This is a genomic window from Citrobacter sp. EC_71 (assembly GCF_019584005.1).
Taxonomy (GTDB): domain Bacteria; phylum Pseudomonadota; class Gammaproteobacteria; order Enterobacterales; family Enterobacteriaceae; genus Citrobacter; species Citrobacter werkmanii.
In genome coordinates this window covers 1-111,899 of record NZ_VDAY01000016.1, presented here as the reverse complement: position 1 = coordinate 111,899, position 111,899 = coordinate 1, and the positions used below count along the sequence as shown (strand labels likewise).

The following is a 111,899-nucleotide window of genomic DNA, read 5'->3' as shown; positions in this document are numbered from 1 at the left end:
CTTGCAGTTGCCAGACCGCAAGGTGTTTTAACAAATCAAAAGGGGTTTTAATAACTGGCTCAAAGCTGAAAGCTTTCCGGAACCCCCAGCCTAGCTGGGGGTTTTCTGTGCACAAAAAAACGGAGAACATGTCTCCGTTTTTTTTCAGCTAAATGCAATTATTACGCGATATCTTCGTCGTACTGCGGGACCGGGTTGCGGAAGCTTTTGGTCACGCAAGCCAGGTAGATCAGACCGATACCCGCCCAGATCAGGCCCAGAACCATTGAGCTTTCTTCCAGGTTCACCCACAGCGCGCCAACGGTCAGCGCACCGCACATTGGCAGGAACAGGTACTGGAAGTGATCTTTCAGCGTCTTGTTACGCTTCTCACGGATCCAGAACTGGGAGATTACCGACAGGTTAACGAAGGTAAACGCCACCAGCGCACCAAAGTTAATCAGCGCCGTCGCCATCACCAGGTCGAAGTTGATTGCCAGCAAAGCAATCGCACCAACCAGAATGATGTTCATGGACGGAGTACGCCATTTCGGGTGTACATAACCGAAGAAGCTTTTCGGGAATACGCCGTCACGGCCCATCACGTACATCAGACGCGCAACGCCTGCATGCGCCGCCATACCGGACGCCAGTACGGTAATGGTAGAGAAAATCAGCGCGCCTACCTGGAAGAACTTACCCGCAACATACAGCATGATTTCCGGCTGCGAAGCATCTGGATCCTTAAAGCGCGAGATATCCGGGAAGTACAGCTGCAACAGATAGGTGGAGACGATAAAGATCAGGCCACCAATCAGAGCAGTCAGGAAAATCGCACGCGGGATCACGCGCTCAGCGTCTTTGGTTTCTTCTGACAGGTTGCTGATACCGTCAAAACCGGTGAACGAGAAGCACAGGATGGTCGCACCGGTGATCATCGGGATCACGTGCGCATCACCAGACCAGAACGGACGGCTGCTTGCCAGCGTACCGGCCCCTTCCCCTTCGAACACGCCATAAACGACCATGCCGAGGATCACCGCAATCAGCACCACCTGCAACAACACGATCACAGTGTTGAAATTGGCGACGGATTTGAGGCTACGCAGGTTGAAGGCGGTCATAAAGGCCACCAGCGCCACCACGAACATCCACGATGGAATCGAGGGCACCAGCGCTTCAAAATATATTTTCGCCAACAGAATGTTGATCATCGGCGCGAACAGGTAGTCCAGCAGCGATGACCAGCCAACCATAAAGCCAACGGTCGGGCTAATGGATTTCTGAGCGTAAGTGTAGGCAGAGCCTGCAGACGGATAGCGGCGTACCAGTTTACCGTAGCTTAGTGCGGTAAAGAGGATGGCGATCAGTGCAAAGGCGTAAGCTGTCGGGACGTGACCATCGGTCATTCCTGAGACGATACCGAATGTATCGAACAGCGTCATCGGCTGCATATAGGCAAGGCCCATCATGACAACCGGAACCAGCGTAAGCGTTTTACGTAATTCCACGCGAGAGGTGTTTGGAGTAGCGTTATGCGACATGGTTATCCCCCATTACGGCGAAAACCGTCGCGTAAGCAAAAAATTGCCCCATTTTTTGTTAATCCTCAGCGACAACAACTGTCGATTTTTAAGTAAGTATCTATCCGGTACGAAGCCCGGCCTCTTTTATGAATGATTGGTTTGATGCAAAAAAATAACCGACGCGTATTAAAACGTCGGTTAATGTCATTTTTTGCAAGCGGCGTATTTTGCACTAATTTGGGGAGAAATAACAAGAGATTGAAGCCACTGTAAAAAAATATTTTTCCTCAACTGATTGATTTATCAGCATCCGTTTTAACGTACACCCCGGCAATAGCACTATTTGCTAAAATCTCATCCCGCCACCAGGCGCTGGCAAGCCCGGCGGTCTGTTCATTCCACCCTATCCACACGGGTTCAAACAGAATTTGTCCGACCACTTTCTTCTCAATCAGCGAGCCGCTGTCCAAAAATCGCTGCGCCAGATAACGTGGAATATATCCGCATCCCAAACCACTAATTTGCAGCTCCAGCTTGGTTTTGAAGTCAAAAACGGTAATCGCTTCCTGATCGTCCAACACCTGAACGCCGGAGATGTTCGCTTGATGCGCATTCTCTCCCACCACAATGGCGCGAAAACGTCGAATAGTGCGACGATTTAACGGTTCCTGTTCCTGCGCCAGCGGATGATGCGGCGCAACGACAAACACCTGTTCCAGCGCGCCCAGCCGCGCAAAGCCAAATTCGCTCCCCGCAGGCGGTTCATGCATAGCGCCGACAATAATATCCGCCCGCCCCTGAGTCAGTGCGTCCCAGGAGCCACCCAGTACGCCGTTAATAAATTTCAGACGCGTCACACTATGACGTTGATAGAAAGATTCGATTAGGGGAGCCAGCAAGGAAAAGGGAAACGTATCATCGACGCCGATAACCAGTTCATTCTCCCAGCCTTCATGGAGCTTAATGGCTTGCTTTTCGAGTTCGCGGACGGAGTGCAATACCTCTCGCCCCTTTTCCAGCAGCATTTGACCGGTGCGGGTAAACTTAGCCCGGTGCCCACTGCGATCTAATAACTGAATATTAAGATCGCTTTCCAGTTTATGGACGGTGTAGCTAAGCGCAGACGGCGTCTTATACAATTTTGCCGACGCCGCCGCGAAACTGCCCTCTTTTTCTAACGCATCGAGAATGATAAGAACGTCCAGCAGTGGTTTCATACTCGCCCCCTGGCGGTATACAGCGACACTCTGCTGGCCTGTCACTCCATCGGCATCACCAGCGGATCGGGATACTGGTACTCAAATCCAAGCTCATTACAAATACGGCTGCCATCAATGACTTTACCTTTACCGTTATCCGCACCGCCGCGAAATTCTGGAGGTTCCATCCCCAACTGGCGGGCCATCTGTGGATAGAACACGTTACGCGCCGGATGCAAAGGCGCACATATATTATAGATGTGTCCCCCTTTAGGCGCTTGCAGCAGCAACGTGATGGCAGAAACGACATCATCCAGATGCACCAGATTGACGCCATGGTTTCCATCCGGCGCCGTCTTACCCGCGAAAAAGCGGCCGGGATGTCTTCCCGGGCCAACCAGCCCGGCCAGGCGCAGAATATCTACCGAGGTGCCTGGCAAGTTGTGCAGCCAGTCTTCAAGTTCTTTCAGCACACGCCCGCTGGCGGTGACCGGGTTACGCGGTGTTCCCTCTTTTACGATGCCCTGGACATCGCCATAGACCGATGTCGAGCTGGTAAAAATAATCCGCGGGATCCGGTACGCCAGCGCACTATCAACCAACTCCTGCATGGCCTGCAGGTAAAATGCCTCCCCCGGCCCGCTACGGCGAGCAGGTAGCGTAATAACCAGTGCATCAGCGTCCATCAGTGCGTCGAGATCGTCGGTCTCACAGACCAGTTCAGGCTCCAGGCGCAGCGAGTAACTCTCGATACCGCTCATGCGGGCCGCTTCCACCCCATCTAATGTGGTTTTGCTGCCGGTCACCTGCCAGCCTCTCGCCGCCAGCGACATGGCTAACGGCATGCCTAACCAACCTAACCCGACAATTGCGACCTTTTTCATGCCTTCTCTCCTGACTTTTGGCCTATAACGCAAGGCTACGCCAGCCCACGGTGGCTGACAATTCATAGTATCAATATGAAATGAATTAATGATCAAAAAAAGCCCTTGCTTTCCGTAGCTAAAGTGGTTTACGTTAAAAGACATCAAATGAATAAACATTCATCGAGAAAATTTATGACACGCGCTCAATTTAAACACCATCATCACCATCATCCTGACTAGTCTTTCAGGCGATGTGTGCTGGGAGACATTTAAATCTTCCAGCGGTGCATGAGCGTATGAGAAAGCCCCCGGAAGATTTCTTCCGGGGGCTTTTTTTTGTGCGTGACCCAAACTGATTCAGACAGGATAACGAGGAACAAATAATGTTAGACAACACCCGTTTACGCATAGCTATGCAGAAATCAGGCCGTTTAAGCGACGATTCACGCGAATTACTGGCCCGTTGCGGCATTAAAATTAATCTTCACACCCAACGCTTAATTGCGATGGCAGAGAATATGCCGATTGATATTCTGCGCGTGCGTGATGACGATATCCCGGGTCTGGTGATGGACGGCGTCGTTGATCTTGGCATCATTGGGGAAAACGTTCTGGAAGAAGAGCTGCTCAACCGTCGGGCACAGGGTGAAGATCCTCGCTATTTTACCCTGCGTCGTCTGGACTTCGGTGGCTGCCGTCTTTCGCTGGCAACACCGGTTGATGAAGCCTGGGATGGCCCGGCCGCGCTGAACGGGAAGCGTATCGCCACCTCTTACCCGCACCTGCTCAAGCGTTATCTCGATCAAAAAGGGGTGTCATTTAAATCCTGTCTGTTAAACGGTTCTGTCGAAGTCGCACCCCGCGCGGGCCTGGCCGATGCGATCTGCGATCTGGTCTCAACCGGTGCGACGCTTGAAGCCAATGGTCTGCGTGAAGTGGAAGTGATTTATCGCTCTAAAGCGTGTCTGATTCAGCGCGACGGCGAAATGGCCGCAGCCAAGCAGCAGTTGATCGACAAACTACTGACCCGCATCCAGGGGGTTATTCAGGCTCGTGAATCCAAATACATCATGATGCACGCCCCGAGCGAGCGTCTGGACGAAGTCATCGCCCTGCTGCCTGGCGCTGAGCGCCCTACCATTCTGCCACTGGCGGGTGATCAGCAGCGCGTGGCGATGCACATGGTCAGCAGCGAAACCCTGTTCTGGGAAACAATGGAAAAACTGAAAGCGCTCGGCGCCAGCTCAATTCTGGTGCTGCCGATTGAGAAGATGATGGAGTAACGACCATGAGCTTCAATACCCTGATTGACTGGAATAGCTGTAGCCCGGAGCAGCAGCGCGAACTGCTGATGCGCCCGGCGATCTCCGCCTCTGAGAGCATCAGCCGCACGGTGGCCGAGATCCTTGAGAACGTCAAAAATAATGGCGACCGGGCGCTACGTGAATACAGCGCGAAGTTTGATAAAACCGAGGTCGGCGCACTGCGCGTCACCGAGGAAGAAATTCAGCAGGCCAGCAGTCGCCTGAGCGACGAACTGAAACAAGCCATGCAGGCGGCGGTGCGTAATATTGCTACTTTCCACACCGCGCAAATCCTGCCACCGGTGGACATCGAAACCCAGCCGGGTGTCCGCTGCCAGCAGGTTACCCGCCCTATCGCTTCCGTGGGCCTGTATATTCCAGGGGGATCGGCGCCGCTGTTCTCTACCGTATTAATGCTGGCGACCCCGGCGCGTATTGCGGGCTGCAAAAAAGTGGTGCTGTGCTCGCCGCCGCCAATTGCCGATGAAATCCTCTACGCTGCGCAGCTATGTGGCGTGAAAGAGGTGTTTAACGTGGGTGGCGCGCAGGCTATTGCCGCGCTGGCGCTGGGTACGGAGTCTATTCCAAAAGTCGATAAAATATTCGGGCCGGGCAATGCGTATGTGACCGAAGCCAAACGCCAGGTCAGCCAGCGTCTTGACGGCGCCGCCATCGACATGCCCGCGGGCCCGTCCGAAGTATTGGTTATCGCCGACAGCGGCGCAACGCCGGATTTTGTCGCCTCCGACCTGCTCTCTCAGGCCGAGCACGGCCCGGACTCGCAGGTGATCCTGCTGACGCCGGACGCTAAGCTTGCAGAGGGCGTTGCCGAAGCCGTTGAACGCCAGCTCGCCGAGCTGTCCCGCGCCGACACTGCGCGTCAGGCGCTCTCCGCCAGCCGCTTAATCGTGGCGAAAGATCTGGCGCAGTGCGTTGAAATCTCCAACGCCTACGGTCCGGAGCACCTGATCATTCAGACCCGCAACGCACGTGACCTGGTTGATGACATTACCAGCGCCGGTTCGGTGTTCCTTGGCGACTGGTCGCCGGAATCCGCAGGCGACTACGCTTCCGGCACCAACCACGTGCTGCCAACCTACGGTTATACCGCAACCTGTTCCAGCCTGGGGCTGGCTGATTTCCAGAAACGGATGACCGTACAGGAATTAACACCACAAGGTTTCTCTGCGCTGGCCGCCACCATTGAAACCCTGGCCGCGGCTGAGCTGCTGACCGCCCACAAAAATGCCGTCACCCTGCGCGTTAACGCCCTGAAGGAGCAAGCATGAGCACTGACAACGTTCTCAGCGTCACTGATTTAGCCCGTAAGAATGTCCGCGAGTTAACGCCTTATCAGTCTGCCCGCCGTCTTGGTGGTAACGGCGACGTCTGGCTCAACGCGAATGAATACCCCACCGCCGTTGAGTTCCAGCTCAGTCAGCAAACGCTGAACCGCTACCCGGAGTGCCAGCCGAAAGCCGTGATTGAGAATTACGCGCAGTATGCAGGCGTCAAACCGGAGCAGGTGCTGGTCAGCCGCGGCGCAGATGAAGGGATCGAACTGCTGGTGCGCGCTTTTTGCGAGCCGGGTAAAGATGCGATTCTGTACTGCCCGCCGACTTACGGCATGTACAGCGTCAGCGCTGAAACAATTGGCGTCGAATGCCGTACCGTCCCGACACTTGACGACTGGCAACTGGATTTACAAGGTATCGCGGACAAGCTTGATGGTGTGAAGGTGGTCTACGTATGCAGCCCTAATAACCCAACGGGCCAGTTGATTAAGCCACAGGATCTGCGTTCGCTGCTCGACATGACGCAGGGTAAAGCTATCGTGGTTGCCGATGAAGCGTATATCGAGTTTTGCCCGCAGGCCACGCTGGCAGGCTGGCTGTCTGAATATCCGCACCTGGTGATTTTACGCACGCTGTCCAAAGCGTTTGCTCTAGCCGGTTTACGCTGCGGGTTTACGCTGGCCAATGAAGAGGTTATCAATCTGCTGTTAAAAGTGATCGCCCCTTACCCGCTCTCTACGCCGGTGGCGGATATCGCCGCCCAGGCGCTGACGCCGCAAGGGGTTGCCGCCATGCGTCAACGCGTAGAGCAGATCCTGCAAGAGCGTCAGTATCTGGTGGAGAACCTGAAAACAATTCGCTGTGTAGAACAGGTCTTCACTTCTGAAACCAACTATGTTCTGGCGCGCTTCACCGCCTCCAGCAGCGTATTTAAATCTTTGTGGGATCAGGGCATTATCTTACGAGACCAGAACAAACAACCCTCGTTAAGCGGCTGCCTGCGAATTACTGTCGGAACCCGTGAAGAGAGCCAGCGCGTCATTGACGCCTTACGTGCGGAGCAAGTATGAGCCAGAAGTATCTTTTTATCGATCGCGATGGAACCCTGATTTCTGAACCGCCAAGTGACTTTCAGGTTGATCGCTTTGACAAACTGGCTTTTGAGCCGGAAGTCGTTCCTGTTTTGCTGAAACTGCAAAAAGCAGGCTATAAGCTGGTGATGATTACCAACCAGGATGGATTGGGAACGCAGAGTTTCCCGCAGGCCGATTTTGACGGTCCGCATAACCTGATGATGCAAATTTTCACCTCTCAGGGCGTAACGTTTGATGAGGTACTGATTTGCCCGCACCTGCCGGCGGATGAGTGCACTTGCCGGAAGCCAAAAGTGAAGCTGGTTGAGCAGTACCTGGTTGAACAGGCTATGGACACCGAGAACAGCTACGTCATTGGCGATCGTGCCACAGATATTCAGCTGGCTGAAAACATGGGAATTCGCGGATTGCGTTATCACCGTGACACCCTGAACTGGGCGATGATCGGCGAACAGTTGACCAAGCGTGACCGCTACGCGCACGTTGAGCGCAATACCAAAGAAACGCAGATTGACGTCAAAGTCTGGTTGGACCGCGAAGGTCAAAGCAAAATCAATACCGGCGTTGGCTTCTTTGACCACATGCTGGATCAAATCGCCACTCACGGTGGTTTTCGCATGGAGATAGCCGTTAAGGGCGATCTATATATTGACGATCACCACACCGTAGAAGATACCGGTCTGGCGCTGGGTGAGGCCTTAAAGCTGGCATTAGGCGATAAACGTGGCATCAACCGTTTTGGTTTTGTCCTGCCGATGGACGAGTGTCTGGCACGTTGCGCGCTGGATATCTCCGGGCGTCCGCACCTGGAATACCGCGCTGAGTTTACCTACCAGCGCGTGGGCGATCTGAGCACGGAGATGATTGAACACTTCTTCCGCTCACTCTCTTACACCATGGGTGTCACCCTGCACCTGAAAACCAAAGGGAAAAATGACCACCACCGCGTGGAAAGCCTGTTTAAAGCCTTTGGCCGCACGCTGCGTCAGGCAATTCGCGTAGAAGGCGACACGCTGCCCTCCTCAAAAGGAGTGTTGTAATGAACGTAGTGATCCTGGATACCGGCTGCGCCAATCTGAACTCGGTGAAATCCGCCGTCGCGCGCCATGGATACGACCCGGTTGTCAGCCGCGATGCGGATGTGGTGCTCCGTGCCGATAAGCTGTTTCTACCCGGCGTTGGTACCGCGCAGGCGGCTATGGACCAGTTGCACGAGCGTGAACTTATTGAGCTGATTAAGGCCTGTACGCAGCCGGTGCTGGGGATCTGCTTAGGCATGCAACTGCTTGGGCGGCGCAGTGAAGAGAGTAACGGTGTCTCCCTGCTGGGCATTATTGATCAGGACGTCCCTAAAATGACCGATTTCGGTCTGCCGCTGCCGCATATGGGCTGGAATCGCGTTTATCCGCAGGCGGGGAATCGTCTGTTCCAGGGTATTGACGATGGGGCGTATTTCTACTTTGTCCACAGCTATGCGATGCCAGTGAACCCATGGACCATCGCCCAATGTCATTACGGCGAACCGTTTACCGCGGCAGTGCAAAAGGACAATTTCTTTGGCGTGCAGTTCCACCCGGAACGTTCGGGTGCGGCTGGGGCGCAGTTGCTGAAAAACTTTCTGGAGATGTAATGATTATTCCGGCATTAGATTTAATCGACGGCACGGTGGTGCGTCTTCATCAGGGCGATTACGCACAGCAACGTGATTACGGCAACGATCCTCTGCCCCGCTTGCAGGATTATGCGGCACAAGGCGCGCAGGTCCTGCACCTGGTCGATCTGACCGGGGCTAAAGATCCGCAGAAACGACAAATACCGCTGATTAAAACGCTGGTCGCGGGCGTCAATGTTCCGGTGCAGGTGGGCGGCGGTGTGCGTACTGAATCGGACGTTGCGGCACTGCTTGACGCTGGCGTGGCCCGTGTGGTGGTCGGTTCGACGGCGGTTAAATCTCCTGAGGAAGTTAAGAGCTGGTTTACCCGTTTTGGTGCCGACGCGCTGGTGCTGGCGCTGGACGTGCGTATTGATGAGCAAGGTAATAAACAGGTTGCGGTCAGCGGCTGGCAGGAAGATTCGGGGGTTTCGCTGGAAGAACTGGTGGAAACCTATTTACCTGTGGGTCTGAAGCATGTGCTGTGCACTGATATCTCCCGCGACGGTACGCTGGCGGGTTCAAACGTCGCGCTTTATGAAGAAGTGTGCGCCAAATATCCGCAGGTGGCGTTTCAGTCATCTGGCGGCATTGGCGGAATCGAGGATGTAGCGGCCCTGCGTGGGACTGGGGTTGGCGGCGTGATCGTCGGACGCGCCCTGCTGGAAGGTAAGTTCACCGTTGAGGAGGCCATCCAATGCTGGCAAAACGCATAATTCCTTGTCTGGACGTTCGCGATGGACAGGTGGTAAAAGGCGTCCAGTTTCGCAATCACGAAATTATTGGCGACATCGTTCCGCTGGCAAAACGCTATGCCGATGAAGGCGCAGATGAACTGGTGTTCTACGATATCACCGCCTCCAGCGATGGCCGCGTAGTCGATAAAAGCTGGGTATCGCGCGTGGCGGAAGTGATCGATATTCCGTTCTGCGTTGCCGGTGGGATTAAGTCCATCGATGATGCGGCGCGTATTCTCTCCTTTGGGGCGGATAAAATCTCGATCAACTCCCCGGCGCTGGCTGACCCGGAGCTTATCACGCGTCTGGCGGACCGCTTTGGCGTACAGTGCATCGTGGTGGGTATCGATACCTGGTATGACGCCGAAACCGGTAAATATCACGTTAACCAGTACACCGGGGACGAGAGTCGTACCCGCATCACGCAGTGGGAAACACTAGATTGGGTGCAGGAAGTGCAAAAACGTGGCGCAGGCGAAATCGTGCTGAACATGATGAATCAGGACGGCGTGCGTAATGGCTACGATCTGGAACAGCTGAGAAAAGTGCGCGACGTTTGCCACGTACCGCTGATTGCCTCCGGTGGCGCGGGCACCATGGAACACTTCCTCGAAGCCTTCCGGGATGCTGACGTTGACGGCGCGCTTGCCGCTTCCGTCTTCCATAAGCAAATTATCAATATTGGTGAATTAAAAGCGTACCTGGCAACACAGGGCGTGGAGATCAGGATATGTTAACGAAGCAACAATGCCGCGAGCTGGACTGGGAAAAAACCGACGGACTGATACCGGTTGTGGTGCAGCATGCGGTCTCCGGCGAAGTGCTGATGCTGGGTTATATGAACCCGGAGGCGCTGGATAAAACGCTTGAAAGCGGTAAAGTGACCTTTTTCTCACGGACCAAACAACGCCTGTGGACCAAGGGTGAAACCTCGGGCAACTTTCTTAATGTGGTCAGTATTACGCCAGATTGTGATAATGACACCCTGTTAGCGCTGGTTAACCCAATTGGGCCAACCTGCCACAAAGGCACCTCAAGCTGCTTTGCTGACACCAGCCATCAGTGGCTGTTCCTGTATCAGTTAGAACAACTACTGGCTGAGCGTAAAACCGCCGATCCGGCAAGCTCTTACACCGCGAAGCTGTATGCCAGCGGCACCAAACGCATTGCGCAGAAAGTGGGGGAAGAAGGTGTGGAAACCGCGCTGGCCGCCACCGTGCACGATCGTTTCGAGCTGACGAATGAAGCCTCTGACCTGATGTACCACCTGTTGGTGCTGCTACAGGATCAGGATCTTGACCTGACCACCGTGATTGAGAACTTACGTAAGCGTCATCAGTAATCTGCAGACGTAAAAAAACCGGGCGCTGTATATATACAGCCCGGTTTTTTTGTACTCACAGTAAAACAGCCTTCGGCTTACTACGCTCTGGCTTTGTAACCGCGCAACGCATTTCGCCCCAGCACGATACCTGCACCAATCATCCCACCGAGTAAGACTGCCAGTACGAGGGTAATTGCTTTTTTCGGACTGTCACGACGAATCGGTAACGTTGGTTTCATCACGTAGCGGTAGGAGTGCAACTCGGCTCCTTCAAGCTTAAGATTTTTAATATCCAGCAGTTTTTGTTTGGTCTGAAAATAGTTATCAGACAAAATCAAAGGACGCGTAGCCTCGTGTTCAACCATAGATTTCAGGGCATCGCTACCCAACAGGAACATACTGTCCTGCGTAACATCCTGAGTTTGCTGGATTTGGGGCTTAATCACACCGGCCTGTTCTGCATAACGCAGCGCCTCCTGGATTTGCTTGATGCGCAAATCTTTTTGTTCCTGAGCAACCACTTCCTGGGTCTTCAGAGAGTCTTCAAGAGTACTGGTTTGCAGCTTGATGTTATCAGTCAGGTCAAGCTCCAGCTCTTTGGCAACTTTTTCATCAGTTTGTTGAATGTATTCAGCCAACTGACGCTGAGCTTCTTCTGGTGATCCGCCAACATAAGAGACAGATAACGGCAACTGTTGGCCTTTAACAGACTGCTCAATTGACAATTTCTCTGGTTTTTCTTGATTATCAAGCGCTTCAGCCAATGCAGAGAAAGAAGTACTGAAACGACCAATAACGTTTGTCTGCAGTTCAGTCACCTTAGGTGCGCTGGCACCATACATCACGTTAAGCGCGTTGTTATAGGTGGCAATCTGTCCGACATCAGGTTGAGTAATAATTGCAGTAGAGGTCCATTTCTCTTTAGCAATCGCCAGATAGCCCACCGCCAGTACAATGGCAACGACAATCGCAACAACAATAGTGACTTTCCCGCGCCATAATTGCACCAGCAAATCAATCAGATCAATCTGTTCCGGATCGTTACCACGCCCGGACATGTTGTTATCACTTACAGACATAGTTACCTTAATTAATGAAGAACTTAAACTCGAATTAGTTTAGCTATAAATTGAAGCAATTCCATAGGATTAATGATAAAAAAACAAATTAATTGAGAGATTTTGATTGGCATTTTAGTCACTGGAGATAAAGGGAAGGAATTTAAAAGAAGTGTCAATACAGAAAGGTCATTCTTTGTAGGAAAAGCGTCAATCAGCGGGTTAAATGTCAGTAAGCGTAAATGCCGAACGATCTCGCCAATATATTCGCCACATGAATATTTATTAACTTACCACTAAAAATGGCATGAGTAAAAAGGATAACCATTAGCTTTTTTGCCATCTGACGGTATTATTCCAGTTTTCGTTGCACCAGATAGTGCCTGGCTGCTTTTTAGCCGAAAAGAGGAACGAACATGAAATACCTGGTTACGGGGGCCGCTGGTTTCATCGGCTTCCATGTTAGCAAACGCCTCCTTGAGGCTGGCCACCAAGTCGTCGGTATCGATAATCTCAACGATTACTACGACGTGAGTCTTAAGCAGGCCCGTCTGGAGCTGCTGGTACACCCCGGCTTCCATTTTCATAAGATTGATTTAGCCGACCGCGAAGGTATGTCAACTCTTTTCGCATCCGGGCATTTTGATCGTGTGATTCATCTCGCTGCACAGGCTGGTGTACGTTATTCACTTGAAAATCCGCACGCTTACGCAGACTCCAATCTCACAGGTTTTCTGAACATACTGGAAGGTTGTCGGCATAATAAAATTCAGCATTTACTCTATGCCTCTTCCAGCTCGGTATACGGTCTGAATCGAAAAATGCCCTTTTCAACGGACGATTCCGTCGATCACCCCGTATCCCTGTATGCGGCAACCAAAAAAGCCAATGAGCTGATGGCCCATACCTATTCCCATCTGTACGGATTACCCGCCACAGGCCTGCGTTTCTTTACCGTGTACGGTCCTTGGGGCCGCCCGGATATGGCGTTGTTCAAGTTCACCAAAGCGATGCTGGAAGGGAAAAGTATTGACGTCTATAACTACGGCAAAATGAAGCGTGACTTTACCTATATTGGTGATATCGCAGAAGCAATCATTCGCCTGCAGGATGTTATTCCTGAGCCCAACGGGAAGTGGACTGTCGAAAGCGGTTCCCCGGCAACCAGCTCCGCGCCGTATCGCGTCTACAATATCGGCAATAGTTCACCGGTTGAGCTAATGGACTATATCCAGGCTTTGGAAGATGCTCTGGGTATGGAAGCGAAGAAAAACATGCTACCACTTCAGCCAGGTGACGTGCTGGAAACCAGCGCGAATACTAAAGCACTGTATGATGTTATTGGATTTAAACCTGAAACAACGGTTAAAGATGGGGTGAAGAACTTTGTTGACTGGTATCGTAACTTCTACAACGTTTAATTACTGATCTGTTTAAAGTAAAAAGGCCTTTAATAAGGCCTTTTTTATGGAGATGATAATTAATCACTGCCGAACAAATCGCGGGTATACACTTTTTCTGCAACATCAGCCAATTCTGATGTCATACGATTAGAAATAATAACATCTGCTTCATTTTTGAACGCGTTAAGATCGCGGACTACCCGAGAATGGAAAAATTCATCCTCTTCCATGACGGGTTCATAAATAATAACGGGTACCCCCTTGGCCTTAATACGCTTCATGATCCCCTGAATAGAGGAGGCGCGGAAGTTATCCGAGCCAGACTTCATGATCAGACGGTATACACCCACCACCTTCGGCTTGCGCGCGAGGATAGAGTCAGCAATAAAGTCTTTACGCGTACGATTAGCATCAACGATTGCACCGATGATGTTATTCGGCACCGATTCGTAGTTGGCTAGCAGTTGCTTGGTATCTTTCGGTAAGCAGTAGCCACCGTAGCCAAAGGATGGATTGTTGTAATGATTACCAATACGCGGATCCAGACAAACGCCTTCAATAATTTGTCGGGCATTTAGACCTAAGCTTTCAGCGTAGCTGTCTAATTCATTAAAATATGCTACACGCATAGCAAGATAAGTATTAGCAAAAAGCTTAATTGCTTCAGCTTCAGTGGAATCAGTAAATAGCGTTGGAATATTTTGTTTTACTGCACCTTCCTGTAATAACTCTGCGAATCGTGTGGCGCGTGCCGAAGACTCCCCAATAACAATACGTGAGGGATGAAGATTGTCATAAAGAGCTTTTCCTTCTCGCAAGAATTCAGGCGAGAAAATGATATTATTCGTACCTAAACGTTCTTTGACCGACTGAGTAAAACCAACCGGGATGGTTGATTTAATAATCATCACTGCCTGTGGATTCACTTCCAATACATCGCGGATGACTGATTCCACGCTAGAGGTATTAAAATAGTTGGTTTTAGGATCGTAATCGGTCGGTGTAGCTATAATGACATAATCGGCATTTTTGTAAGCATCTTGCTTGTCAGTTGTTGCACGAAAATTAAGATTTTTCGTTGATAGATACTCTTCTATCTCTTTATCAACAATGGGGGATTGCTTCCTGTTAAGCATATCCACTTTAGCCTGCACAATGTCCAGCGCGACTACTTCGTGATTTTGGGCAATCAAAATACCGTTTGAAAGACCGACATAACCTGTTCCTGAAATAGTTATTTTCATTTGCTCTGACTTCTTCTGGTTAATCATTTTGAGGAGATACATTCCCCAACAACAGAAACGATGATTAGGTTTTGTAACTCTGATGTCGATGACCTGTCAAGGCGATGCAGTTAACAGGAATGCTAACATTATATCGCTATTCTTCTTAGTCCTGTGCATCTTCCCCTTGTAACATAGCGTTTACTACAATAAAAAAGCCCGGAGGAGCGCTCCGGGCCTGGATTCACAGTTTGACTAAATCAGATTAATCCAGCCATTCGGTATGGAACACGCCTTCTTTATCAGTACGTTTATAGGTGTGCGCACCGAAGTAGTCACGCTGAGCCTGAATCAGGTTCGCCGGCAGTACCGCAGAACGGTAGCTGTCGTAGTAGGCTACAGCAGCGGAGAATGTCGGTACCGGAATACCGTTCTGCACCGCGTAGGCCACGACATCACGCAACGCCTGCTGGTACTCGTCGGCGATGTTTTTGAAATACGGTGCCAGCAGCAGGTTGGCGATGCCTTTGTTTTCAGCGTACGCGTCAGTGATTTTCTGCAGGAACTGGGCACGGATAATGCAGCCCGCGCGGAAAATCTTCGCGATTTCACCGTAGTTCAGATCCCAGTTGTACTCATCAGACGCAGCACGCAGTTGAGAGAAGCCCTGCGCGTAGGAGACAATTTTGCCCAGATACAGCGCACGACGGACTTTTTCAACGAACTCCGCTTTATCGCCAGCCAGTTTAGCCTGCGGGCCGGACAGCACTTTAGATGCTGCAACGCGCTGGTCTTTCAGAGAAGAGATGTAGCGCGCGAATACGGACTCGGTGATCAGTGACAGCGGTTCGCCCAGATCCAGAGAGCTCTGGCTGGTCCATTTACCGGTGCCTTTGTTCGCTGCTTCATCCAAAATCACGTCAACCAGGTATTTACCGTCTTCGTCTTTTTTGGTGAAGATGTCTTTGGTGATGTCGATCAGGTAGCTGCTTAGCTCGCCTTCGTTCCACTCGGTGAAAGTGGTGGCCAGCTCTTCATTGGACAGGTTCAGACCGCCTTTCAGCAGAGAATAGGCTTCAGCAATCAGCTGCATGTCGCCGTATTCGATACCGTTGTGGACCATCTTCACGTAATGGCCCGCACCGTCAGCGCCGATATAGGTCACGCACGGTTCACCGTCTTCCGCCACAGCAGCGATTTTGGTCAGGATCGGAGCAACCAGTTCATAGGCTTCCTTCTGGCCACCAGGCATGATAGACGGGCCTTTCAGCGCCCCCTCTTCACCGCCGGAAACACCGGTACCGATGAAGTTAAAGCCTTCTGCAGACAGTTCGCGATTACGACGAATGGTGTCCTGGAAGAAGGTGTTGCCGCCATCAATGATGATGTCGCCTTTATCAAGGTACGGCTTCAGGGAATCGATGGCAGCATCAGTGCCAGCACCTGCTTTCACCATTAACAGGATGCGACGTGGGGTTTCAAGAGACTCGACGAACTCCTTCACCGTGTAGTGCGGAACCAGCTTCTTACCTGGATTCTCGGCTACAACTTCTTCGGTTTTTTCACGGGAACGGTTGAAGATGGAGACGGTATAACCACGGCTTTCGATGTTGAGCGCCAGGTTGCGCCCCATCACTGCCATACCGACGACGCCGATCTGTTGCTTGGACATTATATACTCCTGTCAGGTGTTTAATATAAGTATATAGGTATAATATCTTAAAATATGGCGCACATAAAGCGTGCTTGATTGCCAAAAACTAAAAATATATTATTAATGATGCTTTCGTAATGCTCTAATGACATAGAATGTAAAATAATATAAGACTTGACACCAATTAAGTTTAAGATAGTTTCGATAAAATTTTAGCTGAAGAAAAAGCATTTTAAATTTATTTGATGAAAGACTCTCATTTCCCTCTCGATAATAAGCTAATATTTCATTTAAGCAAAAAGCTTTTTGTTCAACCTCTAATATTTTCAGCCAAAGAGCCATATCCTGCCTCTTTCTTAAATTAGGCATATACATTTTCCCAAGCTTTTCAACATCATATATTGCAGTAAGGCATCCTATAACGTTAGATTTTAATAATTCATTATAACAAATTTCATTTGGTGGTATAATTTTTTTAGTCTCTTCACCTTGATTATTAATTTTGACATAAGCTGTATAGGTAAAACTGTAACCATTGATATTCATGAAAGAGATTTGTCTTTCAAGTTTTGAGGGATGCCATAAATCATCACTATCTAAAAATGCAATGAATCGTCCGCTAGCATATTCAATTGCTTTGTTTCTAGAAATCCCAGCACCGCTATTTACTTTATTTTGGAAAACTTTTATTTTTGGATTCTTTTCTGCCAGCGCCTGTAATAAAGGGAAAGTTCCATCTGTTGAACAATCATCAACAACAATTAACTCCCAGTTTTTATAAGTTTGACCAATAACAGAGTTAATTGAATTTAGTATATATTTCTCTGAATTGAAAGACGGCATTACAATAGATACTAGACTATTCATTTTTTCGAAAAAACCTCATTGACGAATTGGGTTAAGCTATATTTCTTTGAAATATCGAATGATTTTTTTGAAAGGGCCATATACTGCAACGGTTTGTCATAAAAAGAATTAAGCATTCTATGTAGTTCCGCAGAAAAATCTTCCTCTATGATATATGACAAAAGCTCTGGACTTTCTTTTAATAAATAGCGAACATAACCAACGTCAGTAGAAATACAAACTAACCCTTCAGACATACCTTCAATAACTACTCGAGGTCCTGTTTCTGACAGAGAAGGATTAATTAATATATCATTATCTCGATATAACATATTTAAAGGTTCGCCATTCTCAACAGAACCAATAAGAGATATGCAATTCTTGCAAACTGAGGAAAAAACTCTATCATGCAATTTATGATATAAAGGGCCATCGCCGACAATAGTTAAATGAAATTGTCTAGAGGGATTGTAAACCTTATAATCGATTAAAGAATCTATCAACTCTTCCAGCCCCTTAGCAGGCTGTAATCTTGAAACACAAATCAACTTCAGTGCTTCATTGATATGTGATGCTTTGTATTCTTTATTGTTTATTTCATCTAGACTGATTGTACTTTCAATTAATACTTTAATTTTCCCCTTCAAAAAAAAAGGAATATTTTTCAATACTGACGGTCCATTACAACTGGCCGAGTTAAAAAAAGCCGATATACATATAAGATAATACTCAGGGAAAAAAAACATTAAACGTATTATTTTTTTTATGGTGCTATTATTACTTTTCCGTATTACGTCTAAGGGGTTTGAAGTAAAATGATAGTTGACCAATTTATTTTTTGCATATATCAAGAAAAGCCATGAGAATGGTTCCGGTGTTCTGACATAAATCTGTTCAGATAGGTGCGAAAGTTTTTTTATACCATCTTTTATAAGAAAAAAATGCCGATAAGATTGATGATATTTAGAAAATCTTGGCAATGTAATTAGATTAACGTTTTTATTTTCAAAATAAACGTATTCATTTGTTACGTTATCATCAATAGTATTAGTTAATAAAGTTACACTGCCATAGGCATTGACAAATTCATGAAGATATTTAGCATGAATTCTATTTATAAAAAAACCATTTCTAAATAATTTAATTTTCCAATTTGAATAAATGCCGACGCTCATTGTTTTCTCACCACTGTACAAGGAGGTACTACTTTACCTGCAGGTATCACTGCACCTGCCGTAACCACGCTATTTGCCGCGATCCAAGAACCTTTTCCTAAAATGATTCTTTCCTGATGTCCCCTTGAGTATCGATAGCTACCATTAAGTTTTCCATGGTTAGCATCTACAACAACCACATTCATAGCAATCAAAACTTCATTTTGTATAATAATTTTTTCACGGGACATAATATAAGCGTTTGGCCCAATATATATATCACAGCCACAAATAATTTTTTCAACCCCGCGTAGCACAGCAGTTGAAGATACTTGAAGATTTTTACCGCACCCTCCCATACCCAAAGAATACAGAAACCCCCTAAATCGCATAATAGAAGGCATATCAGGTAGCCACACTAGCAACAACCTAATAAAGTAGGAATATATTAACAATATTTTATGCTTCATGTTTAACCTTCATTTTGTTAATTATTGAATAATTCAACATAAGAATGATAAATATTGATTGAAAGCTATCAAACAAAATAGCCCCCTTGAACATCATCAAGATAGCGTAAAACCCTACGGCTATTAATATAAAATTATCATTATTAATTTTCAATGTAAAAACATTCCTGACACCTATCACTGATATTAAGACAAACAGCCAAGAAATCATCCCTACGTAGCCTACAGCAAATAATAATCGATACCAGCCAACATCAGTGTTCATATAATAATCATTATTGTCACCATACCATTTAGAATCCCCAATAAAACTAAAATCGGACCAAGAGTATATATACATGTTTATATTTGTCTGGATCGAACCTGTTTTTGTTCCAGACTTGAAAACTTCAGTAATCCAATTTATAAAAAAATCTTTAAAATCAGCGGGGATAAAAATAATGATAGCGGACAAACAAATTGCAATGGCAATAATCATGTTTATCATTGTTTTAGAGAATGATAATATATTTGTTATTTTTAATAAAATAATAGCCACGATAAATATGCCCACAATTGAGGATCGAGCTGAAATCAATGCGGATAAAGCAATAAGTAAGATAATTATATAATCCTTTAATGTCATCTGAAACTTACGTTCTCTGTAATAGATATAGAGTAAATAGCTTAAAAAACATAGCACCTGAACAAAGCCTGTCGAATAAGCAGAAAACCCTGTAATACCAATCATACGCAAGGACATTAGTCCATTAAGAGCTTCACCACCACCAATTAAATCAAAGGATTTTTCACTTATTAAATTTAAATACCAATTCTGAAATGGTTTATACAGTAGCATAGATATTATAAATAAACTATTCAAAAAACCAGCATAACCGATGGATTTAAGTACATTTAGCCTATTGCAACTAAATGTAATAATATAAATATATTTAGAGACTATAGTTATTAGTGCATACATACAAATAGTTCTGATAATATAAATATCACTCTCTCCAAAATTATTGATATAACTAATAACTGAAACCACAAAGAATAAAAATAGAGAAAGTAATATAGATATTTTCGGAAGATAGATAAGTTTTGTTTTTAATGTGTTTACAACAAATAGCATGAACCAAAACAATAAAACCAAATAAGATGATGGGATTTGATAAGGTAAAAAGAAATAATTAACGTTAAATATAAAATACAGTATTAAAATAGTATTGAAAAACAAACCAAATCTGGTTTGTTTTTTAATATTGTGCGAAGTTGTCATATTCACTATTCCTTAAAACTAAATTTTGAAAGTTCTGTTTAGTTCACTAAACAAACATTCAACTACTAGTTTTTTAGGATATTTTTTTATCTCTCGAAGATATCTTAGCTTACCAAACCGGACAGAATATTTTACTAATGCGGCGCATAGCCATTTATTATTCTTACTCTGCAGGTTAGTTAATCTCTTTTCGAGAATATGCTCAATATGCGTTCTATTTTTTAAACAATATTGATGATATAGGGATATGCTGTCAGAAAAAATATTTCTCCTTTTTGTTCGAGATAGAGAGTTATTGAGCACTCTGTAGCTAAAAACAATCTCATTTAAGTTTCCAAATTTAGCACCTAATTCATGCATCTTCATCCATAGAGCTAAATCCTCGGCAAAATGGTAACCATCTTTACCATATTGGATGTGATGATCTTCAAGAAACTTTCTCCTAATCATGACTGATGGATGAGCGAAAGGTACCGAAGTGCACAGACAGATATCAATCATATCCGTTAGTATTGGTACCAATCTTAACCCAAGAAGCTCACCATTCTCATCGATCTCATAATAATGCGAGCCAATAACATCCAGTTTATTTTCATCAATATATTGAAACTGCAGTTGTAATCTATTCCGATGAGAAATATCATCGGAATCCATTCTTGCTATGTATTGTCCCTTGGCTCTGCATATTGCATTATTCAAACTCGCCACAATTCCCATATTTTGTTGTTCAATAATTGAAATTCTAGAATCTTGTCTGCTATATTTTTCTAATATATCTTTAGTGCTATCGGTAGACCCATCATTAACAATGATAAATTCAAAATCTGAAAATGTTTGATTCAGTACTGATTCTATTGATTCAGATAGATATTTCTCTGCATTATAAACCGGCATTATTACAGAGATCATAGTCATTTCATATTCTCTTCATTTTTACGATTCACAATTGAAACTGTTCTTAGCATCTTCAAGAAAGCATCAGCAACTTTTGCATTTGAGAACTTTGTGTTATAAATCAGTTGTGATCTATTTTTCATTACATCAATCGATGACTGATCTGCTGATAAAATTCTAGTAAGTCCATCCGCCAAACTGTAAACATCCTGCACTTCAGTAAAATAACCATTCCCATCAATCAAGTCTACTAAGCCCCCGGTCTTCGTAAATAGGCAAACGTTGCCGGTGGCTAAGCCTTCTAGGGCAAACATAGATAACCCTTCAAAGCGACTAGGAAGAATGACTAAATCAACTGATTGTAGTGTCTCGATCAAAGCCTTATGGTTGATACTATCTATAAATGTTATACACTCAATATTATCAGCTAGTTTTATTAACCTTTCTTTATATTCACCATTCCCAATTACACATAAATCAAGATTATCTCTTAGTTTTGGATCAATTAAATTTAAAGCAATAAATAAATCCTCAAATCCCTTTTGAATATAGCCCTCACGTTCCATCCTTCCTAGCATAATTGCTTTAAGTTTATTACCATTGTCTATTATATTTTCAAACTTTGGATCTGGAAATATAGTATTAGGAATGATATTAAAGTTAACCTCTCCAATTTTAATTACATTATCAGAAAAGTAATATTTTTTTACAAAATCAATATGAAAACTGTTTGTTGATGAAATCCATTTTATTTTTTTCGATACTATGTTTTTAATTAAATATTTCTTTATCTTATAAATTAAACTTGGTACAAAAAATGTATATTCAGTCTCAGATGTTGAATGTACACGGACGACAGTTCTACTCATAATCTCTTTGTCTAAGAAAGAAATTAAAAATGGCTGATCGAATGTTTCGATAAATAACAACTCATATCCATCATCTTTCATTAATTCATTTATTGTTTTCGCCCTTCGGTATTCTGATAAAAACTTCCCAAAAAATTTTAAGCTATGATTTATATCTAATCTTCGCACTTCTAAACGTTCGGAATTGATTTCCTTTTCATTCTTAAGTAATGTCGGAGTGAGTACCGTGATGTTAATATCATCTGAATATTGTAACAATGAATAAATCAGATTCAAATATGCGTTTGCATAACCATTATTAAGAGGATAGAAATCTTGGCAATAGAATAATATTTTCCTCACGTTTATACCTCTATATTTTTTATTTTATTCAATGCAGATCTAATAACCATATGCATATCATAATATTTATATTCAGCTAATCTCCCCCCAAAAATTATTCTTTCTTCTTTTTTAGCTAGTTGCTGATATTTTTTGAATAAACTCATATTTATGTCATCATTAATCGGATAATATTCTTCTTTTCCAAGAGACCAATCCGTAGGATATTCTCTAGTTATGAGAGTCTTAGATGATTTATTTTCAAAGGAAAAGTGTTTATGCTCAATTATTCTTGTATATGGAACATCCTTTTCTGTAAAATTTATCACAGCATTACCCTGAAAGTTATCAACATTTAATATTTCACTCTCAAATCTCAAACTTCTATACTCTAATGTTCCAAAACGATATTCATAAAAAGCATCAATTGGCCCCGTATATATTACCTTACTGGCTAACGAGTTATAATAAACTTTATCTTTTAAATAATCTGTATTTAATCTAACTTCAGTATCTCCAATCATTTTTTCAATTAAGCAGGTATAACCTTCAGTTGGAATCCCCTGATATTTATCATTAAAGTAGTTATTATCAAATGTGAACCTAACGGGTAATCTTTGAATTATAAATGGCGGTAACTCTCTCGCACTTCTCCCCCATTGTTTTTCAGTGTAACCCTTAATCAAAATTTCATAAATATCTTTACCAACTAATGAAATAGCTTTTTCTTCTAAATTTTCTGGTTCTTTACCATTTAGTATTTTTCTCTGCTCTGCAATGATTTGTTTTACTTTATTTGGATCAGCCTCTCCCCATAGCTGATAAAATGTATTCATATTAAATGGTAAATTATAAATTTTATCTCTGTACACTGCTAAAGGTGAATTTGTGAATCTGTTAAATTCTGAAATTTCATTAACATAATCCCATACTTCTTTATCGTTTGTATGAAAAATATGAGCACCATATTTATGAACATGAATATCATGTACATTTTCAGTATAAATATTTCCACCAATATGGTCTCTTTTTTCAAGCATTAGTATTTTTTTGCCTTTCTTAGACAATTCTCTAGCACAAACAGAACCAAACAATCCAGTACCAACGATGATATAATCGTACATCCCCCCCCCTTAAAATATATTAATTTTCTTTCGCTTAAGAAATAAAAACATAGTAGTTACAACAAAAAGTTCTGTAATAAATATTGCGATTCCAGCCCCAACTGCACTGTACTCATAAACTAATGGAAATATTATCATAAGATTTAATAATGCCCCAAAGAATAAAATCATGCTAAATTCTTTTTTGTATGAGTGCGATAACATTGTTTGTACACCAAAAATATTACTCAACGAAATAAAGAATGGGACAAAGGCTAGCCATTTTAATATCTCTACTGAGTTGATATAATTCTCCCCTGCCACTGTCAATATTATGTATTTCGAAAAAAAGAATAAAACACATGACCCGATAAGGGATAATCCGCCAACATATTTAACACTTGTTTTTATAAGATCTAATGCTTTTTCATAATGCTCATCGAAAAGATTATTTACTCTAGGGAAAATTGCCTGAAAAATTGGTCCTAGCAAACCTTGAGCTGCATTACGTACTATATTTGCTGCATTAAAATATCCAACGGCAACAGGACCACTTATGAAACCTAGTATAACAGTTATGCTTACTGTATAAAGACTTATAGATGAAGTTGAAAGAAATACATGTATACCTTCTGTATACCTAAGCTTTATTTCTGACCAACTAAAATTGTAGCCTTCTATCCATTTATTATTAATAAGAATAATACATGAAATTAATCCGGCCAAAAAATTAACCCCACTTTGTAAAAGTGCGGCCAGCCAAATATCTGTTGGACTATTTACAAATAAAAAAGTCAACGGTATTATCAGGAATCTTGAAAAGATTGTGCAAAAACTTATCCACTTCATTCTCTCCAATCCCTGATATAGCCACACAGGATATATCACATTTCCTAGCAGCATAGGGAAAAAACATAATAGAATTAACCAGATTTCTCTATATTTGGGTATACAAAAGATCATTAAAATGAAAAGAATACACGAAATAAATAATAATATTATTTTTGCATTTATTATGCTCCAGAATATAATGGAAAGTTTATTTTTATTATTAGCATGTTTAGCTATTTTTTGTGTTCCTGTCCAGTTAAAACCATAATCAGTCAATAAAACAAGATACTGTATTGTTGCTTGGCTAAATCCAAGTATACCAAAATGTTCAACTCCAAGAACTCTTACTAGATAAGGAAATGTGATAAGAGGAAGTATATAAGAACTTCCTTGAACTAATAATAAATATAATATATTTTTCTTTATTGAATTGTTCATAATCTGGCTTGCTGGTGTGTTTATGTATCCGCCAGGCAGGCTACCGCCTTGGCTTTGTTGCTACCAATGCACATAAATACTATTTCTTCAATCATCCTATAATAACGTTTTTATCTAATATATAACCAACATTTTAGTTCCATTTTTTACAAATAAGAACTAATGTAGCTTAACAAACTAAAGGCAGTCAAAGATGGCATTTTTAGTTACGCAACCTTACTGCCTACTGGCATCAATTTATTAAGTTTATGTTTTAGGCCTTATTATTATTAAGACTTTCCATTATTGACTCTCGAAACTTCGCCCCTTCCTTCAAGTTCCGCAGACCATACTTCACGAACGCCTGCATATAGCCCATTTTTTTACCGCAGTCGTAGCTGTCGCCTGTCATCAACATCGCATCAACAGACTGTTTTTTCGCCAGTTCTGCAATAGCATCCGTTAACTGGATACGGCCCCAGGCACCAGGTTGTGTGTGCTCTAATTCTGCCCAAATGTCAGCAGACAGTATATAGCGCCCTACGGCCATCAGATCGGAATCCAGTGTTTGTGGCTGATCGGGTTTCTCAATGAATTCAACGATACGGCTGATTTTACCTTCGTTGTCCAAAGGCTCTTTGGTCTGAATAACCGAATACTCGGACAGATCGCCTTCCATACGCTTAGCCAGAACCTGACTGCGCCCCGTTTCATTAAAACGAGCAACCATGGCAGCCAGGTTGTAGCGCAGAGGATCCGCACTCGCGGTATCAAGAACGACATCAGGGAGCACCACAACAAACGGGTTGTCCCCAACAATTGGGCGAGCACAGAGAATTGAATGACCCAGCCCCAGCAATTGAGCCTGACGAACGTTCATAATAGTTACGCCAGGAGGACAGATGGACTGCACTTCAGCCAGCAACTGGCGCTTAACACGCTGCTCAAGCAACGATTCGAGTTCATAAGAGGTGTCGAAGTGGTTCTCAACTGCGTTCTTAGACGCATGAGTCACCAGGACGATTTCTTTAATGCCAGCAGCTACAATCTCGTCGACAATGTATTGAATCATCGGCTTGTCTACGATCGGCAGCATCTCTTTTGGGATTGCCTTAGTAGCCGGCAACATGTGCATCCCCAGGCCCGCTACCGGGATAACTGCTTTCAAGTTAGTCATTCTATCTCCTACCTCTTAACGGCTGATAAAGTATAGACTTTAGCCGTATGTTAGCCAGTATCGCTGGCTCCATCCTTAACGCCAAATAGGCTGGTTAAGGTAAACCGAATGCAAACACTACACTTCACCAGCACAGAGGTGAACTCAGATTCTTCGGAAACGTGCTGAAATTACCATTTATTATACCGTTTCCGAAAAATCGTTGCTAACTACGTCCCGGATGTTAATTGCAACAATAATCACTCAGAGACAAACGTAATGTCATCTTTCTTATCGTGCAAAAATTCGTATTTTAAAGTGCGATCCAGTCCCTGAGACAATGTGTACGGCGCCACAAAACCTGATGAGTGGACTTTCGTTGCATCAAACTGTGTGGTGGCACAGAACTTCTTCACGCGCACAGAGCTGACAGCATATTTTTTGCCGGTCACTTTACCCAAAATATCAAAGCAATAGCCACCTAACATGCCTAAAGCGTAAGGTAAGTGTGCTGAGGGGATTTTTTTACTTAAGCTCTGTTCAACTTCGGTAACCAGTTGATTCATATTGAGATCGGGCTTATCAACATAGTTATAAACCTCGTAACCAGCTGTCACATTCTTCAGTTTATACTTAATAAACTCAACAATATTACCCACATAAGCCATTGATTTATAATTCGTACCAGCCCCAACCATCATAAACTTACCACCTGCAATCTGCTTGAGCAGGTTATAAACATTGCCACGGTTGCGCTCACCAAAGATAACGGTTGGACGAATAATAGTCAGCGAACGATCGCCCGGCGCTTTCGCATGCCATTCACGGAGAACCTCTTCCGCTTGCCACTTGCTTTTACCGTAGTGGTTGAAAGGGTCGTGCGGATGATTTTCGTCAGGATTGGTTTTGTTCAGACCATAAACGGCAACTGAACTGGTAAAAATGATGTTCTTAACATCATTTTTCTCCATAGCAGCCAATACATTGCGCGTCCCTTGAACGTTCACATCATAGTAGAGTGACGTAGGACTGACATCATCACGGTGTTCAGCTGCTAACAAAACGATTGTGTCATAGCCTGAAAGCGCCTGATCCAGAGCTTGTTGATCGCGAACATCGCCAATTTGCGTGATTTGCGGATAGAAGTGACTTTGCTGTTTATCCAGATTGTGGATATCAAAATCTCCAATAGCCGTTTCCAGGAGTCTGGTCCCCACGAATCCCGAGGCACCGATGAGCAAAACTTTATCGTTCATAAATCACTTTGTCTGTTCAAAATACAAGAATCATATGATAAAGATGAGCATCTTCCCTGAGTAGTCAACGCTGCCCAGCCCCAGCTTTAACAGTAATTGAGTGATTATAATCTTTTAGCCAATGATATCCAGTAAGATTATGGTGGGGTTACCTCCCATGCCCCGGCAGTCGAAAATTCACCGCTTCTACATTCACCACCTGATGGTTTACACGGTCAATGTCAACTGAACTTTGCCCGGTTTCGTTTACCGCATGGATATTCGCCAGCGATAGCAAGGTGTCCTGTTTGGCCATAAATTTACCGCGTACATCCTGGCGCAGATCGAAGTGCATCTTGAGCGCGGGTCCCGTCTTGGATTGCTGCATGACCTTGATGTTGCGTAAGAAAAGGTGCTGCGGTTGGTTGTGCAACTCCAGCGTGGCGCGCTTCATCTCTAGATTAGTGATGGCCACAAAAGACGTGGCATTACCGGAGGAGATCTGGATGCCACGTAATTTGTATTCCAGTTTCGAGTTATCCAGATGAATATTATTTAACTTAAAATTTTGCGGAATGGATAAATATCGCCCTTTGATGACGCCATAGCCAATGAGCATACCTGCGCTATTCTCCATATTGATATTATCAATAACGAAATTATCACATCCATAAATCGCGACCGTTGCATTATCAATACCCGCTTTCTTACTGAAATCCGGAGTGATATTTCGCGCGGTAATATTACGAATGACAAAATGTTTGCCGTTCTCCACATGGACTAACTGTCGGCAGTCGGAACCGGTGATGTTCGCCACCACAAAGTTTTTTACCGCCAGTTCCTCGGGATAGCTATTGTCATAAGTACTCCCCGCCAGCCCGATACCGATACCCCAATTCACATTGCCGTTAGTACAGTTGATACGTTCGATAACATGATCAGAAATGAGGATATTGCTGTCATTTATCGCCACATTCCACTCGATAGCGTCACCCTGCAAATCGCTAAAACGGCTGTTCGTGATCTTTACGCCGTCCATGCGGTTATGAAAGCCCTGACGCAGGATCCCATAGTTAGCACGCGTAACGGTAATATCCTCGATCGTCAGATTACGCATCAGCCTTGAGTTTTTGCCGCCAATATAGATTTGCGTTACCGGAGCAAAACCACTCATGGCAATCCCTTTTATTACGCAGTCCGACCCCCGCACATCGAGGGTAACATTCCTCAGGCTCCCGCCCTGCCCGCCCATCACCTTGCATCCATCCTGCAGAACAAAGCGCCCACGCCCATTGCCGCTTATGCGGCCTTGAACGGATAGCGTTTTGCCTGGCGGAATAACAATCGCGGTATTAATATTCTTACATTCCAGCCCTTGTGGTACGACTACCGTTTGCCCTTCCGTGAATGCCTGCCTGAAGGATGCGACCCAATCCTTTGGGTTGTAATCCTGAATATTGACGCTGCCAGATGATTCAAGCGCCCGACCAACGGGAGAGTGCAGCACGACAAGCGCAGAGCCTGCCGTCAGAAAAGTACGACGTGAGAGTTTTTTTTCTGACATACAACCTCGATTTACATCGTTTGCAGCAGACTGGCTAACTGTTTATTAATCGCTAACTGATTAAATTCAGTTTCAATTTTTTCTCGCGCGCATTGCACAATCGGTTGCACCTGCTCACTGTCGAGTTGGCTGAATGCCGCCAACCGTTCAGCCAGCGCCTGAGCATCGTTTTCCGGCGCCAGCCAGCCAGATTTACCCGATTCCACCAGCTCAGGGATCCCGCTGTGAACCGTCGAAATAACCGGGATCCCCACCGCCATCGCCTCCATCAGCGCTACCGGGATCCCTTCCATATCGCCATCCCTGCCGGTGATGGAAGGCAACAGAAATACATCTGCCTGCTCAAGCATCTCCTTCACATGATGGCTGGGTTTAAAGCCGGGCATCTCAATCACATCATCGAGTTGGTATTGTTCGATCAGCGTCCGCAGACGACGCTCCCAGGGACCAATGCCAAGAATGCGATAGCGAAATAAGACGCCCTGCTCTTTCAACTGCCGACAGGCTTCGATGGCGACGTGCAGCCCTTTTTTCTCGGTTAAGCGCGCGACAGAGATAATCTCCAACGGCGCGGCTGGCGATTTCAGTTGGCGGGGGGTAAAGCGCGTCATATCGATTCCCATACGCGAGACGGCAATTTTCTGCGGCGGACATCCCATGTTTTTTAACCGTCCGGCCCAGAGATTGCTGATGGGCAGCATCAAGTCACCGCGCTGAAACAACTGCTTATATTCGGGGGTATAGCGGGCCAAAACGTCCCGGTGTGAAATATCAACTCCATGAAATACCGTAGCTATTTTCCCGCGGAGCATCCCAAGCTCACGCAGTTTGGCAGCCGTCACGCCTGCCGGGCCAAAGTGCGCAATAAAGACATCCGCCTGAAACGCCTGCGGATTTCCACCGCAAATAGCCGCCAAAATCAGATTGCGCGCCTCGTCGCCATAGCGAGAGACATTCAGCGCTTTCCAGGTGGCCGCACGGGTGATGCCCTGCAATGCAGCAGCCGCCCTGAATTTCAGCTTTGCCAGTTTGCCGTCCGGTTCATTCAGCAGCCAGCGCGTTTTATCGCCCAATTGGTAGGCATTAAATGAGGCATGCGTATTTTCAAGATCGCCCTTATGCATCGCGACAATCTCCACCTCATAGCCCATATCGATAAACGCAGTGATCTGATTTAACACAAAGGTCTCTGAGGAGAGTGGAAATTTAAGCAGGAAAAAACCAATCTTCATTTTTCCCCCTCAATGCGCGTTAATACCGACTCCACCATGCGCACCCCACGTTCGCGTTCACGCATAACCGCATCCCCTACCCGTATGTTCAGTTCGGGAAGCTGTCCGAGAATATCGGCGACCCTGCCCTCCAGGCTGCCATCTAAAAGATGGCGAATATCGACGGCCATTTCCGGTAATCCCAGTTGCTGCATGATCCCTGCCGACTTGTGCTCGTAGTTAATGGCGATGGCGGGTGTCATAAAATTCATCGAAATGATGGCAGAGTGCAGGCGGGTGCCCACGGTCAGGTCGCATGCCCCGAGAATTTTACCCATCTCAAGGTCGTTGAGTTCATCCATGACCACGTGATAACGGGCCGGATCGTTAACATACTGACGCAGGTTCAACGCCACCATACGGTCATCTTTGTTGTAACTATCAATACCGGTACAGGTTGACAGCGCTATCACCTGGTATCCTTCAGCGAGAATGCGGTTCACTACCCCGGCAAAGGCTTGTTCATAGGCCTGTTGCGTGGTTCCCAGACGCTTATCAAATGGCGCCAGCTCACGCAAAGTAATGGCCACAGTCTTCTGCTTTGCCGCCATGTGCAACCAGTGCTGTACGGCGTAGCCCGGCTCAAAATCCTGATGATGATTGTCGACCAGCCAGGCGGTATCCACGCCAGCTTCCACTTTTTCCGTGGTTATTGCGCTGCGTTTCATCAGTTCCAGACTGACTGATTCGCGCAAAATCAGCGCATTACAGTGACCAAAAACGTAGTTAGCCAGTTGATTAAACTGCTCATCCTGGAATGGCCCCACGCTGTGTCCAATCATGTACAGCGGTTTTTTTGCCATAAATGAACACAGGGCATGTTCGAACTGCGGCACACCATACAAATCGACAAAAAACGATCCGCCGACCTGGATAATGGCGTCGTAGCGCGACAGTAAACGGACAAAATCGGTAAATCCCTGGGCGATAGCGATGTTGCGCAGATTGCCGGAGTCAGTAACGCGCGAAAGCAACACCTGGTGCTGATAGCGACGGCGCAAGACCTTCTTCACCCGTCCCATAACGCCCGCAGCGTTGTTGTGTTGCTTCATCTGCGAATATAATGGATCGCCCATCACCGGACGGTTGAGTAACCATGAGGAGCTTACCGGGTAGCGGCTCATAACATCGACTTCAGTCTCGGGACGCTGCGCGTTAATGGCATCCAGCAAACCGCGCAGAATAGCGCTATCCCCTCGGTTCCCGCAGGTATGGTTGCCCAAAATTAATAGTTTCATTATGACCTCTTAAAGCGTTGTTCTTATCCTGCACGGAGCAAGGTTTTCATTTTTTCATTGCGACAAAGCTGACGTTTTATTTCCACCACCAGCGGGTGGCGCGACAGCACAATCATCACCGCAAACGCCAGCGCTCCCGCCGCGATTTGCAACCCCAGCACCGCGATTAACGGTAGTTGGTTGCGCAGGGTAAAACCCAGCACATAGCTCACAACAACGGTTGGCAAGGAGAGATACAACGGTAGCCACAGACTGAGCATGTACTGACGGTAGCTGGAGCCGAGGACAGGTTTGATCATCACGAAATAGCTGAGGATGGTGTTAATCACCTGAACCAGCAAAAAGCCCAGCGTCACGCCTGTCGCCCCCGCCAGATGCCCACCGATGAAAATGGCCGGAATAAACAGAAAGGTTTTGAACACATTGAATTTGAAGCTGATATCAACCCGCGCCTTCGCCATCAACAGCGAACCGATCGGATTCCCGACAGAGCGCAGTAGCCCGACAATGCACAACAGTTGCAGGATGGGGACAATACCGTTCCACTTCTCGCCAAATACCAGCGGCACCAGATTGTTTGATACCACCATTAATCCCAGCAGCGCCGGAAAATTGATGATCCCGACCACCGACAGCAGCTTGTAAAAATTCACCCGCAGTTTTTCGCTGTCGTCCTGAATTTTGGCAAACGCCGGAAACAGAACGCGGGTAATGATCGGATTCAGTTTGATTGGTGGTACAACCGCCACGTTCCAGGCAAGATTGAATCCACCCGCGACGCCTGCCCCCAACGTTCTGGCTAACAGCAGCGTAGAAAGGTTGGTATTGATGTAATTAATGATGCTATCCGCCGTCAGCCATGCGCCGAAACGTAGGTTTGACGAAACGGAAGCCAGCGAGAAATGCAGCCCCGGACGGTAAATCTGGCGACCAAAATAGCCGAACAGCAGCGTACGTAGCGTACTGTTCACCAGATACCCCAGAATGGCCGTCAGCGCGAGCGGCCAGAAATGGGCACTGACCACGGTAAAGGTAAAACCGGCCAGCACCGAACTGGTCTCAATCATGCCGATTTTGTTAAAGGCCAGTTCTTTTTGCATCAGCGCGCGAAACTGCTGCCCGTGCGGTATTACCACAAACGCCAGTGATAACGCTTTGATGAGCGGCGCCAGTTCAGGATTATTGAGGACGCTGGCAATCGTCTCGCTAAGCAGAAACATCGTCACGCATACCACAATACCGAGTCCAACATTGAGCCAGTACAGGGTGGTCAGCTCAAGGTAGCCAATCTCTTTACGCTGAATAATGGAATTGGCAATGCCAAAGTCAGACAACGTGTCGGCCAGCGCAATGATCACCAGCGCCACGGTTAACAACCCGAACTGATGATTATCAATAATCCGCGCCAGGACGGTCATCTGGATAAGCCCCAGACCTATAATGATCACCGTGGCAATCGCAGACCACTTCGCGCCATTCAGTGTTTTTTCTCGTAAGCTCATGTTAATACGCCGCTTTGTTCACAAAGCCTTTAAATATCGTCAGAAAAACAATTTTGATATCGAACCATAGGCTCCACTCGCGAATATATTCGAGGTCAAATTCCACACGTTTTTCCATTTTTTCCAGCGTATCGGTTTCCCCCCGCCAGCCGTTGATTTGCGCCCAACCGGTAATGCCCGGCTTCACCTTATGGCGTAACATGTATCCTTCGATTAGTTGGCGGTACTGTTCGTTATGCGCCACCGCGTGCGGACGCGGCCCGACGATAGACATCCCTCCCGTCAGCACGTTAATAAACTGCGGTAACTCATCCAGTGACGTCCGGCGCAGAAAATTCCCCACCGGCGTCACGCGCGGATCGTTTTGCGTCGCCTGCGTCACCACCGCGTCGTTTTCCATCACTTTCATTGAACGAAACTTCCAGACTTTGATCGGCTTCCCATCCATGCCGTAACGGGTCTGACGGAAAATTACCGGTCCTTTTGAGGTCAGTTTCACCAGTAATGCAATGCCGCACAGCACCGGGGAAATCAGCAGCAGGATCAGCGTGGCCAGCACGATATCTTCCGCGCGCTTCAACAGACGGTTAATTCCCGAGAGCGGCGTGTCATACAGCGGCACCACCGGAACACCGTTCATCTCTTCAATCCGTGAATGCAGGATGTTGAAGGTAAAGACATCTGGGATGAGGATCACTGAGCAGGTGGTGTCGGCCAGATCACGTACCAGTTTTTTTACGCTGGCGCCATCGCTCATCGACATAGCGATATAGACGTTATGAATGCGTGAGGCTTTGGCGTCATCCACCAGCTGTTGCAGGTTCCCGGCCCAGTCGCGGGAGTTTTTGCCGGGGATAGGATCGTGATAGACACCGGCCACTTCAAACCCCAGCCACGGTTCATGGCGAAAGCTGTCCAGCAGCATTTGTCCGGCGGGCAGGTTGCCTGCCACCGCGACCCGGCGGGTGTTGTAACCGCGATTACGCAGCCATCCCGCGCCGTAGCGAATAAACGAACGACTCAACACCAACCCTACGCTTGACAGCAGATACCATGCCAGCCAGACCGCAAGACGGTTATCGAAATCATTATTAAAGGCAATTAAGCCTGCGCTAAAAATCAGGCTCAGCGTCCAGTTTTGCAGCAACAGCACCAGCTCAGTGGATATTTTGACGCCGCGCCAGGAGCGATAAAAATCCGTTATCCCGCCGAGCATCTGAAAAACCACCAGCGTGATCAACGCCACCAGCAGGTGCATGTACAGGAAAGGCAAACCGCTTAATTCGCAGATTACCCATAGCCCGCCAAACATGATGGTGATATCCGAAAAGCGTTGCACCATCGAAATTAACGACGCATTGGTTTTGGCGCGTTCGCGCTTCTTTAGATGTGTCATCGTGGTTCCTGTTAGTCGCCCTGGCCCATCATCGGGCAAAGGAAGCACCGGCATTACTGATTCAGCAACGCCAGAAGAGTGCGCGTTCGCGCTTCCATCAACGGAATATCTCCGCGCGATTCCACGTTCAGGCGCACCACCGGTTCGGTATTGGAAGAGCGTAAATTGAAACGCCAGTCGACAAACGACATGCTGATGCCATCCGTTCTGTCCACCGTCAGCGCTTCCCGGGAAAAGTGCTGCTCCACGCGCGCAATAGCCGCCGTCGGCTCTGCCAGCGTACTGTTTATTTCTCCACTCGCCGGGTACGCCGCCATCCGGTCACGGACCAGTTCGCCCAGTGACTGTCCTTTCAGACACAGCAGCTCCGCCACCAGCAGCCACGGGATCATCCCGCTGTCGCAGTACGCGAAATCGCGAAAATAGTGATGCGCGCTCATCTCGCCGCCGTAAATGGCATCTTCATGGCGCATACGCTCTTTGATAAACGCGTGTCCGGTTTTTGACATCACCGGTTTACCGCCGGCCGCCGTCACCACATCCACGGTATTCCATGACAGGCGCGGGTCGTGGATAATTTTCGCCCCCGGATTCTTCTCCAGAAACGCTTCCGCCAGCAGACCGACAATGTAGTACCCTTCTATAAACTGGCCTTTTTCATCGAACAGGAAGCAGCGGTCAAAATCCCCGTCGAAAGCAATTCCCATATCCGCGCCGTGTTCAATCACCGCGTTACGCGTGTCTGCCCGGCACTCCGGCAGCAGAGGATTGGGAATACCGTTGGGGAAATTGCCATCCGGCGTGTTGTGAATTTTGATGAACTCGACCGGCACGCCCAGCGCCTTAAAACGGGCTTCAATGGCATCCACCACCGGGCCTGCCGCGCCGTTACCGGAATTGAGCACCAACTTCATCGGTTTCAGGTTGCCGGGATTGATGTAACCCAGCAGATGGTCGATGTAGGCATCGCGAGGATTAATCCGCTGGTAGCGGCCACGTCTGCTCTCATCAACCGCCGGGAAGTCATTCGCTTCCGCCAGATGCTGCACGTCGCGCAGACCGGTATCGCCGCTGATGGGCCGCGCCCCTTCCCGCACCAGCTTCATGCCGTTGTAATCCAGCGGATTATGGCTGGCGGTCACTTCAATGCCGCCATCAACGCCAAGATGGAAAGTGGCAAAATAAATCTCTTCGGTGCCCGACATACCAATATCCAGCACATCCACCCCTGCATCCTGCAGTCCTTTCGCCAGCGCCAGCTTTAGCGTCTCGCTGGTCAGGCGCACATCGCCGCCGAGGACGATGGTTTTTGGCTTCAGGAACTCGCCGTAAGCGCGGCCAATGCGCCACGCAATCTCTTCATTTAACTCTTCGCCCAGTCGGCCGCGGATGTCATACGCTTTAAAACAGGTCAGTTTTGTCATGATTTACCCTTTTTCAGGCAACAGGAGGCCCTGACTCTTAATGAGCCTTTTTAATGAGTGTTAAATGCATTGCCTGGTGCGCATCAGCGCATCAGGCATCAGGCGCGCCCGTATCTGTCCGCAAACCGCACCACATCATCCTCATCGAGGTAAGATCCGGAGCGTACTTCAATCAGATCGAGCGGAATTTTCCCGGGGTTCTCCAGACAGTGGGTTGCCCCGAGAGGAATATAGACAGACTCGTTTTCAGCGAGCAGTTTGATATCATCATTAATTGTCACTTTCGCGGTGCCAGCGACGACAACCCAGTGCTCAGCCCGATGATGATGCATCTGCACGGACAATCCCTCGCCAGGCTTGACGGTAATTCGCTTGACCTGGTAACGGTCTCCGGCATCAATGGAGTCATACTTGCCCCACGGACGATAAACTTCGCGGTGAATGTGGTGTTCATGGCGTCCGTCAGCTTTAATTTGCTCCACCACTTTTTTGACATCCTGTACCGCGTTGCGATCGGCAATCAGTACCGCATCTTTGGTCTGCACCACCACCAGATCTTTCACCCCAACGGTCGTCACCAGCCCGGATTCGGCATAGACGTAGCTGTTTTCCGTTTTGTGGCTAATGACGTCGCCGTGATGCACATTACCTTCAGCAGTATGGGCGCTGATTTCCCACAGCGATGACCAGGAGCCGACATCGCTCCAGCCTGCGTTCATGGGCATCACCACCGCATCGGCCGTACGTTCCATTACTGCATAATCCACAGACTCTTCCGGGCAGGCGAGAAACGCCTGTTCATCAACGCGAATAAAATCGAGATCGGGATCGACGGTACTCATGGCATTCTCGCAGGACTCAAGGATGTCGGGACGATACTTTTTCAGTTCCTCCAGGTAACGACCGGCCCGGAACAGGAACATACCGCTGTTCCAGTAGTAGTCGCCGCTTGCCACATATGCCTGTGCGGTTTCCAGATTAGGTTTTTCAACAAACTGCGCCACCTCAAAAGCCACCGCGTCAGTATTCGACGGTGAAACCTCACCTCGACGGATATAGCCATAGCCGGTCTCCGGCTGGTCCGGAACGATACCAAACGTCACCAGTTTACCCGCGCTGGCATACGGCATCGCATTGCGAACCGCTTCGCGAAATGCCTCTTCGTCGGCAATCATGTGATCGGCCGCCAGTACCAGCAGCAGCGGATCGTCCCCCGGACACTGACGTTTTGCCGCCAGCGCAGCCAGCGCTATCGCCGGCGCCGTGTTGCGTCCGGCAGGTTCGAGAATAATGTTCTCTGTTAGTTTGTGCAGTTGCCGTAACTGTTCCGCAACGATAAAACGGTGTTGTTCATTGCAGATAACCACCGGACTTTCGCACTCCACACCGTTCAGACGGCAAATCGTCGTCTGCAACATGGTGAGATCACCTTTCAGACACAGGAACTGCTTTGGATACAGTACGCGAGACAGCGGCCATAAACGGCTCCCCGAGCCACCGGCCATCACTACCGGAAAGAGTTTGTTTTGACTCATCATGTACCCCGAATATCAGCAATAAATTGACTCAGCACGTTTTCTTTATCCAGCGTGCGTTCGGCATACTCACGTGCCACCGTGTTAACTTTTGGCATGGTTAGCGCCTGTTGAATCCCGCCAACCAGCGCATTCACTGATTCAGGCTCGACACACACCGCGATGCCTGGGTGAGCGTTACACAACTGACCCAACTCGGTCTCAGGTTCGGCGGTAATCACCGCGTTACCGCCAACGGCGAGAATATTAGTCAGTTTGGACGGCAGTACCGCATCCGCCGCGCCGCGCTTTTGTACGACCAGATGACAGTCCGCGAGCTTGAGCAGCGCAGGCAGCGCGTCATAAGATTGCAGCGGAAAGAACATTACGTTACGCAGGTCGCGTTCGCTGGCCATGGTCTCCAGCCGCGCTTTACCCCCGCCCTGCCCGACAATCGCAAACAGCCAGGGTTGCTCACTCAACTGGGTCGCCGCCTCGATAACGCTCTCCAGCCCCTGCTTTTCACCGATATTGCCCGAGTAGAGAATGATTTTTTGATCTGCGGGCAATCCCAGTTTCTGGCGCAACGCCAGGACATCGGCGTCGGTCACGTCACGAAAGCGCGCCACTTCCGACCAGTTGGGAAAGAAAATAACCTTGTGTGGCGCAACACCTTTTTCCATGGCTTTGTGCATCATGGAACGGGAAATCGTCGAAACATTATCCATGTTGTGCAAACCACTGCGTTCAAAGGCGCTGGCCAGTTTCGCCACCATACCGCGCTTACCTTTGCCCGCCATACCAAGTCCCAACATGGCATCGACTTCATAATCCTGAATGTGGAGCAGCGTGCGTGCGCCGCTGAGTTTTGCCAGCAAGCGCATACCCGGCGTACAAAACAGCGTCGGCACCACGCCGATGATGCGATCCGGCTTCCAGCGACGTTGCGCCAGCAGCGGGAAGAAACTGCTCAGGGCGAAACTGCCCAAATGCAGCAGGCGCTTGAGCGTTGAGGGTTGCTCAGGCACATACAGCGGACAACGCCAGACAGTGGCATCCCCCTCCTCGCGACGATAGCGCCAGGATGAATAGCGACCATTAACTTTCCATTGCGGATAATAAGGCGGCGCGGTGATCACCCGAACGTCATGACCTTGTTGCGCCATCCACTCCACCATTTCACCGGTGTATTTGCCGATACCGGTCAGCTCCGGCGAGTAGTTGATGCCATACACCAGGATCTTCATAGCCCAGGCACTCCGGTCTGGCTTGCCGGGCAGAAGTAAGCCCGGCTGTTGGCGTGTACGCTGTCACTGGCCAGAATTTGCGTTACCGCCAGCCAGCGGTAGGCATCATGTTGGGCATCAGGCAGTTGCAGGTCGTTTTCTGATACACACAGACGAAATCCCAACACGATGTAATGCGTTGAGAAACCATCCCCGGAAAAGTTGTCGTCATAGAAGTGCTGCCAGACACCATAAAACTCAGCGGCGGACAGCGGTAGACGCACCCCCAACTCAGCTTCAGTCAGCCGTTCAAAAGCCGCGTGGAGCGATTCATCTTTTTGCACACGACCGCCGGGAACGAACCAGTAGCCCTGCGCCGGACGATTGAGACGCTTACCGAGCAGAAACTCTCCCTCGGCATTTTCCACGATCAAATCGATAGAAATCAGCGGGGTTGAACGTACAACGGTGGCAAAATCCTCATGACGTAAAAACATGCTTACCCCCGATAACGCTGCTGGTTTTCAAGGAACCACTGCCAGGTGCTGGCAAGCCCTGCCTCAAGTGATATCTCGTGATACCAGCCCAACTGATGCAAACGCGTAACGTCGAGCAATTTACGCGGCGTCCCGTCCGGTTTACTGGCGTCAAACACCACGCGTCCCTTATAACCCACTACCTTTGCGATGGTCTGGGCCAGCTCACGGATGGTGCAGTCCACGCCGGTACCCACATTGATGTGCGACAGCATCGGCTGGGTATATTCCTGCCAGACTTCCTGAGCCAGCTCCATCACGTGGATACTGGCTGCCGCCATATCATCCACATGCAGAAACTCGCGCATCGGCGTACCGCTTCCCCACACCACCACATCCGGCGCATTTTGCTCGCAGGCTTCGTGAAAGCGGCGCATCAGCGCCGGGATCACATGCGAATTGCTTGGATGAAAGTTGTCATGCGGCCCGTACAAATTCGTCGGCATCACCGAGCGATAATCACGGCCATACTGACGGTTATACGATTCACACAGCTTGATGCCGGCTATTTTGGCAATCGCATACGGTTCATTGGTCGGCTCCAGTTGCCCCTGCAAGAGTTCGCTTTCGGCTATTGGCTGGGTAGCATGTTTGGGATAAATACACGATGATCCGAGAAACAGCAGTTTATTCACGTTATGCAGATGCGCCTCATGAATAATGTTGCTCTCAATCATCATATTTTCGTAAATAAAATCAGCGGGATAACTGTTATTGGCTACAATTCCCCCCACTTTTGCCGCCGCCAGGTACACCTGGTCAATACGTTCAGCGGCGAAGAACTGACGCACCGCGGCTCCGTCCAGCAGGTTAAGCTCATCGCGGGTACGCAGCACTAGTTCGACATTATCTCGTTGGGCCAACTGTCTTACGATGGCGGACCCCACCATCCCGCGATGGCCCGCCACAAAAATACGTTGTCTATTCATCCTCAGTACTCCAGCGCGATGGCGACCTCGTATCCGTGCGACTTCAGCAGGGAGTGTTTCTTCGCTGCTTCAAGGTCGTTAGCGACCATTTCTGAGATCATCTGGCGCAGAGTAATCTCCGGTTTCCAGCCGAGTTTTTCATGTGCCCTGGCTGGGTCGCCCAGCAGCGTTTCTACTTCTGCCGGACGGAAATAGCGCGGATCGACGGCGATTATCACGTCCCCAGGTTTCACACCCGGCGCATCGTGTCCGGTCACGGAAACCACAATGCCTTTTTCATTCACGCCCTCACCTTCAAAACGCAGTTTGATACCCAGTTGCGCCGCCGCCATTTCTACAAACTGACGTACGGAATACTGCACACCGGTGGCAATGACGAAATCTTCCGGCTGTTCCTGCTGTAGCATCATCCACTGCATTCTGACGTAATCTTTGGCATGCCCCCAGTCACGCAGCGAATCCATGTTGCCCAGGTACAGGCAAGACTCCAGACCCTGAGCGATGTTGGCAATGGCGCGAGTGATTTTACGGGTGACGAAAGTTTCACCACGGCGTGGAGATTCGTGGTTAAACAGAATGCCGTTACAGGCATACATACCGTAGGATTCACGGTAGTTAACGGTAATCCAGTAGGCGTAAAGCTTAGCTACCGCATAGGGCGAACGCGGGTAGAACGGCGTGGTCTCTTTCTGCGGGATTTCCTGCACCAGGCCGTACAGTTCTGAGGTGGAGGCCTGATAGAAACGGGTCTTCTTTTCCAGACCGAGGAAGCGGATAGCCTCCAGCAAACGCAACGTACCAATGGCATCGACGTCCGCGGTGTATTCCGGTGAGTCAAACGACACCGCGACATGACTCATGGCGCCCAGGTTATAGACCTCGTCCGGTTGGACCTCTTTTAAAATACGGGTCAGGTTGGATGAATCCGTCAAATCACCATAGTGCAGATGGAATTTGGGGTTGCTTGAATGTGGATCCTGGTAGATATGGTCCACACGTTCGGTGTTGAATGATGAAGCGCGACGCTTAATGCCGTGTACTTCATACCCTTTTTCCAGCAGGAGTTCTGCCAGGTAAGAACCATCCTGCCCGGTTACGCCAGTGATGAGAGCGACTTTTGACATGTTATTACCTCTTCAATGATCCCCTCAGGGAGTAACTTTCTCAACGCGTTCGCGCGTGACTACTGCGGGGTTTCCCCGACAAACGACATTTGCTGGCAGCGATTTAAATACGCTGCTGCGTGCTCCAACGACTGTGCCATCGCCAATCGTCACGCCTGGCGCGACAAAGACATCTGTCGCCAGCCAGCATTTATCGCCAACCACAATCGGTGTGGCGTTAATATCAAAATATTGGCTGGCGTAATCATGACTTCCGGTGCATAAATAACTTTTCTGCGAAATAACCGCATGGGCGCCAATCGTAATATTACCTAACGTGTATAAAACCGCGTCATCACCCACCCAGGCATAATCTCCCAGGGTTAATTTCCACGGATAAGTAATTTTTACTGAAGGTCGAATAACTACGTTTTTTCCTATTTTCGCGCCGAACATTCGTAATAAAAACGCACGCCAGCGATACATTACCTGGGGTGACCAGCGAAATAGTGTTGCCTGTACCGCCCACCATAATTGCACTTTAATGACGCCGCCACCGCGAAAACCTTTCGGCACGTTAAAGCCGCTTAAGTCTTGCATAATGTGCCCTTACGTTTTGCCATATAAGGTTTTGGTTTTACCGGTTGTACGCAACCGTAAATATTCAGAAACCCCAGTAAAAAAACCTGGCATATGTAATATCTGCCGCTGCACTTTTTTTGCATCGCGGCATAATTCCAGATTATTCGTCGTTGACACCCCACCCATCGAAAACTCGGACACCAGCCCGTCCAGTTTTTTGAAAGCGTAACCAGACTTGTATAATTGGGCGGCCAGCGCGTAATCGGACGATATTTTATATTGCAAATCATAGCGCCAGACATTCAGCCCAGAGAGCGGAAAAAAGATGGCCTGATGACTGGCGGGCAGGCTGTGATAAATATACCAACCCGGCTTTGCCCGGCGCTTAATTTTGTTACCATTGCCAAAATCCAGCAACGCGTCGCCGATAACCATGGCTTTATCACTCTGCGTTTTTAACTGGCGGATGAACTGAGCCGCATCAGCATGCAGAATATCCCCGGAATTAAGGAACAGTGCAAACCGCCCGCGCGCCATCGCAATGCCTTTGTTCATCGCATCATAAATGCCGTTATCCGGCTCGCTGACAAACCGTAACTGGTGCTCTCCACCGAGTCCTTCAAGAAACGCCGACGTACCGTCAGAGGAGCCCCCATCGACAACAATCCACTCAAAACTGATATCGCCTGCCTGCGCCAGGTGTGCCAGCGAGGCGTGAGTTTTGACGATCCCTTCCAGATTGCGAAAGGCGACGGTAATAATACTGAGCAGCATGTGATTTACCTCGCGATATTCAGCGCCTTGCGCAAAATAAACGGACATACAATTAAAAAAGCGTATTCCGGACTAAATACTGACCCTGTAAAAAACAGCGACAGCGGCGTAAAAAGATATAACTGCACCCGATAATTCTGATTATCACCAAAAGCAGTGATCATCATCTTCATGACTTTCCCCATGTACCACAGGGTTAATATCACGGCGAACCATGAAAAATAAATAATCAGCAGATACAAACCATTGTCTATCGTTTTACCCACATCCGCACCGTTAAAAATTCCGAATGACGCGACATATTCATAAAGCGAACCGAATCTTACTACACCATCAACATGCATTAGCGAATAACCGACCATTACTAACGGACCTACGATTCGATAATACGATGATGAACCCTCGGTTCCTAAATCTCCAAGGCGCGTTGCGATGTACGGAAACGCGAATATCACACCGACTAAAAACACGCTTAATGAGATTATCGCCAGCGGCAGCTTCTTCTTTATCGCATCCTTATTCAGGTACTGGAACGCCCACTCCAGGAGATAAAACAAAATAAACGTCATTACCCCTGAAAACGATCCTGATAATACTATCCCTGCCAGAATCATAGCATCGGACTTAGGCGTTTTGATACCAAACTGTTTGATACTGAGCCAAATTGAGATTAACGCCAGAGCGAAGAATGCCGGTTCAAAATAAAGTGCGGTGGTGCGTTTTCCGCCAAACTTAATAAAGTTCAGAACATAGCTGTTACTGTAAATAAGATATTTCGAAATAACTTCCATTAAACTGCTGCCGCCGCTGAGAATGATCTGTGCCATTTCAACTGCCGCTAACCCCACTACCAGCCCAACGACCAGCCAGAAAAAGCGCAGGATCTTAATGTAGTTATGCGGCGAAATGGTTTTGAAGCGAATGCTCCACACCATGCCAATAATCACCACAGTATAGACAAACAGCATCGCGGACGTGACGTACTTACTGGCATCCAGCGATTGACCGAACAGGTAGTTAAACGCCGTCAATCCTCCCCCCACGCCCAGCGCTATCATTAATTTTTTAATATTGATGCGCTCGACAAACAGCAACAGCAGAACGGGCAAGAATGTGACAATCGTTATCGGGAAGCTCTCGCCAAGCTGGGCAAGTTTGACGTTAACCAGCAGATAAAGCAGCGGTAGCAGCAGATAGCTACAGATTCTGATAGAACGAGACATATTCCTCCAGCATCTGTTGCCCACTGTATGCCACCCGGCTGCGCTGGCTGAACTCGGCAAGCGACGTGTCGAATACCGCCTGCGCGATGTCTGATTTTTTCAGTTGTACCAGCCGCAGTACATCCGCTTCACTGAACGTTTTACCGCCCGCTTTCGCCAGCACCTCCCGTGCAGCCTCGCTGTGCGTAGCAATTACCGGTACGCCGATGGAAAGCGCTTCGCACAGAATCAGCGGGTAATTATCAACGCGGGAGCTGAACACCAGTCCATCCATCTCGTTAAGCGCATTCATCAACGTTCGCTTATCGCTTTCGAAGCCATGATTGATAACGTTATCGCCAACAAAGGGCGAAAATTTGCCGAAGGTATGCAGCTCAATTTTTTCTCCCAACGCCATCAACTCCTGCACCAACTGCTGATTGGTTTTACCGTCATAGCGCAGGTCATGAGCCACTACAGCGATTTTCGGTCTGCCGTGTGGCTCATATTTGGCGGGCAGGTCGGCAAGAATGGCTTCGGTTGCCACATCAATACCGTTGTTAATAATGCGGCAGCGCCCCACGCCATACAGGCTGTTGAACGCGTCGGCCACATGCTGGCTGGGAGAGATAAACTGGCAGCCAAGCGCTAACATGTCGCGAAACATCTGCCGTTTTCCGGGCAATTGCTGATGGGCTTTGTCAATTTTTACCGGCGGATAGTTACTCAGCGTCGGGCATTTCTGGCAGCCCGTTTTCCAGCTTTCGCAACCATCGGTGAAAGCACAGCGTCCGGTCACGCTCCAGTGATCATGCAACGTCCAGACAAAGGTGATGTCCGGTTTATGCGCCTTCACCTTTTGGCAAAAGGCCACCACCTCTTCCAGATTCAACCAGTAGCTGTGCAGCACATGAAAATGCAGCACCAGCGGGCCGGAAGTGCGGGTCACCGTACGGTATAAATTATTGAGATTGCCGAACAGATCGCGGTTAGCGAAACGAAATAGCGCAATATTCGCCACCGATGTCAGACGCGGCGTATGTTTGATAACATGCGGATAATCCCTGTGGCTGGCGCTTTTCTTGCCACCTTTGCCATAGCCGTACACAAAGCGCGACGACAGTCCTTTCTCCAGCGCACGAAGATGCAGATCTAAGGCTACGCCTGCCGCTCCACCTTCTGCGAGTCGCACATTAAATTGCAAGATATTCATTTTGTTACCTTCACTCGTGCTTTCTCGCCCACCACCAGCGTGTTGTCAGGGATGCTATCCACCACCACGCTCCCGGCGCCAATGGTCACGTTATCGCCGATAGCGACATTGCCGAGCACAGTGACGTTAGCCCCCAGCTCGACACCGTTACCGATGACCGGACAGGACAGATCTTTGTCGCCAGGATTGCCAATGGTGACACCGTGGCGCAGGGTTAAATCGTCCCCTGCCACCACGTGTTTATTGATCACCACGCCATAACCATGATGGATGGTCAAACGACGACCGATAGATGCAGCGGCCTGAATTTCATAACCAAACAGGCATTCAGTGATCAGGCGATACAGCACCAGCACCGGCGCAGCCCACAGGTTGTTCAAGATATTTTTTTTACGCCAGACGGAGCAAAAATGGGCAATCCGATAGGCCACTACCATGCAGCAGGGGCGCAGACTCCAGCCGTTCGCGCGTAAATCTTCCAGCATACTTAGCGTCCTCGCAGTCCGTCGGCCAGACGCTTACTGTTGCGAATCGAAAGCAACGTCAGCAGCGTGCGCCAGTTCATTCGTTTATTGCGGATCTGGTAGAGCGTAAACAGCTGATATTTCTTACTCGCCCGGTCAAATTTACCTTTGTGCTTGCGATAGAACTGAAAGTAGCCGGAGAATTTATGCGGTGATGAGGTAATGCGCATCTCACCATGGTTAACATGCAGGATCTGCGTCGCCTCTTTGACCTTCCACGGTTTGCCGTACGCCACCACCATCCTGAGGAAAATGTCGTAATCCTGCGCGGCTTTCAGTGTGGTATCGAACAGGCATGCTTTAAAACGCCATGCCCATGTAAACACCTGATTACCAATAATATTGCGCTTATAAAACTTTCGTCTGGAGTAAACTGACTTCGGATAGAGCGGCAGACTGGTTGGTTGCGAATACACTTCGCCTTCGCAAACATAATCATTGGCGTACAGAAACGCGTGCGTGACCAGTTGATGACGATGCTGCAGAAACACGCTCAGGCGATTCGGCGTCCATTCATCATCATCATCAATACCCGTAATATATTGCCCACTGGCCTGCATGATGGCCTGATTGCGTACCGCGCAGGCCCCGGCATTCGTCGCATTATGCGTATAGGACACGCGTGGGTCGTTGAGTTCCTCAACGAACTGCTGCAGTTGCTCATACGAGGAAGAACAGTCATCGACAATGATCATCTCCCAGTGAGGATAGTCCTGGCGCAACACCGATTTAATCGCCCGAATGGCCAGCTGTTGGCGATTCCAGGTTGGCATATAAATTGAAATTAGTGGGTTTTCTGTCGTCATTTTCGTTTCCCAAATAAAGTTGCCTGATGGCGCTACGCTTATCAGGCCAACATTCGATATGCGTTGCTGTTCGTTATCTATTTCGAATCCGACGTGTATTCGTATTCGTAATAACCGTAATCCTGATACCCACTGGCACGGCGGAAGATAGAGTTCAGGATCACCCCCTTCACCTGAATGCCGTTTTGCTCAAACCGGCTCAGGCTGGTTTCCACCTCTTTCAACGTATTAACCGCATAACGTGCCACCATCAACGTGGTGCCGACATGACGGCCAACAATCGCCGCATCGGTCACCGCCAGTATTGGCGGGGTATCTATCAGCACCAGGTCATAGTGCTCGCTGGCCCACGTAATCAGTTCGCCAAAGCGTTCACTCATCAGAAGCTCTGAAGGGTTAGGAGGGATTTGTCCGCGAGGGATCAGATCAAAATTCGCAATGGAGGTCGGTTTCGCGCAGGAGGTAATATCTCCCTTACCGACGAGGAGCTCGGACAGACCGTTGACGTTATTGGTCCCCAGCAGTTCGTGGGTATAGCCTTTGCGCATGTCGCAGTCGATCAACAGCACGCGTTTATGAGTCTGGCTAATGACCGCCGCCAGGTTAGCGCAGACAAATGTTTTACCTATCGACGGGCTGACGCCGGTCAGCATCAACACGTTGTTGCGCGCCTGCATCATGGCGAAGTGCAAACTGGTACGCAGGCTGCGGACCGCTTCTATGGCGAGATCCGTTGGATTCCCCACCGCCAGTAACTGGCTTTGTTTGTAGCGCTTCACACCTTTAATGGTCTGAACGTTATCACGCGCTTTTTGCCATTCTGAAAGCGGGATGCTGGCATATACGCTGATGCCATGCTCTTCCAGCGCCTGCGGGCTTTCAATACCGCGATTAAACAGGGAACGCAGCAATACGCCCACCACTGAAAGCATCAAACCAAGAATAATGCTACCGAGAATAATCAACGCCTTTTTCGGCTTCAGCACGCCTGGCTGGGCAATCGCGGGATCGACGATGCGTACATCTCCGACCGTACTCGCCTCGGTGATCTTCAGTTCCTGTTGCTTATTTAACAGCTGCATATAGACCTGTTGACCGGACTCCACATCGCGGGTCAGCCGGACAATTTCCTGCTGCGTTTTCGGCATTGCAGTAACACGTCCGTTCAGCTTGCTTTTCTCATCTTCCAGCGCCTGGCGTTTTTCCAGCAACGTGCGATACGCCGGGTGCGCTTTGGTGAATAACTTGGAGATTTCCGCTTCTTTAAAGGTCAGTTCGTTGAGCTGTGCATCGATATTTACCATGGAGTCCAGCACCGCTTTAGCTTCCAGAGGCAAATCCACGGAGTCTTTATCCTGGCGGAAGGCATTCAGCTTGTTTTCAGCAACGTCCAGACGGTTACGCACCTCAGGCAACTGTTTTGCCAGAAACGCCAGACTTTTAGCGGCCTCTTCTGACTTACGTTCGACGTTTTGTTGCAGATAGTTGCGGGTAATACTGTCGAGGATCTGGCGGATTTGTTCGCGGTCTTCGCCGGTAAAAGTCAGGCTCAATACGCCAGTATCTTTGCCGGTTTCTGTCACCATCAGGTTATTTTGCAGGGTGTTAATCATGCCCAGTGTGGAAAATTTGCTGACGGTAAATTGGCTTTCAGGACTGGCATGAATCGCCTCAACCAGCATCGTCACGCCACCGTGATTCAACAATTGCCCAACCTGACCACGGGCGCTAAATCCCCCATCACTGACTAATTGATAACTTTTGTCGTTCAGCACGCTTAGCGTAAAGGTCTGTTCCTTCATCGCCTTTGGCAGAGTAAAGGTGGTGACATTAACGGTTTCATTCTGGCGCCCCATCAACCGATCCCAGCCTGCGCCAAAAATCGGAAATGTATCTTTCGTCACCGCGATATCCAGATTGAGATCGTCTACCGTTTTTCCCAGTACCAGCCGTGACTGAATGAGCTGAATTTCCGCTTCCGAGGCCGGCGGTTTATTCGACAACGCCGAACCAATATCCTGTACCAGCGAATTCCCGGTATTTTGCTCAATTTGCACCAGCGCATCCGCACTGTAGATCGGCGTGGCAAACAGCGTGTAAACCGCCGCACACACGGCAAAAGCTGCGGTAATGCCGAGCACCCACCAGCGAGCCTCCACCACCGTCCCTACCAGACGACCAATATCGATTTCATCATTGCCCGTAACCGGCGCGGCAGACTGTTTTACTTTTTCTGTCATTGTTTTCCCTGCTCTGCGTTCAATGCCTGAGCCCATTGGCGGGCAGACCGTTCAAGTAATGTGTACACCGCGTCAAACGCATCCCGACTTTTACGGTACGGGTCGGGAATTTCGCGTTCGCTGTCCCAGTGACCAAAGAGCATCACTTTGCCGCGCATCTCCGGCACCATTTCACACAGGGCTGAGATATGGCGTTTTTCCATGGTCAGGATCAGGTCATACTCCCGGCACATGCGTCCCGAGATCTGCCGGGCACAATGATTTTCCAGTGACAGGTTGTGCGCCTGCGCGACGCTGATAGCACAGGGATCCGCACCTTTACCCACCAGCGCCCCGAGACCCGCAGAAGAGACCGTCAATGCCGGATGAAACTTCCTTAACAAGCGTTCCGCCGTTGGGGAACGGCAAATGTTCCCCACACAGACAACTAATATTTTGTTAAACATGACGATTACCAGTTGTGAAGGTCGCTGGCCGTGTCCGTCATATAGCGAACACCGCTAATGGTCGGCAGCAACTGATTGATCAAACGGTTCCAGCGGGCAACCGGTGCGGTCGTGACATACACCACATCGTAAGGCTGGAGTCGGAATGACGTCGCCATCACCAGCGAAGTCGCATCGGACATATCAAGCTGATAGATATTCGCGATCTTGCCGTTGTTCCCGCTTTCGCCTTTCAACGGACGAATAACGAAAATGCCGCTGGCGTTGGAGGTAGTCAGATCGATACCTTCCGCATTGCCAAGCGCTTCAGTGAGCGTCATACCGCTGAAGTCCATTTTGAGGGTGCTCTGCTTTTTCACTTCCCCCATCACGAAGACTTTCAAATCGTCATTACGCGGAACAAACAGAATGTCGCCAGGATAGAGCAGACGGTTCTGGCTCAGATCGCCATTTTGCATCAGCGCTTGCAGTGAAATACGTTGCTCCTGCCCTTTGTGAGTCAGTACAACATTGCGCCAGTCAGCCGCCTCGGTGAGACCGCCTGCGGCGTTAATGGCATCAAGAATGGTAAGCGGTACGTTGGTGATGGCCTGCTGGCCAGATTTGTTCACCTGCCCGGAGACATAAGCCTTCTGCGAGCGGAAAGCGGCGATATTAACGTCCACCTGCGGGTCAGCGATGTACTTCGCTAAGCGCCCGGTAATATCACTACGAATTTCAGCTAACGTTTTTCCCACCACGCTGACTTTGCCAATATAGGGGTAAAACATGGTGCCATCCGGCTGCACCCAGTTGCCGGTATCGCTTGAGCTACGATACTGCCCGGCCGGGGTCGTAAGTTCAGGATGATCCCAGACGGTCACATTCAGGACATCGCCCGGACCGACCCGATACTGATATCCTGCAATCTCCTGCTCCAGCGAAATGTTAGGCTGCGCAACATTCGGACGAGGACGTAATTGCTCGACCAGTCGCGGGGTCAGTGGATAAACATTCACCATCCGATTGATATCAAAATCAGCGTCCTGCTGTTTAATCACATCTTTGCCCATCGTAGACATATTGCTGCCCGGAAGCACGGTACAACCGTTTATCAAGATTACCGATACCAGGACTGGTATCAATTTAAGTTTGGAGTTCATCATTGATTATTTATCACTTTGGCAGAGTAATTATCACGTGCGTTCTAAATAGCGGCTTCGCCTGTACACATTTACCTTGCCGTTAATTGAAAAGGAATTTAACTGGCATCAATCCTAAAAATAATGGATTCATCTGCGGTCTCTTGACAGAATAATTCAGGCTTGTTTTCAGGTGGCCAGACACGCTACCGCCCCTGGCTTCATTAGCTACCAATGCACTGATTAATTTAAATTTTTATCTTCTCCTTTATTTTCATCACATTCAGAACAGCAACGCATCGGGAATAACGTCACTGGTTGATGAGGAAATATTTATCTTTTGATTATTACCGGAAGAATTGTTGCAGCTAAGTGAATAGCAGGCAAGATAACAAGCCTCAGCTCACTTGCTTTTAAGAATAATATTAAGGCTATAATTTATATATTTTTAGGATTTTATCGATATTGACAGCATTGCTAAATAAATACACCACCTGCGATATTTCCTAAATATAATTAGCTAAAGAAAATTATTTCCTGTAGTTACATTACGGCTATTTCCCGCTGGCATCCTGATATAACCACCAGAGAAATCCCTTTCCGGCATTGCATTTTCCGCCAGTTTTACCCATGATCGAATTGTGACAATTGTCATACAACTATGGGTATAGCACTTACTATGGAATGGATTGCCGATCCGTCAATCTGGGCCGGACTCGTCACGCTAATCGTGATCGAACTTGTTCTTGGCATTGATAATCTTGTTTTTATTGCCATCCTCGCGGAGAAACTCCCTCCTGCCCAGCGGGATAAGGCGCGTATTACCGGGCTCCTGCTGGCGATGGTCATGCGACTGCTGCTGCTGGCATCAATATCCTGGCTGGTGACGCTGACTACGCCACTGTTCAGCATTCGCGGCCTCAGTTTCAGCGCGCGCGATCTGATCATGCTGTTCGGCGGTTTCTTCCTGTTGTTTAAAGCCACAATGGAGCTAAACGAACGGCTGGAAGGAAAAGACAGCGACAATCCCACCCAGCGTAAAGGCGCTAAGTTCTGGGGGGTGGTCGCGCAAATAGTGGTTCTGGACGCCATATTCTCTCTGGATTCCGTTATTACAGCCGTCGGGATGGTCGATCACCTGGCGGTGATGATGGCGGCGGTGATTATTGCCATCAGCCTGATGGTGCTCGCCAGCAAGTCGTTGACTCGCTTTGTCAACAGCCACCCAACCATCGTTATTCTGTGCCTGAGCTTCCTGCTGATGATTGGTTTCAGCCTGGTCGCCGAAGGGTTCGGTTTCCACATCCCGAAAGGTTATCTGTACGCCGCTATCGGCTTCTCGGTCATGATCGAAGCCTTGAACCAGCTGGCAATCTTTAACCGTCGTCGCTTCCTGTCAGCCAATCATACCTTGCGCCAGCGCACCGCCGAGGCGGTGATGAGGTTGCTGAGCGGTCAAAAAGAAGATGCCGAACTGGATGCCGAAACCGCTGCTATGCTGGCGGATCACCAGGAAGGACAGATTTTTGCGCCTCAGGAACGGCGGATGATTGAGCGCGTACTGAATCTAAATCAGCGTACCGTCAGCAGCATCATGACCTCACGCCACGACATTGAACACGTCGATCTCAACGCACCCGAAGCAGAAATTCGCGCTTTATTGGAAAAAAACCAGCATACGCGTCTGGTCGTTACCGGGGAAGACGAGCAGGAAGAACTGCTGGGCGTAGTGCATGTCATCGATCTGCTGCAGCAGTCTCTGCGCGGTGAGCCGCTCGACTTACGCGTTCTGATTCGTCAGCCGCTGGTGTTCCCGGAAACGCTGCCGCTGCTTCCGGCGCTGGAGCAGTTCCGTAATGCCCGCACGCACTTCGCTTTTATTGCTGATGAATTTGGTTCTGTCGAAGGGATCGTGACACTCAGTGACGTGATGGAAACCATCGCCGGTAATCTGCCAAATGAAGTAGAAGAGATTGATGCCCGCCATGATATTCAAAAAAATGCTGATGGTTCGTGGACGGCTAACGGTCACATGCCGCTGGAAGATCTGGTGCAGTACGTCCCTATTCCGTTAGATGAAAAGCGTGAATATCACACCATTGCCGGGCTTTTGATGGAATATTTACAGCGTATTCCGAAAACCGGAGAGGAAGTTCAGGTTGGCGACTACCGACTAAAAACCTTGCAGGTGGAAAACCATCGCGTGCAAAAAGTCCAGTTGATACCGCTACACAGTGAAGAAGAGATGGATTACGAGGTGTAAATCACCCGCCGGATGGCGCATCAGCCGCCATCCGGCAATTTGAATCAGAGTTTATCCAGCAACTTCTTAACATCTTTACCGTTGCGGGAGTCTTTATTGCGATCGGCCCAATCGTTCAGACGACGTTTCGCTTCATCCTGCAGATGCTTACGCAACAGCTGATCAACCTGCAAGTTATAGTTCAGCGCCTGCCACTGGCCATAAACCCTGAGAGGAACCGGCGTGGCTTTCAGGAACTTAATCAGCTTGCTTTCGCCATCCCAGCCGCCCAGCACGCGAATGTTAAACTGCGTGTCGCAATTCTGCTTCACCAGATCTAACGTCCCCTTGCCCGTCAGCGCAAGCATCGCAGACTCACCGGCCATGTTATCCAGCGTAACCTCGCCGTTATCCAGCGTCAGATCGGTTACAAAGCGATCCAGTCGGGTGACGTTATCCAGGTTTTGCTGTGATTTAACATCACCGCCGCTGCGTTCTACGGCTTGTTGTATCATCTGCTGGAAGTTCATCCCTTCCATTCGCGTATCGCTCATTTCGACATGGGCCTGGCCTTGCCAGCTATGACGAAACGCCTGGGCGTCAATATCCGAGCCGGAAAAATCTCCCGCCAGTGACAGCTTACCGGTCAGCGCGATGGGGTAGTTGAAGGCTTTCAGGATTGTGCCAATTTCTACACCTTCCAGTCGCGGATGAAAGACTGCTCGCGGCTCATCTTTTCTGGCGTCCAACGTACCGGGAAGCGAAACATGTCCACCGTCATTTTTCCCTTCCAGTTGCACGACCTTCAGTAAGCCGAACTGGTTATCTATTTTTGCCGAGACATTCTCAAACGCCATTTTACGCCACAATACCTTGTCAGCCTGTAACGTGATGTCTGCCGAGAATCCCTTGAGTCCCTGGTAAGAGACAGCATCAACCTGCGAAGCAATGACGGGACGCGCCAGCGTCGCCTGACTCTGACCTTGCTGAACCTCACCGTTTGTCGCTGCCACAGCATCGCGTTGCACCATCAGATTGTCCAGATTGAGCTGACCAAATTTCAGGTCGACGAGCCATTCGGGTTTATCTAACAACGACACCTGGGCTTGCCCGGCGAGAGAGCTGTCGTTAGCGGTCAAATGAATCTGGCTAAACGCGAGCTGTTTTTTCTCTTCCAGCCACTGCGCCTGAAGCTGCCCCTCACCTTTAATTCCCTGCGACGGTAGATCGGCCCCCTGTAGTTGCCAGCTTAACTGCTCAATATTAGCGGACAAATTATGCGGGTAGTCGGAGGCATCGACGGTGCCGTTTAAGGATAACGCAAGGTCACGCTGATCGCGGTTCACGCGCCCGGAGAAATCAAACGTACCACGGTGTTGGCTATCCTGTTCCATCTCCAGACGAATATCGCGAACCGTAACCTGCTCGTCGTCTTCATGCTGGAATACCAGAACGCTGTCGGCCACGCGCAGACTAGCGATATCAAACGACCATCCTTTGTCTTCCGCCAGATCGGGCAATGTATTGTCTTTGGGAGCAACGGGCGCATCTTGTCCACGCACCGCCTCAGTTTGCGGGGTCAGTTGAATCACAGCCCCCTTGAGCATCACCTGCTTCACGCTGAGCTGATGACTCAACAACGGCCACAACGCGACGTCGAGACGCATATTGTCGGCACGAATCAGGGGTTCACTGGCACCTTCTGCGGTTAACACCATGCGTCCCGAGAGGATGCTCAACTGAGGCCATACGTGCCAACGCAGAGGACCATCCAACTGCAGCTGATATCCGCTACGCACAGCAACCTGCTTGACCATATACGCACGGAAATCATTCGGATTCACCAACAGTACTAACGCAGAAAAACCGGCCACCAGCACAACCAGCAGGATCATCAGCGTTGTCAGAAATCGTCTCATGCTATCCCCAATGGACTGAAAACATTCAGTCTTTATCGATCCGGCTGGCAACAGCGCCCTGCTGATCGCGATACTTTGCATCCTGACGACGGTTGTAAGGTCGCGCAGCTGGACCGGAAAGCGGTTCGAAACTCAACGCGCCAATCGGCATGCCTGGGCGCAGGGCCAGCGGTAATTTTCCGGAGTTGTAGAATTCCAGTACGATGCACCCTGACCAGCCCGGATCGATACGGTGTGCGGTAACGTGTACCATCAGTCCCAGACGCGCTAATGAAGAACGTCCATCTAACCAACCGACGAGATCGGAAGGCAACGTCACGGATTCGAACGTCACCGCCAGCGCAAGTTCACCCGGATGCAGGAAAAATGCCTCGCCGTCCTTGAGGACGATTTCATCGCTCATTACACGATCCAGCGCGGCGCTGACTTCATCTTTCGGTCCACTCAAATCGATATACGCCGCCGTATGACCGCGGAACGTACGGAATTTGTTACCAAGACGCACATCTACCGTGGCGCCATTGATTCGCTCGACAGGAGGGCGTGGAGTGATCGACAGGCGACCTTCATCCAACCAGGCTTCAATATCTCGGTCACATAAACGCATGGCACTTTCTCCTTTCGTGCTTCAACCCCTTAATGCCAGGTGCGTTAAGGGTGAACCAGGTTATCACTGAACGGTACACAATTCGCTGAACTTATTCAAAGAACTGGCTGATTTTAGCCTTCAGAATATCGATGGCGATGCGGTTTTTACCCCCGCGCGGCACGATGATGTCGGCGTATTGTTTTGAAGGCTCAATAAATTGCAGGAACATTGGACGTACGGTTTTTTGGTATTGCGCCATCACCGAATCCATAGAACGACCACGCTCGTTCACATCCCGTTTAATACGGCGCATCAGGCAAATATCCAGCGGCGTATCAACAAAAATAGAGAAGTTCATCTCGTCACGCAAACGCGCGTCTGTCAGCAGCAGAATGCCCTCCAGGATGATCACTTTCTTGGGTTCGATATGAATAGTGTCTTGCGTGCGCGTATGCTCAACATAGCTGTAAACGGGGAGTTCAATGGCGCTTCCGCGTTTAAGCGTTTGTAGATGTTGAAACAACAGGCTGTGATCCATCGCGTTCGGATGGTCGTAGTTGGTTTTTACACGTTCTTCCATCGACAGATGGCTTTGATCTTTGTAATAGCTGTCTTCGGGAATAACGCCAATATGTTCGTCACCGACTTGTTCACGTAATTCGCGATAAAGCGTGCTGGCAATAAGACTCTTGCCGGAAGCCGATGCACCGGCGATGCCGATAATGACGCACTGATGGGACTGATCAGTCATAAATTTAGCGACCTGATTAACCTGGATGTAAGGAAGGGCGGCGTCGAAACGCCAAACGCGGCAATTATAGGGATTTCAGCGGCGCGATGCCAGTCCAGCCTGCACCAATGCTTTCCTTGTCGCAAATTAAAATGATCAGTTTTAAAGCAGGTGCTAAATTTATCTATCAGCCTTAGGAATTAATAGCTTGAGAGTGTTAATTTATGAGCAGCTGGCGTATAAATTGTAAATTGTTTGTACTAGCATAATCGCAGATTAAACATGATGTATCCGGCATATCTCCCGGACGACATCGGCTATTTGGGTAGAGTGGTAATGAGTAAACAATCCCAACATGTTTTAGTTACCTTACCTCATCCTCTACTGCGCATGGCCAGTTTAGGTCTGGTGGCTTTCATTTTTACGCTATTCTCGCTGGAACTGTCACGTTTCGGTGCGCAACTGGCCCCGCTTTGGTTCCCAACGTCAATCATGATGGTGGCTTTTTACCGTCATGCGGGAAAGATGTGGCCGGGAATCGCGCTGGCTTGTTCATTTGGTAATATCGGCGCGTCTTTACTCTTCTTCCCCGGTGAATCGCTGAGCTTCACCTATACGGCCATCAACATTATTGAGGCTATCGTTGGCGCAATGCTATTGCGTAAACTGTTGCCCTGGTACAACCCCTTACAAAATCTTAACGACTGGGCGCGCCTGGCATTTGGCAGCGCCGTGGTTCCCCCTGTGTTGGGCGGCTTGTTACTGTGGTTATTGCTGCCAAAGGAAACCTCGTTAAATACTTTTCTTATTTGGGTTCTGTCAGAATCCATCGGCGCGCTGGCGCTGGTGCCGTTAGGTTTGCTGTTTAAGCCCCATTATCTGCTTCGCCACCGCGACCCGCGGTTACTGCTGGAAACCGTCATCACACTTCTGGTGACCTTGACGTTCAGTTGGTTGTCCATGATGTATCTTCCATGGCCTTTTACCTGCGTTATCGTCCTGTTGATGTGGAGCGCTGTTCGCCTGCCGCGAATGGAGGCATTTTTAATTTTCCTCAGCACCGTGATGATGGTCTCGATGATGTTGGCCGCAGACCCTTCTCTGCTCTACATCCCCAAACCCAACTTGATGACCAGCCTGCCGTGGCTGCCGTTTTTGATGATCCTGCTGCCGGCCAATATGATGACGATGGTGATGTACGCGTTTCGGGCCGAACGCAAACATATCTCTGAAAGCGAAACGCGCTTTCGCAATGCCATGGAATATTCCGCGATTGGCATGGCGCTCGTAGGGACGGAGGGGCAATGGCTCCAGGCGAATAAAGCGTTGTGCCAGTTTCTGGGCTACAGCCAGGATGAGCTACGTTCGCTAACCTTCCAGCAATTAACCTGGCCGGAAGATCTGAATAATGATCTCGAACAGCTGGATATGCTGGCACGCGGGGAAATCAACAGCTACTCCATGGAAAAACGCTATTACACGCGCTCCGGTGATGTCGTCTGGGCCTTGCTGGCCGTTTCGTTGGTGCGTCATAGCGACAATACCCCCCTCTACTTTATTGCGCAGGTTGAGGATATTAACGATCTGAAGCATACCGAGTGGATTAACAAGCGGCTGATGGAGCGCATTACCCTCGCCAACGAAGCCGGGGGAATTGGCATCTGGGAATGGGAACTGCAGCCTGACGTAATCAGTTGGGATAAGCGCATGTTTGATTTGTATGAAGTCCCTGCGCATATCAAACCCAGCTGGCAAATCTGGTATGACTGCGTTGTGCCCGAAGATCGTGAACATGCTAAAAATGTCATTCGCGATTCGCTGGCCGCCCGGGCTCCCTTTAAGCTCGAGTTTCGTATTGCGGTCAAAGATGGGGTGCGGCATATCCGCTCACTGGCAAACCGGGTACTGAATAAAGACGGTGAAGTTGAACGCTTTCTTGGCATCAATATGGATATGACCGAGGTGAAGCAGCTTAACGAAGCGCTGTATCAGGAAAAAGAACGGCTGCACATTACGCTGGATTCGATTGGCGAAGCGGTGATTTGTATTGATGTTGATATGAACGTGACCTTTATGAATCCGGTCGCAGAGAAAATGAGCGGCTGGCAGCAAGAAAGCGCCATCGGCATTCCGCTGCTGACGGTGCTGCGTATTACTTTCGGCGACAACGGCCCGCTGATGGAAAATATCTACAGTGCTGACATGTCGCGTACGGCCATCGAGCAGGAAGTCGTTCTGCATTGTCGCAACGGCAGCAGTTATGACATTCAGTACAGCATCACCCCCCTTAGTACTCTCGATGGCGGCAGCATTGGCTCGGTGCTGGTGATTCAGGATGTCACCGAATCACGTAAAATGCTGCGCCAGCTTAGCTACAGCGCCTCGCATGACGATCTGACGCAGTTGGCAAACCGGGTCAGCTTCGAAAATCATCTCAAACAGTTACTGCATACGGTTCACGACACGCACCAACAGCATGCTTTGGTTTTTATCGATCTCGATCGTTTTAAAGCCGTAAACGATAGCGCCGGTCACGCCGCAGGCGATGCCCTGCTACGCGAACTCTCTTCACTGATGCTAAGCATGCTGCGTTCCAGCGATATGCTGGCGCGCCTTGGCGGCGACGAGTTTGGTCTGTTGCTGCCGGATTGTAATATCGAAAGCGCCCGCTTTATCTCAGGTCGCATCATCAGCGCCATCAACGATTATCATTTCATGTGGGAAGGCCGCTTGCACCGCATTGGCGCCAGTGCGGGGATTACGCTCATTGATGAAAAAAACCATGTCGCCAGCGACGTCATGTCTCAAGCGGATATTGCCTGTTATGCGGCGAAGAACAGTGGGCGTGGGCGAGTCTGCGTTTATGAACCCCAGCAAAGCGAGGCTCATGCTGCGCGAAGCCAGCTGTCATTGGATGAACAAAGACATACCATTACGCACAATCCAATGTTAATCATCGCCAGGGGCGTGGCCTCCCCGCGTATACCGGAGACGTTCAGCTTTTGGCTCCTCTCGCTACGTTTAGGGACAGCTGAAGGGGAGATTATTGAAGAACACGCTTTCCGTGCCGGGCTGGTCGATCCTACATTGAATCAGGCGCTTGACCGCCGGGTATTTACCGAATTCTTCCAGAGTGCTGCCCCGGCCGTCGCCAGTAAGGGACTCAGCATTGCCCTGCCCCTTTCCGCCGCCGGGCTGCTGAATACAGAACTTGTTGACGAGCTGCTGGGGCAACTGCAAAGAAGTCCGTTACCACCACGACTGCTGCACCTGACCGTTCCGTCTAACGTGATAAAAACAAACCCAACGCAGGCTATATCCACATTACATCGACTGCGTCAGTGCGGATGTCGAATTATTCTAAGTCATGTCGGTCGCGATTTAGAACTGTTTGACAACCTGAAGTATCGCATGGTTGATTACCTGCTGCTCGACAGCGAGCTAAGCGCCAGCGTCCACGGTAACTTGATTGACGAAATGTGGGTGTCCATTATCCAGGGCCATGCTCAGCGTCTGGACATTAAAACCATCGCCGGCCCGGTGCAGTTGCCGCTGATCATGGATGCGCTTTCTGGCATCGGGATTGATATGATTTATGGCGATATCATTGCCGACGCCCAACCGCTGGATCTGCTACTGAATACCAGTAATTTCGCCATCAACTGACGGCTGCCAGCCATCCGTATACCAGATATGTAATAACGCATAGGAGCGCCAGGGTTTCCAGCGCTCTGCATACCGCCGTATCTGGGCGGGCGTCATGCCGGCAAAACGTTGTTTAATCAGATAGTCATCCGGCAGAAAAACATCTTTCGCCTGCCAGCCCCGCAGCGCAAAGTAGTTGGCGGTCCAGCGCCCTATTCCGGGGAACGTTTGCAGATGTTTGACGCCTTGCTCGATATCGGCAGGCGCTTGCGTCGCAAGCGTTCCATCCAGCGTCGCGCGAGCCAGATGAATTAACGCTTCAGCGCGTTTGAGCGGCATCCCTAACGCTTTCAGGTGTAATGGTTCGGCATCAGCGAGCGCTTCAGGGGTAGGGAAACACACATACTCTGGGGCATCCTCCAGCGTTTGCCCATAAGTATGCGCCACTTTCGCCGTCAGTTTCGCCGCCATAGCCACGCTGACTAACTGCCCTAAAATCGCTCGTACTCCTTGTTCAAAAGCATCGACACTGCCCGGCAAACGCAGTCCCGGACGCGCTGCTCCAAGGCTTCCCAGCGCGCTGGCTATTTGCTGCGGCCAACAGGTAAGATCGAATAAACGTGTCATTTTAGCCAGACACTCTGCGGCAACCGGCTGTAGCCCCTGACTCAACGTCACGTGTAGTTGATGGGTGTGTAGGTCCGGTATCACGCGCACCAGACCACGATGATTCCCGACGGACAGGCTTCTGACATAACGCAGATCCCCCACGGTTTCTACCCCTTCCACCGCACGGGCGGCCAGGAACCCTAGCATCCAGGGCCAGTCGTAAGGCGGTTGCCAACTCAGCGTGAACATTGCATTTTCCTTTTCCAGCAAACCTACAGCATAAACGGTATTCAAACGATACGCCTTGCTTTCATATTCCAGTTGTCGGGACGTCAACATTTCGTTAAAGTCACGCCCCTTCTTCACTGGCATGGGGATTTTTACGGTGTTAATTGGTTTTGACTACGGTACGGCAAACTGTTCAGTGGCCGTTATGCGAGACGGGCAGCCACAGTTGCTCAAAATGGAAAATAACAGCACGCTTCTGCCCTCAATGCTTTGTGCGCCAACGCGCGAAGCGGTCAGCGAATGGCTGTATCGGCATCACGACGTTCCAACCACGGATGATGAAACGCAGGCGTTATTGCGCCGTGCGATGCGCTATAACCGTGAAGAAGATATCGAGGTTAATGCCAACAGCGTGCAGTTCGGTCTGGCTTCGCTGGGTCACTATATAGACGATCCGGAAGAGGTGTACTTCGTTAAATCACCAAAATCCTTTCTCGGTGCCAGCGGTCTGAAACCGCAGCAGGTTGCGCTGTTTGAGGATCTGGTCTGTGCCATGATGCTGCATATTCGTAATCAGGCACAAAGCCAGTTGCCGGAAGCCATCACCCAGGCCGTTATTGGTCGCCCAATCAACTTCCAGGGTTTAGGTGGCGATGACGCCAATATTCAGGCGCAAGGTATCCTTGAACGTGCGGCAAAACGCGCTGGTTTTCAGGATGTCGTCTTTCAGTACGAACCGGTAGCAGCTGGTCTGGATTACGAAGCCACGCTGCAGGAAGAAAAACGCGTATTGGTCGTGGACATTGGCGGGGGTACAACCGACTGTTCATTGTTGCTGATGGGACCACAATGGCATCAACGCGCCGATCGCGAAAACAGCCTGCTGGGGCACAGCGGCTGCCGCGTAGGCGGGAACGATCTGGATATTGCGCTGGCCTTTAAACACTTGATGCCGCTCCTCGGCATGGGTGGAGAAACGGAAAAAGGCATCGCCTTACCTATTCTGCCCTGGTGGAACGCGGTCGCGATTAACGATGTCCCCGCGCAAAGTGAGTTCTACAGTAGTGCCAACGGACGCTTATTAAACGATCTTGTACGTGACGCCCGGGAAGCCGATAAAGTCGCGCTGTTGCTCAAAGTCTGGCGCGAGCGTCTGAGCTACCGCCTGGTGCGCAGCGCAGAAGAGAGCAAAATCGCGCTGTCCGACCAGAACATAGTTACGGCGGCAATACCGTTTATCAGCGAAACGCTGGCCACCGATATCAGTCAACACGGACTGGAAACAGCGCTTAATCAGCCCCTGGCGCGCATTCTCGAGCAGGTGCAACTGGCGCTGGAAAACGCGCAAGAAAAACCGGACGTGATTTACCTGACCGGCGGCAGCGCGCGTTCACCGCTGCTCAAAAAAGCTCTCGCAGAGCAGCTTCCGGGGATCCCAATTGCCGGTGGCGATGATTTCGGTTCCGTTACTGCTGGACTGGCCCGCTGGGCTGAGGTTGTTTTCCGCTAAGCCGCTCGCAAGCTGAAAGGTGTGCATATTGACATCACCGTTGCTGTGGCTTATTTTCAGGAGTGAGGGTTAGGGAAGGTTTCCCCTCCCCCTGGTGTCTTAGTAAGCCGGTAAGCTAATGACTAAGAGTATCACCAGTATGATGACGTACTTCATCATAACCCTTTCCTTATTTTGGCCCCTTCCTCGGGAGGGGCTTTCCCGTTCCAGCGTCCCGCTGAAATCTCTGGCTTACCTCCTTTTTGCCTTGAACGCACTCTAACGCACTATATCTTGTTCGCCGTTTTCAGCGCTAAATGTTGCGTAACGCCTCGCAAAGCCGCATCAGCATTCAGACGAATCCCGACAGTGTTTCATAATTCCTCCATTTTTCTCCCTTGTTCGCTGGCTAAACTAGTATCATTCCGCGAATCGTTTCAGGATGAGAAACCCATAACAATGAAAGGCAGTAACAAATCCCGCTGGGTGATAGCAACTGTGATCGTCGTGACCGCCATCGCCGCATTCTGGTTCTGGCAAAGCCGCAGTGAACCCCAGGGCACCGCACCCGGCGCGACCAAACCAGCACAGCACTCGCCAGGAGCTGGGCGTCGTGGTATGCGTTCCGGGCCGTTGGCTCCCGTTCAGGCCGCCACCGCCACCGAGGAAGCCGTTCCACGTTATCTGACGGGGCTGGGCACTATTACTGCCGCCAATACCGCTACGGTGCGAAGCCGGGTAGATGGCCAGCTCATCGCGTTACACTTCGCGGAAGGGCAACAGGTAAAAGCCGGCGACTTGCTGGCAGAGATAGACCCCAGCCAATTTAAAGTTGCTCTGGCTCAGGCGCAGGGGCAACTGGCAAAAGATAAAGCCACGCTGGCGAATGCCCGTCGCGATCTTGCGCGTTATCAGCAGTTGGTAAAAACCAATCTGGTCTCCCGCCAGGAGCTGGATGCCCAACAGGCGCTGGTAAATGAGACGTTAGGGACAATCAAAGCGGATGAAGCCAGCGTCGCCAGCGCCCAATTGCAGCTCGACTGGAGCCGTATAACCGCGCCTGTCGATGGACGGGTCGGTCTGAAACAGGTGGATGTTGGCAACCAGATTTCCAGCGGTGATACCACCGGCATCGTCGTCATTACACAAACCCACCCCATCGACTTGATATTCACCTTACCCGAAAACGACATCGCCACCATGTTGCGGGCGCAAAAATCGGGGAACCCGCTGAAGGTCGAAGCCTGGGACCGTACTAATTCGCAAAAACTCAGCGAAGGCGTCCTGCTGAGCCTCGACAATCAAATCGACGCAACCACCGGAACCATCAAAGTTAAGGCCCGGTTTAACAATCAGGATGATGCCTTATTCCCGAACCAGTTCGTTAACGCCCGCATGCTGGTCGACACGGAACAAAATGCCGTTGTCATCCCCACTGCTGCCCTGCAAATGGGTAATGAAGGTCACTTTGTCTGGGTGCTGAACAGCGACAATAACGTCAGTAAACACCTGGTTAAACCGGGTATCCAGGATAGCCAGAAAGTGGTGATTGCCGCCGGACTGTCCGTGGGCGATCGCGTAGTGACCGACGGTATTGACCGCCTGACGGAAGGGGCCAAAGTTGAAGTCGTAGAGGCGCACGACACCTCTGTAACAGACGAAAAAACTACGCCGCGCGGCTACGGAAAAAAAGGAGCTAACTCCTGATGCAGGTGTTACCTCCTGGCAACTCAGGCGGCCCATCGCGCCTGTTTATTCTGCGCCCCGTCGCCACCACGCTGCTGATGGTCGCCATTTTATTGGCAGGTATTATTGGTTATCGCTTCCTGCCGATCGCCGCTTTACCAGAAGTGGATTACCCCACAATTCAGGTCGTAACGCTCTACCCCGGTGCCAGCCCGGACGTTATGACTTCGGCGGTGACCGCGCCGCTTGAGCGTCAGTTTGGACAAATGTCCGGCTTAAAACAGATGTCCTCGCAAAGCTCCGGCGGTGCTTCGGTCGTCACGTTGCAGTTTCAACTGACGCTCCCGTTGGATGTCGCCGAGCAGGAAGTTCAGGCTGCCATTAATGCCGCCACCAATTTATTACCGGGCGATCTGCCCAACCCGCCGGTTTACAGCAAGGTAAACCCGGCGGATCCACCGATCATGACGCTGGCTGTCACCTCCAGCGCGATGCCGATGACGCAGGTGGAAGATATGGTCGAAACCCGCGTCGCCCAGAAAATCTCTCAGGTTTCCGGCGTGGGTCTGGTGACGCTTTCCGGTGGGCAACGTCCGGCTGTCCGCGTGAAGCTTAATGCGCAGGCCATTGCCGCGCTCGGTCTGACCAGCGAAACCATCCGTACGGCCATTACCGGCGCCAACGTCAACTCGGCTAAAGGCAGTCTTGATGGCCCAACGCGCGCCGTCACGCTCTCAGCTAACGACCAGATGCAGTCTGCGGATGAATATCGTCAGCTTATTATTGCCTATAAAAACGGCGCGCCGGTTCGTCTGGGCGATGTCGCGAGCGTTGAGCAAGGGGCAGAAAATAGCTGGCTGGGCGCATGGGCCAATAAGCAACAAGCCATTGTGATGAATGTTCAGCGCCAGCCGGGGGCAAACATCATTTCCACTGCTGACAGCATCCGCCAAATGTTGCCGCAGCTCACTGAAAGCCTGCCTAAATCAGTAAAGGTCAGCGTGCTTTCCGATCGTACAACCAATATTCGTGCATCCGTAGCCGACACCCAGTTTGAGCTGATGCTGGCGATTGCGCTGGTTGTTATGATTATCTACCTGTTTCTGCGCAATATCCCGGCAACGATTATACCCGCGGTCGCCGTGCCGCTGTCGCTAATTGGCACCTTCGCGGTAATGGTTTTTCTTGATTTCTCTATCAATAACCTGACCTTAATGGCGCTAACCATCGCCACCGGCTTTGTGGTGGATGACGCCATCGTGGTGATTGAGAACATTTCACGTTATATCGAAAAAGGCGAAAAACCGCTGACCGCCGCCCTGAAAGGTGCGGGCGAGATTGGTTTTACCATCATCTCTCTGACATTTTCGCTGATCGCCGTGCTGATCCCACTGTTGTTTATGGGCGATATTGTCGGGCGATTGTTCCGCGAGTTTGCCGTAACGCTGGCCGTGGCGATCCTGATTTCTGCGGTAGTGTCGCTCACCCTCACGCCGATGATGTGCGCCCGCATGCTCAGTCAGGCATCGTTACGTAAACAGAACCGCTTCTCTCGCGCTTCGGAACGGATGTTTGATCGCGTCATCGCCGGGTACGGCCACTGGCTGGCAAAGGTGCTCAACCATCCGTGGCTGACGCTCAGCGTGGCGCTTGGCACGCTGGCGCTGAGCGTCATGCTGTGGGTCTTTATTCCAAAAGGCTTCTTCCCGATACAGGATAACGGCATCATCCAGGGCACGCTGCAGGCACCGCAGTCCAGCTCGTTTGCCAGCATGGCCCAGCGTCAGCGTCAGGTCTCAGATGTCATCCTGCAAGATCCGGCGGTTGAGAGCCTGACCGCTTTTGTTGGCGTGGACGGCACCAATCCGGCATTAAACAGCGCACGTATGCAAATCAACCTTAAGCCACTGGATGAACGCGACGATCGCGTGCAGAAAGTGATCGCGCGGTTACAAGAGGCAGTAAACAACGTTCCCGGCGTCGACCTCTATCTGCAGCCTACGCAAGACCTGACGATTGATACTCAGGTCAGCCGGACGCAATATCAATTCACGCTGCAAGCAACCTCCCTGGATGCGCTCAGCACCTGGGTTCCCCAACTGTTGGAAAAGCTACAACAGCTACCGCAGGTGTCTGATGTCAGCAGTGACTGGCAGGACAAAGGGCTGGTAGCCTATGTGAACGTCAATCGCGACAGCGCCAGCCGTTTAGGTATCAGCATGGCAGATGTCGATAACGCCCTGTACAACGCCTTCGGCCAACGCCTGATTTCAACCATCTATACGCAGGCAAACCAGTATCGCGTCGTGTTAGAACATGACACCGACACGACGCCAGGGCTTGCGGCTATGGAGACTATTCGTCTGACCAGTAGCGACGGCGGCGTGGTGCCGCTCAGCGCTATCGCCAGCATTGAACAGCGTTTTGCCCCGCTGTCGATTAACCATCTCGATCAGTTTCCGGTGACAACCATCTCGTTCAATGTGCCAGACGACTATTCATTGGGCGATGCGGTACAGGCGATTCTGGATGCCGAAAAAACGCTTAACCTGCCAGCGAACATTACCACCCAGTTTCAGGGCAGTACGTTGGCCTTCCAGGCCGCGCTGGGTAACACTATCTGGCTGATTGTGGCGGCGGTTGTCGCGATGTATATCGTACTCGGCGTGCTGTATGAAAGCTTTATTCACCCGATTACCATTCTTTCCACGCTGCCCACGGCAGGCGTTGGCGCACTGCTGGCGTTAATGATTGCCGGCAGCGAACTGGACGTCATTGCGATTATCGGCATTATTTTGCTCATCGGTATCGTCAAGAAAAACGCCATCATGATGATCGACTTTGCCCTGGCCGCAGAGCGCGAACAGGGTATGGCGCCGCGTGAAGCTATTTTCCAGGCCTGTCTGCTGCGTTTTCGCCCGATCCTGATGACCACGCTGGCGGCGCTGCTGGGCGCATTGCCCCTGATGTTAAGCACCGGCGTGGGCGCAGAGTTACGCCGTCCATTAGGGATTGGCATGGTCGGCGGTCTACTGGTAAGCCAGGTATTAACCCTGTTCACCACCCCAGTGATTTATCTGCTGTTTGACCGTTTATCGCTGTATGTGAAAAGCCGCTTCCCACGTCAGGAAGAGGAAGCGTAAATGAAATTTTTCGCGCTTTTCATTCATCGTCCGGTGGCGACTATTCTCATTTCTGTGGCCATCACTCTGTGCGGCATACTGGGCTTTCGTCTGCTACCGGTGGCCCCGCTGCCGCAGGTGGATTTCCCGGTGATTATGGTCAGCGCCTCATTACCCGGCGCGTCTCCCGAAACGATGGCCTCCTCTGTCGCCACCCCGCTGGAACGCTCTCTGGGCCGCATCGCGGGCGTGAACGAAATGACTTCAAGCAGTTCGCTTGGCAGCACACGCATTATTCTCGAATTTAAATTCGACCGAGACATCAACGGCGCTGCGCGAGACGTTCAGGCCGCAATCAACGCCGCACAAAGCCTGCTGCCTAGCGGAATGCCCAGTCGCCCAACGTACCGCAAAGCTAACCCTTCCGACGCGCCGATCATGATCCTGACGCTCACTTCTGATACGTATTCCCAGGGTGAACTGTACGATTTTGCGTCGACCCAACTGGCGCAAACCATCGCGCAAATCGACGGCGTGGGTGACGTGGACGTGGGAGGAAGTTCTCTGCCTGCCGTGCGCGTAGGACTCAACCCGCAAGCGCTGTTTAACCAGGGCGTATCGCTGGACGACGTGCGTAGCGCAATCGACAACGCCAACGTGCGTAAACCGCAGGGAGCTATCGAGAGTGACACCCATCGTTGGCAGGTACAAACCAACGATGAGCTGAAAACGGCAGCCGAATACCAACCTATTATCATCCACTACAATAACGGCGCTGCGGTGCGGTTAAGTGACGTTGCGTCTGTGAGCGACTCGGTACAGGACGTGCGCAACGCGGGGATGACCAATGCCAAACCGGCCATTCTGCTGATGATCCGCAAGCTGCCGGAAGCCAATATCATTCAGACGGTAGACAGCATTCGGGCTAAATTGCCGGAATTACAAACGCTGGTCCCGGCCGCCATCGATCTGCAAATCGCCCAGGACCGCTCGCCGACCATTCGCGCCTCGCTGGAGGAAGTTGAACAGACGCTGATTATCTCCGTGGCGCTGGTTATCCTGGTGGTCTTTGTCTTTCTGCGTTCCGGACGTGCAACACTCATCCCCGCCGTCGCGGTTCCGGTCTCGCTAATCGGCACATTTGCCGCCATGTATTTGTGCGGATTCAGCCTGAACAACCTGTCGTTAATGGCGCTAACCATTGCCACGGGTTTTGTCGTCGATGACGCCATCGTGGTACTGGAAAACATAGCCCGCCACCTCGAGGCGGGAATGAAACCACTTCAGGCCGCGCTACAGGGCACGCGCGAGGTGGGCTTTACGGTTCTCTCCATGAGCCTGTCGCTGGTCGCGGTATTCCTACCGCTGTTGCTGATGGGCGGCCTGCCGGGGCGATTGCTGCGTGAATTTGCCGTCACGCTGTCGGTGGCAATCGGCATTTCCCTGCTGGTGTCACTGACATTAACGCCAATGATGTGTGGCTGGATGCTCAAATCCAGCGCCCCGCGCGAACAAACGCGTAAGCGGGGATTTGGTCGCGTGTTAGTGGCGCTGCAACAGGGTTACGGCACATCGCTTAAATGGGTACTGCGCCATACGCGACTGGTGGGCGTGGTACTACTCGGCACCATTGCGCTAAACATTTGGCTCTACATTTCCATCCCAAAAACCTTCTTCCCTGAGCAGGATACAGGCGTATTGATGGGCGGGATCCAGGCTGACCAAAGCATCTCTTTCCAGGCGATGCGCGGCAAACTGCAAGACTTTATGCAGATCATCCGCGACGATCCGGCGGTGAATAACGTCACTGGCTTCACCGGTGGTTCCCGGGTCAATAGCGGGATGATGTTTATTACCCTCAAACCACGCGATGAACGCCGTGAAAGCGCTCAACAGGTGATCGACCGCCTGCGCGTCGCGCTGGCCAAAGAGCCGGGCGCGAATCTGTTTCTGATGGCGGTGCAGGATATTCGCGTCGGTGGACGCCAGGCCAACGCCAGCTATCAGTACACACTGCTGTCCGACGATCTGGCGGCGCTACGTGAATGGGAACCTAAAATTCGCAAGGCGTTAGCCGCCCTGCCCCAACTGGCGGATGTCAACTCCGATCAACAGGACAATGGCGCGGAGATGAATCTGATTTACGATCGCGACATCATGTCGCGTCTGGGAATCGATGTTGCCGCCGCCAACAGCCTGTTGAATAACGCTTTCGGACAACGGCAGATTTCGACAATTTATCAACCGATGAACCAGTACAAAGTGGTGATGGAGGTTGATCGACGTTACACCCAGGACATCAGCGCGCTGGACAAAATGTTCGTCATCAACAATGACGGTAAGGCGATCCCGTTATCGTACTTTGCCAAATGGCAACCGGCGAATGCCCCGCTGTCGGTGAATCATCAGGGCTTGTCCGCCGCGTCAACGGTGTCGTTTAACCTGCCGACAGGCTCTTCACTTTCTGAAGCGACGGAGGCCATCAACAGAACGATGACCCAGCTTGGCGTTCCCTCGACGGTTCGCGGCAGTTTTGCCGGTACGGCACAGGTCTTTCAGGACACCATGAACTCGCAGGTGATCCTGATTATCGCCGCCATCGCAACGGTCTACATCGTGTTGGGCATGTTGTATGAAAGTTATGTTCACCCGCTGACTATTCTTTCCACACTGCCTTCGGCGGGCGTTGGGGCTTTACTGGCGCTGGAGCTGTTCAATGCCCCGTTCAGCCTAATCGCCCTGATAGGGATCATGCTATTAATTGGCATTGTGAAGAAAAACGCCATCATGATGGTCGATTTTGCGTTGGAAGCGCAGAGAAACGGTAAGTTGCCACCGGAGGAAGCCATTTTCCAGGCTTGCCTGTTACGCTTTCGCCCAATAATGATGACCACGCTGGCTGCGCTGTTTGGCGCGCTGCCGCTTGTGTTATCCGCAGGTGATGGCTCCGAACTGCGCCAGCCTTTGGGGATCACCATTGTCGGCGGGCTGGTGGTTAGTCAACTCCTGACGCTGTACACCACACCCGTGGTGTATCTCTTTTTCGACCGTCTGCGTCTGCGTTTTTCACGTAAAAATAGCAAACCGGTAGCAGAGTTATGACAGAACTTCCCGACAGCACCCGCTGGCAACTTTGGATTGTGGCATTCGGCTTTTTTATGCAGTCGCTGGATACCACCATCGTCAATACCGCGCTTCCTTCGATGGCCGCCAGCCTCGGAGAAAGCCCGTTACATATGCATATGGTCATTGTGTCATATGTATTAACCGTTGCCGTAATGCTGCCCGCCAGCGGATGGCTGGCGGACAAAGTTGGCGTGCGCAATATCTTCTTCACCGCCATCATCCTGTTTACGCTTGGCTCGCTGTTTTGCGCCTGGTCCGGCACGCTCAACGAGCTGGTGATGGCCCGCGTCTTACAAGGCGTTGGTGGCGCGATGATGGTGCCGGTTGGCAGACTAACGGTGATGAAAATCGTCCCGCGTGAGCAATATATGGCGGCGATGACGTTTGTCACGTTACCCGGCCAGATTGGCCCATTGCTGGGTCCGGCGTTAGGCGGCGTTCTGGTTGAGTATGCCTCCTGGCACTGGATATTTTTGCTGAACATTCCGGTTGGCATTGTCGGCGCGATAGCAACGTTAATGCTGATGCCCAACTACACCATGCAAACGCGACGCTTCGATCTTTCGGGATTCGCGATGCTGGCGGTCGGCATGGCGGTGCTAACGCTGGCGCTCGATGGCAGTAAAGGAACCGGCATCTCCGGTATCACGCTGGCGGTGCTGGTTATCTGCGGGACGTTGGCTATTGCGCTATATTTGAAACACGCCCATCGTAATCCACGCGCGCTGTTTAGTCTGAATCTGTTTCACACACCAACCTTCTCGTTAGGTCTGCTCGGCAGTTTTGCCGGACGTATCGGCAGCGGTATGCTGCCGTTTATGACGCCAGTGTTTTTACAGATTGGCCTCGGTTTTTCGCCTTTTCATGCCGGGCTGATGATGGTCCCGATGGTGCTCGGCAGTATGGGCATGAAGCGCATTGTGGTGCAGGTCGTTAACCGCTTTGGCTACCGTCGTGTACTGGTCGCCACCACGCTTGGCCTGTCGCTGGTCAGCCTGTTGCTGATGACCACCGCGCTGCTCGGCTGGTATTACGCCCTGCCCTTTGTGCTGTTCTTACAGGGAATGGTCAACTCAACGCGTTTTTCATCCATGAATACCCTTACGCTAAAAGATCTGCCAGACGATCTTGCCAGCAGCGGCAACAGCCTGCTGTCGATGATCATGCAATTGTCGATGAGTATCGGGGTGACTATCGCTGGCCTGTTGCTAGGTATGTTTGGTCAGCAGCATATCGCTATCGACAGCGGCAGTACGCATACCGTCTTTATGTACACCTGGCTGTGCATTGCATTCATTATTGCGCTGCCCGCCATTATTTTTGCCCGCGTGCCGAACGACACGCAAACTAACGCGGTGATCTCACGGCGCAAAAGGAGCACCTGATGAAGTTCTGGCGGCCCGGTATCACCGGCAAACTGTTTCTGGCGATTTTCGCCACCTGCATTGTGTTGCTGATCAGTATGCACTGGGCCGTACGCATTAGCTTCGAACGGGGTTTTATTGACTATATCAAACACGGTAACGAGCAGCGTCTGCAAATGCTCAGCGACGCGTTGAGCGAGCAGTATGAGCAGCATGGCAACTGGCGGTTCTTACGCAATAACGATCGCTTTGTTTTTCAGATCCTGCGCTCTTTTGAACACGACAACGACGATGATAAACCCGGTCCCGGCATGCCGCCGCACGGCTGGCGTACCCAGTTTTGGGTTGTTGATCAAAACGCTCGCGTGTTGGTCGGTCCGCGCGCTCCGGTCCCTCACGACGGTATGCGCCATCCTATCCGCGTCAACGGTAGCGAAGTGGGCGCCGTGATTGCCTCTCCCGTAGAGCGTTTAACGCGTAATACGGATATCAATTTCGACATGCAGCAAAGACGCTCCAGTTGGCTTATCGTCGCGCTTTCTACGATCTTGGCAGCGCTGGCAACGTTTACGCTGGCACGCAGCCTGTTGGCCCCGGTCAAACGACTGGTGGAAGGCACGCATAAACTGGCGGCAGGCGATTTCACCACCCGCGTTGCGCCGACCAGTACCGATGAACTGGGCAAACTGGCGCAAGACTTCAACCAGCTTGCCAGTACGCTGGAAAAAAACCAGCAGATGCGGCGCGACTTTATGGCCGATATTTCTCACGAACTGCGTACGCCGTTGGCGGTGCTACGCGGCGAGCTGGAAGCTATTCAGGATGGCGTACGCCAGTTTACCCCCGACTCCGTGACCTCTTTACAGGCCGAAGTCGCAACGCTCACCAAACTGGTGGACGATCTTCATCAGCTCTCCATGTCCGATGAAGGCGCGCTGGCCTACCAGAAAACATCGCTGGATCTTATTCCCCTGCTGGAAGTGGCAAGCGGTGCATTTCGTGAACGCTTTGCCAGCCGGGGATTAACGATACAACTCTCTCTCCCGGACAGTATGACGGTATTTGGCGACAGGGATCGTCTGATGCAGCTGTTCAACAATCTGCTGGAAAACAGCTTGCGCTACACCGACAGCGGCGGCGGGCTGCATATCAGCGCTGAACAACGTGAACGAATGGTGTTTTTAACCTTCGCTGATTCCGCTCCCGGCGTGAGTGAAGAGCAGTTGCAGAAGCTGTTTGAACGGTTTTATCGCACTGAAGGCTCGCGTAACCGAGCCAGCGGAGGTTCCGGCTTGGGGTTGGCGATTTGCGTCAATATTGTACAGGCACATAATGGCCTGATCCGCGCCGCTCATTCGCCTTTTGGCGGGGTTAGCATTACAGTAGAGCTACCGCTCGAACGCGATTTACAGAGAGATGTATGACAGAGTTACCCATTGATGAAAACACGCCGCGTATTCTGATCGTGGAAGACGAACCCAAGCTGGGACAACTGCTTATTGACTATCTGCGGGCGGCAAGCTACGCGCCTACGCTCATCAGCCATGGCGATCTGGTCCTGCCTTACGTGCGTCAAACGCCGCCCGATCTGATCTTGTTGGATCTGATGCTGCCCGGTACCGATGGCCTGACACTGTGTCGGGAAATTCGCCGTTTCTCTGAAGTTCCCATCATGATGGTAACCGCAAAAATCGAAGAGATTGACCGTCTGCTGGGACTGGAGATTGGTGCGGATGATTATATTTGTAAACCCTACAGCCCGCGCGAAGTCGTTGCTCGCGTGAAGACGATCCTGCGCCGTTGCAAGCCACAGCGCGAACTGCAACAAATGGATGCAGACAGCCCGTTGATCGTCGACGAAGGTCGTTTTCAGGCGTCGTGGCGGGGGAAAATGCTCGACTTAACGCCTGCGGAATTTCGCTTACTCAAAACGCTGTCACACGAGCCGGGAAAAGTGTTCTCCCGCGAGCAGTTGCTCAATCATCTGTATGACGACTACCGCGTCGTTACCGACCGCACCATCGACAGCCACATTAAGAACCTGCGACGTAAGCTGGAGTCGCTGGATGCGGAGCAGTCCTTTATTCGCGCGGTGTATGGCGTAGGGTATCGCTGGGAAGCCGATGCGTGCCGAATTGCGTAATCAGCGATAGTCCAAATGATATCGGGTAAGGAGAAGCAGCCACCAGCACAATGACTTTACCTGCCCGCCCCTCAGCGCTACAATGCCCGCCCTTAATATGGGGGCACTCCCCTAACCGCCTCATTAAGTGAGGCGAGTCTGACCTGTCATCAGAACGAGATAATTATGTTTAAACCGGAACTCCTTTCCCCGGCGGGAACGCTGAAAAATATGCGTTACGCTTTCGCCTATGGCGCAGATGCTGTGTATGCGGGCCAACCGCGTTATTCACTGCGCGTACGCAACAACGAATTCAACCACGAAAACCTGCAGCTCGGCATTAATGAAGCCCATGAACTGGGTAAAAAATTCTATGTGGTGGTTAACATCGCCCCGCACAATGCCAAGCTGAAAACCTTCATTCGTGATCTGAAACCGGTGGTGGAAATGGGGCCGGATGCGCTGATCATGTCGGACCCGGGTCTGATTATGCTGGTGCGCGAGAACTTCCCTGACATGGATATTCACCTGTCGGTGCAGGCTAATGCCGTTAACTGGGCGACGGTCAAATTCTGGAAGCAGATGGGGCTGACCCGCGTGATCTTGTCTCGCGAACTGTCGCTGGAAGAAATTGAAGAGATCCGTACCCAGGTGCCCGATATGGAGATTGAGATCTTCGTTCACGGTGCATTGTGCATGGCCTATTCCGGACGCTGCCTGCTCTCTGGTTACATCAACAAGCGCGACCCGAACCAGGGTACCTGTACCAATGCCTGCCGCTGGGAATACAACGTGCAGGAAGGGAAAGAAGACGTGGTGGGCAATATCGTACATAAGTACGAGCCGATCCCGGTACAAAACGTCGAACCCACATTGGGTATTGGCGCGCCGACAGATAAAGTCTTTATGATTGAAGAAGCCCAGCGACCAGGTGAGTACATGACCGCGTTTGAAGACGAACACGGCACTTACATCATGAACTCGAAAGATTTGCGTGCCATTGCCCACGTTGAGCGTCTGACGCAAATGGGCGTGCATTCGCTGAAGATCGAAGGCCGTACCAAGTCATACTATTACTGCGCACGTACCGCGCAGGTTTATCGCAAAGCAATTGATGATGCCGCTGCCGGCAAACCGTTCGACCCGCAACTGCTGGAAACGCTGGAAGGTCTGGCGCATCGCGGTTACACCGAAGGGTTCCTGCGCCGCCATACGCATGACGACTATCAGAACTACGAATACGGCTTCTCTGTGTCAGAGCGTCAGCAGTTTGTTGGCGAATTTACCGGCGAACGTAAAGGCGAACTGGCAGCCGTGCTGGTAAAAAATAAATTTACCGTCGGCGACAGCCTGGAATTGATGACCCCACAGGGCAATATCAACTTTACCCTTGAGCAGATGGAAAACGCGAAAGGCGAAGCCATGCCGGTTGCTCCGGGCGATGGCTACACCGTGTGGATGCCGGTACCTGAGGATATCGATCTGAATTATGCCTTGTTAATGCGTAATTTTGCCGGTGAGTCCACACGCAACCCGCATGCTAAGTAGTTAATTACGGTTATTTTTCAGCGTTCGGAAGATTCTTAGAAATCGATCACATACCGTTTCGTTCATTAAGGGTATTATCCCACCCGCTGAAAAACATAACCCATAAATGCTAGCTGTACCAGGAACCACCTCCTTAGCCTGCGTAATCTCCCTTACGCAGGCTTATTTTTTGCCTGCCGGTTAAACACGCCGGGTTCTCCCAATTCAAATCACTACAGTCAGGCGAAAAAAAACCGGGCATTACGCCCGGCTCATGAGGTGATTAGAACTTAATGTGCAGCTTCTGGCTTGTGCTTTTGCGCACTCTGGAAACCATAGGTCAGCTCATTTTTCTCTTTATCCAATTCAACGGTTACCTGACCACCATCCACAAGCGAACCGAACAGCAGTTCGTTGGCCAATGGTTTTTTCAGGTTGTCCTGAACAACACGCGTCATCGGACGTGCGCCCATTGCGCGGTCATAGCCTTTCTCAGCCAGCCAGTTACGTGCTTCCTGGCTTACTTCCAGCGAGACGCCTTTCTGATCCAGCTGTACCTGCAACTCGACAATAAACTTATCAACAACCTGATGTATCACCTCAGTAGAGAGGTGATCGAACCAGATAATGTTGTCGAGACGGTTACGGAATTCCGGCGTAAACACTTTTTTGATTTCGCCCATCGCATCAGTGCTATTGTCCTGATGAATAAGCCCAATCGATTTACGTTCGGTCTCACGTACCCCGGCGTTGGTGGTCATGACCAGCACCACGTTACGGAAGTCCGCCTTACGGCCATTATTGTCGGTCAGCGTACCGTTATCCATTACCTGCAGCAGCAGGTTAAAGACATCCGGGTGCGCTTTTTCGATTTCATCCAACAGCAGGACCGCATGCGGGTGTTTAATGACCGCGTCGGTCAGCAAACCGCCCTGGTCATAACCGACATATCCCGGAGGCGCACCAATCAGACGGCTGACGGTGTGACGTTCCATATACTCGGACATATCAAAACGCAGCAGCTCAATGCCGAGCGCTTTGGACAGCTGCACCGTGACTTCGGTCTTACCAACGCCAGTCGGTCCGGCAAACAGGAATGAACCGACAGGTTTATGCTCATGTCCAAGACCGGCACGGCTCATTTTGATCGCTTCAGTCAGTGCCTCAATGGCTTTATCCTGTCCGAATACCAGCATTTTCAGACGGTTACCCAGATTTTTCAGCGTATCACGATCGCTCTGCGACACGCTCTTCTCCGGGATACGCGCAATGCGGGCCACCACGGACTCAATATCGGCTACGTTAACAGTTTTCTTGCGCTTGCTGACCGGTAACAGACGCGCACGTGCGCCCGCTTCATCGATCACGTCAATGGCTTTATCCGGCAGATGACGATCGTTGATATATTTCACCGCCAGTTCAACCGCGGCACGCACCGCTTTAGCGGTGTAGCGAACGTCATGGTGCGCTTCGTATTTCGGTTTCAGACCGTTGATGATCTGTACGGTCTCTTCTACCGACGGCTCAGTGATATCAATTTTCTGGAAACGGCGCGCTAACGCCCGGTCCTTCTCAAAAATATTGCTGAATTCCTGATAGGTTGTGGAGCCTATTACACGGATTTTACCGCTGGAGAGCAGAGGCTTGATTAAGTTAGCCGCATCCACCTGGCCGCCCGAGGCCGCACCCGCACCGATAATGGTGTGGATCTCATCAATAAACAGGATGCTGTTGGTATCCTGTTCCAGCTGTTTCAACAACGTCTTAAAGCGTTTTTCAAAATCGCCGCGATATTTGGTGCCCGCCAGCAGCGACCCGATATCCAGAGAGTAAAGGGTGCAGTCCGCCATGACTTCCGGCACGTCGCCCTGGACAATACGCCAGGCAAGGCCTTCGGCAATCGCGGTTTTACCGACGCCAGATTCCCCCACCAACAGCGGGTTGTTTTTTCTGCGACGGCACAGTACCTGAATGGCGCGCTCCAGCTCTTTGTCCCGGCCAATGAGCGGATCAATTCCACCCACACGGGCAAGCTGGTTAAGGTTAGTCGTGAAGTTCTCCATACGGTCCTCCCCGCCAGCTTGCTCTTCGTTATTTGGCTGATTCCCGGAGTCAGAAGACTGACTTGGTTCGTCTTTGCGCGTGCCATGAGAAATAAAATTCACCACGTCCAGACGACTCACTTCATGCTTACGCAGCAGATAGGCCGCCTGAGATTCCTGCTCGCTAAAGATAGCTACCAGAACATTTGCGCCGGTAACTTCATTGCGCCCGGAGGACTGAACATGGAAGACCGCACGTTGCAGTACACGCTGAAAACTCAACGTTGGCTGCGTGTCGCGCTCTTCTTCACTGGCAGGCAATACGGGTGTGGTTTGTTCAATGAAGGCTTCGAGTTCCTGACGGAGCGCCACCAGATCCACAGAACACGCTTCCAGCGCTTCGCGGGCCGATGGGTTACTGAGCAACGCCAGTAACAAGTGCTCGACGGTCATAAACTCATGTCGGTGCTCGCGCGCTCTGGCGAAAGCCATGTTTAAACTGAGTTCCAGTTCTTGATTGAGCATAGGCACCTCCCCCAATATTTATGCCTGCATTCAGGCTTTTTCCAGCGTACACAGCAACGGATGCTCGTTCTCCCTCGCATATTTGTTCACCATCGATACTTTGGTTTCAGCCACTTCGGCAGTAAACACGCCGCAAATAGCTTTACCTTGATAGTGAACTGCAAGCATCAGTTGCGTTGCACGTTCTACATCATAAGAAAAGAATTTTTGTAACACGTCAATAACAAACTCCATCGGAGTGTAATCATCATTGATTAATATCACTTTATACATAGATGGCGGTTTTAGCGCGTCGCGCAATTTGTCTTCCGCCAGCAGATCGAAATCCAGCCAGTCGTTCGTCTTACTCATTGTCAGTCGTCATCTTCAGTTACGGTTTCCGGCAGAAAATGTTGCCGCTGACAAGCAGCCTATGCACACACTCAATCTACCTCAAGTATTAGATAACTATCATCTATTAGTGTCATCCGCGACATCTGTCACAGAACCGACAATAGCGTTAACTGCTTCAAATTTTGATGCATTTTTACCCTATTCCATCCGTCTGACGCTTGACGCCCCGCCTGATTTCTCTAAATTGTAGTTTCGAGAGTTGGCGAGGTTTTGAACAGCCCCCACTCCGCAACCGGTTCATTCCATCTTACTTATATAAGATCTACGAAGGATGTCGAAGTATGGAAACGGGTACTGTTAAGTGGTTCAACAACGCCAAAGGGTTTGGTTTCATCTGCCCCGAAGGCGGCGGCGAAGACATTTTCGCCCATTACTCCACCATTCAGATGGATGGTTACAGAACGCTAAAAGCCGGACAGTCTGTCCAGTTTGATGTCCACCAGGGGCCAAAAGGCAACCATGCCAGTGTCATCGTGCCTGTCATTGAAGCAGAAGCCGTCGCATAACCCTTCTGTCTCATTGTGTACATCCCGCAGTCAAAATGCCAGCCCTTGCGGCTGGCATTTTTATCTCGACAGTATTATTCCCGCGCCAGCGCATCTACCGGATCAAGCCGGGCCGCATTACGCGCCGGTAACCAGCCAAACAAAATGCCGGTAGCGGTTGAGCACAGGAATGCCGTGAGCAGCGCAACGGGTGAGAAGCCAATTTCCCAGCCGGGCAGGAATAACTGTAGCGTAAAGGCGATCAGCATCGACAACGTGATACCCAACGCGCCGCCAACCAGACATACCAGCACCGCTTCAATGAGGAACTGTTGCAGCACATCACTGGCGCGCGCGCCAACCGCCATACGAATGCCAATCTCGCGCGTTCGTTCGGTTACCGAAACCAGCATAATATTCATCACGCCGATTCCACCTACCACCAGCGAAATGACCGCCACCAGCGTCAGGAAGAGTTGTAATGTACGTGTGGTCTTTTCGGCGGTTTTCAAGACGCCGTCCATATTCCAGGTAAAGAAATCTTTCTTCCCATGGCGTAACGACAACAGGCGGGTAAGCTGCTGTTCAGCCTGAGCACTATCAAAACCGTCCTTCACCCGCACGGTGATTGAGTTCAGCCACGATTGCCCCATAATTCGCCCGGACATGGTGCTGTAAGGCAGCCAGACCCGCAGGATCTTACTACTGCCGAACATCGACTGTTTCTCCTCTGCAACGCCAATCACCGTAGCAGGCATATTTCCCACCAAAATGACTTCGCCCACCACCTTCGCTTTATTGGGGAACAACTGACGTCGGGTATTACTGTCGAGCACCACCACCTGCGCCCGACCTGCAAGCTGCTCAGCGTTAAAGGTGGTCCCTTCGCTAAACGTCATGCCATAGACATTGAAATAGTCGCCGCTAACGCCGTTCGCACTGGCAGCCACGTCAATATTACCGTAGCGTAGCCGCAGGTTCTTCGACACCGCAGGCGTCACCGAACTTACCCAGGGCTGTTTCTGCAGCGCGGTTAAATCGTCATATTTCAGCGCCTGTTGATACTGCGGATCGTCATCGCCGAAATCTTTGCCGGGATAGATATCAATGGTATTGGTACCGATAGCGCGAATGTCTGCCAGCACCAACTGTTTTGCCGCATCCCCCACCACCACAATCGAAACCACCGAAGCAATACCGATGATGATCCCTAGCATGGTCAGCAGCGTACGCATCTTATTCGCAGCCATTGCCAGCCAGGCCATGGTGAGCGCTTCGCGAAAACCACTGATAAACTGACTCCAGCCCGACACTGTTTTCACTGTCGGCACGGAGATTTCGCGTCCGCCAGGAGATTTGTGCGGCGGCGGGTTGCGTACAATCTCTCCGTCGCGAATTTCAATTACGCGCTCGGCCTGCGCGGCCACCTGCGGGTCGTGCGTAACGATAATCACCGTATGTCCGCGATCGCGAAGCTGATGCAAAATCGCCATCACCTCTTCGCCAGAATGGCTATCCAACGCCCCGGTGGGTTCGTCGGCAAGAATCACCTGCCCACCGTTCATCAACGCACGCGCAATGCTGACCCGCTGCTGCTGGCCACCGGAAAGCTGGGATGGCTGATAATCAACCCTGTCGCCCAGCCCCAGCCGCTGGAGTAATTCCTGCGCACGAGCCAGACGTTGCTTACGTTCTGTCCCGGCATAGACCGCTGGCACCTCAACGTTTTGCGCGGCGGTCAAATGCGACAGCAAATGATAACGCTGGAAGATAAAACCAAAATGCTCGCGTCGCAGTTGCGCTAACGCATCGCTATCGAGGGTGGAGACATCGCGCCCGGCCACCCGATACGTGCCGCTGGTAGGCTTATCGAGACAGCCGAGAATGTTCATCAGCGTCGATTTACCCGAACCAGACGCGCCGACAATCGCCACCATTTCACCGGCCTGAATGCTCAAGGAAACGTCCTTTAACACCTCGACCTGCCCTTCGCCTGACGGGTAACTACGGCGGATATTGCTCAGCTCAAGCAATGCCGTCATTTCGCTGCCCCAGGATTGCCCTCGCCAGTAATGACTTCATCTCCCTCTTCCAGCCCCTTCACAATCTCCACATCGGTGTCATTGCGCGCGCCGATCACCACCTCACGCTCGCGGGTTTCACCGTTACGCAGCAGCCTGACGTTATAGCGATTATTGCCAATAGGATCGCCCAGCGCCGATAGCGGGATGGTCAGGACATTTTTGACATCCGTGAGCTGAATATGGACCTGTGCGGTCATATCCAGACGCAGGATCCCTTTCGGGTTAGGCACTTCAAAGCGGGCATAGTAGAAAATCGCGTCATTCACTTTTTCCGGCGTCGGCAGGACATCTTTCAGCGTACCTTCGTAGCGCGTCTGCGGATCGCCGAGGACAGTGAACCAGGCTTTTTGTCCGGGATGCAGGTGAATAACATCCGCCTCGGAAACCTGCGCTTTCACCAGCATGGTACTCATGTCTGCTAACGTCAGAATGTTAGGTGCCTGCTGGGCGGCAATAACGGTTTGTCCTTGCAGAGTGGTTATTTGCGTAACCTCACCCGCCATTGGCGCTACAATGCGGGTGTAATCAAGGTTGGTCCTGGCTGTATCAAGAGAGGCTTGATTACGCTTAATCTGTGCATCAATGGTGCCAATTTGCGCCTGTTTGACCGCCATCTCGGTAGCCGCGGTATCGAGATCCTGTTGTGAAACCGCCTGGGTTTTCGCCAACTGCTGCTGACGGGAAAGCGTCACTCGCGCCAGCTTCCACTCGGCTTCAGCCTGTAAACGCTGGGCGCGTAATTCCATCAGCGTCGCTTCAACCTCTTTGATCTGGTTTTGCGCCTGTTCAGGATCGATAACGCCAAGCAGTTGATCTTTTTTTACTTTATCGCCAATCGCGACCGACAGCGTTTTTAACTGCCCACTGACCTGCGCCCCGACGTCAACTTTACGCAGCGCATCCAGTTTTCCGGTAGCCAGTACACTCTGCTGGAGATCGCCGGGACGAACAATTAACGTTTGATACTGAGGTAAAGGCGCATTAAGCGTACGCCATAGCGCAATTATCGCCACAATAAGGATGATGGCGAAGATAAAATAGCGTTTTTTGATTTTTCCCTTGAGCTTCATAAATGTCCCAATTTCCCCCAATACGTCCATCAGAGTGGAGTGTTAAACGTCAACGTTAAATAAATAGCCGTTGAAAAGCGCAAGAATAACAGAGTTATTGATGAATGGTTAAGATCCACTGTGCTGAAATTAATGCCAGGGTATCAATCGGATTTATATTATGAGTCAACTAACTGAAAGCGCTTTTCTTTCCACCAAACCCATCACCAGCCTTGGCCTTTTTTACAGCCTGAGCCGCGGTCAGTTACGGCCTGCACAGTGTTGGGATAAACGGAGCTTTCGGCGTAAGTTTATCTGGCGTTCATTACTGATACCTCGCCTTACCCGGGAATGGATGACTGAACTGGCGCAGTGGCCGGAGCTTGAAAACGTGCTCACCCGTCAACCCCGGCTACCCGTTCGTCTGCATCGTCCTTACCTTGCCGCCAACTTCGATCGTAGAATGCGATTAAATGCGGTGCGTTTTCATTACCATGTTATCCGCAATGCATTCTTACCTGGTGAATTTAACGCCTTATTAAGTCATGACGGCTTACAGTTGGCGCAAATTGAAGGTAAAGATAACGAGAAATTTACCGTGACCATGATGATGTTTCCGGTACTCGATAAAGAGGGTGAAAGTACTATTCTGGTGCGAAATGGCGAGGGTGACGAACTGACTAAAATGACATTTACCTTCTGCGAATATAATGGGAAAAGTACATTATTTATCGGCGGCATGCAGGGTAATTCACAACTTCCGCACGAAGCAACACAAAAAGCGACCAAATCCTGCCACGGAATATTCCCCAAACGCCTTGTTATGGAAGCCATTTGTCGTTTGGCAGAACAATTGAATATCGAAAAGGTAATGGCTGTCAGTAATGAACAGCATATCTTTCGCAGTCCGCGTTACCACGATCAAAACAAAGTGATTCTTTCCGACTACAACGCATTTTGGGCGTCGCTTGGCGGCGAGTGCGACAGCCGCGGGTACTATCATATTCCGCGTGCGCTGGCTCGAAAAAGCGAAGCGGAGATTGCCAGTAAAAAACGCGCAGAATACCGCCGTCGCTATCAGCTACTGGACAGCATCCACGCGCAGCTGTCGTCGATGTTTCGTCACTAATCCGCTCTGCCGCGTGCCAGCCACAGCACGCGGGAAAACATTTTACGCAGCAACGTAGGGACGGCGTCCACGCCACGCCGCCCTGCTTCCATCGCCACCTCGATCGCCAGATCCGGTTTTGACGACCGATGAATCGCCTTGGAGATAATTTTGCGCATATTCATTGGCACATTTTCCGGGATCTGCGCAACACGATGAAAGACATCGGCGAACCCCTGGCGATACATAAAGTGTTCCATATCCAGCGCGGGGAGCATGGTTAAATGATCGCGCTCCTCCTCTCGGTCGTTATTCAATAAACCGCGCACCGTGGCGGCATACTTTTTCCCGGCTTCATCGCCATCGACCAGCACGTGCCATTCAATTCCCATCCGGCGGGCAAACTTAACCAGTGGTTTGAGACCTGACTGAGCAAATTCAATGACTTTAATACCTTCCGCATCAAAGTGATGTCCGCACTGGCGGGCCAGCTCGTTAATGACCCAGGTTTCCGTTTCGCCTTCCACCAGCAGCCAGCAGCGGGCAAACAGCGAAGATGCACGATTGAAACGAATATGGAAAGCGATACGCCGACCGTCCTCCGCGCTGATCCCACCCGGTCCCAGCCGCCAGGCGGCTACCCGGGATGATTCACGTACCAGACGGACAACATGTTCCACCGGCGTGAGAGACAGCAACTCACCGGAGTTGGTGGTCGCCACCCGCTGGAGAGGAAGTAGATTCAGCAAGTGCCAGGCAACCGACAACATGATGGGATGTAAACGCGTTTCCGGGTCTTCTATCAGCAATAAAGGCCGGGCATCTTTATCAAGCCTTAACGTGCCTTTGGCCTGCAACAGCGTCGAGAACAGTCCCAACAGAATAACGCGATGCGTTCGTCCGCCGGGCTTATCAATCATGCGATTAATGATATCCAGATAGCGCCAGCTACGTTGTTCGTTATTGGAGCGGCGACGCATCAGGCGATAGCGGGACTGACCAGAACCCTGCTCAGAAAAATAGTGCTCCAATAGCTGCACCATGGCCGACAGCCCCTGACGAATCTGCCCATCAGTGAGGTTTTGTGGTCGGGTAGCCAGTTCACGCGCCAGAAAATCCAGCTGGCGGGCGGTCACTTCAACATCCGCCGAATCCGGTACCGTACCGTTACGAATGCGTCGCATAAAACGCGCATCACGCAGACGCAACACAGGCATCAGACGCACGAGATGCCGCGCCAGGTCGTTAATGTCGTCGAGATCTAACGGATGACCATCGCCATCAAGAAAACTACGTAGCGTCAGGACAGTCCCGTCATCCGCACACTCGCCCTCCAGACGATAGAATATACGGTGATAACTATCGTTACACGGCGTCCAGCAGGCTTCCAGAGGACGGTACCGACGAACCCGATGACGACCCGGTTGAGATTCTCGAAACGTCAGGATAATGTGCAAATGATGTTCCCGGCCCTGTATATCGCCCGGCGGGAACCAAAAATCCTCACGGTCAAAATGGTACAAATCAGACTCCGGCGACAGCAGCAAGGTTAAAGCATCCAGCAGACTGGACTTACCCCACGCGTTCTCCCCAATCAGCACGTTACTCTGCTCAAGCATCAACGACAGGCGGTTAATACCACGAAATCCAACAATCTCAACGCGTTCGAGAATCATATAGCCTCCGGAAATGCTAACTTTTTCCTTCAAGTTATCAGGAGTATAACGTTAACTGGGCGCTCAGAGCACCCGATATCATCAGGAGGTTAATCGCAGAAACCCAAAAAATTAAGAATATTCTTCTTATGTTTCCCTGTGATTATAATTTCTAAGCTCAATCATCATTTTTAGCTAATTGAACTATGCTTCATTCATCGAATATTCAAAAAGGAATCACGACATATTGCCTTAAATCAAATTTTTTCATCAATTTAACTGGCGAAGGGATGATGTTTTTTTCTAAAATACCCGCTCTTTCATCATCGTCCCTTTAAGCGATGAATTACCGGGCAAGGAACACAAACCCGGAACTTTTAATTGAGGTGGTTATGTTCAGGAAATTAGCAGCCGAATTCTTCGGTACGTTTTGGCTCGTCTTTGGTGGGTGCGGTAGCGCAGTACTGGCCGCAGCATTCCCGGAATTGGGAATTGGATTTGCCGGTGTCGCATTGGCATTTGGTCTGACCGTATTAACTATGGCCTATGCCGTAGGCCATATTTCAGGTGGACATTTTAACCCGGCAGTAACCTTCGGTTTATGGGCTGGCGGTCGCTTCCCGGCGAAAGACGTTATTGGATATGTTATTGCGCAGGTTGTGGGCGGTATTGTTGCAGCAGCGGCTCTGTATCTTATTGCCAGCGGTAAAGCAGGTTTTGATGCAACCGCCAGCGGTTTTGCCTCGAACGGCTTTGGTGATCATTCACCAGGCGGTTATTCCATGCTTTCTGCTGTTGTAATTGAAATTATTCTTACCGCTGGCTTCTTATTAGTGATCCACGGCGCGACCGACAAACATGCTCCGGCAGGTTTTGCACCTATTGCGATTGGTCTGGCGTTAACATTAATCCACTTGATCAGCATTCCAGTCACTAATACCTCCGTAAACCCGGCACGTAGTACTGCAGTTGCCATCTTCCAGGGCGGCTGGGCATTGCAACAATTGTGGTTCTTCTGGGTTATGCCGATTATCGGTGGGGTTCTCGGCGGTCTTATTTACCGCACTCTGCTGGAAAAACGTGATTAATCGATAACAAAAAGGCCTGGCGAAAGTCAGGTCTTTTTTTTCCTCTCTATATTTCCTTTTATTTGCAACTTTACTCCCCTCTTTGCATTGAGTAGTGTGTGCTGGCGCATTTCGTCTTACATCTCAGCAAGGATCGGGCTTTCATGTTTTCAGGGCTGTTAATCATTCTGGTTCCCCTTATTGTGGGCTACCTTATTCCACTTCGGCATATGGGCGCATTAAAACTCATCAATCGCCTGTTGAGTTGGATCGTCTACCTTATTCTCTTTTTTATGGGCATCAGCCTGGCGTTTCTGGATAATCTCGCCAGCAACCTGTTAGCCATACTTCATTATTCTGCTGTCAGCGTGACGGTCATTTTGCTGTGTAATATCGCCGCGCTATTCTGGCTGGAGCGTTCACTGCCCTGGCGGCATAACCACCAGCAAGAGAAACTCCCGTCGCGAATCGCGATGGCGTTTGAGTCGCTCCAGCTTTGCGGGGTTGTTGTGGTGGGTTTCCTGCTGGGTCTCACCGGTCTTTCCTTTTTGCAGCACGCCACCGAAGCCAGCGAATATACATTAATCTTTTTACTGTTCCTGGTGGGGATTCAGCTTCGCAACAGCGGCATGACCCTCAAGCAAATCTTGTTGAATCGCCGGGGCATGATTGTGGCCGTCGTCGTCGTCGCCAGTTCGATGCTGGCGGGGGTTATCAATGCGTTGATCCTCGGCCTGCCGGTAAAAACCGCGCTGGCGATGGCGTCAGGTTTTGGCTGGTATTCGCTGTCCGGTATTCTGTTAACCGAGTCGTTCGGGCCGGTGATTGGGAGTGCCGCCTTTTTTAATGACCTGGCGCGTGAACTGATTGCCATTATGTTGATTCCCGGCATGGTGGGTCGCAGTCGCTCTACCGCGTTGGGGCTATGCGGGGCCACATCGATGGATTTCACCCTGCCAGTTTTACAACGCAGCGGCGGACTGGAAATGGTTCCGGCAGCCATCGTGCACGGTTTTATCCTGAGTCTGTTAGTCCCTCTGCTGATGGCATTTTTCTCCGCCTGACCCTCACTCAAATACCTCTCTGGCGGTAGTCAGCTACCGCCAAAATTGCGCTAAATCAATCTCCTTGCAAGTTGTAGCAGAAATCCCTTTTATCCCTGCGCGCACAGGCATAACCTTAAACATGTATATTAAATATAACTTTAAAAGGTGTGACCATGTTTTGTGTGCAATGTGAACAAACCATCCGTACTCCGGCAGGGAACGGCTGCTCTTACGCGCAGGGTATGTGCGGTAAAACGGCTGAAACTTCCGATTTGCAGGATCTGCTGATTGCTTCCCTACAAGGTCTGTCTGCATGGGCTGTTAAAGCGCGTGAATACGGCATCATCGACCATGAAATTGATAACTTTGCCCCGCGCGCGTTCTTCTCTACCCTGACCAACGTTAACTTCGACTCCCCGCGTATTGTCGGCTATGCCCGCGAAGCGATTGCCCTGCGTGAAGCACTGAAAGCGCAATGTCTGAACATTGATGCGAACGCAGCGGTCGACAACCCGATGGCGGACCTGCAACTGGTCAGCGACGATCTGGGCGACCTGCAACGTCAGGCAGCGGAATTTACCCCGAACAAAGACAAAGCGACGATTGGCGAGAATATTCTCGGCCTGCGCCTGCTGTGCCTGTACGGTCTGAAAGGTGCGGCGGCCTATATGGAACACGCGCACGTTCTCGGCCAGTACGACAACGACATCTATGCTCAGTACCACAAAATCATGGCGTGGCTGGGAACCTGGCCTTCCGACATGAACGCTCTGCTGGAGTGTTCTATGGAAATCGGCCAGATGAACTTCAAAGTAATGAGCATCCTGGACGCCGGTGAAACCACCAAATACGGTCACCCGACGCCGACTCAGGTCAATGTTAAAGCAACCGTTGGTAAATGCATCCTGATCTCCGGTCACGACCTGAAAGATCTCTACAACCTGTTGGAGCAGACCGAAGGTACCGGCGTTAACGTCTATACCCACGGCGAAATGCTGCCAGCACACGGCTACCCGGAACTGCGCAAGTTCAAACATCTGATTGGTAACTACGGCAGCGGCTGGCAGAACCAGCAGGTTGAGTTCGCTCGCTTCCCAGGCCCAATCGTGATGACATCTAACTGCATCATCGACCCAACAGTGGGTGCTTACGACGACCGTATCTGGACCCGTAGCATCGTCGGCTGGCCGGGCGTGAGCCACCTCGAAGGCGACAACTTCGGTCCGGTTATTGCTCAGGCGCAGCAGATGGCTGGCTTCCCGTACAGCGAAATCCCGCACCTGATCACCGTAGGTTTCGGTCGTCAGACGCTGCTGGGCGCTGCTGATACCTTAATCGACCTGGTCAGCCGTGAAAAACTGCGTCACATCTTCCTGGTCGGCGGCTGCGACGGCGCGCGCGGCGAACGTAACTACTTCACCGACTTCGCCACCAGCGTACCAGACGATTGCCTGATCCTGACCCTGGCGTGCGGTAAATACCGTTTCAACAAACTGGAGTTCGGCGATATCGAGGGTCTGCCGCGTCTGGTCGATGCCGGTCAGTGTAACGATGCTTACTCTGCCATCATCCTGGCGGTCACTCTGGCAGAGAAGCTGGGCTGCGGCGTAAACGATCTGCCGCTGTCTCTGGTGCTCTCCTGGTTTGAACAGAAAGCGATTGTGATTCTGCTGACCCTGCTGTCGCTGGGCGTGAAAAACATCGTCACTGGCCCGACTGCGCCTGGCTTCTTTACGCCGGATCTGCTGGCTGTGCTCAACGAAAAATTCGGCCTGCGTTCCGTGACCACCGTTGAAGAAGACATGAAGCAGCTGCTGAGCGCGTAAGGAGTAAAGAATGACAATGCCAACTCATCAGTGCCCATGGCGGATGCAGGTGCATCACATCCATCAGGAAACGCCGGATGTATGGACAATTTCGTTGCTGTGCCACGACTATTATCCGTACCGCGCCGGGCAGTATGCACTGGTCAGCGTACGTAATTCAGCGGAGACCCTGCGTGCTTACACCATTTCATCCACACCGGGAGTAAGCGAGTTCATCACGCTGACTGTTCGCCGGATTGACGATGGTGCAGGCTCACAGTGGCTGACCCGCGACGTGAAGCGCGGCGACTATATCTGGCTGTCCGATGCCATGGGTGAATTTACCTGTGAAGATAAGGCGGAAGATAAGTTCCTGATGCTGGCTGCCGGTTGCGGCGTTACGCCAATCATGTCAATGCGTCGCTGGTTGGCAAAGTACCGCCCACAGGCCGATGTGCAGGTGATCTTTAACGTTCGTTCACCGCAAGATGTTATTTTTGCCGACGAATGGCGCGAATATCCGGTGACCTTAGTCGCTGAAAACAATGCCACCCACGGTTTTGTTTCTGGCCGACTGACGACCGATCTGCTGAAAAGCGTGCCGGATCTGGTCTCTCGTACCGTGATGACCTGCGGCCCGGCGCCGTATATGGATCTGGTCGAAAAAGAAGTCAAAGCGCTGGGCGTGACGCGCTTCTTTAAAGAGCAGTTCTTCACGCCGGTTGCCGAGGCCGCCACCAGCGGTCTGAAGTTCACCAAGCTGCAACCGGCAAAAGAGTTTTACGCGCCGGTGGGCAGTACGCTGCTGGAAGCGCTGGAAAGCAATAAAGTGCCGGTCGTTGCCGCATGTCGTGCGGGCGTTTGCGGCTGCTGCAAAACCAAAGTGGTTGACGGTAACTACACGGTCAGCAGCACCATGACGCTTACCGACGCAGAAATTGCCGAAGGTTACGTGCTGGCCTGCTCCTGTCATCCGCAGGGCGATTTAGTACTCGCTTAAACTCCTTCTTAGCTGCTCCAGGCCGGATAAAGCGTTTACGCCATATCCGGCCTTTTTTTACCGCCAGGCCGAATTCCCTGCCACCGAGAAACGCCCCGCCCCTAAAAACGCGACAGCCAGCGCGCCGATAAAAAAGTACACCATACTCTCAATCGCCCATGCGCCAGTTTTATCCAGTGACCAGGTTTCGCCCATCCCGACCATCAGCCATGCCACCACCATCGTAAAGGCCAGCCCCAACGCCGCCGGACGGGTCAGGATCCCAAGGATAATCAGGCAAGGCGCAACGACTTCCCCCAACAGAACGCCGTAAGCAATAAAGCCCGGAAAACCTTTCGCTACCAGCATGCCGCTGATGCCATCAATACCGGAGAACAATTTATGTAAGCCATGAAATAGCATCAATCCACCAACGGCGATGCGTAACAGAAACTTGCCAAAGTCTTCATGAGTCAGCGTTCGGTTAACTGCATTTAATAGTTTAGTAACCATTTGAATTCATTCCTTTTTTCACCATGCCAGATATCAAACTACGCGTTATCTGCTCGAAATGTAAGCTGCCGAAAATAAGGGGGAAATGAGAAGCATAACTATCATCTTCATCTAAACTTGTAACCGGTATCACATTAAAGGAGATGGAAAACCATGAAACAAACGGTTGCCGCTTTTATTGCTAAAACCCTCGAACAAGCTGGCGTTAAACGCATTTGGGGCGTAACGGGTGATTCATTAAATGGCCTCAGTGACAGTCTCAATCGCATGGGAACGATTGACTGGATGCCGACCCGTCATGAAGAAGTTGCCGCCTTCGCCGCTGGCGCAGAAGCGCAACTAACCGGCGAACTGGCCGTCTGTGCCGGTTCATGTGGACCGGGCAACCTGCACCTGATCAATGGTCTGTTTGATTGCCACCGCAACCATGTTCCGGTCCTGGCGATTGCCGCACATATCCCTTCCAGTGAGATCGGCAGCGGTTACTTTCAGGAGACCCACCCGCAAGAGTTGTTCCGCGAATGTAGCCACTATTGCGAGCTGGTTTCCAGCCCTGAACAGATCCCGCAGGTTCTCGCCATTGCAATGCGTAAAGCTGTATTAAATCGTGGCGTCTCGGTGGTGGTATTACCCGGCGACGTCGCGCTGAAGCCCGCGCCGGAAAGCGCCAGCAGGCACTGGTATCATGCGCCACTCCCGGTCGTCACCCCGGAAGAAGAAGAACTCAGAAAACTGGCGCAACTACTGCGTTATTCCAGCAATATCGCCCTGATGTGCGGCAGCGGCTGTGCCGGTGCGCATCAAGAACTGGTAGAGTTTGCGGCAAAAATCAAAGCGCCGATTGTCCACGCCCTGCGGGGTAAAGAGCACGTCGAATACGACAACCCGTACGACGTCGGTATGACCGGGCTGATTGGCTTTTCATCCGGATTCCACACCATGATGAATGCCGACACGCTGATCCTGCTCGGCACCCAGTTTCCCTATCGCCCGTTCTACCCTACCGACGCCCAAATTATTCAGATTGATATCAATCCGGCGAGCATCGGCGCGCACAGTAAAGTTGATATGGCGCTGGTGGGCAATATTAAATCCACTCTCCGCGCCCTGTTGCCGTTGGTGGAGGAAAAAACCGAGCGGAAGTTTTTAGACAAAGCGCTGGAGCACTATCGTGAGGCGCGCAAGGGTCTGGATGATTTAGCCAAACCGAGCGATAAAGCCATTCATCCGCAGTATCTGGCGCAGCAGATCAGCCATTTTGCCGCTGACGACGCTATCTTTACCTGCGATGTTGGTACCCCAACGGTTTGGGCTGCACGCTATCTGAAAATGAACGGCAAACGTCGCCTTCTCGGGTCGTTTAATCACGGGTCGATGGCGAACGCTATGCCACAGGCACTCGGCGCACAAGCGACCGAACCGGGACGCCAGGTCATCGCCATGTGCGGTGACGGTGGTTTTAGCATGCTGATGGGCGATTTTCTGTCGGTTGTCCAGATGAAGCTGCCAGTAAAGATTATCGTCTTCAACAACAGCGTACTGGGATTTGTGGCGATGGAGATGAAGGCTGGCGGTTATCTGACCGACGGCACGGAGCTGCACGACACCAACTTCGCGCGGATTGCCGAAGCCTGCGGCATTACGGGCATTCGTGTGGAGAAATCCTCAGAGGTCGATGAGGCACTGCAAAGGGCGATGTCGATTGACGGTCCGGTACTGGTCGATGTGGTGGTGGCGAAAGAAGAGTTAGCCATCCCGCCGCAGATCAAACTCGAACAAGCGAAAGGTTTTAGCCTGTATATGTTGCGCGCAATCATCAGTGGACGCGGTGATGAAGTGATGGAACTGGCGAAAACTAACTGGCTCAGGTAAAACAGAGGGCATTACCTCACTAAAAAAGGAATGCCCGTGATTGATTTACGCAGTGATACCGTAACCCGGCCGAGCCGCGCCATGCTGGAAGAGATGATGGCGGCCCCGGTCGGGGACGACGTATACGGAGATGACCCTACCGTTAACGCTCTCCAGCAATACGCTGCTGAGCTTTCTGGCAAAGAAGCTGCTATTTTCTTACCTACCGGCACTCAGGCTAACCTGGTTGCGCTGCTCAGCCACTGCCAGCGCGGTGAAGAGTATATCGCAGGCCAGGGCGCACATAACTATCTCTACGAAGCGGGTGGCGCTGCGGTGCTCGGCAGCATCCAGCCGCAGCCTATCGATGCCGCGCCGGATGGCACCTTACCGCTGGACAAAGTGGCGGCAAAAATCAAAGCGGATGATATCCATTTTGCCCGCACACGTCTGCTTAGTCTGGAAAACACCCACAACGGCAAAGTGCTGCCACGCGAGTATCTGAAAGATGCCTGGGAATTCACTCGTGAGCGCAATCTGGCTCTGCACGTTGATGGCGCGCGTATTTTTAACGCCGTCGTTGCTTACGGCTGTGAGCTGAAAGAGATCACGCAATACTGCGACTCGTTCACCATTTGTCTCTCCAAAGGTCTGGGGACGCCGGTAGGCTCACTGCTGGTCGGTAGTCACGACTACATCAAACGTGCTATCCGCTGGCGTAAAATGACCGGCGGCGGAATGCGTCAGGCCGGGATTCTGGCTGCGGCCGGACTGTATGCGTTGAAAAATAACGTGGCGCGTTTACAGGAAGACCATGACAATGCGGCCTGGATGGCGGAACAGCTGCGCGAAGCAGGCGCAGACGTCATGCGTCACGATACCAACATGCTGTTTGTCCGCGTTGGCGAAGAGCACGCTGCTGCGCTGGGCGAGTATATGAAGGCGCAAGGCGTACTGATTAACGCCTCCCCAATTGTACGCCTGGTGATGCATCTGGACGTATCGCGTGAACAACTTGCCGAAGTCGCCGCCTACTGGCGCGCTTTTTTAACTCGCTAAGGAGATGGGCGTGCCGCAACGGATTTTGGTTCTTGGCGCCAGTGGCTACATTGGTCAGCATCTGGTACAGGCGCTCAGCCAGCAAGGGCACCAGGTGCTGGCTGCGGCACGCCGTATTGAACGTCTGGAAAAACTGCAACTGGCTAACGTCAGTTGCCACAAAGTCGACTTAACCTGGCCTGATAACCTGACGCCGCTGCTGACGGATGTTGATACGGTTTATTATCTGGTCCATGGCATGGGTGAAGGCGGTGATTTTATCGCTCATGAGCGCCAGGTCGCGATGAACGTGCGTGATGCGCTACGTAGCATTCCCGTCAAACAGCTTATTTTCCTGAGCTCATTACAGGCTCCGCGGCATGAACAATCCGATCATCTGCGTGCACGGCAGATAACCGCGGACATCCTGCGCGAAGCGGGCGTGCCGATGACCGAATTACGAGCAGGCATTATCGTCGGGGCGGGTTCCGCCGCTTTTGAAGTGATGCGCGATATGGTCTACAACCTGCCGGTACTTACGCCTCCGCGCTGGGTACGTTCGCGTACCACGCCCATCGCGCTGGAAAATTTGATGTACTATCTGGTGGCGCTGTTGGACCATCCCACAAGCCATCACCGCATACTCGAAGCCGCAGGGCCGCAGATATTAAGCTATCAGGAACAGTTCGAACATTTTATGGCCGTCAGCGGCAAGCACCGCTTGTTGATCCCTATCCCCTTTCCGACCAGTTGGATTTCGGTGTGGTTTTTGAATGTTATTACGTCGGTACCGCCCACTACGGCAAAGGCGCTGATACAAGGCTTAAAGCATGACTTGCTGGCCGATGACGCTGAGCTACGCGCGCTGATCCCACAAAAGCTGATCGCCTTTGATGACGCAGTGCGCAGCACGCTGAAAGAAGAAGAGAAGCTGGTTAACTCCAGCGACTGGGGGTATGACGCTCAGGCATTCGCCCGCTGGCGTCCCGAATATGGCTATTTTGCCAAACAGGCTGGCTTTAGCGTCGACACCTCCGCCAGCCTGAAAGCGCTGTGGCAAGTGGTGAACCGTCTCGGCGGGAAAGAGGGCTATTTCTTTGGCAATTTTTTGTGGAAGACGCGCGCCGCGCTGGACCTGCTGGTCGGCCATAAGCTGGCAAAAGGTCGCCCGGATAACCCGTTGTTGCAGGTTGGCGATGCCGTGGATAGCTGGAAAGTGATCATCGTTGAGCCAGAAAAACAGCTCACACTGCTGTTTGGCATGAAAGCGCCGGGATTAGGCCGTTTAAGCTTTACACTGGAAGATAAAGGCGATCATCGGCGCATCGATGTACGAGCCTGGTGGCATCCGCACGGCATGCCCGGTCTCTTCTACTGGTTGTTGATGATCCCGGCTCATCTGTTCATTTTCAGAGGGATGGCGAAGCGTATCGCCAAACTTGCAGAACAAATCACAGACTAATGACAAAAAGAGACTGTATTCTTTCACGTTTCCCATTGCATACAGTCGTATTTCACGGAAGAATGCGCACGATGTTTTTTAAACACAGTGGATTGATATGAAGGTACTGGTTACCGGAGCCACCAGCGGCTTAGGCCGAAATGCGGTTGAGTTTCTATGCAGCAAAGGCGTCACCGTCAGAGCCACCGGTCGCAACGAAGCGATGGGCAAGCTGCTGGAGAAAATGGGCGCAGAATTTGTGCATGCGGATTTGACCGAACTGGTCTCTTCGCAGGCAAAAGTCATGCTCGCAGGTATCGACACGCTGTGGCACTGCTCCAGTTTTACCTCACCATGGGGAACGCAGGAAGCCTTCGATCTGGCCAACGTTCGTGCTACCCGCCGTCTGGGCGAATGGGCCGTTGCCTGGGGCGTACGTAACTTTATCCATATCTCCTCTCCGTCGCTCTATTTTGACTATCACCACCATCGGGATATCAAAGAAGACTTCCGACCACATCGCTTCGCCAATGAATTCGCCCGCAGTAAAGCGGCTGGTGAAGATGTGATTGCGCTGCTCGCACAGGCTAACCCGCAGACCCGCTTCACAGTATTGCGCCCGCAAAGTCTGTTCGGACCTCACGATAAAGTTTTTATCCCCCGTCTGGCCCACATGATGTACCACTACGGCAGCATCCTGTTGCCGCACGGTGGAAGTGCGCTGGTGGATATGACCTATTATGAGAACGCGGTACACGCGATGTGGCTGGTAAGCCAGGAAGCCTGCGATAAGCTGCCGTCAGGCCGCGCATACAACATTACTAACGGCGAGCATCGAACGCTGCGCAGTATCGTGCAGAAGCTGATCGACGAGTTGAATATTGATTGCCGAATCCGCTCGGTGCCCTACCCGATGCTGGACATGATTGCCCGCAGCATGGAGCGCCTGGGCAATAAATCGGCGAAAGAACCAAAGCTTACGCACTACGGCGTATCGAAGCTGAATTTTGACTTTACTCTGGATACCAGCCGCGCACAGGAAGAGTTAGGTTATCAGCCCATCGTCACGCTGGATGAAGGGATTGAGCGTACCGCAGCCTGGCTGCGCGACCACGGTAAGCTGCCGCGTTAACCCTGCCCGTATTTCTCCAGTAACGCTTCGGCAATCGACTGAGTTTCTGCGTCCGCCACGCCGTTCCACAACGTCGGGCGGAAGTGCATCTGGAAGGCCATAATCACCCGCTGCTGTTCACGCGGCGTCATTTCAGGTTTCACCTCATAGCCATAGCGCGACAGCAGATCGAGTAACGATGCAGTGTCTACCGGCGTAGATGGCGCTCTCCCATTGAGATAAAACGCCACGCGGTGAGCATCAGGCCATGCGCCAATCCCCTGTGCTGCCAGTTGTTTCCACGGAAACAATGGGCCTGGATCGTCCTTACGCTGCGGTGCGACGTCCGCATGGGCCACCACGTTTTGCGGCTTGATATCGTAGCGAGCAATAATGTCCTTCGCCAGTGGGATCAACGCCTGAATTTGCGCTGGCTCAAACGGGGCAAAATATTTCGTTCCCGCCGCTTTTTGCCAGCCGCGGTTTTCCAGCTCAATGCCAATCGAGGTATCGTTAATCCGCGTAGCGCCGCGCCAGAAGCTAATCCCGGCATGCCAGGCCAGATCTTTTTCCGGCACCAGTTGCCAGATACGTGGCTTGCCGTGGTAGAGCGGCGGCACAGCCGGGATCAGATAGTGCGAACTGACGTTTTTATCGGTCAGCGTAGCCAGAGAAGCGTCAAAATCATCGGCCGTGTAATGGATAACCAGCACTTTGATACGCGGGTATGCGGCCTGCGCCTGACGGCGGGTATCCAACTGATATCCGTCTTTATCGACAACCCCTTTTTCGCCAGCGCAGCCCGCCAGCAGCAGCGTCAATGCCAGCAGCCACAACAGACGCTTCATCGGCGAGTTTTCACCGCAGTACCGCTGACGCTCACCATCAACATGCTGCCATCTTTACCCACGGTTTCGTAATCAATGTCGATACCGACGACCGCATCAGCACCCAGCGCTTTCGCCTGTTCACCCAGCTCCTGAAAAGCAATTTCGCGTGCTTTGCGCAACTCTTTTTCATATGCGCCGGAGCGACCGCCGACAATATCGCGAATGCCAGCGAAGAAATCACGGAAGATATTCGCGCCTAAAATGGCTTCACCCGTCACCACACCGCAGTATTCCACGATGCTCTGCCCTTCAAGCGTAGGGGTAGTTGAAAACTGCATGGTTAATCTCCTTTTTGCGCTAAGAGCACGATCTCAAAAGCATTATCGAACCGATCCACTATCATTGAAAGGATATATTCTATCAACGTAGAACACTATTAGTAGGAAGCTTATAAGGAAATCATTATGCGCTACTCGAAACTCTCTCTGCTGGTTCCATGTGCACTACTTCTCAGCGCCTGTACTACCGTGACTCCGGCCTATAAAGATAACGGCACGCGGAGCGGTGCATGCGTAGAAGGCGGGCCAGACAGCGTGGCTCAACAATTCTATGATTACCGTATTCAGCATCGAAACAATGACATTACCGCCCTTCGTCCATACCTCAGCGACAATCTGGCTAAACTGTTGACCGATGCCAGCCGTGATAACGCGCATCGCGATCTGTTTAACAGCGATCCTTTCTCCAGCCGCGCCACGTTACCGGATAGCGCCAGCGTCGCCAGCGCATCGACTATTCCGAATAGTGATGCACGCAACATTCCGCTGCGCGTAGAGCTGAAACAGGGTGACCAAAGCTGGCGTGACGAAGTGCTGATGATCCGCGAAGGCCAGTGCTGGGTAGTAGACGACGTCCGCTATCTGGGCGGCAGCGTACACGCGCCAGCCGGGACGCTGCGCCAGTCTGTGGAAAACCGCTAGTCGCCCCCATTCACCCGCCTGTTTCATAAACCCCATAAATTGTCTGGCATTCTGCATAGAATGCCGACAATTATTCTTGCCCGCTGGTGGCCCCGCTATTTTGTGCTATGTTTAGATAAGAATGCGGTTTGCATTTAACTTTTAACGCATAAATATTGCATAACTATTCTGTCAAAGGTAGTATCTGCGGCTTCAATAGCTATCAGACTGCCAGCATACGAGTGTCAATGAGTATTCAATTAAACGGCATTAACTGCTTCTACGGCGCACATCAGGCGCTGTTCGATATCACGCTGGATTGCCCTCAGGGTGAAACACTGGTGTTACTTGGCCCTAGTGGAGCCGGGAAAAGCTCGCTACTGCGCGTACTCAACCTGCTTGAGATGCCGCGCTCGGGCACGCTCTCTATTGCGGGTAACCGTTTCGACTTCACGAAAACGCCGTCAGATAAAGCTATTCGCGATCTGCGCCAGAACGTGGGTATGGTTTTTCAGCAATATAATCTTTGGCCGCACCTCACAGTTGTACAGAATCTGATTGAAGCGCCCTGCCGTGTGCTCGGTCTGACAAAAGAGCAGGCAATGGCGCGCGCCGAGAAACTGCTCGAACGTCTGCGTCTGAAGCCCTACAGCGATCGTTATCCGCTGCATCTCTCCGGCGGCCAGCAGCAGCGTGTGGCAATTGCCCGCGCGTTGATGATGGAACCACAGGTACTGCTGTTTGACGAACCGACCGCCGCGCTTGATCCGGAAATTACCGCGCAAATCGTCAGCATCATTCGTGAGCTGGCGGAAACCAACATTACTCAGGTGATCGTCACCCACGAAGTGGAAGTTGCTCGTAAAACGGCCAGTCGTGTGGTGTATATGGAAAACGGTCATATCGTCGAGTTTGGGGATGCGAGCTGCTTTGCCAACCCGCAAACCGAAGCGTTTAAAAACTATCTTTCTCACTAAGATTCGGGACAATACAATGAAAAAAGTTCTGATTGCCGCGCTAATCGCAGGTTTTAGCCTTTCCGCTACCGCAGCCCAAACCATTCGTTTCGCTACCGAAGCGTCTTATCCTCCGTTTGAATCTATCGATGCGAATAACAAGATCGTAGGTTTTGACGTTGATCTGGCGAACGCGCTGTGTAAAGAGATCGATGCTACCTGTACGTTTACCAATCAGGCATTCGACAGCCTGATCCCAAGCCTGAAATTCCGTCGTTTTGACGCAGTGATGGCAGGTATGGACATCACGCCTGAGCGTGAAAAACAGGTCCTGTTTACCACCCCTTACTACGACAACTCTGCGCTGTTTGTTGGCCAGCAGGGTAAATACACCAGCATTGATCAGCTGAAAGGCAAAAAAGTTGGCGTACAAAACGGGACTACGCACCAGAAATTCATCATGGATAAGCATCCGGAAGTGACCACCGTACCATATGACAGCTATCAGAATGCCAAACTCGATCTGCAAAACGGTCGCATTGACGGTGTATTCGGTGATACCGCAGTGGTAACCGAGTGGCTGAAAGACAATCCAAAACTGGCCGCGGTTGGCGACAAAGTGACGGATAAAGATTACTTCGGTACGGGTCTGGGCATCGCGGTGCGTCAGGGCAACACTGAGCTGCAGCAGAAATTTAACGCTGCACTGGAAAAAGTGAAGAAAGATGGGACTTACGAGACCATCTACAACAAATGGTTCCAGAAGTAATATTTGATGAATGAATTTTTTCCGTTAGCAAGCGCCGCCGGGATGACCGTCGGCCTTGCGGTTTGTGCGCTAATCATTGGCCTCGCGCTCGCCATGTTTTTTGCCGTCTGGGAGTCCGTAAAATGGCGTCCGGTGGCATGGGCAGGTTCAGCGCTGGTTACCATTCTGCGCGGGTTACCAGAAATTCTGGTGGTTCTGTTTATCTATTTCGGCTCCTCGCAACTGCTGCTGACGCTGGCCGATGGTTTTACGATTAATCTCGGGTTTGTAGACATCCCGGTACAGATGCAGATCGAAAACTTCGACGTCAGTCCGTTCCTGTGCGGTGTGATTGCGCTGTCTTTGCTGTACGCCGCCTATGCGTCGCAAACACTGCGTGGCGCGCTGAAGGCCGTGCCACTCGGACAATGGGAATCGGGTCAGGCGTTGGGTTTATCTAAAACCGCGATCTTCTTTCGCCTGGTGATGCCGCAGATGTGGCGTCACGCTCTGCCGGGACTGGGTAACCAGTGGCTGGTATTGCTGAAAGATACCGCGCTGGTCAGCCTGATCAGCGTGAACGATCTGATGCTGCAAACCAAAAGCATTGCCACGCGTACCCAGGAGCCATTTACCTGGTACATTGTGGCGGCGGCTATTTACCTGGTGATTACGCTGGTGAGTCAGTACATTCTCAAACGCATTGACCTGCGCGCGACACGTTTTGAGCGGAGACCAGGCTGATGCTCGAGTATTTACCTGAATTGTTGAAAGGGCTGCATACCAGCCTGACGCTGACGGTCGCCTCCATCGTGGTTGCTCTGGTGCTGGCACTGATTTTCACCGTCATCCTGACGCTAAAAACGCCGGTACTGGTCTGGCTGGTCCGCGCCTATATCACGCTGTTTACCGGTACGCCGTTGCTGGTGCAAATCTTCCTGATCTACTACGGGCCAGGACAGTTCCCGACGCTGCAGGAGTATCCGGTACTGTGGCATCTGCTCTCCGAACCGTGGCTGTGCGCGTTAATTGCGCTGTCGTTAAACAGTGCGGCTTACACCACGCAGCTGTTCTACGGCGCTATCCGCGCCATCCCGGAAGGTCAGTGGCAGTCATGCGGTGCATTAGGGATGAGCAAAAAGGATACGCTGGCGATTCTGTTGCCATACGCCTTTAAACGCGCCCTCTCCTCGTATTCCAACGAAGTGGTGCTGGTGTTTAAAAGTACCTCACTGGCTTACACCATCACGCTGATGGAAGTCATGGGCTACAGCCAACTGCTGTATGGTCGCACTTATGACGTCATGGTCTTCGGCGCGGCGGGCGTGATTTACCTGATCGTCAACGGTTTGCTGACGCTGATGATGCGCTTAATCGAACGTAAAGCGCTGGCGTTTGAACACCGGAATTAAGCCGATAACTGCATAAAGCGAAAAATAAAAGACGGGCAAGTCTAACAACCGCCCGTCTTTTTTTATATCGATAAAATACTTAATCATTTTTATTGCATATAAATTCATTAAATGGCATTGTTAATTCACGCCGCAGACACGGTAAATCATCATAAGATTGACAGACGGGAGTTCCACCATGAAAAAGTTAGTACTGGCCGCATTACTGGCTACTTTCGCCGCTGGCGCCTCAGCCGCTGATAAAATTAGCTTTGGTGTATCAGCGACTTATCCGCCATTTGAATCGCTGGACGCGAGCAACAAAATTGTTGGTTTTGACATTGACCTGGCAACGGCGCTGTGCAAACAAATGCAGGCGGAATGTACTTTTACCAATCATGCTTTCGACAGCCTGATCCCCGCGCTGAAATTCAAAAAATATGATGCAGTGATTTCCGGAATGGATATCACGCCTGAGCGTAGCAAACAGGTTGCGTTCACTCAGCCTTACTATGCTAACTCCGCGCTGGTTATTGCCAAAAAAGATACCTATAAAACCTTTGCCGATCTGAAAGGAAAACGCATCGGTATGGAAAACGGCACCACGCACCAGAAATACCTGCAGGACAAACATCCTGAAGTGAAAACCGTGGCCTATGACAGCTATCAGAATGCGATTATCGACCTGAAAAATGGCCGTATTGATGGCGTATTTGGCGATACCGCCGTCGTTAACGAGTGGCTGAAAACTAACCCGCAATTAGGCGTGGCTACCGACAAAGTGACCGACCCACAATACTTCGGTACCGGTCTTGGCATTGCGGTTCGCCCGGATAACAAAGCCCTGCTGGAAAAACTGAATAACGCGCTGGCCGCCATCAAAGCGGACGGCACCTACCAAAAAATCAGCGATCAGTGGTTCCCGCAGTAATTTCCGCTCAATCTGAAAAGCCGCAACCGCGGCTTTTTTTTATCTCTTCGTCTGCGCTTTCAGTCAGTTCTTACGCCATAAATGCATTCATGGCATACACTAGTTAAAACGATAAAGAATGAGGCATAAGGATGATAGCGTTTCCTGCCAGCTTGCTGATCCTCAATGGAAAAAGTGCTGATAATCTTCCCCTACGTGACGCCATTGCAAATCTGCGTGATGAGGGTGTGGAAATCCATGTTCGCGTCACCTGGGAAAAAGGCGACGCTCAACGTTACGTGGATGAAGCGCGTCGATTAGGCGTTGCAACGGTGATTGCCGGCGGCGGCGACGGCACGATCAACGAAGTCTCTACAGCGCTAATCCAGTCGCAGGGTGGCAATATTCCCGCCCTGGGTATTTTACCGTTGGGAACGGCGAATGACTTTGCCACCAGCGTGGGTATACCCGACGACCTTGATAAAGCGTTAAAGCTGGCTATTGCCGCAAATGCCGCTGAAATTGATATGGTACAGGTCAATGATAAAACCTGTTTTATCAATATGGCGACCGGCGGCTTCGGTACACGCATCACCACCGAAACGCCAGAAAAACTCAAAGCCGCGCTGGGCGGCGTATCGTATTTTATTCACGGTTTAATGCGCATGGATACGCTCAAGCCCGACGTCTGCGACATCCGTGGAGAAGATTTTCACTGGCAGGGCAAAGCGCTGGTGATTGGGATTGGTAATGGCCGCCAGGCCGGTGGTGGACAACAGCTTTGCCCGACGGCGCTGATTAACGACGGTCTGCTGCAACTGCGCATTTTCACCGGCGAGGAGTTGCTGCCTGGGCTGCTTTCAGCGTTAACGCAATCTGAAGACAACCCTAATATCATTGATGGCGCTTCATCGTGGTTTGATATCCGCGCCCCACACGAAATTACCTTTAATCTTGATGGCGAACCGCTCAGCGGACAGGAATTTCATATTGAAATCCTGCCCGCGGCGCTACGTTGCAGACTGCCGCCGGGTTGCCCGTTGTTACGCTAACAAAACGGCACCCCGCCGGAATCAGGCAATGGTGACTTTGCTGTCCAGATAAACATCCTGCACGGCGTTAATCAGCTTAACGCCGTCGGACATGGTTTTCTTGAAAGCTTTGCGTCCAAGGATCAGCCCCATACCGCCAGCGCGTTTATTAATGACCGCCGTACGTACCGCATCGCTCAGATCGGTTTCTCCACCGGCAGCGCCGCCAGAGTTAATTAATCCGGCGCGCCCCATATAGCAGTTCGCCAACTGATAGCGTACCAGGTCAATCGGGTTATCGCTGGTCAGCTTGCTGTAGACGCGATCGTCGGTGTAGCCAAAGTTAACGGCTTTGTATCCGCCGTTATTTTCCGCCATTTTCTGCTTCACAATATCCGCCCCAATGGTGGCCGCCAGATGGTTAGCCTGACCGGTGAGATCGGCGGAGACGTGATAATCCACGCCGTCTTTCTTAAACGCGGAGTTACGCAGATAAGCCCACAGTACGGTGACCATACCCAGTTCATGGGCACGCTCAAACGCGGCAGAAATCTCTTCAATCTGACGGCGAGACTCCTCAGAACCGAAATAGATTGTCGCCCCAACCGCAACCGCGCCCATATTGAACGCCTGCTCGACGCTGGCGTATAGCGTCTGGTCAAACGTATTGGGATAACTGAGCGTTTCGTTGTGGTTAATCTTCACAAGGAACGGAATGCGGTGCGCGTAACGGCGGGAAACAGAAGCCAGCACGCCATAGGTCGATGCCACGCAGTTACACCCTGCTTCGATTGCCAGTTCCACGATATTCTTTGGATCAAAGTACAACGGGTTAGCCGCAAACGATGCCCCGGCGGAATGCTCCACGCCCTGGTCCACCGGAAGAATCGACAGGTACCCTGTTCCGGCCAGACGGCCCGTGTTATACAGCGTCTGCATATTACGCAGTACGGCTGGCGGACGGTTGTTATCAACCATTACGCGATCGACGTAATCATGTCCTGGCAGGTAAAGTTGGTCAGAAGGAATGGTCATACAACGATGCTGTAAAAGGCTGTCGGCATCTTTGCCAAGCAACTGCGCAATATCAGTCATAGCTATGCTCCCGTAAGTTCCGATTAATAATCGGAATGTGAATTATCCTGACCCGCTTTTTGCGGGCAGCAATAAGCCTGGTACCGACTGCGCTTTTTTTCCATCTTTAGCGCACTTTTCAGCGATTTCCGCTGGAACGATTCAGGAAGAAATAGTGTTAAGGCGGTCAAATTTAGACCACAAAGGTATTTTAAAGGTATTATCAAGTGGTACTATCAACGCGTACCTTACCTGTCATGAAGGATTTAAAGATGAAAACTACAGTTAAGCTGTCGTTCATGATGTTTGTTGAGTGGTTTATCTGGGGCGCCTGGTTTGTCCCACTTTGGCTGTGGCTCAGCAAAAGTGGCTTTACCGCGGGTGAAATTGGTTGGTCTTACGCCTGTACCGCCATTGCCGCGATCCTGTCGCCGATTCTGGTCGGCTCTATCACTGACCGCTTCTTCTCAGCGCAAAAAGTCCTCGCCGTGTTGATGTTTGTCGGCGCTATCCTGATGTACTTCGCCGCGCAGCAAACCACCTTCAGCGGATTCTTCCCGCTGTTACTGGCCTATTCACTGACCTACATGCCGACAATTGCGTTAACCAACAGTATCGCTTTTGCCAACGTACCGGACGTTGAGCGTGATTTCCCACGCATTCGCGTGATGGGCACCATTGGCTGGATTGCGTCTGGTTTGGCCTGCGGCTTCTTGCCGCAAATGCTCGGCTATAGCGATATTTCCCCCACCAATATTCCCCTGCTTGTCACGGCCGGAAGTTCCGCGCTGTTAGGCGTTTTTGCGTTCTTTTTACCGGATACGCCGCCGAAAAGTACCGGCAAGATGGATTTCAAAGTCATGCTGGGGCTGGATGCGCTGATCCTGCTGCGGGATAAGAACTTCCTCGTCTTTTTCTGTTGCTCATTCCTGTTTGCCATGCCGCTGGCGTTTTATTACATCTTCGCCAACGGTTATCTGACAGAAGTTGGGATGAAAAATGCCACCGGTTGGATGACGCTGGGCCAGTTCTCTGAAATCTTCTTTATGCTGGCGCTGCCGTTCTTCACCAAACGCTTTGGCATTAAAAAGGTATTGTTGCTTGGTCTTATTACTGCGGCTATCCGCTACGGATTCTTCGTTTACGGCGGTGCGGAAGAATATTTCACTTATGCCCTGCTGTTTCTCGGCATTCTGCTACACGGCGTCAGTTATGACTTCTACTACGTTACGGCCTATATCTATGTCGATAAAAAAGCGCCGGTACACATGCGCACCGCAGCACAAGGGCTTATCACGCTCTGCTGTCAGGGATTCGGCAGCCTGCTGGGTTATCGCCTGGGCGGCGTAATGATGGAAAAAATGTTTGCCTATAAGGAACCGGTTAATGGTCTCACCTTCAACTGGGCGGGCATGTGGGGATTTGGCGCGATCATGATCGCCGTCATCGCCGTGCTGTTTATGATTTTCTTTCGCGAATCAGACAAAGAAATTACCGCCATTAAGGTGGACGATCGCGATGTAGCGTTGAAACAAGGGGAAGTGAAATGAAAGCAGAACGTATTCTCGGTGCTCTTTATGGGCAGGCGTTAGGGGATGCGATGGGCATGCCGTCGGAACTGTGGCCAAGAACCCGGGTAAAAGCACACTTCGGTTGGATCGACCGTTTCTTGCCTGGACCTGCGGAAAATAATGCCGCCTGCTATTTTAACCAGGCGGAATTTACCGATGACACATCCATGGCCTTGTGTCTGGCTGATGCCCTGCTTGAATGTGACGGAAAGATAGTCCCAGACGTTATTGGCCGCAATATTCTGGCCTGGGCCGAACGTTTCGATGCTTTTAATAAAAACGTGCTTGGTCCAACGTCAAAAATTGCGCTAAATGCCATTCGCAACGGTAAACCAGTTGCCGAACTGGAAAATAATGGCGTCACTAACGGGGCGGCAATGCGCGTTTCGCCGCTGGGATGTCTGCTGCCCGCGCGCGATCTCGATACCTTTATTGATGACGTGGCACTGGCCTCCAGCCCGACGCATAAATCGGATCTGGCTATCGCCGGCGCAGTCGTCATCGCATGGGCGGTGTCGCGTGCTATCGACGGAGGAAAATGGTCGGAGATTGTTGACGCGCTACCTGCCATTGCCCGACATGCGCAGCAAAAACGGATCACCACCTTTAGCGCCTCGCTCTCTGCCCGTCTTGAACTGGCGCTGAAAATCGTCCGTCATACCGATGGCATTGAGTCCGCCAGCGAGCAGTTGTACCAGGTGGTTGGGGCCGGGACCAGCACCATTGAGTCCGTGTCCTGCGCCATCGCGATGGTCGAACTGGCGCAGACCGATCCTAACCGCTGCGCCATTCTGTGCGCGAATCTTGGCGGCGATACCGACACCATCGGGGCAATGGCGACCGCTATTTGCGGTGCGTTGCACGGCGTAAGCGCGATTGACCCGGCATTGAAACAGGAACTGGATGCGGTAAATCAGTTAGATTTTACCCGCTATGCCAATGGATTACTACGACTGCGCGGGCAACGGGAGGCGTTATGAACAGCACCACGCGTCTGCAACACCTTCTCCCGCAGTTAGGTTCACACAGGCCGGTCACGGTGGTGGGGGCGGCGGTCATTGATGTGATTGCCGATGCGTATGCCCTCCCCTGGCGCGGATGTGATATCGAGCTTAAACAGCAAGGCGTTAACATTGGCGGCTGCGCGCTCAATATTGCCGTGGCGCTCAGGCGTTTAGAGATCAACGCCAGCAATGCGCTACCGCTGGGTCAGGGGGTATGGGCCGATATTATCCGCAACCGGATGGCAAAAGAGGGATTGCACAGCCTGATCGACAACGCGGAAGGCGATAACGGCTGGTGTCTGGCGCTGGTGGAACCGGATGGCGAACGTACCTTTATGTCTTTTAGCGGCGTCGAAAACCAGTGGAACGCCGACTGGCTGGCGCGTCTGAACATCCCGCGTAACAGCCTGGTCTATCTGTCAGGCTATCAGTTAACCTCTCCATGTGGCGAGCTGCTGGTCCAGTGGCTGGAAGGTCTGGAAGACGTGACGCCATTTATCGATTTTGGTCCGCGAATCGGCGATATTTCAGACGACTTAATGGCGCGAATCATGGCCTGCCGCCCGCTAGTATCGCTCAATCGACAGGAGGCCGAAATTGCCGCCGAGCGGTTTGCATTAAGCCAGGATGTAGAAGGTTTTGGCGTTGAGTGGGTGCGCCGTTTCGCCGCGCCGGTGGTGATACGCCACGATAAAGACGGCGCGTGGTATTTCAGCGCGCAAACATCCGGTTGCGTGCCAGCATTTAAGACCACCGTCGTTGATACCATTGGCGCGGGCGACAGCCACGCTGGCGGCATGCTGGCCGGACTGGCGTCAGGCTGGTCGCTGGCTGATGCGGTACTGCTGGGCAATGCGGTGGCTTCCTGGGTAGTCGGGCATCGCGGCGGCGATTGCGCCCCCTCGCGAGAGGCGTTACTCCTCGCACACAAAGACGTATAGATCGCTTCGGCAATAGCTGATGCTGTATTCAATGGGCCGTTGCTGCTGGTCAAGCGCTACCTGCTTGATCACCAGCACCGGCACTTTGCTGTCCATTTGAATGTGTGCCTGGAACTCCGCGTCTGGCATCCGGGCGCTGACGCGTGAGCGCGTACGCTGCGGGAAGATATGCTGGCTGCGGAAATACTCATACAGCGAAACGCCGATGGCATCCACATCATGGATTAGTTGGGCAGGTACCCATGACTCTTCAATGGAAACGGCGTCTTCATCGACATAGCGAATACGTTTGAGCAGGAAGACCTCACTCCCGACGGCAACAGCCAACTGCTGCGCCACCTCTTCCGGACAAGGCACAATGCGCTTGTTGACCCACAGCGTATCCGGTTTTTTGCCGCGTAAAACAACCTGCTGCGAAAAACCCCGCGCTTCTTTGAGCGAATACTCGAAGATGTTGTTGATCTGCGTCCCGTAACCGCGGGCGCGTGTCACCACGCCTTCTTGCTCCAGAGCCTGCATCGCCTTGCGTACCGTAATTCGCGACACGCCGGTCAACTGACTGAGATCGCGCTCGCCGGGCAGGATATTGCCATGCTCAAGGATCCCGCTGCGCACAGCGTTTTTCACCGTTTGCGCAAATTTCATATACAGCGGCGTGTTATCTGCCGCTGCAATGCGTTCATTCAGTTGCGCGATAAGCTGGGTATGCGCTTGTTCCATTTATCTTTTTCCTGCAGCCGTTTCTGCAGTCAGTATACTCATTACCACCACGCGTGGAAATGATGCACCGGACCAATTCCCTCGCCCACTTCCAGCGTGTCGGCTTGTGCCAGCGCCGCCGAAAGCCACAGTTTGGCCTCCTGTACCGTATCGGCCCAGTTGTTATGCCGTGGACGCAGCGCCGCCAGCGCTGCGGAAAGAGTACAACCGGTACCGTGGGTATTTTTGGTCATCACCCTTGGCGCAGTAAAACGCTGTTCGCCATCACGGGTAAACAGCCAGTCCGGGCTTTGCACATCCTCCAGATGACCGCCTTTCATCAGCACCGCCTCACAGCCCAGCGCTCGCAGCTCCCTTCCCTGTTCTAACATCTCCTGCTCAGTTTGCGCATGCGATACGCCGAGCAATGCCGCTGCCTCCGGCAAATTTGGGGTGATAATTGAAACCTGCGGCAGCAAACGGGTACGCAGCGTTTCTACCGCCGCGGGCGACAGTAACGGATCGCCGCTTTTCGCCAGCATCACCGTATCCAGCACCACATTTTGCACCCGATGGCGGTGCAAACGTTCGGCCACCGCTTCAACAATATCCGCTTCCGCCAGCATGCCGATTTTGGTGGTATCGATACGTACATCGCTGAACACCGAGTCCAGTTGTGCGGCAACAAAGTCAGGTTCAATGCGATACACCGACTGCACCCCGCGCGTATTTTGCGCCACCAACGCGGTGATCACCGAACAGCCGTAAGCGCCAAGCGCGGAGAAAGTTTTTAAATCAGCCTGAATACCCGCGCCACCGCTGGGATCGGTTCCGGCGATCGTTAATGCGTTAATCCGTTTCATGCTTGCTCCTGCGCGTTCAGGTTATAGAGGGCGTCGAGAAATGCCGGGACAAAACTGCCCGGTCCGGTCGATTGTTGCGTGGCGATTTGTCCGGCCTGTTTCATCCAGCTACAGGCGGAAGCGACGTTATCAAGCCGGTCGCCGGGCAAGGCACAGCTGGCCGCAACGACCGCAGATAGCGCGCATCCTGTGCCGACTACGCGCGTCATCAATATATCGCCGCCATTCACGCAGACGGTACGCTGACCATCGGTAACATAGTCCACTTCGCCGGTCACCACGACAATGGTTCCAACCCGACGAGCCAGCGCCTGAGCAGCACCAAGCGCAGCCGCTGGCGTATCGGTCGTGTCCACGCCACGGCCCCCACTGTTCATTCCCGCCAGCGCCAGTATTTCTGAGGCATTACCGCGAATTACGGCTGGCTGTAGCGACAGTAAATCCAGACAAAATCGGCGGCGAAAATCGAGTGCGCCCACGGCAACGGGATCGAGCGCCCAGGGAGTTCTGGCAAGGTGTGCCTGCTCAACGGCAGCGCGCATCGCCGTGGCCCGCTCTCGGGTTAGCGTGCCGACGTTAACCAGCAACGCGCTGGCGATAGCCGCAAACTGGCTGGCTTCCTCGGGCTCAATCACCATCGCAGGTGATGCGCCTAACGCCAACAGCGTATTGGCGGTAAAGTTTTGCACGACCTCATTGGTCATACAGTGTACAAGGGGGGAAAGCGTTCTAAATTGGTGTAAGGCGTGGGCCGCGAGCGCGCGGCTGTGCAGGTCAGGCTGCATGGTTCAGCTCCTGCCCGCGCGAAGAAGGGACACGAGCAGTGTCAGACTTCCCTACGCTGGCATTATCCAGATCAGGTGGTACGGGTATTTCTCAGCCTTCACCAGGAAGGGCACCCCGAGTCGTTGAAACACAAACGTAATATGCTGGTTTCAGCAACAGGATACTGTCTGTGTCTGATGATGTAAATCGGCACGGCACGCTGATGCTTCGCCGCTAAACCTCTGGTCACAGTTGCCTGATTTCTGTACTTTCATTTACACTTTTTACGAAATTACTGGAGTGATAACAAAATAGTGCTTGTCAGATGTCCTGTTAGCCAGGAATCATACATGACTGATTTTGATGACCCGAACAGGTAGAGAGGATGGGTATGAAGAAGAAAATGTTGCTGGGCGCGCTGTTGCTCGTAACCAGCACTGTCTGGGCCGCGCCTACAGCTACTGCTGCCGCAAAGGGTATTGATCAATATGAGCTAAAAAGTTTTATTGCTGACTTCACCCATTTCAAACCCGGTGACAAAGTTCCACCACTGTATCTCACCGAAGAATACACCATAAAACAGTGGAATCTGCGCAACCTGCCCGCACCGACGGCAGGTACCCACTGGACCTATATGGGCGGCGCGTATGTGCTGGTCAATGATGCCGATGCTAAGATCATTAAAGCCTACGATGGCGAGGTTTTTTATCATCGATAATGGTATTTAATTAAAATGAAGAACACGTACTGTCCAAGAGGCAATTCGTGTTCTAAATTTCATGAAAAATCAATCATATGTAATAGTAAAAACAACCTTGCTTTGCACTTTCCCTGTTCGCAACGGTTCATTATTAATTCGTGCATACCTGGCACTAACTATAAAATTATAATATTTATCAACCGCCCCCATCTTTTCTATTCTTTTTAAAACAGATCCGTTTTTTAAGGGGACACTGGTATCTGAACCACTGTAGATATTAAATCCCACTCCTTGCGCACCATCAGGTAAAGTGTTTTTCAGGGTAAGTCCATCATCCGACCAATCGCCAGAAGAAACTTTAAGTGTTACAGGATTTGTTGCTACACTATACACACCGTTACATTCTAGCTTGAGAGTATCAGAAACATTTTCTCCATATCTACCAGCCTGTAAATCTTTCATAGAAATATTCGGTAAAGTAATAGCATAATCAGACTGTAAAAACTTACAGGTTGTCGGTTTATGCGTTATATTGAAGGTTATTTTTTGCGAAAATGAAGCATTCAGACCTAGTAAACATGCTAAAATATTTGTCAAACTACAGCTGGAATTTGATGAAAATATAATCGCATCATCAATAGTAAAGGTGCTGGTGTTAGAAAACCGCTGTTTTACATTACCAGGAGCGTCGACATATTCAACCTTAAGTTGAATATCTTTTGTATTAAACAGATCTGCTGCTGAATAATCACGACTGGGAAATACTGAACCTGGCGTAGGTATTGGCGATTCCCCCCCGACAGAAGCATTTAATTTAATATATATAGATTTCCCGCCTGAAGAATTTTGCAATTCAACTATATAATCTTGTAGGCTATTGGCTATATAAATTTTATCTCCAGAGCTATAACAACTAAAACTCCCATCAAAATTCGTATTGAAATTTTTAGTCTCCCCTTGGTCCGTTAATGTGAAACTAATGTTAGCATCTTTTTCTTGCGTTCCCGAGCAAGTTGCGTAAGACATCATTGGAAATAATAAAACCAACATTATGTAATACTTTTTCATGTATCACCTCACCGACAAATATAAACTTTACTTTCATCAATCGTTTTATCGAAGGTGATTGCGCATGAAAGTCCCTGTTGTTTATCGACCGCCACTTTTATCTCCGGCGGTACTTGGTTGGTACGAATAAAAAGCTGACTTCCCTGACCTACCACACCAATATTTTGTCCATGGCTGTCTTCAACTTCATAGCCAAACGTCAGCGGTGAACCATCTGGACGCAACGCACGAATAAACCATGGCTGACGTTGATCGGTCTCAAATTTAACCAACACCACGGCACCCCGATAGGGAGCGGTACTGTGTCGATTCCCCATCAACTCGGTTTCACTGTTCGTATTTGAAATATCCAGCATCAGGTTATTTTCCCGATAGGGGGTAATAGTATCGTATAACACTACACCGTTATGGTTCGTGGTACGGTATCGTTGCCCGTTAACATAGGCCCCTTCCAGTCCCGGAGCCTGAAGAATAGCAAAGGTATCTGAGAGACGATTAGCCAGATTCACTCCGCCAGACCATGCCAACACCCCGCCTGAAATATTGCCGCTGGCTTGCATATATTTATTTGACTGGCTATAGCTGCCGTTTAGCGTAGCAAGCGGTGCATTCCACGTTAGGTTGGCACCAGCCATCGTTTCGCTGTCCTGACGCTGATGACTCAGGTTGACACCGTAGTTAAACTGGTCGCGATCGCCAATCGTTCCTGAAAGCCCGGTCGTATTTGAGGCAAAGCCGTCATCATCAAAAGTTGTTGAATTGGATACATATAAACGTCGGCTTCTTGAAGTAATATCATCTCCCCATTCAAACGGAATAGAGATAAAAAAGTTAAACCGCTTATCTTCGCGATGATTTTCATCATAAGTCTGACTGGCAGAAAACGTATAACTGATCCGTTGCCATGTATTGGAATAACTCAACTGATAATCTTTATTGCTGCCGCTACGCCCCCAATAATCGCGCCATAGTGTACTCAGTGACACAGACCCCCAGCCGACTGGTAAAGATTGGTTGATGTTTGCAGAAAAACTATTTTTACGGCCAAAATCATTCTGGTAATAATCTGCAATGTCATAAACATCATTTTCATCACGATGATAGCTGTCTTTATTATTAGCCCAAACGTGATCGTTAAACGTTCGGTAATCCCGTGATGAGTATCGATAGGCAGCAAGGCCAAAACGCGTGGCGGTTTGTGTTAAATATTTATTATAAGCAATTTGATAGCTTTGCCCATCAAATACATCGCCATTATCCTGTTTACTGTGCGAACGCGTCGCATCCACGGAGATGGCGCCAATTCGGGTATTCCAGCCAGTCCCTAACGTAAACGAATTGTAGTTATCAGCGAGCATCGTACCGGCGTATAACGTCAAGAGGTTATTCCACCCATATTGATAACTTAGCTGGGTAAAATCGGTTTGGTTACTTGCACCCTCAATATGGCTGCGACCAGCGACAAAATCATATTTGGATACACCAGGTTGCAGCATATTCGGGACAGAAGAGAACGGTACCAGATAGGTCGTTACTGACCCATCGGCCTCTTTAATACTGACATCAAGATCAGCACCACCGCCCGCCAGTTGTAAATCAGCGATAGAAAACGGACCTGGCGGTACCTCTTTTTGGTAAACCACAAAGCCGTTCTGCTCAATAGTCACTAACGCATTACTCTGTGCAATCCCCTGAACCAATGGCGTAAAATTTTGCCTTGAGTTCGGTAACATCTGCATATCACGGTACACTCGCACTCCGCGAAAGCGCACAGAGTCAAAAATATCAGACGATGTGTACATATCCCCGACACGCAGAGTACCGAGAATTTGCGAGATCCCACGCTCAAGGTAAAAAGTATTACTTTTCCACTCACCGCTACTGTCTTGAGCTTTGGTATAGCTGGCATCTGAATGTAACTGCCAGCCCAGCAGATTCAGTCCACTGTTAAAACGAGCATAGGTGCTTTTACTATTACCAGAATTTTTATAGTCGCTGTAGTACTGACTAAGGTAATAAGAAGTATAAAGAGCATTAATTCCACGGTCCCAGTTTTCTGGGGGAACATAACCATTTTCCAATTCATCTACATAAGCCTGGGGTACGCTAAGGTTTAACTGAAATTTTCCTATATTCCAACTATAGCTTCCTCCTTGAACCATTTGCTTAAGCGTCAGACATGTCTGGGTTTTATCGATCTCATGGTGATGCTGCCAACTTACTGATTTAGTGTATGATGGTGTTTTTGAGGTGCTCCAGTGGCTTCTGTTTCTATCAGCTGTCCCTCCTGTTCAGCTACTGACGGGGTGGTGCGTAAC

At 50.7% G+C, this 111,899-nt stretch carries 96 protein-coding genes, 2 pseudogenes, 1 riboswitch and 1 other annotated feature; of the genes and pseudogenes, 42 read left to right on the top strand and 56 right to left on the bottom strand.

The window, feature by feature from the left end; genetic code table 11:
• Positions 1–161: 161 nt before the first annotated feature.
• The 4 genes and pseudogenes from plaP to FHD02_RS17450 form a co-directional block, all read right to left on the bottom strand.
• Positions 162–1,523, bottom strand: coding sequence for a putrescine/proton symporter PlaP (plaP, locus tag FHD02_RS17465; RefSeq protein WP_003030167.1), 1,362 nt, complete (start codon positions 1,521–1,523; stop codon positions 162–164).
• The gene (gene yoeI / locus FHD02_RS24895; protein WP_099045591.1) at positions 1,513–1,575 is read right to left on the bottom strand and encodes a membrane protein YoeI; all 63 of its coding nucleotides are present in this window, start codon (positions 1,573–1,575) and stop codon (positions 1,513–1,515) included. Before yoeI ends, plaP begins: the two co-directional genes overlap by 11 nt.
• Positions 1,576–1,737: 162 nt before the next feature.
• Positions 1,738–2,722, bottom strand: a pseudogene (locus FHD02_RS17455) (LysR substrate-binding domain-containing protein).
• Between the two features lie 41 nt (positions 2,723–2,763).
• Positions 2,764–3,588: an SDR family oxidoreductase gene (locus FHD02_RS17450; protein WP_137371245.1), complete on the bottom strand. Its 825-nt coding sequence runs from the start codon at positions 3,586–3,588 to the stop codon at positions 2,764–2,766.
• Between the two features lie 174 nt (positions 3,589–3,762).
• Between FHD02_RS17450 and hisL the strand changes: the two genes are divergently transcribed.
• The 9 genes from hisL (at position 3,763) to hisIE (ending at position 10,993) form a co-directional block, all read left to right on the top strand.
• Positions 3,763–3,810: a his operon leader peptide gene (gene hisL, locus FHD02_RS17445; RefSeq protein WP_100250077.1), complete on the top strand. Its 48-nt coding sequence runs from the start codon at positions 3,763–3,765 to the stop codon at positions 3,808–3,810.
• Positions 3,786–3,908, top strand: a sequence feature (His leader region). Its footprint overlaps the gene before it by 25 nt.
• A 45-nt stretch (positions 3,909–3,953) precedes the next feature.
• The gene (gene hisG / locus FHD02_RS17440; RefSeq protein WP_137360858.1) at positions 3,954–4,853 is read left to right on the top strand and encodes an ATP phosphoribosyltransferase; all 900 of its coding nucleotides are present in this window, start codon (positions 3,954–3,956) and stop codon (positions 4,851–4,853) included.
• 5 nt (positions 4,854–4,858) lie between these two features.
• Positions 4,859–6,163, top strand: a complete 1,305-nt coding sequence (gene hisD / locus FHD02_RS17435) for a histidinol dehydrogenase (protein ID WP_137371244.1) — start codon at positions 4,859–4,861, stop codon at positions 6,161–6,163.
• On the top strand, positions 6,160–7,239 hold the full coding sequence (gene hisC, locus FHD02_RS17430; protein ID WP_220394131.1) for a histidinol-phosphate transaminase: 1,080 nt from the start codon (positions 6,160–6,162) through the stop codon (positions 7,237–7,239). Before hisD ends, hisC begins: the two co-directional genes overlap by 4 nt.
• On the top strand, positions 7,236–8,303 hold the full coding sequence (hisB, locus tag FHD02_RS17425; RefSeq protein WP_061381994.1) for a bifunctional histidinol-phosphatase/imidazoleglycerol-phosphate dehydratase HisB: 1,068 nt from the start codon (positions 7,236–7,238) through the stop codon (positions 8,301–8,303). Before hisC ends, hisB begins: the two co-directional genes overlap by 4 nt.
• Positions 8,303–8,893, top strand: a complete 591-nt coding sequence (gene hisH, locus FHD02_RS17420; protein ID WP_042307530.1) for an imidazole glycerol phosphate synthase subunit HisH — start codon at positions 8,303–8,305, stop codon at positions 8,891–8,893. Before hisB ends, hisH begins: the two co-directional genes overlap by 1 nt.
• A complete protein-coding gene (gene hisA / locus FHD02_RS17415; protein ID WP_200005956.1) occupies positions 8,893–9,630 on the top strand; it encodes a 1-(5-phosphoribosyl)-5-[(5-phosphoribosylamino)methylideneamino]imidazole-4-carboxamide isomerase in 738 nt (245 codons plus the stop codon). The genes hisH and hisA overlap by 1 nt, the downstream gene beginning before the upstream one ends.
• On the top strand, positions 9,612–10,388 hold the full coding sequence (hisF, locus tag FHD02_RS17410) for an imidazole glycerol phosphate synthase subunit HisF (protein ID WP_061381996.1): 777 nt from the start codon (positions 9,612–9,614) through the stop codon (positions 10,386–10,388). The genes hisA and hisF overlap by 19 nt, the downstream gene beginning before the upstream one ends.
• Entirely contained in the window at positions 10,382–10,993 is a 612-nt protein-coding gene (gene hisIE, locus FHD02_RS17405) for a bifunctional phosphoribosyl-AMP cyclohydrolase/phosphoribosyl-ATP diphosphatase HisIE (protein WP_137360854.1), read from the top strand. Before hisF ends, hisIE begins: the two co-directional genes overlap by 7 nt.
• A gap of 80 nt (positions 10,994–11,073) precedes the next feature.
• On the opposite strand, the gene wzzB is transcribed toward hisIE, so the two are convergent.
• Positions 11,074–12,054, bottom strand: coding sequence for an LPS O-antigen chain length determinant protein WzzB (wzzB, locus tag FHD02_RS17400; protein ID WP_220394130.1), 981 nt, complete (start codon positions 12,052–12,054; stop codon positions 11,074–11,076).
• A 395-nt stretch (positions 12,055–12,449) separates the two neighbouring features.
• Here wzzB and FHD02_RS17395 point away from each other — a divergent pair, with 395 nt between their 5' ends.
• Positions 12,450–13,454, top strand: coding sequence for an NAD-dependent epimerase (locus tag FHD02_RS17395; protein WP_220394129.1), 1,005 nt, complete (start codon positions 12,450–12,452; stop codon positions 13,452–13,454).
• Between the two features lie 59 nt (positions 13,455–13,513).
• On the opposite strand, the gene ugd is transcribed toward FHD02_RS17395, so the two are convergent.
• The 32 genes from ugd to FHD02_RS17235 form a co-directional block, all read right to left on the bottom strand.
• Positions 13,514–14,680 (bottom strand): UDP-glucose 6-dehydrogenase, encoded by a 1,167-nt coding sequence (gene ugd / locus FHD02_RS17390; RefSeq protein ID WP_137371238.1) that lies wholly within the window; start codon positions 14,678–14,680, stop codon positions 13,514–13,516.
• 244 nt (positions 14,681–14,924) lie between these two features.
• The gene (gene gndA, locus FHD02_RS17385; protein ID WP_137371237.1) at positions 14,925–16,331 is read right to left on the bottom strand and encodes an NADP-dependent phosphogluconate dehydrogenase; all 1,407 of its coding nucleotides are present in this window, start codon (positions 16,329–16,331) and stop codon (positions 14,925–14,927) included.
• Between the two features lie 102 nt (positions 16,332–16,433).
• The gene (locus FHD02_RS17380; protein WP_137371236.1) at positions 16,434–17,180 is read right to left on the bottom strand and encodes a glycosyltransferase family 2 protein; all 747 of its coding nucleotides are present in this window, start codon (positions 17,178–17,180) and stop codon (positions 16,434–16,436) included.
• Positions 17,177–18,334, bottom strand: coding sequence for a glycosyltransferase family 4 protein (locus FHD02_RS17375; protein WP_137371235.1), 1,158 nt, complete (start codon positions 18,332–18,334; stop codon positions 17,177–17,179). Before FHD02_RS17375 ends, FHD02_RS17380 begins: the two co-directional genes overlap by 4 nt.
• Entirely contained in the window at positions 18,331–18,783 is a 453-nt protein-coding gene (locus FHD02_RS17370; RefSeq protein WP_137371234.1) for an acyltransferase, read from the bottom strand. The genes FHD02_RS17375 and FHD02_RS17370 overlap by 4 nt, the downstream gene beginning before the upstream one ends.
• Positions 18,773–20,044, bottom strand: a complete 1,272-nt coding sequence (locus tag FHD02_RS17365; protein ID WP_137371233.1) for a hypothetical protein — start codon at positions 20,042–20,044, stop codon at positions 18,773–18,775. Before FHD02_RS17365 ends, FHD02_RS17370 begins: the two co-directional genes overlap by 11 nt.
• Positions 20,045–20,062: 18 nt before the next feature.
• Complete coding sequence (locus FHD02_RS17360; protein WP_137371232.1) at positions 20,063–20,959, bottom strand: glycosyltransferase family 2 protein; 897 nt, start codon at positions 20,957–20,959, stop codon at positions 20,063–20,065.
• On the bottom strand, positions 20,956–22,149 hold the full coding sequence (locus tag FHD02_RS17355) for a glycosyltransferase family 4 protein (RefSeq protein WP_137371231.1): 1,194 nt from the start codon (positions 22,147–22,149) through the stop codon (positions 20,956–20,958). The genes FHD02_RS17360 and FHD02_RS17355 overlap by 4 nt, the downstream gene beginning before the upstream one ends.
• A 2-nt stretch (positions 22,150–22,151) precedes the next feature.
• Positions 22,152–23,252: a UDP-galactopyranose mutase gene (gene glf / locus FHD02_RS17350; RefSeq protein WP_137371230.1), complete on the bottom strand. Its 1,101-nt coding sequence runs from the start codon at positions 23,250–23,252 to the stop codon at positions 22,152–22,154.
• A gap of 9 nt (positions 23,253–23,261) precedes the next feature.
• Entirely contained in the window at positions 23,262–24,500 is a 1,239-nt protein-coding gene (locus FHD02_RS17345) for a flippase (RefSeq protein ID WP_137371229.1), read from the bottom strand.
• Positions 24,501–24,753: 253 nt separating this feature from the next.
• Positions 24,754–25,656, bottom strand: a complete 903-nt coding sequence (galF, locus tag FHD02_RS17340) for a GalU regulator GalF (protein WP_137371228.1) — start codon at positions 25,654–25,656, stop codon at positions 24,754–24,756.
• Positions 25,657–25,895: 239 nt separating this feature from the next.
• A complete protein-coding gene (locus FHD02_RS17335) occupies positions 25,896–26,891 on the bottom strand; it encodes an NAD-dependent epimerase/dehydratase family protein (protein ID WP_137371227.1) in 996 nt (331 codons plus the stop codon).
• 148 nt (positions 26,892–27,039) lie between these two features.
• On the bottom strand, positions 27,040–28,434 hold the full coding sequence (gene wcaM, locus FHD02_RS17330) for a colanic acid biosynthesis protein WcaM (RefSeq protein WP_220394128.1): 1,395 nt from the start codon (positions 28,432–28,434) through the stop codon (positions 27,040–27,042).
• Positions 28,435–28,445: 11 nt separating this feature from the next.
• Positions 28,446–29,666 carry a colanic acid biosynthesis glycosyltransferase WcaL gene (gene wcaL / locus FHD02_RS17325; RefSeq protein WP_220394127.1) on the bottom strand — a complete coding sequence of 407 codons (1,221 nt, stop codon included), beginning with the start codon at positions 29,664–29,666 and terminating at the stop codon, positions 28,446–28,448.
• Complete coding sequence (gene wcaK / locus FHD02_RS17320) at positions 29,663–30,943, bottom strand: colanic acid biosynthesis pyruvyl transferase WcaK (protein WP_220394126.1); 1,281 nt, start codon at positions 30,941–30,943, stop codon at positions 29,663–29,665. Before wcaK ends, wcaL begins: the two co-directional genes overlap by 4 nt.
• 23 nt (positions 30,944–30,966) lie before the next feature.
• Positions 30,967–32,445: an MOP flippase family protein gene (locus FHD02_RS17315; RefSeq protein WP_137371223.1), complete on the bottom strand. Its 1,479-nt coding sequence runs from the start codon at positions 32,443–32,445 to the stop codon at positions 30,967–30,969.
• A gap of 1 nt (position 32,446) precedes the next feature.
• Positions 32,447–33,841 (bottom strand): undecaprenyl-phosphate glucose phosphotransferase, encoded by a 1,395-nt coding sequence (gene wcaJ / locus FHD02_RS17310; protein ID WP_137360839.1) that lies wholly within the window; start codon positions 33,839–33,841, stop codon positions 32,447–32,449.
• A gap of 53 nt (positions 33,842–33,894) precedes the next feature.
• Positions 33,895–35,265 (bottom strand): colanic acid biosynthesis phosphomannomutase CpsG, encoded by a 1,371-nt coding sequence (cpsG, locus tag FHD02_RS17305; protein WP_220394125.1) that lies wholly within the window; start codon positions 35,263–35,265, stop codon positions 33,895–33,897.
• A 98-nt stretch (positions 35,266–35,363) separates the two neighbouring features.
• Entirely contained in the window at positions 35,364–36,800 is a 1,437-nt protein-coding gene (gene cpsB / locus FHD02_RS17300) for a mannose-1-phosphate guanyltransferase (protein WP_079223538.1), read from the bottom strand.
• Positions 36,800–38,026 carry a colanic acid biosynthesis fucosyltransferase WcaI gene (gene wcaI / locus FHD02_RS17295; RefSeq protein WP_137371221.1) on the bottom strand — a complete coding sequence of 409 codons (1,227 nt, stop codon included), beginning with the start codon at positions 38,024–38,026 and terminating at the stop codon, positions 36,800–36,802. The genes cpsB and wcaI overlap by 1 nt, the downstream gene beginning before the upstream one ends.
• The gene (locus tag FHD02_RS17290) at positions 38,023–38,502 is read right to left on the bottom strand and encodes a GDP-mannose mannosyl hydrolase (RefSeq protein ID WP_137371220.1); all 480 of its coding nucleotides are present in this window, start codon (positions 38,500–38,502) and stop codon (positions 38,023–38,025) included. The genes wcaI and FHD02_RS17290 overlap by 4 nt, the downstream gene beginning before the upstream one ends.
• Positions 38,503–38,504: 2 nt before the next feature.
• Positions 38,505–39,470 carry a GDP-L-fucose synthase gene (locus FHD02_RS17285; protein WP_220394124.1) on the bottom strand — a complete coding sequence of 322 codons (966 nt, stop codon included), beginning with the start codon at positions 39,468–39,470 and terminating at the stop codon, positions 38,505–38,507.
• A gap of 2 nt (positions 39,471–39,472) precedes the next feature.
• A complete protein-coding gene (gmd, locus tag FHD02_RS17280; protein ID WP_220394123.1) occupies positions 39,473–40,594 on the bottom strand; it encodes a GDP-mannose 4,6-dehydratase in 1,122 nt (373 codons plus the stop codon).
• Positions 40,595–40,618: 24 nt separating this feature from the next.
• Positions 40,619–41,173: a colanic acid biosynthesis acetyltransferase WcaF gene (gene wcaF, locus FHD02_RS17275; RefSeq protein WP_042307461.1), complete on the bottom strand. Its 555-nt coding sequence runs from the start codon at positions 41,171–41,173 to the stop codon at positions 40,619–40,621.
• A gap of 9 nt (positions 41,174–41,182) precedes the next feature.
• Positions 41,183–41,929, bottom strand: a complete 747-nt coding sequence (gene wcaE / locus FHD02_RS17270; protein WP_220394122.1) for a colanic acid biosynthesis glycosyltransferase WcaE — start codon at positions 41,927–41,929, stop codon at positions 41,183–41,185.
• 5 nt (positions 41,930–41,934) lie between these two features.
• On the bottom strand, positions 41,935–43,152 hold the full coding sequence (gene wcaD / locus FHD02_RS17265; RefSeq protein ID WP_220394121.1) for a colanic acid polymerase WcaD: 1,218 nt from the start codon (positions 43,150–43,152) through the stop codon (positions 41,935–41,937).
• On the bottom strand, positions 43,127–44,344 hold the full coding sequence (gene wcaC / locus FHD02_RS17260; RefSeq protein ID WP_042307454.1) for a colanic acid biosynthesis glycosyltransferase WcaC: 1,218 nt from the start codon (positions 44,342–44,344) through the stop codon (positions 43,127–43,129). Before wcaC ends, wcaD begins: the two co-directional genes overlap by 26 nt.
• Positions 44,341–44,829 (bottom strand): colanic acid biosynthesis acetyltransferase WcaB, encoded by a 489-nt coding sequence (wcaB, locus tag FHD02_RS17255; protein ID WP_137360832.1) that lies wholly within the window; start codon positions 44,827–44,829, stop codon positions 44,341–44,343. The genes wcaC and wcaB overlap by 4 nt, the downstream gene beginning before the upstream one ends.
• Before the next feature lie 2 nt (positions 44,830–44,831).
• A complete protein-coding gene (gene wcaA, locus FHD02_RS17250) occupies positions 44,832–45,674 on the bottom strand; it encodes a colanic acid biosynthesis glycosyltransferase WcaA (RefSeq protein WP_137360831.1) in 843 nt (280 codons plus the stop codon).
• Positions 45,675–45,751: 77 nt separating this feature from the next.
• Entirely contained in the window at positions 45,752–47,914 is a 2,163-nt protein-coding gene (gene wzc / locus FHD02_RS17245; protein WP_137360830.1) for a tyrosine-protein kinase Wzc, read from the bottom strand.
• Positions 47,911–48,360 (bottom strand): low molecular weight protein-tyrosine-phosphatase Wzb, encoded by a 450-nt coding sequence (gene wzb, locus FHD02_RS17240; RefSeq protein WP_137360829.1) that lies wholly within the window; start codon positions 48,358–48,360, stop codon positions 47,911–47,913. Before wzb ends, wzc begins: the two co-directional genes overlap by 4 nt.
• A gap of 5 nt (positions 48,361–48,365) precedes the next feature.
• Positions 48,366–49,505 (bottom strand): polysaccharide export protein, encoded by a 1,140-nt coding sequence (locus FHD02_RS17235; protein ID WP_137360828.1) that lies wholly within the window; start codon positions 49,503–49,505, stop codon positions 48,366–48,368.
• 655 nt (positions 49,506–50,160) lie between these two features.
• On the opposite strand from FHD02_RS17235, the gene FHD02_RS17230 reads away from it, so the two are divergent.
• Positions 50,161–51,744: a TerC family protein gene (locus tag FHD02_RS17230; RefSeq protein WP_137360827.1), complete on the top strand. Its 1,584-nt coding sequence runs from the start codon at positions 50,161–50,163 to the stop codon at positions 51,742–51,744.
• Between the two features lie 44 nt (positions 51,745–51,788).
• Here the strand turns inward: FHD02_RS17230 and asmA are convergent, their stop codons facing one another.
• The 3 genes from asmA to udk all read right to left on the bottom strand — a co-directional run bounded on the left by asmA (position 51,789) and on the right by udk (position 54,982).
• Complete coding sequence (gene asmA, locus FHD02_RS17225; protein ID WP_137371217.1) at positions 51,789–53,642, bottom strand: outer membrane assembly protein AsmA; 1,854 nt, start codon at positions 53,640–53,642, stop codon at positions 51,789–51,791.
• A gap of 25 nt (positions 53,643–53,667) precedes the next feature.
• Positions 53,668–54,249: a dCTP deaminase gene (dcd, locus tag FHD02_RS17220; RefSeq protein ID WP_003834269.1), complete on the bottom strand. Its 582-nt coding sequence runs from the start codon at positions 54,247–54,249 to the stop codon at positions 53,668–53,670.
• Between the two features lie 91 nt (positions 54,250–54,340).
• Positions 54,341–54,982 carry a uridine kinase gene (gene udk / locus FHD02_RS17215; protein WP_003036776.1) on the bottom strand — a complete coding sequence of 214 codons (642 nt, stop codon included), beginning with the start codon at positions 54,980–54,982 and terminating at the stop codon, positions 54,341–54,343.
• A 315-nt stretch (positions 54,983–55,297) separates the two neighbouring features.
• Between udk and FHD02_RS17210 the strand changes: the two genes are divergently transcribed.
• Positions 55,298–58,627: a diguanylate cyclase gene (locus FHD02_RS17210; protein WP_137360825.1), complete on the top strand. Its 3,330-nt coding sequence runs from the start codon at positions 55,298–55,300 to the stop codon at positions 58,625–58,627.
• Here FHD02_RS17210 and alkA read toward each other — a convergent pair.
• Positions 58,595–59,464 (bottom strand): DNA-3-methyladenine glycosylase 2, encoded by an 870-nt coding sequence (alkA, locus tag FHD02_RS17205; protein ID WP_137360824.1) that lies wholly within the window; start codon positions 59,462–59,464, stop codon positions 58,595–58,597. The genes FHD02_RS17210 and alkA overlap by 33 nt on opposite strands.
• 136 nt (positions 59,465–59,600) lie before the next feature.
• On the opposite strand from alkA, the gene yegD reads away from it, so the two are divergent.
• Positions 59,601–60,953 (top strand): molecular chaperone, encoded by a 1,353-nt coding sequence (yegD, locus tag FHD02_RS17200; protein ID WP_137360823.1) that lies wholly within the window; start codon positions 59,601–59,603, stop codon positions 60,951–60,953.
• Between the two features lie 99 nt (positions 60,954–61,052).
• Here the strand turns inward: yegD and FHD02_RS17195 are convergent, their stop codons facing one another.
• Complete coding sequence (locus tag FHD02_RS17195; protein ID WP_106672390.1) at positions 61,053–61,112, bottom strand: type I toxin-antitoxin system Ibs family toxin; 60 nt, start codon at positions 61,110–61,112, stop codon at positions 61,053–61,055.
• Positions 61,113–61,391: 279 nt separating this feature from the next.
• Here FHD02_RS17195 and FHD02_RS17190 point away from each other — a divergent pair, with 279 nt between their 5' ends.
• The 7 genes from FHD02_RS17190 to yegQ all read left to right on the top strand — a co-directional run bounded on the left by FHD02_RS17190 (position 61,392) and on the right by yegQ (position 73,900).
• Positions 61,392–62,639 carry an MdtA/MuxA family multidrug efflux RND transporter periplasmic adaptor subunit gene (locus FHD02_RS17190; protein WP_220394120.1) on the top strand — a complete coding sequence of 416 codons (1,248 nt, stop codon included), beginning with the start codon at positions 61,392–61,394 and terminating at the stop codon, positions 62,637–62,639.
• Positions 62,639–65,761 (top strand): MdtB/MuxB family multidrug efflux RND transporter permease subunit, encoded by a 3,123-nt coding sequence (locus FHD02_RS17185; protein WP_137360821.1) that lies wholly within the window; start codon positions 62,639–62,641, stop codon positions 65,759–65,761. The genes FHD02_RS17190 and FHD02_RS17185 overlap by 1 nt, the downstream gene beginning before the upstream one ends.
• Positions 65,762–68,842: a multidrug efflux RND transporter permease subunit MdtC gene (mdtC, locus tag FHD02_RS17180; protein WP_137360820.1), complete on the top strand. Its 3,081-nt coding sequence runs from the start codon at positions 65,762–65,764 to the stop codon at positions 68,840–68,842.
• A complete protein-coding gene (locus tag FHD02_RS17175) occupies positions 68,839–70,251 on the top strand; it encodes an MFS transporter (RefSeq protein WP_137360819.1) in 1,413 nt (470 codons plus the stop codon). The genes mdtC and FHD02_RS17175 overlap by 4 nt, the downstream gene beginning before the upstream one ends.
• Entirely contained in the window at positions 70,251–71,654 is a 1,404-nt protein-coding gene (gene baeS / locus FHD02_RS17170) for a two-component system sensor histidine kinase BaeS (RefSeq protein WP_137360818.1), read from the top strand. The genes FHD02_RS17175 and baeS overlap by 1 nt, the downstream gene beginning before the upstream one ends.
• Positions 71,651–72,373, top strand: coding sequence for a two-component system response regulator BaeR (baeR, locus tag FHD02_RS17165; RefSeq protein WP_019077149.1), 723 nt, complete (start codon positions 71,651–71,653; stop codon positions 72,371–72,373). The genes baeS and baeR overlap by 4 nt, the downstream gene beginning before the upstream one ends.
• A gap of 165 nt (positions 72,374–72,538) precedes the next feature.
• A complete protein-coding gene (yegQ, locus tag FHD02_RS17160) occupies positions 72,539–73,900 on the top strand; it encodes a tRNA 5-hydroxyuridine modification protein YegQ (protein WP_006683890.1) in 1,362 nt (453 codons plus the stop codon).
• Between the two features lie 269 nt (positions 73,901–74,169).
• Here the strand turns inward: yegQ and clpA are convergent, their stop codons facing one another.
• Both clpA and clpS read right to left on the bottom strand, forming a co-directional pair.
• A complete protein-coding gene (gene clpA, locus FHD02_RS17155; RefSeq protein ID WP_137360817.1) occupies positions 74,170–76,446 on the bottom strand; it encodes an ATP-dependent Clp protease ATP-binding subunit ClpA in 2,277 nt (758 codons plus the stop codon).
• A 30-nt stretch (positions 76,447–76,476) separates the two neighbouring features.
• Positions 76,477–76,797 carry an ATP-dependent Clp protease adapter ClpS gene (gene clpS, locus FHD02_RS17150; protein WP_042307420.1) on the bottom strand — a complete coding sequence of 107 codons (321 nt, stop codon included), beginning with the start codon at positions 76,795–76,797 and terminating at the stop codon, positions 76,477–76,479.
• A gap of 323 nt (positions 76,798–77,120) precedes the next feature.
• Here clpS and cspD point away from each other — a divergent pair, with 323 nt between their 5' ends.
• Complete coding sequence (gene cspD, locus FHD02_RS17145) at positions 77,121–77,345, top strand: cold shock-like protein CspD (RefSeq protein WP_003036813.1); 225 nt, start codon at positions 77,121–77,123, stop codon at positions 77,343–77,345.
• A gap of 74 nt (positions 77,346–77,419) precedes the next feature.
• Here the strand turns inward: cspD and macB are convergent, their stop codons facing one another.
• Positions 77,420–79,366 (bottom strand): macrolide ABC transporter ATP-binding protein/permease MacB, encoded by a 1,947-nt coding sequence (gene macB / locus FHD02_RS17140; RefSeq protein WP_042307417.1) that lies wholly within the window; start codon positions 79,364–79,366, stop codon positions 77,420–77,422.
• Positions 79,363–80,478, bottom strand: coding sequence for a macrolide transporter subunit MacA (gene macA, locus FHD02_RS17135; RefSeq protein WP_042307415.1), 1,116 nt, complete (start codon positions 80,476–80,478; stop codon positions 79,363–79,365). Before macA ends, macB begins: the two co-directional genes overlap by 4 nt.
• Positions 80,479–80,638: 160 nt before the next feature.
• On the opposite strand from macA, the gene FHD02_RS17130 reads away from it, so the two are divergent.
• Complete coding sequence (locus FHD02_RS17130; RefSeq protein WP_137360816.1) at positions 80,639–81,586, top strand: VirK/YbjX family protein; 948 nt, start codon at positions 80,639–80,641, stop codon at positions 81,584–81,586.
• On the opposite strand, the gene FHD02_RS17125 is transcribed toward FHD02_RS17130, so the two are convergent.
• A complete protein-coding gene (locus tag FHD02_RS17125) occupies positions 81,583–83,241 on the bottom strand; it encodes an ATP-dependent endonuclease (RefSeq protein ID WP_042307412.1) in 1,659 nt (552 codons plus the stop codon). The genes FHD02_RS17130 and FHD02_RS17125 overlap by 4 nt on opposite strands.
• A 371-nt stretch (positions 83,242–83,612) precedes the next feature.
• Here FHD02_RS17125 and aqpZ point away from each other — a divergent pair, with 371 nt between their 5' ends.
• The 4 genes from aqpZ (at position 83,613) to hcr (ending at position 88,138) form a co-directional block, all read left to right on the top strand.
• Positions 83,613–84,308, top strand: coding sequence for an aquaporin Z (aqpZ, locus tag FHD02_RS17120; RefSeq protein WP_042307410.1), 696 nt, complete (start codon positions 83,613–83,615; stop codon positions 84,306–84,308).
• Positions 84,309–84,451: 143 nt separating this feature from the next.
• The gene (locus FHD02_RS17115) at positions 84,452–85,351 is read left to right on the top strand and encodes a lysine exporter LysO family protein (protein WP_137360815.1); all 900 of its coding nucleotides are present in this window, start codon (positions 84,452–84,454) and stop codon (positions 85,349–85,351) included.
• 155 nt (positions 85,352–85,506) lie between these two features.
• Positions 85,507–87,159 carry a hydroxylamine reductase gene (gene hcp / locus FHD02_RS17110; RefSeq protein ID WP_042307407.1) on the top strand — a complete coding sequence of 551 codons (1,653 nt, stop codon included), beginning with the start codon at positions 85,507–85,509 and terminating at the stop codon, positions 87,157–87,159.
• Positions 87,160–87,169: 10 nt separating this feature from the next.
• Entirely contained in the window at positions 87,170–88,138 is a 969-nt protein-coding gene (hcr, locus tag FHD02_RS17105; RefSeq protein ID WP_079223499.1) for an NADH oxidoreductase, read from the top strand.
• A 57-nt stretch (positions 88,139–88,195) separates the two neighbouring features.
• Here the strand turns inward: hcr and FHD02_RS17100 are convergent, their stop codons facing one another.
• Entirely contained in the window at positions 88,196–88,630 is a 435-nt protein-coding gene (locus tag FHD02_RS17100) for a DoxX family protein (protein WP_137360814.1), read from the bottom strand.
• A 153-nt stretch (positions 88,631–88,783) separates the two neighbouring features.
• Between FHD02_RS17100 and poxB the strand changes: the two genes are divergently transcribed.
• The 4 genes from poxB to FHD02_RS17080 all read left to right on the top strand — a co-directional run bounded on the left by poxB (position 88,784) and on the right by FHD02_RS17080 (position 94,092).
• On the top strand, positions 88,784–90,502 hold the full coding sequence (gene poxB / locus FHD02_RS17095; protein ID WP_220394119.1) for a ubiquinone-dependent pyruvate dehydrogenase: 1,719 nt from the start codon (positions 88,784–88,786) through the stop codon (positions 90,500–90,502).
• Between the two features lie 36 nt (positions 90,503–90,538).
• Complete coding sequence (gene ltaE, locus FHD02_RS17090) at positions 90,539–91,540, top strand: low-specificity L-threonine aldolase (protein WP_137360812.1); 1,002 nt, start codon at positions 90,539–90,541, stop codon at positions 91,538–91,540.
• A 10-nt stretch (positions 91,541–91,550) separates the two neighbouring features.
• A complete protein-coding gene (locus FHD02_RS17085) occupies positions 91,551–92,981 on the top strand; it encodes an SDR family oxidoreductase (protein ID WP_137360811.1) in 1,431 nt (476 codons plus the stop codon).
• Between the two features lie 97 nt (positions 92,982–93,078).
• Positions 93,079–94,092 (top strand): NAD(P)-dependent oxidoreductase, encoded by a 1,014-nt coding sequence (locus tag FHD02_RS17080; RefSeq protein WP_220394118.1) that lies wholly within the window; start codon positions 93,079–93,081, stop codon positions 94,090–94,092.
• Here the strand turns inward: FHD02_RS17080 and FHD02_RS17075 are convergent.
• Positions 94,089–94,919, bottom strand: coding sequence for an N-acetylmuramoyl-L-alanine amidase (locus FHD02_RS17075; protein WP_137360810.1), 831 nt, complete (start codon positions 94,917–94,919; stop codon positions 94,089–94,091). The two genes, FHD02_RS17080 and FHD02_RS17075, sit on opposite strands and share 4 nt — an antisense overlap.
• Positions 94,916–95,239: a heavy metal-binding domain-containing protein gene (locus FHD02_RS17070; RefSeq protein WP_001160725.1), complete on the bottom strand. Its 324-nt coding sequence runs from the start codon at positions 95,237–95,239 to the stop codon at positions 94,916–94,918. The genes FHD02_RS17075 and FHD02_RS17070 overlap by 4 nt, the downstream gene beginning before the upstream one ends.
• A gap of 126 nt (positions 95,240–95,365) precedes the next feature.
• On the opposite strand from FHD02_RS17070, the gene FHD02_RS17065 reads away from it, so the two are divergent.
• From FHD02_RS17065 to yegS, 7 genes are all read left to right on the top strand, one after another.
• Positions 95,366–95,881 (top strand): lipoprotein, encoded by a 516-nt coding sequence (locus tag FHD02_RS17065; RefSeq protein WP_137360809.1) that lies wholly within the window; start codon positions 95,366–95,368, stop codon positions 95,879–95,881.
• A gap of 227 nt (positions 95,882–96,108) precedes the next feature.
• The gene (artP, locus tag FHD02_RS17060; protein WP_003027295.1) at positions 96,109–96,837 is read left to right on the top strand and encodes an arginine ABC transporter ATP-binding protein ArtP; all 729 of its coding nucleotides are present in this window, start codon (positions 96,109–96,111) and stop codon (positions 96,835–96,837) included.
• Positions 96,838–96,853: 16 nt separating this feature from the next.
• Positions 96,854–97,585 carry an arginine ABC transporter substrate-binding protein ArtI gene (gene artI / locus FHD02_RS17055; RefSeq protein ID WP_003027298.1) on the top strand — a complete coding sequence of 244 codons (732 nt, stop codon included), beginning with the start codon at positions 96,854–96,856 and terminating at the stop codon, positions 97,583–97,585.
• A 6-nt stretch (positions 97,586–97,591) separates the two neighbouring features.
• Positions 97,592–98,308, top strand: a complete 717-nt coding sequence (gene artQ, locus FHD02_RS17050) for an arginine ABC transporter permease ArtQ (RefSeq protein ID WP_042307396.1) — start codon at positions 97,592–97,594, stop codon at positions 98,306–98,308.
• Positions 98,308–98,976 carry an arginine ABC transporter permease ArtM gene (artM, locus tag FHD02_RS17045; protein WP_003844364.1) on the top strand — a complete coding sequence of 223 codons (669 nt, stop codon included), beginning with the start codon at positions 98,308–98,310 and terminating at the stop codon, positions 98,974–98,976. The genes artQ and artM overlap by 1 nt, the downstream gene beginning before the upstream one ends.
• Before the next feature lie 178 nt (positions 98,977–99,154).
• On the top strand, positions 99,155–99,886 hold the full coding sequence (gene artJ, locus FHD02_RS17040; protein ID WP_042307394.1) for an arginine ABC transporter substrate-binding protein ArtJ: 732 nt from the start codon (positions 99,155–99,157) through the stop codon (positions 99,884–99,886).
• Positions 99,887–100,017: 131 nt separating this feature from the next.
• A complete protein-coding gene (yegS, locus tag FHD02_RS17035; RefSeq protein ID WP_042307392.1) occupies positions 100,018–100,917 on the top strand; it encodes a lipid kinase YegS in 900 nt (299 codons plus the stop codon).
• 21 nt (positions 100,918–100,938) lie between these two features.
• Here the strand turns inward: yegS and fbaB are convergent, their stop codons facing one another.
• Positions 100,939–101,991, bottom strand: coding sequence for a class I fructose-bisphosphate aldolase (fbaB, locus tag FHD02_RS17030; RefSeq protein ID WP_137360808.1), 1,053 nt, complete (start codon positions 101,989–101,991; stop codon positions 100,939–100,941).
• Between the two features lie 251 nt (positions 101,992–102,242).
• On the opposite strand from fbaB, the gene FHD02_RS17025 reads away from it, so the two are divergent.
• Genes FHD02_RS17025 through FHD02_RS17015 form a run of 3 tightly spaced genes read left to right on the top strand, consistent with a single transcriptional unit; the run spans position 102,243 to position 105,486 of the window.
• Positions 102,243–103,520 (top strand): nucleoside permease, encoded by a 1,278-nt coding sequence (locus FHD02_RS17025; protein WP_042307390.1) that lies wholly within the window; start codon positions 102,243–102,245, stop codon positions 103,518–103,520.
• Positions 103,517–104,521 (top strand): ADP-ribosylglycohydrolase family protein, encoded by a 1,005-nt coding sequence (locus FHD02_RS17020; protein ID WP_137360806.1) that lies wholly within the window; start codon positions 103,517–103,519, stop codon positions 104,519–104,521. Before FHD02_RS17025 ends, FHD02_RS17020 begins: the two co-directional genes overlap by 4 nt.
• Positions 104,518–105,486: a PfkB family carbohydrate kinase gene (locus FHD02_RS17015; protein ID WP_220394117.1), complete on the top strand. Its 969-nt coding sequence runs from the start codon at positions 104,518–104,520 to the stop codon at positions 105,484–105,486. The genes FHD02_RS17020 and FHD02_RS17015 overlap by 4 nt, the downstream gene beginning before the upstream one ends.
• Here the strand turns inward: FHD02_RS17015 and FHD02_RS17010 are convergent.
• Genes FHD02_RS17010 through thiM form a run of 3 tightly spaced genes read right to left on the bottom strand, consistent with a single transcriptional unit; the run spans position 105,460 to position 107,833 of the window.
• Positions 105,460–106,206 carry a GntR family transcriptional regulator gene (locus FHD02_RS17010; protein ID WP_137360804.1) on the bottom strand — a complete coding sequence of 249 codons (747 nt, stop codon included), beginning with the start codon at positions 106,204–106,206 and terminating at the stop codon, positions 105,460–105,462. The two genes, FHD02_RS17015 and FHD02_RS17010, sit on opposite strands and share 27 nt — an antisense overlap.
• A 41-nt stretch (positions 106,207–106,247) precedes the next feature.
• Entirely contained in the window at positions 106,248–107,048 is an 801-nt protein-coding gene (thiD, locus tag FHD02_RS17005) for a bifunctional hydroxymethylpyrimidine kinase/phosphomethylpyrimidine kinase (protein WP_137360803.1), read from the bottom strand.
• On the bottom strand, positions 107,045–107,833 hold the full coding sequence (gene thiM / locus FHD02_RS17000) for a hydroxyethylthiazole kinase (RefSeq protein ID WP_137360802.1): 789 nt from the start codon (positions 107,831–107,833) through the stop codon (positions 107,045–107,047). Before thiM ends, thiD begins: the two co-directional genes overlap by 4 nt.
• A gap of 31 nt (positions 107,834–107,864) precedes the next feature.
• A riboswitch (TPP riboswitch) is annotated at positions 107,865–107,961 on the bottom strand.
• Positions 107,962–108,204: 243 nt separating this feature from the next.
• Here thiM and FHD02_RS16995 point away from each other — a divergent pair.
• Positions 108,205–108,531: an RcnB family protein gene (locus FHD02_RS16995; protein ID WP_137360801.1), complete on the top strand. Its 327-nt coding sequence runs from the start codon at positions 108,205–108,207 to the stop codon at positions 108,529–108,531.
• 69 nt (positions 108,532–108,600) lie between these two features.
• Here FHD02_RS16995 and FHD02_RS16990 read toward each other — a convergent pair whose 3' ends face one another.
• Both FHD02_RS16990 and FHD02_RS16985 read right to left on the bottom strand, forming a co-directional pair.
• Positions 108,601–109,581, bottom strand: coding sequence for a fimbrial protein (locus FHD02_RS16990; protein WP_137360800.1), 981 nt, complete (start codon positions 109,579–109,581; stop codon positions 108,601–108,603).
• Positions 109,582–109,589: 8 nt separating this feature from the next.
• Positions 109,590–111,779 (bottom strand): annotated as a pseudogene (locus tag FHD02_RS16985) (fimbrial biogenesis outer membrane usher protein); the annotation flags it as partial.
• A gap of 60 nt (positions 111,780–111,839) precedes the next feature.
• On the opposite strand from FHD02_RS16985, the gene FHD02_RS24750 reads away from it, so the two are divergent.
• A partial coding sequence (locus tag FHD02_RS24750; protein WP_001623223.1) for an IS1 family transposase occupies positions 111,840–111,899 on the top strand: 60 nt, incomplete at its 3' end.

Excerpts from the sequence above, each read along its gene's own strand:
- FHD02_RS17235 (WP_137360828.1), bottom strand. The coding sequence starts at position 49,505 with ATGATGAACTCCAAACTTAAATTGATACCAGTCCTGGTATCGGTAATC.
- hisD (WP_137371244.1), top strand. The coding sequence starts at position 4,859 with ATGAGCTTCAATACCCTGATTGACTGGAATAGCTGTAGCCCGGAGCAG.
- FHD02_RS17335 (WP_137371227.1), bottom strand. The coding sequence starts at position 26,891 with ATGAACGATAAAGTTTTGCTCATCGGTGCCTCGGGATTCGTGGGGACC.
- FHD02_RS17080 (WP_220394118.1), top strand. The coding sequence starts at position 93,079 with ATGAAGGTACTGGTTACCGGAGCCACCAGCGGCTTAGGCCGAAATGCG.
- FHD02_RS17020 (WP_137360806.1), top strand. The coding sequence starts at position 103,517 with ATGAAAGCAGAACGTATTCTCGGTGCTCTTTATGGGCAGGCGTTAGGG.
- artJ (WP_042307394.1), top strand. The coding sequence starts at position 99,155 with ATGAAAAAGTTAGTACTGGCCGCATTACTGGCTACTTTCGCCGCTGGC.
- wcaJ (WP_137360839.1), bottom strand. The coding sequence starts at position 33,841 with ATGACACATCTAAAGAAGCGCGAACGCGCCAAAACCAATGCGTCGTTA.
- wcaM (WP_220394128.1), bottom strand. The coding sequence starts at position 28,434 with ATGTCAGAAAAAAAACTCTCACGTCGTACTTTTCTGACGGCAGGCTCT.
- wcaE (WP_220394122.1), bottom strand. The coding sequence starts at position 41,929 with ATGCTGCTCAGTATTATTACCGTCGCCTTTCGCAATCTGGAAGGGATC.
- poxB (WP_220394119.1), top strand. The coding sequence starts at position 88,784 with ATGAAACAAACGGTTGCCGCTTTTATTGCTAAAACCCTCGAACAAGCT.
- hisB (WP_061381994.1), top strand. The coding sequence starts at position 7,236 with ATGAGCCAGAAGTATCTTTTTATCGATCGCGATGGAACCCTGATTTCT.
- FHD02_RS17375 (WP_137371235.1), bottom strand. The coding sequence starts at position 18,334 with ATGAGCGTCGGCATTTATTCAAATTGGAAAATTAAATTATTTAGAAAT.
- thiD (WP_137360803.1), bottom strand. The coding sequence starts at position 107,048 with ATGAAACGGATTAACGCATTAACGATCGCCGGAACCGATCCCAGCGGT.
- dcd (WP_003834269.1), bottom strand. The coding sequence starts at position 54,249 with ATGCGTTTATGTGACCGAGATATTGAAGCCTGGTTGGATGAAGGTCGC.
- yegS (WP_042307392.1), top strand. The coding sequence starts at position 100,018 with ATGATAGCGTTTCCTGCCAGCTTGCTGATCCTCAATGGAAAAAGTGCT.
- udk (WP_003036776.1), bottom strand. The coding sequence starts at position 54,982 with ATGACTGATCAGTCCCATCAGTGCGTCATTATCGGCATCGCCGGTGCA.
- FHD02_RS17185 (WP_137360821.1), top strand. The coding sequence starts at position 62,639 with ATGCAGGTGTTACCTCCTGGCAACTCAGGCGGCCCATCGCGCCTGTTT.
- yegQ (WP_006683890.1), top strand. The coding sequence starts at position 72,539 with ATGTTTAAACCGGAACTCCTTTCCCCGGCGGGAACGCTGAAAAATATG.
- macB (WP_042307417.1), bottom strand. The coding sequence starts at position 79,366 with ATGACGGCATTGCTTGAGCTGAGCAATATCCGCCGTAGTTACCCGTCA.
- gndA (WP_137371237.1), bottom strand. The coding sequence starts at position 16,331 with ATGTCCAAGCAACAGATCGGCGTCGTCGGTATGGCAGTGATGGGGCGC.
- FHD02_RS17315 (WP_137371223.1), bottom strand. The coding sequence starts at position 32,445 with ATGAGCTTACGAGAAAAAACACTGAATGGCGCGAAGTGGTCTGCGATT.
- wcaK (WP_220394126.1), bottom strand. The coding sequence starts at position 30,943 with ATGAAACTATTAATTTTGGGCAACCATACCTGCGGGAACCGAGGGGAT.
- FHD02_RS16990 (WP_137360800.1), bottom strand. The coding sequence starts at position 109,581 with ATGAAAAAGTATTACATAATGTTGGTTTTATTATTTCCAATGATGTCT.
- hisF (WP_061381996.1), top strand. The coding sequence starts at position 9,612 with ATGCTGGCAAAACGCATAATTCCTTGTCTGGACGTTCGCGATGGACAG.
- artI (WP_003027298.1), top strand. The coding sequence starts at position 96,854 with ATGAAAAAAGTTCTGATTGCCGCGCTAATCGCAGGTTTTAGCCTTTCC.
- plaP (WP_003030167.1), bottom strand. The coding sequence starts at position 1,523 with ATGTCGCATAACGCTACTCCAAACACCTCTCGCGTGGAATTACGTAAA.
- FHD02_RS17100 (WP_137360814.1), bottom strand. The coding sequence starts at position 88,630 with ATGGTTACTAAACTATTAAATGCAGTTAACCGAACGCTGACTCATGAA.
- FHD02_RS17175 (WP_137360819.1), top strand. The coding sequence starts at position 68,839 with ATGACAGAACTTCCCGACAGCACCCGCTGGCAACTTTGGATTGTGGCA.
- wzb (WP_137360829.1), bottom strand. The coding sequence starts at position 48,360 with ATGTTTAACAAAATATTAGTTGTCTGTGTGGGGAACATTTGCCGTTCC.
- FHD02_RS17210 (WP_137360825.1), top strand. The coding sequence starts at position 55,298 with ATGAGTAAACAATCCCAACATGTTTTAGTTACCTTACCTCATCCTCTA.
- FHD02_RS17450 (WP_137371245.1), bottom strand. The coding sequence starts at position 3,588 with ATGAAAAAGGTCGCAATTGTCGGGTTAGGTTGGTTAGGCATGCCGTTA.
- asmA (WP_137371217.1), bottom strand. The coding sequence starts at position 53,642 with ATGAGACGATTTCTGACAACGCTGATGATCCTGCTGGTTGTGCTGGTG.
- cpsB (WP_079223538.1), bottom strand. The coding sequence starts at position 36,800 with ATGAGTCAAAACAAACTCTTTCCGGTAGTGATGGCCGGTGGCTCGGGG.
- wcaB (WP_137360832.1), bottom strand. The coding sequence starts at position 44,829 with ATGCTGGAAGATTTACGCGCGAACGGCTGGAGTCTGCGCCCCTGCTGC.
- cpsG (WP_220394125.1), bottom strand. The coding sequence starts at position 35,265 with ATGACAAAACTGACCTGTTTTAAAGCGTATGACATCCGCGGCCGACTG.
- FHD02_RS17285 (WP_220394124.1), bottom strand. The coding sequence starts at position 39,470 with ATGAATAGACAACGTATTTTTGTGGCGGGCCATCGCGGGATGGTGGGG.
- alkA (WP_137360824.1), bottom strand. The coding sequence starts at position 59,464 with ATGTTCACGCTGAGTTGGCAACCGCCTTACGACTGGCCCTGGATGCTA.
- FHD02_RS17015 (WP_220394117.1), top strand. The coding sequence starts at position 104,518 with ATGAACAGCACCACGCGTCTGCAACACCTTCTCCCGCAGTTAGGTTCA.
- wcaL (WP_220394127.1), bottom strand. The coding sequence starts at position 29,666 with ATGAAGATTGGTTTTTTCCTGCTTAAATTTCCACTCTCCTCAGAGACC.
- FHD02_RS17370 (WP_137371234.1), bottom strand. The coding sequence starts at position 18,783 with ATGAAGCATAAAATATTGTTAATATATTCCTACTTTATTAGGTTGTTG.
- hisA (WP_200005956.1), top strand. The coding sequence starts at position 8,893 with ATGATTATTCCGGCATTAGATTTAATCGACGGCACGGTGGTGCGTCTT.
- FHD02_RS17365 (WP_137371233.1), bottom strand. The coding sequence starts at position 20,044 with ATGACAACTTCGCACAATATTAAAAAACAAACCAGATTTGGTTTGTTT.
- FHD02_RS17230 (WP_137360827.1), top strand. The coding sequence starts at position 50,161 with ATGGAATGGATTGCCGATCCGTCAATCTGGGCCGGACTCGTCACGCTA.
- clpA (WP_137360817.1), bottom strand. The coding sequence starts at position 76,446 with ATGCTCAATCAAGAACTGGAACTCAGTTTAAACATGGCTTTCGCCAGA.
- hcp (WP_042307407.1), top strand. The coding sequence starts at position 85,507 with ATGTTTTGTGTGCAATGTGAACAAACCATCCGTACTCCGGCAGGGAAC.
- thiM (WP_137360802.1), bottom strand. The coding sequence starts at position 107,833 with ATGCAGCCTGACCTGCACAGCCGCGCGCTCGCGGCCCACGCCTTACAC.
- FHD02_RS17380 (WP_137371236.1), bottom strand. The coding sequence starts at position 17,180 with ATGAATAGTCTAGTATCTATTGTAATGCCGTCTTTCAATTCAGAGAAA.
- macA (WP_042307415.1), bottom strand. The coding sequence starts at position 80,478 with ATGAAGCTCAAGGGAAAAATCAAAAAACGCTATTTTATCTTCGCCATC.
- aqpZ (WP_042307410.1), top strand. The coding sequence starts at position 83,613 with ATGTTCAGGAAATTAGCAGCCGAATTCTTCGGTACGTTTTGGCTCGTC.
- gmd (WP_220394123.1), bottom strand. The coding sequence starts at position 40,594 with ATGTCAAAAGTCGCTCTCATCACTGGCGTAACCGGGCAGGATGGTTCT.
- FHD02_RS17130 (WP_137360816.1), top strand. The coding sequence starts at position 80,639 with ATGAGTCAACTAACTGAAAGCGCTTTTCTTTCCACCAAACCCATCACC.
- wcaA (WP_137360831.1), bottom strand. The coding sequence starts at position 45,674 with ATGACGACAGAAAACCCACTAATTTCAATTTATATGCCAACCTGGAAT.
- baeR (WP_019077149.1), top strand. The coding sequence starts at position 71,651 with ATGACAGAGTTACCCATTGATGAAAACACGCCGCGTATTCTGATCGTG.
- wzc (WP_137360830.1), bottom strand. The coding sequence starts at position 47,914 with ATGACAGAAAAAGTAAAACAGTCTGCCGCGCCGGTTACGGGCAATGAT.
- FHD02_RS17125 (WP_042307412.1), bottom strand. The coding sequence starts at position 83,241 with ATGATTCTCGAACGCGTTGAGATTGTTGGATTTCGTGGTATTAACCGC.
- FHD02_RS17395 (WP_220394129.1), top strand. The coding sequence starts at position 12,450 with ATGAAATACCTGGTTACGGGGGCCGCTGGTTTCATCGGCTTCCATGTT.
- FHD02_RS17290 (WP_137371220.1), bottom strand. The coding sequence starts at position 38,502 with ATGTTTTTACGTCATGAGGATTTTGCCACCGTTGTACGTTCAACCCCG.
- wcaC (WP_042307454.1), bottom strand. The coding sequence starts at position 44,344 with ATGAATATCTTGCAATTTAATGTGCGACTCGCAGAAGGTGGAGCGGCA.
- wcaD (WP_220394121.1), bottom strand. The coding sequence starts at position 43,152 with ATGTCTCGTTCTATCAGAATCTGTAGCTATCTGCTGCTACCGCTGCTT.
- FHD02_RS17070 (WP_001160725.1), bottom strand. The coding sequence starts at position 95,239 with ATGCAGTTTTCAACTACCCCTACGCTTGAAGGGCAGAGCATCGTGGAA.
- FHD02_RS16995 (WP_137360801.1), top strand. The coding sequence starts at position 108,205 with ATGAAGAAGAAAATGTTGCTGGGCGCGCTGTTGCTCGTAACCAGCACT.
- hisG (WP_137360858.1), top strand. The coding sequence starts at position 3,954 with ATGTTAGACAACACCCGTTTACGCATAGCTATGCAGAAATCAGGCCGT.
- baeS (WP_137360818.1), top strand. The coding sequence starts at position 70,251 with ATGAAGTTCTGGCGGCCCGGTATCACCGGCAAACTGTTTCTGGCGATT.
- cspD (WP_003036813.1), top strand. The coding sequence starts at position 77,121 with ATGGAAACGGGTACTGTTAAGTGGTTCAACAACGCCAAAGGGTTTGGT.
- galF (WP_137371228.1), bottom strand. The coding sequence starts at position 25,656 with ATGACTAACTTGAAAGCAGTTATCCCGGTAGCGGGCCTGGGGATGCAC.
- FHD02_RS17010 (WP_137360804.1), bottom strand. The coding sequence starts at position 106,206 with ATGGAACAAGCGCATACCCAGCTTATCGCGCAACTGAATGAACGCATT.
- FHD02_RS17190 (WP_220394120.1), top strand. The coding sequence starts at position 61,392 with ATGAAAGGCAGTAACAAATCCCGCTGGGTGATAGCAACTGTGATCGTC.
- FHD02_RS17065 (WP_137360809.1), top strand. The coding sequence starts at position 95,366 with ATGCGCTACTCGAAACTCTCTCTGCTGGTTCCATGTGCACTACTTCTC.
- mdtC (WP_137360820.1), top strand. The coding sequence starts at position 65,762 with ATGAAATTTTTCGCGCTTTTCATTCATCGTCCGGTGGCGACTATTCTC.
- FHD02_RS17075 (WP_137360810.1), bottom strand. The coding sequence starts at position 94,919 with ATGAAGCGTCTGTTGTGGCTGCTGGCATTGACGCTGCTGCTGGCGGGC.
- glf (WP_137371230.1), bottom strand. The coding sequence starts at position 23,252 with ATGTACGATTATATCATCGTTGGTACTGGATTGTTTGGTTCTGTTTGT.
- artQ (WP_042307396.1), top strand. The coding sequence starts at position 97,592 with ATGAATGAATTTTTTCCGTTAGCAAGCGCCGCCGGGATGACCGTCGGC.
- ugd (WP_137371238.1), bottom strand. The coding sequence starts at position 14,680 with ATGAAAATAACTATTTCAGGAACAGGTTATGTCGGTCTTTCAAACGGT.
- FHD02_RS17115 (WP_137360815.1), top strand. The coding sequence starts at position 84,452 with ATGTTTTCAGGGCTGTTAATCATTCTGGTTCCCCTTATTGTGGGCTAC.
- artM (WP_003844364.1), top strand. The coding sequence starts at position 98,308 with ATGCTCGAGTATTTACCTGAATTGTTGAAAGGGCTGCATACCAGCCTG.
- clpS (WP_042307420.1), bottom strand. The coding sequence starts at position 76,797 with ATGAGTAAGACGAACGACTGGCTGGATTTCGATCTGCTGGCGGAAGAC.
- fbaB (WP_137360808.1), bottom strand. The coding sequence starts at position 101,991 with ATGACTGATATTGCGCAGTTGCTTGGCAAAGATGCCGACAGCCTTTTA.
- hcr (WP_079223499.1), top strand. The coding sequence starts at position 87,170 with ATGACAATGCCAACTCATCAGTGCCCATGGCGGATGCAGGTGCATCAC.
- artP (WP_003027295.1), top strand. The coding sequence starts at position 96,109 with ATGAGTATTCAATTAAACGGCATTAACTGCTTCTACGGCGCACATCAG.
- FHD02_RS17345 (WP_137371229.1), bottom strand. The coding sequence starts at position 24,500 with ATGAACAATTCAATAAAGAAAAATATATTATATTTATTATTAGTTCAA.
- wcaI (WP_137371221.1), bottom strand. The coding sequence starts at position 38,026 with ATGAAGATCCTGGTGTATGGCATCAACTACTCGCCGGAGCTGACCGGT.
- wzzB (WP_220394130.1), bottom strand. The coding sequence starts at position 12,054 with ATGTCTGTAAGTGATAACAACATGTCCGGGCGTGGTAACGATCCGGAA.
- wcaF (WP_042307461.1), bottom strand. The coding sequence starts at position 41,173 with ATGCAAGACTTAAGCGGCTTTAACGTGCCGAAAGGTTTTCGCGGTGGC.
- FHD02_RS17360 (WP_137371232.1), bottom strand. The coding sequence starts at position 20,959 with ATGACTATGATCTCTGTAATAATGCCGGTTTATAATGCAGAGAAATAT.
- hisH (WP_042307530.1), top strand. The coding sequence starts at position 8,303 with ATGAACGTAGTGATCCTGGATACCGGCTGCGCCAATCTGAACTCGGTG.
- hisIE (WP_137360854.1), top strand. The coding sequence starts at position 10,382 with ATGTTAACGAAGCAACAATGCCGCGAGCTGGACTGGGAAAAAACCGAC.
- hisC (WP_220394131.1), top strand. The coding sequence starts at position 6,160 with ATGAGCACTGACAACGTTCTCAGCGTCACTGATTTAGCCCGTAAGAAT.
- FHD02_RS17025 (WP_042307390.1), top strand. The coding sequence starts at position 102,243 with ATGAAAACTACAGTTAAGCTGTCGTTCATGATGTTTGTTGAGTGGTTT.